The sequence below is a fragment of the Amycolatopsis sp. NPDC005232 genome (assembly GCF_040607795.1).
Lineage (GTDB): Bacteria > Actinomycetota > Actinomycetes > Mycobacteriales > Pseudonocardiaceae > Amycolatopsis.
On record NZ_JBEXHL010000003.1, the window covers coordinates 115344 to 230686 of the forward strand.

Consider the following 115343-nt stretch of genomic DNA (forward strand, 5'->3'; position numbering starts at 1 on the left):
GGCGGAGAGGTCGTTGCAGGATCCGGGCAGGACCGCGGATACCCAGAGTGGGAATCCGTTGGCGTTGGCCTGGAATTGGATGCTGCCCGCCGAAGCTGCGGTGTTTGCCGGAGTACCACAGGTGGACGGTGGTGCCGCGGGTGGTGGGATGAGGGTGCCGTCGAGGATGATGTGAGCGTCCCCGGTGGCCTGGCGTTGCTGCAGGACCTGGTGCAGGTCCGGAGCCTGGCCGGCGAGAGCGGTGATGGCTTCGTGCAGGTAGCGGTAGGTGGTGGCGATGCTGATGCCGTGGTCGCGGGCCAGTCGATGCACAGGGGTGGCGTCACGGAACCAGCGCGGGACCAGCACTGCCTGCTGGTGGGGGGTCAGTGCCCGCCGACCGTGACGGGTGCCGCGAGGCTGCGTTCGGACTGCAGAACACCGGCGACGAACAGGGTCAGTTCGCGTGCCACATCTAGCGTGGCACCATGGGTGATCACGTGGGGCCTCTGGAATTTTAGGATTCGATCTTCGCAAATCCAGTCCTACCAAGGGCCCCACGCCTCACCTCCGGACACCACGCACCCCACCCAGCACTACAGAGAAACCTCAGTGATCTCGCCCTCGCCGGAGGATGTCTGGCCGGGCAGGGTCGGGTCGGTCCGCCTGCTGATCCAGGACACGGACCAGCCACCGAACCCCGATGTCACGTCAGCTCGCCGCCCGGGAGCGCCACAAGCGCCTTCTCGATGGCGTCCACCACGTCGAGTGGGGTGTGGCTGAGCGGATCGCGCAGCGAACGCCCCGGTGTCCACCGCGTCGCGCGCCGGAACGCGGCGGCTCGGCCGGGATCGATCGCGCTGATCGCCCCCAGAACGGCGCGATAGGCCTCGGCGTCGTCGACGATGGTGGCCAGGTCGCTGTCGAGCCCGAGTTCGGGGCGGGTTCGGCGAGGCCGGGGGTGGCGCTCCGTCCAGGTGTAGGTGCCGCTGCCGACCTCGTGTTCGGCACCGGAGGGCAGCCGGACGACCGCGCGGGCGTTGGCGGGCACCTCGATGTCGAACCGCACCAGCTCGCCGTCCCGTCGCCAGGCCGAAGACGCGCGCCCGTATGGCGTCTCGTGCCAGGCCGAGGCGTCGTCCAGGAAATCGAGCAGCGTTGGCGCAATGCGGATCCGCCGGTATCCGGGCTCCAGCGATGCCAAGCCGGCGACAACGCGGTGCAGCCAATCCGCGACGGCGCCGAGCGCGTAGTGGTTGAAGGACGTCATCTGGCCCGGGTTGATCGAGCCGTCCTCCAGCATCGAGTCCCATCGCTCCCAGATGGTGGTGGCGCCCATCGTGACGGGGTAGAGCCAGGACGGGCTCTCCGTCTGGGCGAGCAGGCGTGCCGCGGTGTCCACGTGGCCGGTCGCGGTCAGCGCGTCGCAGATGATCGGGGTGCCCACGAACCCGGTCGCGATGTGGTAGCCGTACGCCCGCACGAGGTGGCGCAGTCGCGCTCCCATCGCGGCTTTCTGCTCGCCCTCGACGAGACCGAAGGCGATTGCGACGGCGTAGGCGGTCGGCGCGTCGGACATCATGCGCCCCGCGGCCGTGGTGTACGTGGCCCGGAACGCCTCGCCGATGCGCGAGGCCAGTTCGCCGTAGCGGCCTGCGTCCTCGGCCCGGCCCAGCACCGCGGCGGCCTTCGCGGTGAGATCGGCGGACCGGAAGTAGTAGGCCGTGGCGACCACTCCGGGGTCCGTCTTGGCGCGGCCAGGCTGGTCCGGTGGGGCGTCCGGGTCGAGCCAGTCGCCGAACTGGACTCCGCTCTCCCACAAGGGACTTCCTCCGGTGCGCGCGGTGACCGTGTCCATCCAGGACTTCATGGCGTCGAAGGAATCGGACAGCGCACCGTGGTCGCCGAAACGTTCACTGAGGACGGTCGGCACCACGGTGATCGCGTCACCCCACGCGGCGACCGGCTCCAGCTGGCCCGGCACCTGGGGGATCACAGCGGGAACAACCATCGGGACCACGCCGTCGGCGGCCTTCTGCTCCAGGCGCACGTCCTCCAGCCAGGACTGCAGGAACGCGTTGCAGTCGAAGAGGAACGACGCTGTCGGTGCGAAGACCTGGATGTCTCCGGTCCACCCGAGCCGCTCGTCGCGCTGGGGGCAGTCGGTCGGGATCGAGAGGAAGTTGCCGCGCATCCCCCACACGACATTCTCGTGGAGCCGGTTCAGCAGGCGGTGCGAGGTCGAGAAGCCGCCGGTGCGCCGCATGTCTGTGTGAACGACTGCGGCTGAGATCGCGGACGGCGAGAACTCGCCCGGCCAGTCGTGGATCTCGACGTACCGGAACCCGTGGAACGTCCACTTCGGCTCCCATGTCTCCTCGCCGTCGCCCCGGAGGGTGTACCGGTCGGTGGCGGCGGCGTTGCGGAGCGGCCGGGTTCCCAGTTCGCCGTGCTCCAGTACCTCGGCGTGGCGAAGGGTGATGGTGTGCCCCCGTGGGCCGGAGACAGTGAGACGAACCCAGCCAACGAGGTTCTGCCCGAAGTCGAGCACCCTGTGACCGGCAGGTGTGGTGATGACCTGCACCACCTCCTTGCGCTCGATCACGCGCACCGGCGGGCTCGTCCGGGGTTTCGGCCGCACATCCGGGACCGCGACGAGAGCCACCGGGCTCCACGCGTCGCCTTCCGCTGCGGAGCTCGCCCAATCCGGCTCGCGCAGCCGCGCATCGTAGGTTTCGCCCTGATAGATGCTCGCCGAAACAACGGGGCCGAACGACCATCGCCAGTTCTCGTCGGTGATCACCGTGTCGGTAGTGCCGTCTTCGTACTCGATCACCAGCTGAGCCGCTGCCGCAGGGTTGCCTTCGTAGAACCGCCGGGCACGATCGCGGAACCCGAACGCCTCGGTGTACCAGCCACCGGCCAGTTCGATTCCGACGGTGTTGCTCCCCTGCCGTAGGTGGGCGGTCACGTCGGTGACGTCGAACAGCAGCCGCGATTGGTAGCTCGTCCACCCCGGCTTCAACACCGCCTCGTCCACGGCGGTGCCGTTGAGGCGGACGTCGTAGGCGCCGAAGGCGGTTGCGTAGAGGAAGGCCCGCCGGACCGGGCCACGCACCTCGAACCTCGTTCGCAGCAGGTGTGGTTCGTCCGAACCGGACCCGACGAACCGGGCACGCCACTCGGAGGAGCCGAGAAACCCCGCTGTCACCTCGGTCGGTGCGCTCCACGGCGACACCGACCCGTCGGTTCCCCGCACCCGCACTCGGACACCGGCGGTCTCGCGCGGGTGCAACGGCTCGAACGGCCACGCGACGAAGACCGATTCGTCGCCCTCGATCGTCGCCGTGGTGCGGGCGCCGCCGAGAGCGAGCTCGACCTCGGCGCTCGCCTGGACCCAGTTGTCCGTACCGGCCACCGTCGTCCACGACAGCCGCGGGGAGGCGGTCGCCACGAACGGTTCGGCGGACGAGCCGATGCGGGGAGCGTTGACAGTGACGGGAGCGTCACTCGTCATCAAAGAGCCTCCTTGGCGGTGAGGGCACTGGTCTTGGACGGCGAAGCCGGCGCTGGGCCGGAACCGGTGCGCAGGCGGCGGATGATGAGCATTCCGACGAGGCCGGACACCAGCGCGAAGACAGCGAGCAGGTAGTACAGGCCGGCCGGGCTCCACGCGATCAGCGCGGGCGTGACGAGCGCGAACGCCGCGGCGATGAATCGGGCGATCGCGATCGTGAAGCCCTGCACCGTCGCGCGGGCGTTGACCGGGAACGACTCCTGGGTCCAGATCTTGTAGAGCGCCTCCCCCACAAAGGGGAAGGAGACGTTGTACAGCACCAACGCAGCGATCATCGCCGGCAGCACGACGCCGCCGGTGACGGCGATCAATAGCTGGCAGGCGATGAAGACCACCACGCCCGTGGCGAAGAACCGGCTGCGCCACTTCGTGTCCGCGATGCGGGTGAACACGATCGTGCCGACGAGGCCGACCAGGGTGGTGCCGAACGACAGTCCCGTCGCGACAGTCTGGGTCGTACCGCCGACGGTGACGAGGAAGTAGGTCTTGAACGACCCGAAGGTGTTGGCCACCAACGTGAAGAACAGGTAGAACAGTGCGGTCAGCGCGATCAGCAGGAGCGAAGTCCGGTTGCGCAGCAAGGCTCCGAGCGGCAAGGCCTTGTCGGGGTCCACGCCTGCGGTGGTGTACCGGACCTGCGCCTCCTGCTCGAGCCGGCGGAAGGGCGGGTAGAACGAGCGGAACACGAACGTGGCCACTGCCAGCACGGCGAGGATGCCGAAGATCAGGCTGATGCCGGGCACACCCAGGCCGGACACGGCAAAGCCCAGCAGCGTCGCGATCACGACGCCGATCGTCCACATGACGTGGGTGAAAGCGACGAGACGGCCCTGCGTTCCTTCGGGAGCCCGCTCGGAGAGCACGGCGAGCGAGGTCGGCAGATCGGCACCGGCGGCCATGCCCAGCACGATCACGCCTGTCACGAGCACAGGCGCGCTGGGCGCCAGCGCCACGGTCACCGCCGCGGCCGCGTACAGCAGGATCGTCAGCGAGAACATCCGGCCACGACCCACGAGGTCGGCCAGGCGCCCACCGGTCAGCGAGCCGACGGCGATGAACAGCGTCAACGCGGACCCGAGCACCCCGACCGTCCACACGTCGAGATCGAACGCCTTCTTCCACAGCGCCAGGCCCAAACCCACCGAGATGATCGCCCCGGAGTCCAGGAGCGACGCCATTCCCGCGGCGACCGCGAGCATCCAGTGTCTGCTTTGCAGCACGGCGGTTCCTGCGGCGGTGTTCTCGGCCATGAGGTCTCCTTCTTCGTCGAAGCAGCACGCCGTTGGTAATACGTTTTACCTCGGCGCGGGAGGCATCACACCACATGACCTCTGGGTACCGTCAAGACTGAAGAGCACGATGAGGTAAAACGATTCAATAACGCGAGGGCTGGACTGCCCGAAGGCGGACATCACTGCGGGACGGTGGACGCCCGCACGACCAGCTCAGGGGAGAACTCGATCTGCGGCCGGGGTAGACCGCCGGACGCGTTGCCGGCCGAGTTCAGCGCGTCGATCTCAGAGAAGAGCAAGTCCGCCGCGGCGGTCCCCAGCTCCGCTTGCGGAGTGCTGATCGTGGTCAGCGGCACGATCGTGGACCGAGCGAACTCGATGTCGTCGTACCCGACCACCGCGATGTCGGCCGGCACACGGACGACGTTCGCCGCGACGAAGGCCTGCACGACGCCGATGGCCAGCAGATCATTGGCGCAGAACAACGCGTCGGGGCGTTCCGTGGCCGGGCGTCTCACGAGCGCCTCCGCACAGGCGATCCCGGCTTCGACCGAGCGCTCCGGCACCGGAATCACCTCGAGCGTGACGCCGGGCGCCGCATGGACGGCGGACAGCGCGCCATTGAGCCGGTCGGCCACCTGCTTGAGCTCGAGTGACGAGGAGACGAAGCCGATGCGCTTGCGTCCCTGCTCGATCAGGTGCGCGGCGGCCAGCCGGCCGCCGGCGACGTGGTCGATCGAAACCGACGCCTGAGCCGGCGTTTCGGCACGGCGCGCACTGAGCACGCTCGCGATGCCGATGGCGCGCATGCGGGACAGCTCGGCCTCCACGTTGCCCACGGGGGCGATGATCACGCCGCTCACCTGCTGCTTCGCGAACAGTTGCAGGTAGCTGCGTTCGCGCTGCTCGGACCCGGTGTCGTTGGCCATCAGCATGTACATGCCCTCGGCCGACACCCGCTGCTCGATGGCGGCGGCGATCTCCGGGGTGGTGGCGCCGGCGAGCTCGAACGCGATGTAACCGATGACCGGGCTGACGCCGGTCCGCAGCGTACGCGCGGCGTCGTTGGGTACGAAGCCGAGCGTGTCGACGGCCTGTCGGATCCGCTGCCGCGTGCCCTCGGAGAGCTTCCGCGGCCGGTGGAAGTAGTTCGAGACCGAGGCCGGGGACACCCTCGCCAGCTCCGCGACGTCCCGAATGGTGATCCTGTTCAGCCGACTGTTCCTCTCCCCGCACGACCTTCAAGTCCATGTTAGTGCAGGTGCGGGTGATGCCGGCTCGCCCCACACGAGGTCGGCCGGACCGAGCTTGCGTCCGGATCCGGACAAATCCTTGCTCCTCATCCGGACAGTCCTCAAGATTTCTCCTGTCCGCCCTCACCAGGGCGCGGCTCGTTCGTACCGTCCCCACCGATCCCTCCACTCAACGGGGAGAAAGAGGCAGTCGAATTGAAACGATTCACTAGATTGAGAACGTCGTCGCTTTGCCGATGGACCATTGTCGGAGTCATCGCCGCCGTCGCCCCCGCGCTCGTCACCACCCCTGGTCAGGCGTTCGCGACCGGCTTCCGCACCGACGACGTACCGGGCCTGAACACCACCGCTTGGAAGTCCTACGTTCTCGGCCCATCGACGCCTGACGTGCACCCGGTCCAGGCCGAAGGCCGCGGCGACGTCACCCACCCGCAGTCCCTGCTGAAGGCGCACGGCCCGGCGACGACCCTCACCACCAAGGCAGGCGGCACGCCCGCGTCGATCCTGCTCGACTTCGGCAAGGAGGTCGGCGGGACGCCCTATCTCGATCTCACGAAGGTCACCGGCTCCCCCACCCTGACCCTGGTCACCTCCGAGGCGAAGCAGTACATCCGCACGCCCACGGCGACAACCGTGTCCGCCGTTGCGGCCGGCGGGGCCACCCAGGTCACCCTGGCCTCGGCGGCGAACCTCGAGGTCGGCAACACGATCACCTTCACCGCGGCCGGCGGCAAGCCCGTCACCCGCACGATCACGGCCTTCGACAGCACGGCCCGGACCGTGACCGTCAAACCCGCACTGCCGTCGGATCTCGCCACTGGTACCACCGTCTCCACCTCACCGGGGGCGCCGAGCTCCGACGAGTCTCGCGGCCTCGCCGGCGTCGGCGGTCCGGACACCTTCCAGCCCACTGGAGCGGGACGGCTCACGGGCGGTTTCCACGGCGGCTTCAGGTTCGCCCTGCTCACCGTCTCCTCCCCCGGCAGCGTCAGCCTCTCCTCCCTCGGCGTGAACTTCCAGGCGTTCCGCGCGACGCCGGCGGATTACCAGGGTTGGTTCCTCTCCAGCGACGACCAGCTGAACCGCATGTGGTACTCCGGCGCGTACACGCTGCAGATGAACATGAAGGCGCCCGGGCTAAACAGCCTTCCCGACGCCCGCATCTACGACGGTGCCAAGCGCGACCGCAGCGTCTGGACCGGTGACCTGCTCGTCCAGATCCCCACGCTCCTGACGAGTCTCGGCAACGCCGGGGCACCGTACGTGAAATCGTCGCTCGACACGTTGGTGGCCACCCAGCGCGCGGACGGTGCGTTCCCCGGGTCACCGGACTTCTCGAAGCGCACCTCGCCCGCGGGTTCGCCCCTGTTCTACTCGAACAACTACTCGGGGTACGGGGCTCGCGCGTTCATCGACTACTTCCGCTACACCGGAGACAAGGCCTACATCACCGCCGCGCTTCCCGCGCTGCGCAAGGAACTCGCCTACAACAACACGTTCCTCACGGCCGACAACCTCGTGGTCTCCAACGACCGCGACTACTGGCAGGCGAGCCAGACCGGCGAGGTCACCAAGTACAGCATCGACTACTACATCCTCCTGAAGGAGATGGCGTGGCTCGAGCGCTCTGTCGGATCCGCCGCCCTCGCCGACGCTGATGACGCGACGGCGGACGCCATCAAGACCGCGGTCATGGGCAAGCTGTGGAACCCCGCGCTGGGCGCGTATGGCCAGAGCAACAGCAAGCCCGACGTTCTCGTCGAGGACGCCAACGCGCTGGCGCTGCAGTACGGATTCGTTCCCGCGGGCAAGGAAGCCGGTGTCCTCGCGGCCATGAAGACACTGTGGACGCCGTACGGCGCCGTCATGGGCCCGGGGCTTCAGGACCCGACCGGGCACACCATCGAGCCGTTCGCCAACGGCATGGAGACGGCCGGTCGGTTCGCCGCCGGTGACACCGCCGGCGCGCTGGACCTCATGCGGCGCACGTGGGGGCCGATGATCGACAAGAACAACCCCCTCTACACCGGCGCGTTCTGGGAGTTCAAGAACAGCACCGGTGGCGTCAACCGCGCGACGGCCAGCCTCGCGCACGGATGGGCCGCGTCGCCGTCGGTGCAGCTCACCGAGCAGCTCCTTGGCGTGACCGCCGTGAGTGCCGGCTACCAGTCCTGGAGCATCTCCCCGCGCCCCGGGACGGTTCGCTGGGCGAGCGGCGCGGTGCCCACCGCCTACGGGACCATCGAGACCGAGTGGACCTCCGATCCGAAGTCCGGCCGGTTCACGCTCACCGCGCAGACCCCCGCGCACACCACCGGCACCATCACGGTTCCGGTCGGCCGTAATTCGGTGATCACCGTCAACGGCCGCGCTGCCAAGGAACTCGACTCCCGGGCGAAGACGTCCGGCGGCTCCGTGGTCCTGACCGTTCCTGGTGGCACATACCAGATCACAGTGACTCAGCGCTGATCAAAAGTTTCGATTCCGGACGGGCCGTTGTGGAGTGCGATCTCCGCAACGGCCCGCTCCACGCCGAAACCACTGCACCAATGGAGGTGTGAAGTGTTCGCAAAACCACCGAAAAGAACGTCGTCGTTGCTGACCATCTGCGTGTCGGCGGTGACCGCTGCGGCGCTGGTCGCTCTCGCGCCCACCGGAACCGCCCAGTCGGACCTGCGCAGTGCCGCACAGGTGGCCACTGAGCTGACGCAAGCAACCGACGCCCTGCAACCTCTGGCGGGCGGCCTCTCCCCTGCCCAGTTCGCTCACCCCGACACGCGGTTCAAGCCGGCGATGCGCTGGTGGTGGCAGAAGCCGCTCGACGACACCGAAGCCCTGCGCGAGCTGCAAGTGATCGCCGACGCCGGCTTCGGCGAGGTCGAGATCGCGTTCTCCTCCGGCGCGTGGGCCACTGACGAGCAGCGCACGATCCTCGGCCACGTGCTGGACAAGGCTGCGCAGCTCGGCATCAAGGTGTCGATGACAATGGGCGCCGCATGGCCGGTGCAGACCCCCGGCACCGGCGCGGGCAGTGGGTTCGCGTCGCAGGAACTGCAGTACGGCCGGGCGCACGTCACCGCCGGACAGACCTTCTCCGGACCGGTGCCTCCCGCGATCGACGCCGCCCAGCAAACCCAGCCCGCGCAGCTGGTCGCGGTCACCGCGGCTCGCGTTGTGACCGCCGGACCCGACGTCACGACACCCGGCCAGCCACCGGCGAAGTCGACGGTGTTGGATCCCCAGTCCCTGACCGACCTCACCGCCCAGGTGAAAAACGGCGCCCTCACGTGGAAAGCCCCCGCCGCGGGCGACTGGGAGCTGTTCGCGTTCTGGTCGCGTGAGAACAAGGGCAACTACACCAACCCCTTCGACGCCGACGCCTCACGCAAGGCCACGCAGGACCTCGATCAGATCCAGATCGGCAAGGACAACGCGCAGAAGCTGAAGACGTCCGGCGCCGACCTGTTCGAGGACTCGCTCGAACTGCACGCGACCTCCATCTTCTGGACCCCGAAGATGGAAAGCGAGTTCCGCGGCCGCCGCGGCTACGACATGGCCAAGTACCTGCCGCTGATGTTCGTGCAGGGCGAGTCGGACTTCCCGGTCCCGCCCAAGGAGCCGACGCCGGACTTCTCCCTCACCGACGGCTCGGCGAGCAAGGTCCGCCACGACTACTACGAGACGCTCACCGATCTGTACGTCGCCGATCACCTCAAGGTATTCCAGGACTGGGCGAAGCAGTACGGCATGCAGTACAAGGCCCAGGCTGCGTATCTGCAGGACCTCGAACCGATCCGCAGCTTCCGCTCGTTGCAGAGCTTCGGGGGGAGGTCGGAGACCGAATCCCTCGACGCCGGTGAGAACCTGCCGATCTCGCCCGACGATCCTGCCTGGCGCAACTCCCTCGCGTTCCAGCAGACGATCGCGTCCGGCGTGCACCAAGGGGGCGGTGACCTGCTGAGCGTGGAGCTCGGCGCGTTCTTCAAGCCGGCGTACAGCATGAACCTCGACGACTACCGCGACCTGATGGGCAAGGAGTGGGCCGCGGGTGTGTCGCAGCCGTTCATCCACGGCTTCGCCCTCCAGGCTCCCGACGCCGCGTGGCCTGGTACGACGCGGTTCAACGAGTCGGTCACTGATAGCTGGAACGACAAGAGCTTCCCGCAGTGGTCGAGCTGGTCGGCGCTGAACAGCTACTTCGCGCGCGGCACCAGCGTTCTCGAGACGGGCACCGCGAAGACCGACGTCGCGGTCTACAGCGATTCCTTCCTGTCGCCGCGCGGACACCAGTCGCCGTTCGACGCCCAGCGGCTGGAAGAGCAGGGCTACTCCGTCGAGTACCTCGACCCCCAGGGCCTGGCCCAGGACGCCCGGCCGGACCACGGTGAACTGTTCGCCGGCACCAGCGGCTACCGCGCGCTGGTGATCGATCAGCGGTCGATCACGCACGACGCCTCGGCCGCCGTGCTGCGGGCCGCGAAGGCGGGCGTCCGCGTCGTGTTCGTGGGCACGCTCCCCGACCACGACACCACGTACGCCAGCGGCGCCAAGGGTGATGCGGACGTCAAGAACAACGTCGCCGCGACGCTGAAGCTGCCGTCGGCGACGAAGGTGGCGACCCAGAACGACGTCGCCGGCGCGCTGAAGCGGCTCACCCTCGTTCCGCGGGTCGCGTCGGACGGCACCCAGATCCTCTCCCAGTGGCGCGACGTCAAGGGCGGCGCGTACGTCTACCTCTACAACCCGTCCGACCACCCGGTCACCTTCACCCCGTCGTTCGGCGTCCAGGGTGTGCCGGCGGAGATGAACCTCTGGGACGGCTCGATCTCGCCGATCGCCCAGTACGCCACCGGCAACGGACGCACCAGCGTTCCGGTGACCCTGCAGGGCGGTCAAGCCGAGGTCGTAGCGATCAACACGAACGCCAAGCCGGCCGTCCACGTCACCGGAAGCCTGCCCGAGGACGGGAACTTCCTCGTGAGCAACGGGAAGATCGTGTTCCGGGCGACCGAATCCGGCGGGCAGACGTTCCAGCTGTCCAACGGCCACAAGACCGACGTCAACGCCGTGGTGCGCACGGACGACGACAAGCCGCTGTCTGGCATCCCGTCCAGCCGGCCCTCCACCATCGACCAGTGGAGCCCGTGGGGGCTGACCGTGAAGACGGTGACGCCGACGGGCAGCGCGACGGTGTCGATTCCCAGCGGGCTCGGTGATTCGCAGTTCCAGCAGTTCAAGATGAAGGACTGGCGCGACATCACCCAGCTGAACGGCGAGTCCGGCGTGGGCACCTACACCGCCAACACCATCCTGCCCGACGGTTGGCACGCCAACGCCGCCGAAGGCGTGCAGCTGAACCTCGGCCACGTCGACGGAACCGCCGACATCACGGTCAACGGCCGGCTCGTCGGCACGCAGATCACCGACGGCCGGCAGTGGGACATCACCCGCTGGCTGCACCCCGGCACCAACACCGTCCAGATCGCGGTGCACACGACGCTGCGCAACGCAGTGTCGAAGTACAACAAGAAGTCGACAGCCAGCCAGCCCTATGGGCTTCGCGGGCCGGTGACGCTCACGCCCTACCAGGATTACGTCGTGTACAACGGCAAGTAGTCCACGAAACAGAAGCGGCGCCGAGGAAGTTCCTCGGCGCCGCTTCTGTTTGCTCGGACGGTCAGGACACCGTGATGCGGCCGCGGAGCGGGAGGTCCGCCGACGAGGTGCCCACGCCGACGGTGTAATTGCCCGGAACCACGGTCCACCCGGTGCTCGGGCTGAGCCAGACCGCGAGTTCTTCACGCGGGACGTCGAGCGTCACGGTCGTGCTCTGGCCCGGTTTCAGGGTCACCTTGCTGAACGCCTTGAGCTGCTGCGAGGGCTCCTGCGCCGCGTCGGGTGCCGCGACGTAGAGCTGGACGACCTCCGAACCGGCCCGCCGACCGGTGTTGGTGACTGTGGCCTGAGCCCGGAGTCCACCGCCACTGTGGGAAAGACGCAGATTGCCCAGCCGGAAGGTGGTGTACGACAGGCCGAAGCCGAAGGGGAACAGGGGCTGCTCGCCGGAGTGCTGGTACCAGCGATAGCCGATCGCCAGGCCTTCGTCGTAGTACACCTGGACACCGTCGCCGGGGAACTCGACAGTGGTTTTGGCAGGACCTTGCTGATCGGAGGCGGGGAACGTCTCGGGCAGGCGGCCACCTGGCTCTTCGTCGCCGAACAGCATGGCGGCCAGCGCGTTGCCCTGCTCCTGGCCGGCGTACCAGTTGGCGATGACCCCCTTGACGCCGCCCAGCCACGGCATCAGGACCGCGCCGGAGGTGTTGAGCACGACCACGGTGTTCGGGTTGGCCTTGGAGACCGCGGCCACCAGCTCGTTCTGGTCGGCGGGTAGAGCGAGTGTCGAGCGGTCCATGCCCTCGCTGGTCAGGTCGGCGAGGACCACCACCGCCACGTCGGCAGCGCGGGCGGCGTCGGCCGCCGCCTGGTGGAGCTTGTCGTAGCCGGCCTGGGAGCCGAGCACCAGAGACGTGCGCGGCGCGCGCCCTCCGGCGGGAGCGGCCGACACGTAGGTGACCTCGAGACTGTGGCTCCCCGCGGCCAGGGTGACCAGGCCGTTCTGGACGGCCTCGCGACCGGGCAGAGCGGTGAGGACGTTCTCGCCGTCGATGCTCAGGGTGGTCACCCCGCCGACGCTGAGGCTGAAGCGGTAACCGCCGGCTTCGGCGGCGTTGAAGGTGCCGGTGTACCGCGCGGACCAGCCGTCCGTCTGGGCCGCGACGGCCGCTGGAGTCGCGGTGATGTTCAGGGCGGCGACGGTCTCGGTTCCCAGCGCGTCACCGGTCAGGTCGGTCGACGCGTAGTAGGTGGCCTTGAGACCGGAGCCGAACGCCGCCGCGGGCACGGTGGGCAGCGCGGCGATGCCGAGGGTGCCCTGCGCGTAGGTGACCGGGATGGACCCGGCCCGCGCGCGGATCCCGGCCAGCGGCGTCACGACCGTGCCGGTGGGGTTGACGCTGCCCGAGCCGCCGCCGTGGGTCTGCGCGCCGGCGTCGGCGGCGTTGCCGATGACCGCGATGCTGCGTGGCCGGGCCAGTGGCAGCACACCGGTGTTCTTCAGCAGCACGCTGCCTTCGACGCCGATGCGCCGCGCCAGCGTCAGGTGCGCCGGCGTGGAGACCACGGTGTCGACGACGGTGGCCGGGTCCGGCAACGGGTGGTCGAACAGCCCGACGCGGATCATCGCGGTGAGCACCTGGGTCACCATGGTGTCGAGCTGCGCCTCGCTGACGCTGCCATTCTGCACCGCGGTCTTGAGCGCGTCGCCGAGGTAGGTGCCGCCGGGCATTTCCGTGTCGGAGCCGGCCTTGGCGGTCTGGAGCGTGCTGTGCGTGCCGCCCCAGTCCGACATGACCATGCCGTCGAAGCCCCACGCGTCGCGCAACGTGTCCTGCACGTTGACGCGATTCTCGTGGGCCCAGGTGCCGTTGACTTTGTTGTACGAGGTCATGACGGCGCCGACCTGGCCCTGCTGCACGGCGGCCCGGAACCCCGGGTAGTAGATCTCCTGCAGCGCGCGAGCGGAGACGACGACGTCGATCGAGTTGCGCAGGATCTCCTGGTTGTTGGCGGCGAAGTGCTTGACCGTCGAGATGACGTGGTTGGTCTGGATGCCGCGGATCGTGGCGGCCGCGAGCTGTCCGTTCAGGAACGGGTCTTCGGTGTAGGTCTCGAACGAGCGCCCCCAGTGCGGGAGGCGGAGGATGTTGATGCACGGCGCCAGCGCGATGTTGTGTCCCTTGGCCGCCTGCTCGGCGCCGTAGGCCTTTCCGTAGTCGGTCGCGGTGGCGGGGCTCCAGGTGGCGGCCAAGGCTTTGGAGTCGGGCCACTGCGTGACGCCGGTGGATCCGTTGCCGACCCCGCTGGGCCCGTCGGCCAGCCGCAGGGCCGGGATGCCGAGCCGGTCGTTGGCGGGGATGTGCCCGGTGAAGCCCTTCGTGGCCGGAATTCCGTGGCAGTAGGCGATCTTCTCGTCGAGGGTCATCTTCGCCACGAGCTGCCGGGCCTTCTTCACAGCCGCCTGAGCCTGAGGCGACGCGGGCGGTGGCGCGGCGAGCGAGCCGGCCGGCGGCGTGGCCGCGGGATCGGCCGCCGCCAGGCCGGCGGGGGTCACCGCCACGACTCCGGCGGCGGCGACCCCCGCTCCGGACCACTTCAACATCGAACGACGGGTGACGTCCATCGATTGTCTCCTTCGGGGTGGGGTTTCCAGGGAGAGCTGTGTCCGATGTGGCCGGTCGGCCACATCGGACACAGCCGATCAGCTCGTGGCGGTGAAGGTGTACTGACCGGCGTCGACGGTGTAGACGGCTTCGGCGATGCGGCGGGCACCCGGTCCGGAGGCCTGGACGTTCTTGCCGGCCGCGGCCGGGACGTGCACGGTGGCGGTCGCGCCCGGCGGAACGGTCACCTGGAGCCGGAATCCGTGTGCGGAGTTCGTCCAGGTGCTGCTGACCGTGCCGTACGGCGTCCGGTAGCTGCCCTCTGCGTGAGTCAGGCCACCGACGATCGCGGGCGCGATGGTGAGGTCGCGGTAGCCGACCGAGCCGTCCGTCTGCTGGATGCCGGCGAGCCCGCGGATGAACCACGCGTCGACGGCGCCGAGGAAGTGGTGGTTCTGCGAGCCGCCACCGTCCAGGCTCTCCGACAGCGTGGTGTGACCGCTGGCGATCAGGTAGCCGTAACCCGGCGAGGTCGGGTTCACGACCATGTCGTAGATGACGTCGTCACGGTTCCCCGCCTCGAGCGCCCGGAAGAGCGGCCCGAGGGCGACCGAGCCGGTCGTGATGTGGTTGCCGGCCTTGCGCACCGACGCGACGAGGCGATCGAGCACCGCGGTGCGGTCGGCCGCGGCGACCAACCCGGCGTCGAGGGCCATGGCGTTGGAGGCTTCGCTGTCGCTGCCGTAGTAGACGCCGGTCGCGTCGACGTGGCGGAAGCGCGTGGTGAACTCCGTGGCGAGCTGGGCGGCCAACGCGGTGTACTTGGTGTGGTCGGCGGTCTTGCCCAGGACCTGTGCGACACCGGCCATGTTGCTCGCCGCTGTGTAGTGGCCGGCGAGGATGGCCAGCTGCATCGGCGTGGTGTTGTCCGTCGCGGACCAGTCCCCGAGCCCGGGGATGTCACCGTTGTTGACGGCCTTGTTCTTCGCCTCGTAGTCGAGCCAGGCCACCATGTTGTCGTAGAAGGTCGCCATCGTCCGGGTGTCGCCGTAGGTGAGGTAGAGCTGCCACGGGATGCGGATGACGGCACCGCCCCAGTTGACTTCGTCGAGGAACTCGATGGTGCCCTGGGGCTTCGTCTGCGTGGTGGGTGCGACGCGGTGGAACTCCGGGGCGATGTTGGCGATCAAACCCGGCGACACGTCGCCCGGCTGCCGCTGCGCGGTGGCCATGTTGCGCACGAGCTGGGGCTCGTAGGCCGACATGTCGTAGTCGGTGAGCAGGGCGTCGAGGTTCTGGAGGTTGTCGCCGGTGTACGGGCCCTTCTCGCGGTCCGGGCAGTCGGTCATGACCGACATCATGTTGCTCTGGATCGCGCGCTCGGTGATCGTGTGGATCTGGTTGAGCAGGTCGCTGGACGAGGTGAAGTCACTCGCGCTCGGGTTCGCCGCGTGAATGACGTCCACGGTCACGGTGTCCTTGGCCGGCGCCGTGCGCAGACCGCTCACCTGCAGGTAGCGGAAGCCGCTGTAGGTGAACTGCGGGTGCCACGTTTCCTTGCCCTGTCCGGACAGCGTGTACCGGTAGGCGATCTGGCTGCCCGGTTTCGCGCCGGTGCTGGCGATGTCCAAGGTGCCGTCGGCGGCGAGGTTCTCCGCCGGGATCATCGTTACGGTGTCACCCGCTCGTCCGGAAACCGACGCGCTGGGCCAGCCGGAACGGTTGGCCCCGAAGTCGAGGATGTACGAGCCGTCGGCGAGCTTGCGGATGCTGGTCGGCCGCACGGTCTGTGCGACGGTGACCGGCGGGCGCGGGTTGGCTCGCAACGGTGTGGTGTCGCGCGGTGTCGTGGCTTGGGTGAGCGTGACCGGGCTCGCCTGCTGCCAGCCCGGGTTCGTCAGCGCGGCGGCCGAGGTCGGTGACTGGCTCGCTCGGCGGGCGTCGTACTCTTCGCCGCTCCACCACGAGGAGAAGGTGGTAGCCCCGAGCGCCGTCCGCCACGTGCCGTCGCTGGAGACGATCTCCCGGTGCCCGTCCTGGTAGGTGATCTCGAGCTGGGCGATGATCTTGGGCTCGCCGTAGACGGTGTACTGCTCGAGGGTGCCGCCGAAGAAGTACCGTCCGGGCGTCTTGACGCGCTGGTAGGTGCCGCTGCCGGTCTGCATGCCGATGGTGTTCGTGCCCGACCGGAGTGCGCTGGTGAGGTCGTAGGTCCGGTAGTCGACTTCGGCGGAGTAGGTGGTCTGGCCCGGTTCGAGCACGGCGTCGCCGACCGGCCGGCCGTTGATGGTCGCGGCGTACATACCGAGCCCGGTCGTGTAGAGGCGGGCCTGCTTGACCGCACCGTGCACCGCGAACGACTTACCGAAGACGGGCAGCGGAGTTTCCTTGCCATCCGGCTGGGTGTAGTCGTACGAGGGGTTCTCGATCCAGCGCGCCGACCAGTCGGAGGCGGACAGCAGCCCCATCTCCCAGCTCGCCGGATCACTCCAGGTCGAGACCCGTCCAGTGGTGTCCCACGTGCGAACCTGCCAGCTCACGTGGTCGCGCGAGTGCAGAGCCGGGCCAGAGTACGAGATGTTCGAGGTGCTCGCGGAACGAACTTTGCCGCTGTCCCACAGGTCGAGTTTCCCGTGTCGGGACGGTGATTCGAGGGTCGCGCGGATCTCGTAGGCCGCCTGGCCCGCCGAGCCTTTCCCGGGCAGCCAACTGAGCAGCGGCTTGCCTGCGTCGATCCCGATCGGGTCGGAGAGGTTCTCGGTCTCGAGTGAGGTCGGCTTGGCCGAGCTGCTCGGTGCGGCGGCAGCGGTTGCCGATCCGGACACGGCCAGCAGCGCGACGGCGAGGAGTGTGAGGACAGGGTGCCGGCGGTTCATCGGAAGTCCTTTCAGCCGGAAGCGGGGACGGGCGGGTTCTTGTCCTGCGGCGCTACGCACGGTTCACGATCCGGACCGGCCCCAGCAGGCCCGCCGGCTTGAGCTCGGTGCCGGCGGCGATGTTCTTCAGCGGCGGTTGCACGTACGCGACCGGCGTGGCTCCGGGCTGCTGGTCGCCGACCAGCCGGTTGAACCAGCTGTTGGTGACCTTCACCTGCAGGGTGTTCCCGCCGCCGCGAAGCGCACCGGTGATGTCGAGCCGGTACGGGGCCCGCCACGCGATGCCCGCGTCCGCACCGTTGATCGTGACCTGGGCGATGTCGTGCACCTCCCCCAGATCGAGGATCACGCGACCACCGACCTTGGCCCAGTCCGCGGGCGCGTCGAACGTCGTCGAATACGTGGCAGTGCCGGAGAAGTACTTGATCCCCGGGTCGCTCTCCTGCGCGAAGGAGCGGAGGAACGCAAAGTTCGCCTTGGCGGGCGCGCCGCGATCGGCGGGGAAGTCGACCTGCCACGCGCCGGCGACCGCGCCGATCTGCCGATCCGCCGCCACCGCCACGGTCTTCGACCCGGGCTTGCCGTGCGAGACGACAAGGAAGATCGAGTCGGCGGGTCCGAGGTCGACGGTCAGCTGCGTGGCGCCGCTGGTGGCGTCGAACGTGATGGGCGCTGTCTGGCCCGATACCGGATCCCAGGTTTCCACCTCACTGCCCGCCGAACGCAGCGTCAGCGGAATCGTGGTGCGCACGTTGCGGCGGTTGACGACGAAGTAGATGTCCGCCGAGTCCGTGCGACGGTGCGTCAGCCACAGAGGTTCGTTGGCGGTCAAGGGATCCATGGCGTCGAGCCGGTACGTCCAGTCGGGCGTGACCCCGAGCTCGGCGAGCGCCTCGGCCGCGGTCACGCCGCTGAAAACACGACCAGCGCCGACAACGCGGTCACGCTGCTCTCCGTCCCCCCACAAACGCGTGGCCAGCTTCTGGAACTCCGCGTCGTTGTCCGCCAGGCTCGGCGACCCGAGCGGTTTCGGTCCGGCGATCGCCGCGCCGGCGTCCACGAACCCGGCGAGCTTGCGCAGCACCGCCAGCGTGATCCGCTGGGCATCGCCGCCGAGCTGCAGCAGCGCGTACGCCTGACCGGAGCGGGTGACGATCCGGCCGCCGCGCATCGACATCTCGTTCAGGATGACCGTGCCGTTGACAAGGTCGTAGTCGTACCCGATCGGCTGGTCGGTCTGCCGGAAGGTGCGGCCCCACACGCCGGTCGCGGGGGCTTCCTGCCCATAGAAGTACGCGACGTCGGCGACGTGCGTGCCCCGCGACAGCAGCCAGCTGCACCGCGATAGGTAGGTCGTCCACGGCTTCGCCACCTCGGCCCAGGTCTCCAGCCGGGTGAAGAACGACCCGATGCCGTTCAGCGTCACACCGGGACCGCGGTCGAGCGGCTGGTGCACCGAGGTGTGGATCATGAACCGGGTAGCGCCCTGGGCGAGCATTTCGTCGGCCAGCGGCTTGAGATCCTTCGGGGTGAAGCCCTGCGGCGTGAACGTGAACGCCTCGACCGCGGCCTGCGGCCGGCCGTAGATGTGCGCGACCGACGCGGCGCCCCGGGTGTCGACCCGATAGGTCTCGAACGACTGGTCCCCCGGCGCGAACGCCTCCCCCGACGCGCCCATCGGGAAGTCCGCGTACTGCCGTATCTCCAAGTCGTCGCCGAACCAGCCGCGTTTGTCCTCCTGCGCCTCGGCGTAGGTGCGCTGGATGCCGCGTTTGTGGGCTTCGGCCGGGATGACCTGATAGTGGTTCTGGGCCAGCAACTCGTTCAGCGTCCGCCGCCAGTCCCACAGGAACTTGTCCGCATCCGCAGCGCTGTCGACCGGCACGCCGGTGAGCACCGGCAGGTGCGGAGCGGGGTCGTAGCCGCGGCGCTTGCGGAACTCGTCCAGCAGCGATTCGGTCCAGTTCTGGTAACCCGCTTCGTAGCTGTCGTTGAGCAGGCCGGTAAGGCCCCGGCGGCCGAAGAGGTCCTTGCCGGCGGCGTCGGTGAGCATGTCGAGGTAGGTGTTGAGGTACTTGCGGACGCGGCCGGCGTCGAGCTTGTCGACCTCCAGACCGGTGGCCGCGGTCGACGCCGGGCCGTTCTGGTGACCGGTGAGGCTGTATCCGAGCCGGACCGCCACCCATGTACCCGCCGGCGCCCGCCAGTTCAGCGTCCCGTCCGGGGCCATCCGGCCAGTGAGGTCGACGACGTCGGATCGCCGGACCGCCACTGCGCCGCCCTGGGAAGGAGTGGCGACGTGGTAATAGTTCGCGGTCTGCCCGAACCCCGCCTTCACCTCGAACTCGTGCACGGTCGCGACCGTGCGAAGGATCAAGCTCGACAGAGCGATCGCAGCCGACGACGGTGCGGTGGAACTCTGCCCGAACACGACCTTGAAGTACTTCGCCGTGGTCTGCGGAACGAACAGCGTGCGCTGCACGCCGCTGTAGACGCCCTGCGCCAGCAGCGTCCACTGCCGGCCGTCGCGGCTGCTGTAGACCTGCGCCGACGGCCCGTATTCCACGACGTCGTTCCACCCGCTGAACGCGGCACCCGCGGCGATCGTGACCCCGGTGACCGTGGCCGGACGCTCGTATTCGAAGCGAACCCAGGTTCCGGCCGCTCCCGGCGCGGGGAGGTACTGGGCGTCGGCGACCGAAGCGTTCGACAGCTTGGCGACGTCCAGCGGGACACCCTGGTCGCCGTTCGACGTCGGGGTCGCCTTCGGGTCGGCCTGGAGCCCGCTGGCGTAGACCTTGGGCGCGAGAGCCGCTTGGTTCTGGGTTCCGTTCGGGACGCGGTAGGCGAACACGCGCGCGTCCCGGTAGAAGGCAGGCAGCGGAGCAGGGGTGGACGAGGCCGCCGCGGAATCCCCGAACTGGCCGGCAACCGCGGGCGGTTGTGGCAGCTTCACCTGGCCCTGCCCGCCCGAGACCCACGTCTCGGTCCACACGTACTTCTTCATCGCGTCTTCGGCCGTCACCCAGGGTCCGCCGGTCTCCGACCACCCCGGTGAACAAGCGACGTCGGCCTCCAGGCCCAGCCGGTCCGCCTGCTGCATCGCGTAGCGGAAAGCCGACTTCCAGCCGTCGGACATGTACGGCAACGGATTCGGCACGACCACGGGCACCCGGCCCGCGCCGTCGAAGTTCACCATCCCGCCGATCCCGGCGCGTTTGAACCACTCCAGGTCGGCCTTGATGCCCTCCTGGGTGATGTTCTGGTTCATCCAGTGCCACCACACCCGGGGCAGGACTTCCGCGGGCGGCGTTCTGAACCCGCCGAGCACGTCCGAACCGTCCAGTGCCGAAGCGAGCCGGGGGCCGGCGAGACGCGCCGGCTCCGCTCCGCCCGCCTCAGCGGCGCCCAGTCCGGTCGCGGCTTCCAGCTCTCCGGCCGCTTCCGCCGCGGTGCCTGGCAACGCCGCGGCGCCCGCCGCGCCGAGCGCGACCACGGCAGCGCCACGCAGAAACCCTCGCCTGCTCGTTGACATCACTGTCCTCGTTTCCTCGAGCTGAAACGATTCATGCGAATCTAGACCTGACTGAGCGCCGCCGACAATCCTGCGAAAGTTCCGATTTTCGCTTGTACGCCAACAAGTACGCGTCGAAAACCGTGCGCTGGGCGCACGAAAACATCACCCCGCCGCCTGCCTGAGCAAAGCGGTATCGGGGTGTCGCGATGGTGCTGCCGCGCCTACAAACCCGGCCGCGGTGCGGCGTACCGCACACGAGGGGGCGCCGACCAGTCCCAGCAACCCGCGGGACGGGGAGGCGACCGGTGGAGGTCGGATCTATGACGCACAGCAGCTCCTCGGAGGCCGGCGGGGTACAGCCTGAGTTCGTCTATGAATCGTTTTACCTCACGGGAACGTTACGAGGGTTTCCCTTGGGGGACAAGAGCTTGTCCGGATTCGGTCAGCCGCAGTGTCGACCACGTTCAGACGAGGCCACGCCGAGCGGCCCACACCACAGCCTGGATGGGAGTGGCGAAACCGAGGCGATCACAGATCGAGCGCATCCGCCGGCGAACGGTGCGATCGGACAACTCCAGCCGGCGTGCGATGATGTCCAGTGGCAGCCCTTCGGCAAAGAGCGCAAGCAAGTCGAGCTCCTCGCGCTCGAGCGTGGCGTTCACCAGATCACCGCCCTCTGCCACTCCGCGACGACAACGTGCGAGGTCCCCGTCCGCCTGAGCCCGCCGACTGAGGCGTTCCGCTCGGATCCTGGCGCGTCATCGCGACCTCCGGATTGAAAGGTTTCACCAATCCTGGCGGTGTGACGCTACTATGGGCCCGCGAGCCCCGTCAACGAGTGCCAAGATCACGCGCGCAAGGCCGCACCGCCGAAGCAGATGCGACTTATGACGTTTCAATACCACCGGCACATGACCGGCGATCGACCGCCCGGCAGACATCGCACAATCTAGTCGAATCCCGACAAACCGCGGTCGTCGGCAAGCCGCCGCCTGGTCGAGTCCAGCGCGAACGTGACCGCTCCGACGACCTCGGCGCGCGTCCCCAAAGACGAGCGCAACAGCTGCAGGCCATCGGTGATCGCCGGCTGTGCGTACCGCCGCACGCTTTCCCCGACGGCGTTGACGAGCACGTCACCGGCGGCGCTGACCAGGCCACCGAGGACGACCGCCCCGGGATTGAGGCTCGCGCACAGGTCGGCGATCGCCCGGCCGAGTGTCCGCCCGGCGTCGGACACGATCCGGCAGGCCAGCGGTTCCCCGTCGCGCACGAGCTGAACGACCCCGTCGAGAGTCAGGTGTTCGCTGCGGGTCGGCTGCAGCAGCTCGATGATGCGCCGGCCCGAGGCGAGCGTGTCGAGGCAACCACGGCTGCCGCACCAGCACAGGGCACCGTCCTCGTCGACCAGGACGTGGCCGATCTCGCCGGCGATCCCGGCGGCGCCTTTGTAGAGCTTCCCGTTCAGAACGAGCCCTGCGCCGATGCCGCTGGACACCTTCACGTAGAGGACGTCGTCGATTCCGCTCGCGACGCCTTCCCACGCTTCGGCGAGCGCGCCGAGGTTGGCGTTGTTCTCGAGCCAGACCGGCATGCCGATGCGTTCTTCGAGTTCAGTCGCCGGGACCACGCCCGCCCAGTTGTTGAGGACGCGGCCGAGGGTGATGCTCCCGGTCGCGCGGTTGACCGGGGCGGGCAGCCCGACGACCACCTGCCGGACCACCTCCCGATCGATCCCCGCCTCGGCGGTCAGCTCGGTGACCAGCTTGGCGGCCGCGGACAACGACTCGGCGGCGAAGTCGTCGACCTGCATGAGCACTTGCTGCTCGGCGAGGATCCGGCCCGACAGGTCGGCCAGCGCGGCTCGGATGTGGGTCCGGCCGAAATCGACGCCGACCACCGCATCGGCAGTCTTGGCGAGCCGCAGGAGTCCGGGCGGCCTGCCGCTGTGCGAACCACGGGCGTCCGGATCGGGCACGTCCTCGACCACGGTGCCGTCGGCGACGAGATCGCTCACGACCGCCCACACCGACGTCCGCGATCGCCCGGTGACCTCGCGCAACCGGGCTCGGCTCATCGGACCGTAGCGGCTCAGCGCGTAGAGGACGTGGTCCCTCTGCGACGGGCTCGGTGCCGGGCCGGATGCCCGGGACGGTCCGTTGGTCACCTCTCCACCCCCATTGGCTTCCCCGATCTTCCAGCGTATCCGCGACGCGGATCGATTGGTCACGTGTTCGCCGTGGCGGCCGTCCGTTCGAAGACCCCTCGCGCTCGCGCCCACTGCTCGAACTCCGCGAGGTTGTCCACGGTGATCACCTGCGGCTGAAGTCGCCTCTGGTTTCCCTCGAGGCCCATCGGGGCGAAGCCCAGCAGCGTCAGTGCATCCGTGGTCCCGAGACGAGCGGCGAGCGCGATCGCGGCGGCCGCGTAGTAGCCGAAGTAGTACTCACGGATCCAGATGCTCGCGAAAACGGATCCGCGCCGGATCGCGGCAGCGGTCTCGGGCAGCATGTCGTTGCCGACGATCGCGACCTCGCCGGCCCGGCCCGCGTCTTCGACGGCCGCGGCCTGGACCGCGGCGTGGTAGCCGTAGACGCCGTAGCAACCGGCGACATCCGGGTACTCCGCCAGCAGCCTGCGGACGTTCGCGGCAGCGACGTCGATGTGTTCGCCGTCGTCGTCACCGCCGACCACCTCGATGCCGGCTTCGGCCATCGCCTCGCGGAACCCGCGCAGTTTCCCCGCCGCACCATGAGCGTTGGTAGAGCCGGTCTGCGCGAGAACACGCGCGCCGGCCGGCACCCGCTGTGCGAGCAAGCGACCGGCCTGACGGCCCAGCTCGACCGGCGTCGGCATGCCGACGTACAGCGCCCGCCCACAGCCGGGTGCGTCGAGGTCGAACGTCACGACCGGCACCCCGGCACCGGTCGCCTCGGCGACCACGGTGTCGAAGGCCGACTCGCGGGTCGCGACGAAAGCCAACCCGTCCACGCCTTTCGCGAGGTGGCGCCGCATCGCATCCACCTGGTCGTCGACCGATTCGTACGCTGGGGCCTCGAAGACCACATCGAGTCCCCAGCGTTCGGCGGCGTCGCGCCAGCCGGCGTTGACCATGTCCCAGTATGGTCCGCGGTTCTTCTCGATCACCGCGATCGTCAGCCTGCGGTTCCACCCGCCGGCTCGGTCAGGCGTATTCATAGCGCACCGCGGTCGATTCCACGTCGACACCGAGTGCCGACTCCGATCCGATCCCCAGGCCCGGAAGGTCGCTCACGTTCGCCACACCGTCGACGATCGTCACGCCGCCCGAGCTCACGATTTCCTGTTCGAACAGCGTGTGGCACGCGACGCCCGTGTAGAGCGGGTTGCGCGAAGCCACCGCGAGGTGGGCGACGGCCGTGTTCGCCACCTTCATCTCGTTGATCTCGTCGACGATGTAATCGACGTTGTGCGCCTCGGCGACCCGGATCATCTGCTGGCACTTCTGAACGCCGCCGACGCGGCTGATCTTGAGGCTGACGATGTCGGCGGCTTCGGACTCGATGACGCGGTTGAGGTCGGCCACGGTGCGGATGCCGTCGTCGGCCATCACGGGGAACCGGGTCGAGCGCCGGATCTTGGCCAGGCCGCTGAAGTCGTTGGCCAGCACCGGCTGCTCGAGGATGACCTTCTGGCGCAGCGGCACCTCCCTCTCCAGGACTTCGGCGATGAGGAGCGTCTGGTTCACTGACCACGCCTGGTTCGCGTCCAGGCTCAGCGTCGCGAGATCCCCGATCACCGGCAGCAAGGACCGGACGATGTCGAGGTCGTATTCGGTGTCGCCGCTCATCTTCTGCTTGAAGAACCGGTAGCCCTGCGACATCAGCCGGCCCATGTCGCTGGCGGTGTCCTCGTAAGTCGCCGGCGTGATGTGAGTGGGCACGCCGTCGTGCATCCGGCCGCCGAGGAGCTGGTACATCGGAATGCCGAGGATCTTGCCGGCCAGGTCGTGCAGCGCGATGTCGATGCCGGCCTTCGCCGCGACATTGCCTGCCGGCGAGTAACGGTCCATGAGGGTGTTCGCTTTGGTCAGCTGCAACGGATCGAGGCCGACAAGCCCCGGCTTGAGCAGGTTGATGCCACCCAGCGTCGACGGCGCAGTTTCACCGTAGAGCCCGGGGCAGTGGGCCGCTTCGCCGATGCCCACGACGCCTTCGTCCGTGTGGATCTGCACGATGACGTTGACCTGGGTCTCGTCCTTGACGTAGTACCGCTTGTCCTTCATGTACTCAGGCCGGTAGTCGGCGCGGACGGCGGTGCCGGTGATGTCGGTGATCTTCACGTGGTCCTCCCTGGACTTGCTGCTGGAGTTCGCCGGGTCCGCGATCAGGTGGTCGCGCGCCGGCGGGAAATCGAGTCGACGATCACTGCCGCGACCAGAACGGCACCGATCACCATGTACTGCAGATCGGACACGAGGTTGAGCAGGTACATGCCGTTGTAGATCGAACCGATCACCAGCCAGCCGATGACCGCGGACCACGCGCTGCCCCGGCCGCCGAACAGGCTGGTGCCGCCGATGACCGCCGCGGCGATCGAGTACAGCAGCAGCGTGCTTCCCCCGAGGTCCTGAGAGGCAGCACCGACGTAGGACGCGGACAGCACACCTCCCGCCGCGGCCATGGCGCCGGAAATGGCGAAGACGGACACGCGGATCCGGTCGACGTTGATGCCGGCGCGACGTGCCGCTTCAGCGTTCCCGCCGACGGCGCGCACGCGCTGGCCGTATCGGGTCTGGGTGATCAAAACCCAGAAGAAGACCGCGAGCACCAGGAAGATGATCAGCGCCAACGGAACACCGACCGCTCGGTTGAGCTCCCACACCACGACGAACAGCGCGACGGCGAGACCGACCACCTGGACCACCAGCAAGCCCAGCGGCGGTGCGCTCACCCCGGCGCGCACGTGCCGTCGCCTGCTGACCAGCCCCAGAGCCAGGAAGCACACCACCGCGACCGTGGCGAGCGCGTAGCCGGCCACCGGCGCGAGGCTGCGACCCTCCAGCTGGGAGATGGTGCCGCCGAAGGGGAACAGGATCGTGCCGGTCTTACCGAGGAACCGCAGTTGCAGACCGAGGAAGACCAGCAGACCGCCGAGTGTCACGATGAACGACGGGACGTTGAGCCGTGTTCGGATGAACCCTTGGAGGGCGCCGAGTACTCCCCCGGCCGCGACGGTCGCCACGATCCCCAGGATGGGGTTCCAGCCGTTGTTCTGGACGAGGACGGCGAGGATGGCCGCGCCGAGGCCGCAGATCGAGCCGATGGACAGGTCGACCTCGCCGATCAGCAGAACCATGACCACGCCCAGTGAAATCACGCCACCGTAGGAGATCTGGCGCGCCAGGTTGTGCACGTTGTCGTCGGAGAGGAACCGGTTGTTGACGAGCTGGAAGACGATCCAGATCAGGACGAGGCCGAGGTAGACCGACAGGCTTCCCACGTCGCCCTTGCGGATCTGCTTCGCCCTGGCGCGGACGAGCTCCCCCAGCGTCGGCGCGGCCTGATCGAGCGGTGCCGGCTCTGACGTTGCGGCAGTCGTCTCGGCTTGCGGGACGTCTTCGACTGTCCTTTCCGGACTCATGCGAGGTCACCTCCGGAGGTGATGCCGTGCAGCTCCCGGCCTGCGCCGAGATCCGCGGACGAGGTCAAGCCCGTGATCGCGGAGACCACCTGCTCGTGGGTGGCCTCCGAGGTGGAGAACTCCCCCGCGTTGCGGCCCAGCCGGAGCACGCAGATGCGATCGGCCACGGCGAACACGTCGGCGAGGTTGTGACTGATCACGACGACGCCGAGGCCGCGTGCCTTCAACCGCCTGAGCAGCTGGAGCACCTGCGCGGTCTGGGCCACTCCCAGGGCCGCCGTCGGTTCGTCCAGGAGCACGACCTTCGGATCGCCGAGGATCGCTCGGGCGATGGCGACGGCTTGCCGCTGCCCGCCCGAGAGGTCCTCGACCCGGGCCAGCACGTTCGGAATCCGAGCGCCGAGGCCGGCCAGCAGAGCTCGCGCCTGCTTTGCCATGTCGATCTTGTCGAGCAACCTGACGCTCCGGTACGGACCCGTCAACATCTGCTCCCGGCCGAGAAAGAGGTTGGCGACGACGTCGAGGTTGTCGCACAGAGCCAGATCCTGATAGACGGTCGCGATCCCGAGCTTGGCCGCGTCCTGCGGTGTCGCCACCGTCACGGGGTTGCCTTCGAAGGTGATCTGCCCGGAGTCCGCGGGCGACACCCCGGCGATCGCTTTGATCAGCGTGCTCTTGCCGGCCCCGTTGTCGCCGACCAGCGCGACGATCTCCCCCGCCCGCGCCTCGAACGCGACATCCTGCAGGGCGTGCACGGCACCGTAGGACTTCTCGGCGTGCGCCAGCGAAAGCAGGACCCTGCCCTGCCCGTTTTCGTGTTCCGTTGTCACAGCTGCTTCCTTCACCCTGTGATACCGGCCCGAGCACACGCGTCGGCCGCGCCGCCCCCGCACACCTCGGCCGACGTCGCGAACCCGTCGGCGATCACCGTCGACTTGATGTTGTCGACGGTGACGGCGATCGGCGGCAGCAGCTGCGTCGGCACTTCGTCGCCGGTCACGTTCTTCACCATCGGCGCGGGCGGCAGCGGCTTGCCGTGGGCGAGAAGGATCGCGATCTTGGCCGCAGCGTCCGTCTCGGCCTTGAGATTCTTGTACGTGGTCATGTACTGGGTACCGAGCACGATGCGCTGCAGACCCTCGTCGGTCGCGTCGAGACCCGTCACCGGTGGGATCGGCGAGATGTTCGCCTGCCGCATCGCGGTGACCGCCGCGCCGGCCAGTGTGTCGTTCGCCGCGTAGACGCCGACGATGTCGTGCGCACCGATCTTCGCGATCGCCTGCGTCATCTCCGTGGTGGCGTTGGTCGGCGACCACCCGTCGGTGTCGTACTCGGCGGCGATCTTGTACCCGGACTTGTCGAAGACCTCGTGCGCGCCCTGCTTGAAGAACGCTCCGGTCGTGTCCGGCGCGCCGTTGATCATGACGATGTTGCCGGAGCTGTGACCGGCCGCCTGCATCGCCTTGATCATGGCGTTCGCCTGGGTCTTGCCGACCTCGACGTTGTCGAACCCCGTGCGGTACGCCAGCGGGCCACCGGCCGTGCGGTCGTAGGCGACCGTCGGCACGCCCTTGGCCTTCGCCTCCTGCACGATCGCGGCGGAACTGTTCACGTTCGCTGCATCGAGCACGAGCACCTGCGCGCCCTGCGCCAGCGCCGACTCAGCTTGCTGCTGCTGCTTGTCCGCGGCGTTCGCGGCGTTGAAGTACAGCACCTTGCAGCTCGAATCCTGGGCCTTCACGGCATCGAGGAACAGCGGGTGATCTTTTGCCTCGTAGCGCGGCGTCGTGTTCTCCGGCAACAAGAACGCGATCGTGCACCCACCCTCGCTCGACCGAGACGGCTGCACCTCAGCGGCACACGCCGACGCGGCCATCACAACGGTCAACGCCGTCAACACCGTGGACAAGCAGGCTCTCTTCATTGACAGCTCCTCTGGCTGGCGCATGCTCTGCTAGGGGGAACCGCGCGTCGATTCGTGCACGGCCCTGCTCGCCGGACAGTTTCATCAGCCGAGGCCAGTTCTGTCAACTACCGAACAGAAATATGGGACCTCATCCGAGAATATTCGCCACTTCTGTTCAGATTGGACCATGAGTGAACAGAAGCAGCTAACTAGACGGTCGGCGAGATCCCCCTGATCACGCTCTCCGAGCGTGATCGACGGACCTGGGGACCAGATGACGTCGTCAATCTCAGGTCGCCCGCGTCGCACGTCTCAGGTCAACATCAGGTCGTGAACCACGACGATCGGATCGCCGCCGACGAGCTCATCGCGCAAATGAGCGAATCACAAGAAGCGCGCCAAAACTGATTACCCTGAACAAGATTTGCGCATTCAGGAAAAATCGACCCCTCCTGGCCTTTTTCACCACTGAGAGCATTGCCACCCCATTCCGAAAACATCACCGTATCCAAAAAGAAGGTCTTGGCCCGGAACTGCAGCACTGGAACACCACCAGCACCTGGAAGGACACCACGCCGGGCAAGCCGAAGGTTGTTCTGCATCGCGCAGGACCTCTTCGGCCGCCAGTTCGCCATCACCGGCAACCACGACATCGTCACCGTCGCCCCGAAACCGCCGACCCACCCCCATCGGCACCAGCCTCGAGCGCTGGGCCGCCCCTACCCGACGGAGTCCAGGTCCACCTCATCCCCGACCAACCACCCACCAGCACCGACGAGACCCGGCTCGCGTACGCCGAACTCGACGTGTTTGCCGACTACAACAGCTTCTTCGTCCACGCGAGGACCGCTGACCCGCACGGATGCAGCCAAGGCACGTACAGCTAACTGCCGTGCTCTCCGGCGATTGCCTGATACACCGGCCGAAGCAGCTCGGCGACGTCTTCACCGCCCACCGTGATCGCGAACGGCGGCGCCTTGTCTAGGAGCGCGTCGAACGACGTTCGCGGCCCGGGCAATGGCGCCGCGCCGCCCAGGCCCGGGGCCTGACCGCAGGCGAAGAAGGTGTCCATGACTTCGGTCAGGGCCGGAGACCTGTCGTCAGGATCGAGCGGCTCGGCGGAGATGAGCCGGTTCTTCAGCTCCTCGAGCAGCGTTTCGCGGTCCCGGCCGCGCAGAGCGAGGATGGTGAACGGATCGTCGCCGACCTGCGCCACGAGCGCGGAGAACACGGCGTTCAGGTGGCCGCACGGAACCTCGACGTCCGGGCAGGTGCAGTCCAGTGACACCTCCCGCGCCGACGACGGGAACAAGGGCAGCCGGAGAGCTTTGAATATCTGTTCGACCTCACGGGGCAGCTCGCCGCTGAGCAGCAGGACCGTGGCCGACGCTTTCGCCGCGAGGGCGTGGGTTATCGTCGCCCAGTCCGATTTCCCGAACGCCGTCAGTCCGATTCTCACCTGGTACGGGCGCGGCCGGCTGTCCTGCACCGTGGCGTCGACGCGCCCGGCACCGACCTCCAAGGACACGACGCGCCCCTGGCCGCGCGCGGGCAGGAGGACGCCGATCGCCGTCAACGCCCGGATGAACCGGGTCGGCCACCAAGGGAGTGGCTCAGTCATCGATCGCGTCCTCCCCCAGGGTGAGCACCCCGCGCAGCGCGTCCGTGGACAGTTCGGTGAGCCAGCTTTCGCCCTCGCCGACGACCATTCCCGCGAGCGCGCGCTTCTTCGTGATCAGGGCGTCGATGCGTTCCTCGATGGTGCCCGGGCAGACGAACTTTCGGACCTGGACGTTGCGTCCCTGCCCGATCCGGAACGCCCGGTCGGTGGCCTGGTTCTCCACGGCCGGGTTCCACCAGCGGTCCAGGTGCAGGACTTGGCTGGCGGCGGTCAGCGTGAGCCCGGAACCGCCGGCCTTGAGCGAGAGCAAGAGGATCCGCGGCCCGTCGTCGGACTGGAAGCGTTCCACGATCGCGTCTCGCGACCCTTTTGCCAGGCTGCCGTGCAAAAACGCGACTTCGGTGCCGAGCCGATCCGACAGATGGGGCACGAGCATGTGGCCGAATTCGGTGTACTGCGTGAAGCACAGCACTCGATCGCCCGACGCCAGGATCTCCGCCAGGATCTCTTCGAGACGGATGACCTTGCCGGAGCGATGTCCGATCGGGGAGCCGTCGTGCAGCAGGTGCGCGGGGTGGTTGCAGACCTGCTTGAGTTTCGTGATCGCGGCGAGGATGTTGCCACGGCGCTTGATGCCCTGACTGTTCTCGATCTTCTTCATCATCTCGTCGACGATCGCGCAGTACAGCGTGCCCTGTTCGCGGGTGAGCCGGTATTCCTGCCTGATTTCGATCTTTTCCGGGAGCTCGGGGACGATCGCGGGGTCCGTCTTCACCCGGCGCAGCAGGTACGGCTGCGTGAGCCGGCGCAGCGCGGCGGCCGTGGAGGTATCGCCCCGCCGCTCGATCGGGACCGCGAACCGCCGCCGGAACTCGAACCTGCTGCCGAGCAGCCCGGGGTTGAGCAGGTCCAGCACCGACCAAAGATCCGCCAGCCGGTTTTCCACCGGGGTGCCGGTCAGCGCGAGCCGGTGCCCGGCCGTGAACCGGCGCACCGCCTTGGCCGTCGCGGTGTCGGCGTTCTTGATGGCGTGCGCTTCGTCGAGCACCAGGCGTCGCCAGGCGAACGTCTCGAGTTCGTCGGCATCGCGGGCGGCGGTGGCGTAGGTCGTGACGACGAGGTCGGCCGCGGCGACCTGCTCGGCGAGCGCGTCCCCGTGTGCGCGGGCGCTGCCGTGGTGGGCGTGGACCCGGAGTCCGGGGGCGAAGTTCGCCGCCTCCCGCTGCCACATGCCGACCAGCGACATCGGGCACAGCACCAACGTCGGCCGGTGATCGTCTTCTGCCCGCTCGACGACCTCGAGGGCCAGCGTCTGGACGGTTTTGCCGAGGCCCATGTCATCGGCCAGGCACGCACCGAGCCCCAGCGCCGACATGAAAGCCAGCCAGGCGACACCCCTCTGCTGGTAGGGGCGGAGTGTCGCACGGAACGACGGCGGCAACTCGACCGGCGCCACGGCCTGGTGGACCCGCTCGGCCAGGACGTCCCCGACCCAGCCGTCCGCGCTGACTTCGGTGACCGGGAGTGGCGTCTCCTGCGCGAGGTGGACGAGCTCCAGCAGCTCGGCCGCGGTGGGTCGGTGGGTGTGCCGGTGCGGGTCGCGGCGCAGGAACTCGAGACCGGCGCGGAGCCGGTCGGCATCGACGCTGATCCACCTGCCCCGCAGCCGCACCAGCGGTGTCTTCGCCGCGACGAGCCTGGCCAGCTCGTCCTCGCCGATTTCGTCGTCGCCCACCGCGATCGACCAGTGGAACCCGGCCAGCTCGTCACGGCCCACCCGGCTGCGGGCGACGACTTGCTCGGAGGGCGTGCTGCGGACGGAGAGCCGTAGCCCGAGCCGGCGCCTGCCGTCCCAGGTGGCTGGAAGCTGCACTTCGAACCCGGCCTCGATCAGCCGGGTCGCGCCCGAGGTGAGGAACTGTTCGGCTTCCTCGACGGTCAGGTCGTACTCGGACGGCTGGGTCCTGTGCAATGCGGGCGCCAGCATCGGTTCCACCAGCGCGGCACGGCCCAGTTCGGCGGTCAACAGCCCCTGCGGATCCCTGACCAGCCCGTGCGCCCGGCCCGACCAGATCTGTTCCGCCGACAGCAGCAAGCTCGGATCGGCCGTCGCACGCAGGAGGAACTGCAGCTGCCACTTGGTGCCGTCGCCGGTCTGGTCGGCGGGATCGTCCTCGGCCGGCTGACCCAGTGTGCCGACTTCGGCCAGCCGGAAACACGCCCGGCCGTCGACGACGTCGGTATCGGCGACCTCGTCCCACCTCGCGACAGCGTCGGCCAGGACACCGAGCTCACCCAGCGGCAACTCGACGCGGGCAACGCCGCCCTGCAAAGCGGACAGCCACACCTCGGCCACGCCCCGGCCTCCGCGCAGGTCGACGGGCGGATCCGCCCGCGCCAGCCGGTCCCGGACCGCCGCGTCGACCAGGGCGTGGAGGGCATCGGTGACGAGCGCGCGGGGCGAGGCCCCGGTGAGCGGCGCGATCTGCTCGGCCCGCCCGACCGGCGGCATGGCCGCGACCAGTGCGTCGAACGCGACGAAATCCACGCCCTGGAGCACCGGGCGCCATCGGGCCTCCGCCGTATCGCCCTGGCGGACCAGCGTCGGCAGAACCCGCCCGCGACGCACCAGATCCGCAGCCAGGCGGGCCACCGCCCGCAGGTAGGTGACCGAAGAGCAGTACGAGGCCGAGTCGTCGAGGTCGTCCAGTTCGGTCGCGTCCACGATCAACGCCGGCACCGACCACGGCCGCAACGACGGCGCCGAGCCACGCCGCCGGACGCCCGCCGCCGTCTCGGAGGAAGCGAGCGGCCGGTTCGCCCGCGACGGCAGCAGCAACGTCACCGACGTGGGCTTTCCGGGATGCAGAGCGGTCAGCTTCGAGCTGGAGACCGCGAACGGATGCGGAAGCGCGATCTGCGCCGAACGGCTCGAGGTGCCGACCGGGCCTCGGTCGTGCTCCGCCCAGAGCAGCAGACCCCGGCCCGGAGACCACAGAGCGTGCACCAAGGGCAAGGTCTGTGGCTCCTTCGTCCGATTCCGGGCTCCCGTCAGATCGTCGCACGGCAGACGTAGAGGTCGTCGCCCGAGACCACGGCAGCGGCAGTGACGGGTCAAGGGCGTCGCCCTGCGAGGCGACAAACACCGAAACCCAGCACTCGCTGACTACCCCGTTATACAGTCAGGCGGACCATATTCGCGATCGACCCCGAAACCGCCCACCGCACACCGGCACCAGCTCGAGCACTGGGCCGCCTTGGCTGGTCGCCGACCTCGACGTCCGCGGCACCCACTCCTTCGCCGGCGCCTGGCAAGACCGCCACGGCCCCCTTGACGACAACCAACGCCTCATCCCGCTACGACTCCATGGGCGCGCGGCTACGACGACAACAACCTCGCCGCCAAGGACGCCGTCACCTGCATCCGCGCCACGGCCCGTTAATTCCAGGAGTATTCTTTTCGCCTACACAGAGGACGACTTGGCTGTGGCATGGAGAACCCTTCAACCAGCGGTTGGGGCGTTCTCCATGCCATCGGATCAGCTAGTGAACTGGTCCTCGACTGCCCCGTTAGCCGAGTTGTAGTCACCCTTCGCTTCCTGGTCAGCCTGCTTCTGCCTCTGCGCCTGCTGGGCCGCTTCTTGCGCCCGCTGCAGCACGCTGTCCGTCACACGCTTCGCTGCGTCTTCTTCGTTTCCCATTGCACTCTCCCCTTATTTGTTTGAATTGGACACCCTAAGATTACCCAGCAATATCCCCGGCCGCGCGTTTCCAATGGCTTCAATGACCGATTTACTTCGAAACCATGCCCTCATAATCTGCACCATCCGCCCTTTCGGCAACGACGAGATCGAAAGGTGAACCCCTTTTGGCGCTATCTCGTCTTAGACTGCAGATCGCCGCTGGGCCCTCCATCAACGGCCTGCACCTGGAAACGCTGCGGGACCACGGCGCCGACGTGGCCGGCCAGGTCCTCACCGTGTTCAGCCTGTTCGCGTTGACCGGGACATTAGTTTTCGTGTACTCCGCGAGCAAACCTGCCAGTTGGTGACTGCCAGCTCAGGTACTCCAGGGCCGGCAGTGGCGGCCGAGGGACATCGGCCCCACCGGATCCCGGTTCTCACCCTGCTCCGTGGTCGTGGGTATCCACGAGCTCGTGCGCGACGTCGACCGACATCGTCCCGATCCGGCTGATCATCATCTCCGGCCGTTCTCCCGCGGCCACCGGCCCGGCTCCGGGGGGTGCCCGGTCTTGAGTTTCAGGAGGAGAAGCGCCGCGTCCTGCCTGGCAGCGGTCAGTTCAACATGCCTGGTGGCGCGTCGCAATAGCTGCACTCTGACCGTACGCTCCTGCTTGCACACCGGACCCGCAACGAAGGCTGGGCAATGTTCAGTTGGCGCCGCGGCGCGACCGAAGTGTCGCTACTTGGCGACCGCGACGAAGTATCGCAGCACACGCAGATCGGGTGACACGACACCTTGTTACCGCAGTCGAGGCGATCGGTTGCTTGAAGGAAGCCTCCGATCGCCCTCTTTCCCGGCCGCGTGAGCCCCGAAGGGGCATCAGGCTGGCATGGTGCTCCTGTACGCGATGAGCACTTGGCTCACGGCGTCGTCAGCGACGCCTTAGCGCTGCAGCTTGAGGCGATCGTTCCGATCGAAGAGCCGGTCGAAGCTGAAAGCAAAGGAACTGACGGGCGAGAGGGCCAGCAGCAAAGCGGCAGCCGCGGCAGCGAACACGGATGCACTGAGCGGAGCTTCCCAGCCGAGGAACAGTGCCATCGACAGCCCGAACACCAGCAGCACAGCGCTCGCGGCCCAAGCAGTCCACCGGAGGAGCACACCGGCCAGCAACATCAGGCCCAGCACCAGTTCCGCGACGGTCGCGGCCCACGCCGCGGCATCAAGGAGCGCTCCGGTCAGGTACGGCGTGAGGGTTTGGGTATAGGCGGTGTACGCCGCGAAGTTGCCCCACGCCACAGCCCCGGTGTGAGGCGGGCCCCACCAGCCGAAGCGATCGGCAACGGCCGACAAGAAACCCGCGGCTAACACGAGGCGGACGAGCACCGTCGCGGTCGACCATACGGGCTCCCTCTGCGCGATCGATTTCGGGGAGAAGGCCATCGGCGTTCTCCCTCGCCGTGCTTGTTCAGTAGCCTGCGAAAACCCCATTCGATCTCCCCTGCAAACGATTTATGAACACCATCGATAGTCAGCGCGCGAGAATACTATCGACGGGCGGCATAATGATCCCGAACGATTCAATGGGACTTAGCCTATGCCGTTGCCATAAATGCCCCGCGAGCGCCGAAACCGGCATCGCACATCCCACAATTGACAAGCTGACTCAACGGCAACCCGCACTTATCTTCAAAGGCATTCTTGGTGCACAGAAGGAACGCTGCCTCTCGCCATTCTTTACTCTCCCTCGATGCCGTGGGCAAATGTTGCCCTTCCCAGATTGCCGGTGAATCCGTAACCCGCGCCACTTACTTTTGGCCATGATCCACTCGAATCCTGACATGCGTGGAGCAGATGGCAGAACACCGGAGTGACCGTAGGTCGGCTGCCGGTCCCAGGTGGTGTCGTCCTCGGCCATGGCGGCCGTCAGTCCGCGCTGAAGCCTCGTCTTGGGCACACCGACCCCGACGGCAAGTGGCCAGAGTCATGGGCGCAGTTCACGTCGCGCGCCAGCCGGGCGCCGGTCCACTCAGCCGCGGGGCCGCCACCGGTGAGGTCATCCTCGTCGTCAGCTCCGCCGGACCAATCGCGGCGGCAAGTGCCGCGATCGGTGCCGCTGAACAAGAGGCGCCCTTCGAGCGTGGCGCCTGCTCGAACTGCATCTTTCTCCGCAGGTCAGAGCCGCGGTCCACGATGCCGAGGGCTGAAACCCCTTCGATCAGACCCATGCGGCAAGTCGGAAGGTTCTCCGCGCTTCGTGGTTGCCGACCATCGGCGCTCAGCAACGATTTGATCCGGCGTCGGCGGCAGCGGTGCGCATGCGTCGAGTCAGTGCTTGCCGGACCGAAGACCGCCGCAGGAGGGCGCCCGGCGGCCGCGAAGATCTTCCTCATCGCGCCAACCCACATGCCACAATCGCGGAGATGACCCATGAGGACGCGCCGGCGCCGCGCCGCGCACGACGGGTCCCGCTGTTTGCCGGGATCCTGCCGATCCGGCGGCGTGCCCTGGGTTCCGACGCGCTGGCCGGTGTCACGCTGGCCGCGCTGGCCGTCCCCGAGGTGCTCGGTTACGCCAAGATCGCCGGAATGCCGCCGGTTACCGGCCTGTACACGATGCTCGCGCCGGTTGTGCTGTTCGCGGTGTTCGGCGCGTCCCGGCACCTGGTGGTCGGCGCGGACTCGGCGACCGCGGCGATCCTCGCGGCCGGTCTGGCCAGTTTGGCCGCTCCCGCCTCGGCTGACTACGTCCGGCTCGCCGGCACCGCCGCGTTGCTGGTCGGCGCGATGCTGCTGCTGGCCCGGCTGATCCGGCTCGGCTTCCTGGCCAACTTCCTGTCCCGCACGGTCCTGGTCGGTTTTCTCACCGGCGTCGGCATCCAGGTCGCGGCAGGCCAGCTGCCCGACATGCTCGGCGTGCCCGCCGGAGGCAACCAGACCGTGCCCAAGCTGGTCAACCTCGTTCGCGCGCTCGGCCACACCAGCCCCGCGACCGCGTTGGTGTCCGCGGCGGTGGTCGTCGTGGTCGTCGGCACCCGCCTCGTGGCGAAGAAGGTGCCGGGCGGGTTGATCGCCGTCATCGGCGCGATCGTGGTCAGCGAGCTCGTCGACCTGTCCGCGCACGGGGTCGCCGTGCTGGGCTCGATTCCGCAGGGTATCCCGCACGTCGCGCTGCCCACCTTCGACCTGCACGATATGTCCACGTTGCTCGGCACCGCGGTGTCGATGTTCGTGGTGATCCTCGCCCAGAGTTCCGCGACCTCACGCGCCTACGCCGCCCGCTACGAGGAAACCGTCGACGAGGACGCCGACCTGGTCGGCCTCGGCACCGCGAACGTCGCCGCGGCGTTCACCGGCACCTTCGTCGTCAACGGCAGCCCGACCAAGACGCAGATCGTGGACGGCGCGGGCGGCCGTAGCCAGATCGCTCCCCTGGCCGCCGGGGTGATCGCCGTGGTGGTGCTCGTTTTTCTGACCGGTCCGCTGGGCGCGCTGCCTCTGGCGGCACTGGCAACCGTGGTGTTCCTGATCGGCGTCGACCTGATCGACATCGCCGGGATGCGCCGCATCTTCCAGGTTCGACGGGCGGAGTTCGTGGTGGCCTTGCTGACCGCGGCCGCCGTGGTTTTCACCGGCGTCGAGCAGGGCGTCGTGCTGGCCATCATCGTGTCCGTCGTCGATCACCTCCGGCACAGCTACCGCCCGCACAGCGGCGTTCTGGTCAAATCACCGGCAGGCCACTGGCAACCCGAGGCTGTCACGCCCGGCCGCCGCACGACCGAAGGCATGATCGTCTACCGCTTCGGCAGCAGCCTGTATTTCGCCAACGCCATGCGGTTGGGCACCGACGTGACCACCCTGCTCACCGGCGGCCGCACCGTAACCTGGTTCTGCCTCGACTGCGCTGCGGTCGGCGACGTCGACTACACCTCGGCAGGCGTCCTGTCCACGGTCGCCAAACGCCTGCGCACGCACGGCACCCGCCTCGTGCTCTCCGGCGTCCTGCCCGAGGTCCGCGCGCAACTGGACCGGTACGGACTGACCCGAACGATCGGCGTGGACAGCTACTTCGACACCGCGGGGGCGGCTCTGGACGCGTTCGACAATCGAAAGGCCTGACCCATGACCACCGTGACCTGGCTCGACGCGCCCCAACACCACGATTACCCGGCTGCCGCCTCCTACCTCACCCTGATCGCAGGCACCGACCTCGTCGACCACCTCATCGAAGAGCTGCGAGACAGCCGCAACGCCGCATTCTTCAAAGCCAAGGACGTCCTGCGCGCCGCGCGCTTGGCACTGCTACCGGTCGACAACCCGCACGTGAGTACCGATCTGCGCAAAATCCACGAGCACAAGGATCTCTCGCCGATCCTGCTGGTGCGCGGCGACCTGCGCCTCGGGATCGCTCTGGAGATCGCTGACGGCTATCACCGGGTGTGTGCGAGTTACCACACGGACGAGAACACCGACATTCCCTGCCGGATAGCTTCGGCCGCCTGACCGCGAGCCGTGAATCACGACGCGGGTGATCATGGTCGGGTGGACTCCGCCGGCCATCAGCTCGATCACGCCGCGCACGGGTGCGGGTCAGCGTGTCCGTCAGAATCAGCGCAGGTACCAGCCGCTGCCGCCGATCGGGGCGAAAGCCATCGCGAGTGGACCGGACGCTCGTGGGCTGCGATGCATTCCGAGTCGGCGGGCGGTGGCCACCCACCAACACGGAGCCTGCCTCACCTCACCACGCCTGCATCCACGGCATCGCCGCTGGCAGCGTGCTGCGCCCGTGAATCCGCCGTCCGGCGCCGACATCATCACGTGGTTCACGTCGGGGTCGGCGCAGGCGGCAGCGACAGTCCGGTGTAGATCTGGTTGAGCACGGTGGGCAGCAAGGCCACCGCCGTGGTCCGGCCGTCCGGGGCCAAGGTCAAGTTGGCCCAGATGATGAGCGTGACGTCGTTGGTCGGGTCGTATCCCATGAACGAGTTGAACCCGGGACATTCACCGCCGTGGAACCACATCGCGGCGTTCGGCGCGAAACGCTGGAAGGCGATTCCGTACCCGTACTTCTGCCCGTCGGGCGCGTTCGGGTCCTCCGCTTGCAGGCTGTCTTGCCATTGCCGCTGGAAGTCGGCGTTGAAGACCTTGCCCGAGACCAGCGCCCGGATCCACGTCGCCAAGTCGTCCGAGGTGGAGATGACTCCCCCCGCAGCGGTGGCGTACGAGGGGTTCTGCCGGGTGTAGTCGTTGGGCTGGAGTGTTCCGGCCCGGGCGGCGGCCTGCAGGTCGGGCGGGTACGTCAGGTCGACGAACGCGTACCTGGACCCGCCGTACATGTAACCGTGTGAGTAGCGGTCCGGGATGGAGGTGTCGGTGGCCGCGGGCAGCGAAGTCTGCCGCAGGCCGAACGGGCCGAACAGGCGCTGCTGCATCTGCTGGGCCAAGGGCCGTCCCTCGACCTTCTCGGCCACCAGGCCCAGCAGCGCGTAGTTGGTGTTGTTGTACTGGTACGCCGTGCCGGGCGGAAACTCCGGCGGGTGCCGGAAGGCGATGGCCAGCACGTCCTGAGGCGTGTAAACCTTCGCCGGATCGGCGTCCAGGGCCGCCGCGAGCTCGGGCGCTTGTGTGTAGTCGTACAGGCCGCTACGCATCGTCAGCAGCTGCGCCAGGGTGATGTTGTCGCCGTTGGGCACACCGGAGACGTAGCGCGACACCGGGTCGCTGAACCGGAGCTTGCCGTCTTGCGCGAGGAGCACGATCAACGCCGACGTCATGGTCTTGGTGTTGGAGGCGACGCGGAAGTGGGTGTCCGCATCGGGCGGCGTGGTGGCGCCCAGTTGCGTGGTACCCACTCCCGCCGTGTAGGTGCCCTGCGGCGTGCGCAGCAGCACCATCGCCCCGGGAACCAGCAGCTCCTTGGCAGCGGCCGCCACGGTCGCCTGGAACGCGGCCGGGTCGATGGGCTTCAGTGCGGACTGCACCGGTGCGGAACTGGTTGTCGTCCCCGGCGCCGCCGACGTGCCGGGCGGCGGCGCAGACGGGGTGCACCCCGCGATCATCAGGACAACAGCGGACGCGAGCCCGGCGGCGCGCCAGGATCGCCGCTTCCTCCAGGGAATTCCTGCGTCACGCCGGCTCCGTGCCGGATGCGCTCGGCATACCCTCATCGTGGGTATCACCGCCTCAGCCCCGGGATTCGAGTACCGCGCCGGTGCTGTCGGCACCGGGCGGTGGCCGTCGTAGAAGCCGAAAAGGCTATCAGGCCAGGCTTTCCGCACTCAATCTCCGGTGAAATCATGGCCGGAACGCCGAAGCCGGGCACCACGACGAGCCCGCCGGCTCACGCGCGGCAGGCCCGTCGGTGGTGAATGCCTGGCCGCTCGCGCCGACGAGTGCGGTCGGCCTTGGCAACGCGGCCCCGCACAGTCCGGCTCAGGGCACCATCCAGCAGAGCACCGGAGTGGCCTGCAGCACAGATGAGGCCGTTTCGCGATTCAGCCTGCGCGCTGTCCGGCCGAGGAATTGGCGCGCGTGTGGCCGGGTCGCGACCTGGGCCTGTCGTCGGGCGATGTGCCCGGGTCGACCGCAGCCCTGGGCGAAGTGATGAAGGCCCCGCTGTTCTGGCACGCTCGACGCGCCGCTCCGGAGCGCACGAACGCGCAGGCGTGGTCGGTGCCCCGTGTGGACCCCGACGACGATTTCACTCACCTACGTAAACGGTCCCTGCTGTCGCGACGAGAATTCGGCGGGATACCGCCCGGCACAGAGCTTTGCGATCGCGTTGCCCGACGTGCGCGGCCTGCGCATCCGGCTGGCTGCGCACCTTCACGAGATGCGGCAGCAGTTATCCCCGCCTTGCCTTAGTCCAACGCAAAAACCGGAGGTGACACCGATCAGGTTCGGTGCTGCTCGGCCGGCTTGCCACAGGCCGCGATCGAACGGTCGCGACGCACACCTCGGCGACGTGACAGATGACGGGACGTCCTCCGGTCGGTCCCTGAGTACATCGGCCACCGCGCAGACCAGCAGTTCTGAACTCACCGTGCTGCCCTGGACGTGACTTCCAAGCGAGCGAACGTCTCGATGACGTCGTGCGCGGCGGCCGGGCCGATAGGTGGGTGCAGGATGGGCAGTTCGACACCGGCGGCGCGGTAGGCGGCCAGGCGGTCCTGGCAGCGGTGTGGCGGGCCGATCAGGCAGAACGAGTCCAGCAGTTCGTCGGTGAGCGCGGCGGGACCGGCGCCTTGCTCCATGGCTGCGGCCTCGTCGGGGAAGCCGCTGGCGCGGAACAGCCGCCGGAAGAACGGGAAGTACGTGTACAACGCCAGGTTCTGACGCGCGAAGTCGTGCAGTGCGACGAGGTCGTCGCCGAGGAACGTCGGCAGCCCGAGCGTGAGGGCGAGCGGGCCGAGCTCGGGGTGCTTCGCCCGCCCACGCGCGATCCAGGTCTTGCTGCGTTCGACGCGTTCCGGCGACCAGAAGTTGGGCATGATGCCGTCAGCCACCTCGGCCGCTTGCTCGACCGTCCGTGACGTCAGGGCCGCAACGTAAATGGGCACGTCGTGGGCGGCGGGCCGCTGGGGCAGGTGCGTGGCCGGGCCCTGCCCGCGCAGCCAATTGCGCACCTCGGCCACGTACCGGCGCAGGTCACCGGGCGGGTCGGTCATCTCGATACCGAGCGCGTCATTCACCGGCTGGTGGCTGACGCCCAGGCCGAGCAGGAACCGGCCCCCGGTGCGGTCGGCGATCAACGCGGCGCCCTGGGCACACACATAGGAGTGGCGCAGGTAGATGTTCGCGACCCAGGTGCCGACCTGGATCCGGTGGGTGGCCTCGCCCATGAGCTGTGCCGTCGCCAACGCGTCGTTGTTCACTTCGGTGGTGAAGATCGCGTCGAAGCCGGCGTCCTCAGCCTGCCGGGCGATCGCGACAACGTCGCCGGCGGTCCAGCCGGCACCAGGGACGATCGTGAGAGCGAGCCGTTCGCGCGCAGTGACCATGCGTCCTCCTCGGTCGCGGGTCCTTGGATCCACGCTCCACCGCGTAGCGAGCAGCACGTAAGGGCCTTTTGGACCCGGGGATTTCACGGGCGCTGGATCGCTTGCGGTGTGGAACGGCCGAGCGCGGGCGCACTACTCGGGAAGACTCAGGCGGATATGAGTCGATAAGGCTGCTGGCCAGGGGATTTTGACGCGGGCGACGTGGCTACCGCTCATGCCACGGCCGGCGGATGCTGGGCCTCTGGCGCGGTGTTCAGCCGGCCGCTTCCAAAAGTGCGGCTGCCTTGCGGTGCGCCACAGCGGCGGCATCAGCTGCCAGCGCGCTGCCTTCGGCGGCCAGGGCGTCCAGCACGAGCGCGCGGCGCTCGTGCCAGGCCGCCCACATGCCCGGTGCGGCGCCGGCACCCGGGCGGGTCAGGTGCAGCGCGCCAAGTTCACTCAAGGTGTTGCGCACCGTCGATCTTCCTTCCTCGTGCGCTGGTGCTTCGTACCCCTTCACCGTGGCCCGCGGACCTCGGAGTTCGCTTCGGAAGTACTACCCAAAAATTACGTACGGCCGCGCCCGTGTCGGATCACGTCGATCCGGCGGCTGGGCCGAGAACGTCGATTTCCGACAGCAACCCGCTCGGTAAGCACCTTGCAACGACCGCCGCGACTCCGCTCCGGTCACCTGCGACAACGGGGTAGTCAGGCTGGTCGGTAACGAACCATCCGCTGGCCACGACTCGTGATTGTTCACAGAACACGCTTCCGTGAGCGAACAGCAGGGCTTGCGAGCGCAGAGATCGGAGATTGCCGGTGGCGAATGAAGACAACCCGGAAGACGGCCAGCCCGACGCCACGAAGCCGGAGTCAGACCATCCCGCCGCAGGCGCCCCAGGGCGACGACTGATTCCGCAATTCTCCGCCACCGACGCCGCGCAGATCGGTGCTGCGATCCAGCGTGCCATCAGCGAAAACCAGCGTGCCATCACTGAAAACCTGCAGCTCAACACGTCCGCTGTGCGTTCGGCGCAGTCGGTGGCCGAGGCCCTGGCTGAGCAGAACCGACAGATCCAAGAGCAGCTGCGTACGGTCGTGCGAGGCGTCGACTGGGGTACGACGATCGACATTCCGGCGATCGACTTCGGTCAGCAATTTCGGTGCTCGAACTTCGATGCATGGCTGAAGCCGTTCACGGAACGGGTCAGCGAGGTTTTCGAGTCGATCGGAACGCTGCGCATCGAGGTTCTCCGCGATGGCGCGCCAGACAACTGGGCGGACCTGCGCGACGACCAAATTCTTTCGCTGCTGAAACTGGCGCGGGCGGGTATCCCGATCACGTGGGTACCCCGCGCTGCGATCCTTTCGGAGTTACTCGCCGTTGACGAGGGACAACGAAGCCGCGTGATCTTGGCCCACGCACAGGACCTCCTGGATGATTGCCGCGCCGCCGCGGCGTGCACTCACGGAGGCGCGTTCGCTGAGCACGCCGGCTTCCTCCACCAAGCCATCGATGCCCTTGATGCCGGCCATGCTGCCGCGGCCCAAGCGCTGAGCGCGAACGTGCTGGACACGCTTCTCCGGTCCGCGGTTGAGAAACCTGTCAAGAGCAGGTACTACGCCACGATGCGGCAAACGATCGAGTCCGCCCCGCTCTCGCTGCTTTCGTGGGCGGTCACTCACTGGCCTGTGCTCGAGGCGCTGACCAACTTCGACGGAGCTACAGAACGCCTTCCCAGCAGCTTCAACCGGCATGCCACCGCACACGCGGTCGGGTCGGTCCAGTACACCCCCGAGAACGCTGCGATCGCCGTCATGGCGGCCGCTTCGGTACTGCGACAAGCACACGAGTCCAACACAGCCGAATCCGCAGAAGAGAGCAGTCAGACCGCTTGACCCGCTGGGGTCGACGTCTCATCGACGGGATCTCGGGCGGACTCGGCTGACCACGGACGTGAACAACGGTGATTCGGCGTTGAGCCGCTCCACCACCGACTTCCAGGACGAATCGGACACGTGTGCGGCCATGGCCGCCCGGAACTGCGCCACGGCTTGCCGCACGTATTTGTCCCCGTCCGGGATTCGCGCGCGCCAGGCCGGGTTGAGCAGACACTGCACGAGTGCGTTGCGGTTTTCGAAGGCAATCGCGTCGGTGTCGCTCATCAGCCACGCACACGGCCAGCCCCACGTCCGACCGGCCGAGGCGAAGCCCGCCGGCTCATCTATCCGGCGCACTGCGGCCATTCGTCGGGGCGGCAATGACCTGGGTGCTCCTGCCGTGGTCGGCGTGCTTGCCAGACACCCCTTTTGGTCGGACCGGCGGCGCGGCAACGGTCGGTTTCAATCAACGTGCTCTCGCGCGGCGGGCAGTCGCGCGACGAGGCGGGCGCCGGTTTCCGAGTCGGCCACCACGAGGGAACCGCCGTGGCGGCGGGCGATTTCCCGTGCCAGCGTGAGGCCCAGGCCGGAGCCGCCGGCGTCGCGGGTGCGGGCGTCGTCGAGGCGGGCGAAGCGGTCGAAGACGCGTTCCCGATCGGCCGGCGGAATGCCGGGGCCGTCGTCGAGCACCTCCAGCACCACAGAGGTGCCGTCGCGACCCACGGTGACGGTCACGGCGGAGGTCGCGTGGCGGGCGGCGTTGTCGAGGAGGTTGCGCACCAGGCGTTCGAGTTGCACGGGTTCACCGAGCACTCTCGCGGGACCGTCCACAAAGGATCGCACTGCCGGGCGGCCGGGCGCGGCCGAACGTTCGGCGACCTGCTCACGCACCACGTCCGCCAGGTCGACCTCCACCGATGCGACGCGACCGGGGTCGACGGCGAGCTGCAGGAGGTCGGCCGTGATGCGGTGCAGGCGCCGGACGTCGAGCAACGAGCGTTCGGCGACGGCAGGCCAATCGGCGCGCTCCGGGTGTGCGAGGGCGACCTCCAGGCCGGCCCGCAGGTTCGCCAGGGGGCTGCGCAGCTCGTGGCTCGCGTCGGCGACAAATCGTTCCTGCTGCTCGTGGGCGTGCTGCAGACGGTCGAGCGTGGCGTTGGTCGTGTGCGCCAGGCGTGCGATCTCGTCACGCGAGCGCGGCACCGGCACGCGGCGGCCGAGCTGGCTGCCGCTCACTTCGGCGAGCTCGCCGCGGATCGCCTCCACGGGCCGCAGCGCGCGCCCGGCGGCGAACCACGCGACGAGCGCCGTCAGGAGCACGGCCAGCGGCACGAACACCTCGAGGGTGTCGTCGAACAGCGTCAGTGTGGAGAGCGTGTCCCACGGGAGCACGAACAGGTAAAGCGTCAACCGGTAGTGCGTGCTCGAGGCGGCACGCGACAAGCCGGTGTCCACAGTGGATCCTTCGCGGCCGAGCGGTTCCACCAGGGCGGCCGGCACATCGTCGACGACCGTGCCCACCACGGTGTACGTGCGGTACTCGCGCCACTGCGGGTGGGTGCCCGGGTGCAGCGCGGCGGTCGTGGTGGTCGTCCACCCGTGCAGCGCGTCGCGAGGGGCCGGCGGCAGCGGCTGCCAAGCGGGATCCAGCCGGGTCAGGTTGCCACTGTGGACCACGGCCCGGCCGTCGTCGGCGACCACCTCGAACATCGCGTCGCCGTTGAGCGCCGCCGAGTCGATCACGCCCAGGCGGTACGCGTCGGCGACGCGCTCGAGCTGCGCCCGGGTCGCCTTGACGGCGTTGCGCGACAGCTGCGTCGCCACGAACTGGCGGATCCCCCACCAGCCCAGCCCGAACACCAGCACGCTGAGCAGCACCGCCGCGAGCGCCGTGCTCCGCCGCACGGACTCGGGCCACCACCTACTCATGCGACGCGCCGGGTCCGTCGGCGACCAGCCGGTACCCCACACCGCGCACGGTGGCGATCGTGCGCCGCCCGAACGGCGCGTCCAGCTTGCGCCGCAACGCGCTCACGTAGACCTCGACGATGTTCGGATCTCCCTCGTACGCGACGTCCCACACCTGCCCGAGGATCTCGTGCTTGGCCACCACGTGCCCGTCGTGGCGCAGCAGGCATTCGAGCACGGCGAACTCCTTCGTGGTCAACGCGACCGGCGTGCCGCCGCGCCGGCAAGTGCGTTTCGCGGGATCGAGCACCAGGTCGCCGAACGTCAGCGTCGCCGCCGCGCCCGCCCGGCCGCGGCGGACCAGCGCGCGCAGCCGGGCGGTGAGCACCACATAGGAGAACGGTTTGCTCAGGAAGTCGTCGGCGCCCGTGTCGAGGGCCTCCGCCTCGTCGTACTCGCCGTTCTTGGCCGTCAGCATCAGGATCGGCGTCGTCACCCCGCGCTCGCGCAGCGCGGCGCACACGCGGTAGCCGTTGAGCTTCGGCAGCATGATGTCCAGCACGATCACCTGGTACGGGTGCAGCTGCCCCCATTCCAGCCCCGTCTCGCCATCGTGGGCGAGGTCCACGGCGTACCCGTCGGCCTCGAGCCCCCACCGCAGCGTCTCGGCCAACCGCTTCTCGTCTTCGACCACGAGCACCCTCATGAACCCGATCTTCCCAGAAGCCCGCGCGGGTACCTGAAGCGATCTTCAGGGTTCTTCAGGACCGCTTCAGCACGGCCTCGCCAAGATCGTGCCGAGGCGCCGAGTGCGGCGCGACGAGGTCGGGGAGAGAGCGGATGCAACCAGACACAGTGGACAGTCCCGTCGCGGCGGGAGTGCGGCAGGTCGTCAAGATCCACGGACGCGGCGACACGGCGGTGCGGGCCTTGGACCACGTGTCCCTCGACTTCCCGGCGCGGCGGTTCACCTCCGTGCTCGGGCCGTCGGGCTCCGGCAAATCCACGCTGATGCACTGCCTCGCCGGACTGGACACCGTGGACGCCGGCAGCGTCCGGATCGGACGGACCGAGGTCACCGGGCTCTCCGACTCGGCGCTCACCCGGCTGCGCCGCGACCACGTCGGATTCGTGTTCCAGTCGTTCAACCTGCTGCCGACCATGACGGCCGAGGAGAACATCCTGCTCGGCCTGCGCCTGGCCGGCCGCAAGCCCGACCCGGCGTGGTTGCGTGTGGTCGTCGACGCGCTCGGCCTGCGGCAACGCCTGCGCCACCACCCTGGGGAACTGTCCGGCGGCCAGCAACAGCGCGTGGCGTGCGCCCGGGCGCTGATCGGGCGGCCGCAGGTCGTGTTCGCCGACGAGCCCACCGGCAACCTCGACTCGCGCTCAGGTGCCGAAGTGCTCGGTTTCCTGCGCGCCTCGGTGCGCGAGCTGGGCCAGACGGTGGTGATGGTGACGCACGATCCCGTCGCCGCCTCCTACACCGACCACGGCGTGCTGCTGGCCGACGGTCGCGTCGCCGCCCACGTGCCCCGTCCGACGGCCGACTCCGTGCTGGCCGCCCTGACCGGCCTGGTGGCGTGATGCTGCGCGTCATCGCCGCTGGGGTCCGGGCCCGGCCCCTGCGCCTGCTGCTCTCAGCCGTCGCGATCGCCCTCGGCGTGGCGTTCGTGTCCGGTTCGTTCATCCTGTCCGGGGCCGTCGGAGCCGGGCTCCGCGACGCCGTGTCCGTCCACCTGCGCGGGGCCGACGCTGTCGTCAGCCAGACCCGCGGCGCGACCCTGGACGACGCGCTGCTCGCGAAGGTGCGCGCAGCGCCCGGCGTCGCAGCGGCGGACGGCCGCGTCACCGTGAGCGCGCCGATCCGCGACGCCTCCGGGCACGCGACCGACGCGGCCGCCACCGCGCTGCCCGCCGACGCCGCGTTGCGGCCATTCGACCTGGCCGGTGGCCGGTTCCCTCAGCAGCCCGGCGAGCTCGCGATGGAAGAAACCACCGCCCAAGACTTCTCGCTCGGGCAGCAGATAACGCTGTTCGATCAGCAGGGCAAAGAACACGGCTACACGCTCGTCGGCACCTTCAGCCGGCCGACGGACGCCGGGATCGGGGCCGACGACCTTGTCCTGACACCCGAGGGGCTGCGCCAGGTAGCACCCGGCGCGGAGTTCGACGAGATTGTGGTGCGGGCGGCGCAGGGGGTCGCCCAGTCTCAACTCGTCGCCGACCTCGACCAGGCGGTCGGTGGCAACGGGATCTCTGTGACCACCGGCAGCAAAGCCGCAGCCGAACTGCTGAGCACGACCGCGCCCGATTCGGCGGGGCTCACGAAGTTCTTCACCGCGTTCGCCGTGCTGGCGATGGTCGTGGCCGCGATGGTGATCGCCAACGCGTTCACCATCCTGGTCGCGCAGCGCGCGAACGAGCTGGCGCTGCTGAGGTGCGTGGGCGCCGGGAAGCGGCAGGTCTTCGGCGCGGTGCTGGCCGAAGCCGCCGTGGTCGGCGTGGTGGCGTCCGTCGTGGGACTGTTCGGCGGGCTCGGGGTGGCCGCCGCGCTGCAGGTGATCACCGGCTCGCCGGGGGCGCCGGTGTACGTCCCGCTCACCGCGCGGACGGTGGTGCTGGCGCTCGTCGTCGGCGTGCTGGTCACGGTGCTGGCGGCCGTGCCCCCGGCTCGGGCGGCGACGCGGGTGGCGCCCGTGGCGGCGTTGCGAAAGCCGGTCGAAGGACGTCAGGTCCGCGCGGGACGGCCGCGCGCGATCGTCGCGGCCGTGCTGTTCGTGGCCGGAGTCGGGGCGGCGGTGGCCGCGCTCGCGGCGGAGACCCAGGACGGCGCGGTGCTGGCCGTCGTCGCGATGGTCGCGTTGCTCGGCGCGCTGCTCGCGGTCGGACCGATACTGGCCGGACCCGCCGTGCGAGCGCTGGGCGCCGTCACCTCGCCGGTGCTGGGTGAGCCGGCGAAGCTCGCGGCGCTCAACGCCGATCGCAACCCCCGTCGCACGGCCGCAACCGCTGCGGCGCTGACCATCGGACTGGCCGTCGTCGCGCTCGTGACCACGGTGACCGCGGGCGTCGAGGCCGGCCTCGGCCAAGGCGTGGAGCAGCAGCTGCGAGCAGAGTTCACGGTGACGTCGGTGGTCAACGGGCAAGGACTGCCCGCGACCCTGCCTGCGACGCTCGCGGCGGTGCCGGGGGTCGCGGCCACGACGTCGGTCACCGAGTTCACGGGCGACCTCGGCTCGCTCGGTGGCTACGGCATGACCGCCGTGCGCGGCGACTCGCTCGGCACGCTGCTGCGGCCGGTGGTCCTCTCCGGTGCACTCGACCGGCTCGGCCCGGGCGAGCTGGCCGTGAGCCGGCAGCTGTCCGAAGAGACCGGGCTCGCGGCAGGCGCGACCGTGCGCACGGCTTCGGGGTCGTCGCTGCGGGTCGTGGCCGTTTACGACAGCGTCGACGCACCGGGCGCCGACCTCGGCCTCGCGCTCGTCGACCTGGGTGAGCTGCCGAAGATCGCGATGCCGGACAGCGAACACGACGGCAGTGTGCTGGTGAAACTCGCTCCGGACGCCGACGCCGACCAGGTCGGGACCGCGCTGGATCGGGCGCTGGAACCGACTCCGCTGGCGAAGCTGAACACGGTCGCGGACCTGGAAGACCAGCTGTCGGCGCCGCTGCGCAGCACGCTCGACCTGCTGTGGGCGCTGACCGCGCTCGCCGTGCTGATCGCGTTCGCCGGGATCGCCAACACGCTGTCGCTCTCGGTCCTCGAACGCACACGCGAATCGGCTCTGCTGCGTGCCCTCGGCCTGACGAGGGGTGGCCTGCGCGCGGCGCTGGCAGCCGAGTCGGTGTTCGTCGCCGTGTTCGGCGCGGCCTGCGGCCTGCTGCTCGGGATCGGCTCGGCGTGGCTGATCGCCCGCGTGGCCTCGACCGACGCCGAGCCCGTGCTCTTCACGCTGCCCTGGGCCCGCCTCGCGGTGCTGTTGGCCGCCGCCGTGCTCGCGGCCCCGATCGCAGCGGCACTGCCGGCCCGGCGCGCCGCCCGGGGCTCGCTCATCGCCGGGATGGCCGGGCAGTGACCTTCGCTGTCCACTGAGAACGTCCGTTTTTACGCCCGCCGGCGGCAAATCGGGAAGGCGTCGCCCATGATAATCGGCCCGCCGGCGGGTTCCCCGTGTCCGATAAGGGAGATCCGGCGAACGACACGCAGTCCACGGCGCCGGACACGGAGGTTTCACCGCCGCGGGCCACTACACGACAGGCGCCGCCGCGGCAACGAAACCTGGGCCCACGAAGATGCGCCGCCTCGCGGCGCGCTTCTTCGCCGGCACCAAAGCCAACGGCCTGTCGGACGATATTCAAGATCATGACCGGAGACCATGGAAACACCACACGGCCCAGGGAAACCGTAAACACCCTGCCCCCACGCTCAATCGGTGCAGATCACCACACGAAAACCAAGCGGAGATAATGCGTCGAAATCCCGAACAATGTCGCGCCTACCCTGGCAGGAAAGGCCCCCGCCGAGCAAGCAGAGCATGAATCCCACCTGCACGGCGGCAGTTTGCGTAGACTACTGCTCGAACGCCCACAACCCTCCCAAGGTCGCTTGACACAAGACCACCGTCTGTCGACGATGGAATTCGCAACACGACTGACAACGTTGTCAACACAACGCATCGGGAGCGACGTGACCCAGGTGAATCGCAGACGTTTCCTGTCCGGTGGAATCGCCGTCGCCGGTGGAGGTGTGCTCGGGGCGTTCGGGTTGAGCGGTGTCGCCGGTGCGGTCCCCGGCGGGACCGCGGGCGGCCAACCGTTGCGCGTCGACGGGCGTGAGATCACCGGCGGCTGGAGTTTCGCGGCGGCCGACGGTACGCCGGTGAGCGGGGCGCAGCTGGCCAGCGGGCGGCAAGTCGCCGGGTTGAAGCCGGCCGTGGTGCCGGGAACACCGCTCACCAGCATGATCGCGAACGGCGAGTACCCCGATCCTCTCTACGGCCACATCGTGACCGACACGGTCCCGGACACGCTCAAGGACACCGGCTACTGGTACCGGGTCGCGTTCCCCGTGCCGCGGCTGGTGCCGGGCCAGCGGTTCTGGCTCCAGTTCGACGGCATCAACTACCTCGGCACCATCTGGCTCGACGGCGCCGAGGTCGGCACCGTCGAGGGCGCGTTCAAGCGCGGCGTCTTCGATGTCACGGACATCGTCGCGAAGGCGGACGGCACGGCGCACCTCGCGGTGCTCGTGGGCAAGCTGGATCACTCCGAACAGCCGTCGTTGCCGAGCTACGCCAGCGGCGTGACCCGCGGCGGGCGCAACGGCGGCAAAACCGGGATCACCTTGGAGAACGGGCCGACGTTCTTCTGCACGGCGGGCTGGGACTGGCTGCCCACCATCCCCGACCGGGACCTCGGCATCTGGCAGCCGGTCACCTGGTCCACCACCGGCCCGGTCCGGCTGACCGACGTGCGCGTGGACCCCACGCTCTCGGCCGACCTGCGCACGGCCGACATCACGATCGACCTCGGCCTCGACAGCGCGTTCGGCACGTCGAAAACCGTGGTGGTGAAGGGCTCCCTCGACGGTCGTGACTTCGAAAAGACCGTGACCGCGGCAGCCGGCGCGTCCTCGGTCACGCTGACGTCGAAGGACATCGCGGCGCTGCGGTTGAGCCGCCCGAAGCTGTGGTGGCCCAACGGGTACGGCGACCCCCACCGCTACCGGCTGACGATCGCCGTCGAGGCCGGTGGTCAGGTCCACGACGAGCGGACGGTGGACTTCGGCGTCCGGCGGATCGAGTACACCAAGCCGATCCAGTCACCGTCCGGTTCGCCGGCCGACTGCCTGGCGATCACCGTCAACAACCAGCCGATCATGGTGATGGGCGGCAACTGGGGCCTGGACGAAGCGCTCAAGCGCATCCCACGCGAACGCCTGCGCGATCAGGTGCGGCTGCACCGCGACGCCAACCTCAACCTGATCCGCAACTGGAACGGCCAGAGCAGCACGGAAGACTTCTTCGACGCGTGCGACGAGTTCGGGATCCTCGTCTGGCAGGACTTCTTCTGCTCGACCGAAGGCCCGCCGCCGGAGAACTTCGCCCGCGACCTGGACAACATCCGCGACTGCATCGTGCGGTTCCGCAACCACCCGTCGATCCTGCTGTGGTGCGGGGGCAACGAAGGCCCGCCGCCGCAGCCGCTCATCGACGGCCTGGACGCGCTGGTCGCCGAGCTGGACCCCCAGCGAGCCTCGCTGACCAGCTCGGCCGGCGACACAGGCAAGGACCCCATCGGCGGGTACAGCTCGGGCGGGCCGTACCACTGGGTCACCCCGAGCACCCACTTCTCCCTCAACGACGGCACGCGCTGGCCGCCGTTCCACAATGAGGTGGGCTCGTACTCGATCCCGACGCTGGAGTTCATCAAGAAGATGCTCCCCGAAGCTTCGTGGGAGCACCCGGACGACTTCTGGGCCGATCGCGACGTCAACGGCAACGGCGGCAACGGCGGCGGCGCGGGGTACCTCCAGCTCACCGCCCAGCGCTACGGCGAACTGCGCAACCTCCCGGACTTCGCCCGCAAGTCCCAGCTGATGAACTACGAGTGCATCAAGGCGATCTACGAGGCGCACGCCGCGAACATGGCCAGTGCCGCGCCGGGCAAGCCGTACCCCCGCACCGGCGTCATCATGTGGATGACCAACCCGGCGCAGCCCAGCTTCGTCTGGCAGATGTACAGCCACGACCTCGAGGCGCACTCGTCGTTCTACGCGGTGCAGCACGCGTGCCGCAGGGTCAACGTGATCCTCGACAGCCAGACCCTCGACGTCGTGGTGGCCAACCACACCCGGACGGCGGTGAAGGGCACCGTCGCCGCGACGCTCTACGACTTGACCGGCGCGGAGTTCGCGAGCACGTCCTTGCCCGTCGGCGGGGCGTCGGCGTCCGACCACACCGTGATCGGCAGCATCGCCGAGCAGCTGAACCGCACGCCCTCCGACGTCGCCTTCGTCCGGCTCGTGTTCAAGGATTCGCGCGGCGCGGAACTGGTCCGCAACTTCTACTGGCTCGAGAACCCGGCCCGGCCGGCGGGATTCACGAGCCTGGACGACGCCCCCGCCGCCGCCGTCTCCGTCACGGCCGACGCGGACCACGGGCGCGACGGCCTCGAGCTGACGGTGGACGTCGAGAACACCGGCGAAGCGGTGGCGCTGATGGTGCACCTCCAGGTGTACGACACCCGGACCGGCGAACGCGTACTCCCGGCCACCTTCAGCGACAACTACCTGAACCTGGCGGGCGGCGAGTCGAGTTCCGTGCGGGTGCGGCTGACCGACGAGCAGACCCGGCACCGGACCGTCGGCGTTCGGATCGACGGCTGGAAGATCGACCAGCGCGCCTCGCGGCTGCGGGGCCACGGCGTGGCGGTCACCTTCAACCAGGCGGCGTTGTCTACCCACCCGTCGAAGAACACCTTCGGCCGGTAACCGTCCGACGGGTCCCGGTGGTGGGCGCGACCCCCAAAAACGACGCGCCCGCCACCGGGTCTCCCCCGGCGTTCCCCCTCGTTCGCCGTGTCCCCAGAGTCGCCTACGCCGTCCTCGTTTCGTCCTCGCCTCGATATCTGCGGCTCCAACCTGCGCGTTTCGGATCGCGCGCCGGGCGCTAGCCTTGAGACCGAGGGGGGATGTGCATGAGGTTCCGGATTCTCGGGACGCTGGAAGTGCGGGCGTACGGGGACCGGGTCCTCCTGGTGAGCCCGCGTCAGCAGCGGGCGCTCGCCGCCCTTCTGCTCAGTCCCAACTCGGTCGTTCCGGTGGAGCGCATGATCGACGCGCTGTGGGAGGACGAGCCACCGACGACGGCGGTGAAGCAGGTGCGCAACTGTGTTTCCGCGCTGCGGGGCCGGCTCGGTGAGACCGGCGGGGTGATCGTCACCGACGGGCCCGGGTACCGCCTGCAGACCGACGCCGACGACCTCGACTCGCTCCGGTTCCGCCGCCACGTCGCGACCGCGCGGGGGCTCGCCGTGCAAGTGAAGCTCGTCGGCGCCGTCGAGGAGATCCGCTGCGCGCTCGCCCTCTGGCGTGGCCCGGCGCTCGACGGGCTGCGGACGACCACGCTGGCCGGCCGGGCTGCGCTGCTCGACGAACAGCGCGCCGACGCCGTCGAGCTCTGCGCGGAATGGCAGCTGCGGCTCGGCGAACCGGGCGAGGTGGTCCGCGAGCTGAGCGCGTTCTGCGGTGAGCACCCGTTGCGCGAATCGTCCCACCTGCTGCTGATGCGCGCGCTCGCGGAGGAAGGCCGCTACGCCGAGGCCTCGACGCTGTTCCACGGCCTGCGCCGGCGGCTGGCCGACGAGCTCGGCGTGGACCCGAACCCCGACCTGCGCCGGCTCCACGAGCAGATCCTGGCCGACGCCACGCCCACCGTTGCGGTTGCCGTCACCCCCGTCCCCGAGCCCGAGCCGGAATCCCCGCCGGATCACCACTTCGGCCATGCGGTCACGGAGCTGGCCGAAGCCGTCACGTGGCAGTGGCGGGCCGAGGCCGAGCTGCGTTCACTGCACCGGCCGCAGCCGATCACCCTGCGGTGGTCGGCCGGCGCGCGACCGGGAAAGCCGGCTCTGCGGGGCGACCTCGACGACATCGCGGAGACCTATTCGGAGCTGCCCGTGCGGCAGCTGGTCGTGCTCGGCGATCCCGGCTCCGGAAAGTCGGTGCTCGCCCTGGTGCTGACGCTGGAGCTGTTGCGTACCCGGGCCCCGGGCGCCCCGGTACCCGTCCTGTTGTCGCTGGCTTCGTGGGACCCGCGGCGCGAACATCTCGACCGGTGGCTGGCGGGGCGGCTCGCCGACAACCACCCGGCCCTGCTCAACGCCCGCGAGTACGGGCCCGACGCGCCCACCCGGCTCGTCCTCGGCGGCCACGTGGTCCCCGTCCTCGACGGGCTCGACGAGATGCCGGCCGACTTGCGCGTCGCGGCGCTCGACGCACTGGACCAGACCATGGCCGTGGGCCGCGCACTGGTCCTGACCTGCCGCTCCGCCGAGTACGAGCAAGTGACGCGCGAGTCCGGCACCGTGATGAGCTCGGCCACCGTGGTGCGGCTCGAACCCGTCAGCCGCCAGGAGGCGATCACCTACCTGTCCGCGCGGGAAAGCGCCGGGTCCGAACGCTGGCGTCCGGTGGCCGAGCGGCTGCGCCGGGACCCCGACGGGCCGCTGGGGCGCGTGCTGCGGACACCGTTGATGGTCGACCTCGCGCGGATCGTTTACGGCCGCCCCGGCGAGGATCCCGGGGAGCTGCTCGCCGCGGAAGACGCGGCGGCGCTGGAAGCACAGTTGCTCGACTCGTTCCTCCCCCACGCCTACGCGCAGGTGCCACAGCCACCGGGGCGGAACCCGAAGACCAGCCCGTCCGGGCGGTACACGGCAGCACAGGCGAACCGCTGGCTGGGTTTCCTGGCCCGGCACCTCGAGCGGGCACGCAGCCGCGACCTGGCCTGGTGGCAGCTCCACCGGGCGGTTCCCGCCGGGACCCGGGCCGGACTGGTCGGTGTGCTGATCGCGCTGTTCTTCCTCGCCACCGGCTGGTTGTCCGACGGGCCGGCGCTCGCCGCGATCTACGCCCTCTCGTTCGGCGGCGCCGGTTACCTGACCCACCGCTTCGGGCGCCCGCCGGAGCCCCTGCGCACCGAACTGCGTTTCGCCGGCGCCGCAGGCAAGTTCGCCGGCCGGTTCGCGGTCGGCGCCGTGGTGGGCGTCCTGCTCGGGCTGGGCTGGTCGCTGCCCCCCGGGCTGGTCGTCTTCCTGGCGCTCGTGTTCGGCGTGGTGTTCGCGGTGCACGTGTGGCTCGCGAAACCCGTCGACGCCAGCCGGGTGTCGAGCCCGGCGACGATCCTGCGCAACGAACGGACCGGTGCGGTCGCGCTGTCCGTCTCCTTCCTGGTGTCCGGGGGGCTGTTCGACGGGATCGCGTTCGCCTTCACCGCGCAGACGCGGTTCCTCCCGGTGCTGGGCGGCCGGTTCGACCTGGCGCTCGCGATCGCCGGCGGGCTGGCAGGAGCGTTGTTCGGGTTCTTCATGGCCCGTGGCGTCGCCGCTGTGTGCTACGGCCTCGCGGGCGCGATCGCCGGTGGCCAGGTGTTCCCTCCGGCGACGGACCCGGTGCTGCCGTTCGTGGTCGGCGTGTGTTTCGGCGGGGGCATCGGCCTGGCGGTGCTGGTGACGCGCGCCTGGGGGAACTACTTCGTCCACCACCTCTGGCTCGCCGCGACCGGCCGGCTTCCCTGGCGGCTCATGCACTTCCTCGACGACGCCCACCGCCGCGGTGTCCTGCGGCAGGCCGGCGGCGTCTACCAGTTCCGCCACGCCCGCGTGCAGGAGCGGCTGGCCGACGCCGAGCACGACCGGTAGATCCCTCCGGCGGTTGTACATCAGGACCGCGGTGGCGCAGAGTGCGTAGCTGAGGCAACCATCGGCCAGGAGGTGTCATGACCGGCGAGGAAATCGTGCTCGGTCCCCTACCCAAGGGGATCACGCTCGCCCAGGAGGGCATGCGCAACAAGGTGTGGAACGTGCTCGGGCACACCTACTCCATGAAGGCGGCGAGCGAATCGAGCTTCGCGTTCGAGACCCTCGACCCGCCCGGAACCGGCGTCCCGCCGCACGTGCACCCGACGCAGGACGAGCACATCTACATCTTGGAAGGCGTGTTCACCCTCTACCTCGACGGCGCGTGGGAAACCGCGGGCCCCGGTGACACGGTCCGGATGCCCAAGGGCCTGCCCCACGCGTACTACAACCGCAGCGAAGGGATCACCCGCGGACTGTTCTGGGTGAGCCCGGCCGGGCGGCTCGCCGAACTGTTCGACAAGCTGCACAACCTCGAGGACCCGGAAGAGGTCGTCCGGGTGTCGGCGCTGCACGATGTCAACTTCCTGCCGCCTGGTTCGGTGGAGGGCGCCTGAACCCTCACTTGTTCACCTGCTGCTGCGAGCCCCCCGAAGCCTGTGCGTAGCCGGTGACGATCGCCTCGAGCGTCGCCGCGTCAATCACGTCTTCGAGGCGGGAAAAGCCGTCCGGAGCACGACGTTCGACCTCGTCGATCACGTTCTCCGGCCCGCCCTGGCGGTTGCGGAGCACGATCTCGCCGGTGGCCGCGAGGCGATCGGCCTGGTACGCCGCGAGCGCCTCGGCGGGATCGGCGTGGCGCGCCAGGTTGTGGCCGAGGCTGGTGGCGTCGAGGATCGCCTGGCCGGCGCCGTTGGAGCCCATCGGGTACATCGGGTGGGCGGCGTCGCCGAGCAGGGTCACGCGTCCGTGCGACCAGGCGGGCAGCGGGTCGCGGTCGCACATCGGGAACTCGAAGATCTCCTCGGTGGCCTCGACCAGCGCGACGTGGTCGACCACCGGCGACCGGAACCGTCCGAGGTAGCGGGCGAGCTCGGCCCGGTCGCCGGGTTTGGCCCAGTCCTGGCGCTCCGGCGGGGCGGCGCCGGGCTGCCCGGTGCGGATGCAGACGGCCCAGTTGGTGAGCCGGGTGCCCGTGCTCCGGCCCGGGGCGATCGGGTAGATCACCAGCTTCGCGGCGGTGCCGCCGGCGACGATCATCGACCGTCCGCCGTCGAACTCCGGCCAGTCGGTGGCGCCGCGCCACATCATGACGCCGTTCCAGCGGGGCGGGCCCTCCGCCGGGAACAGCAGCGACCGCACGGCCGAGTGGATTCCGTCGGCCGCCACCAGGACGTCGCCGGGAACCGTGATCTCCGTGCCGCTTCGCCGGTCAGCGAAATACGCGCGGACGCCGTGGGCATCCTGGTCGAACCCGGTCAGCCGGTGCCCGGTCCGCACCGCGTCGGGGCCGAGCCGGTCCCGGACCGCGCGCAGCAACATGCCCTGCAGCCGGCCCCGGTGCAGGCAGAACTGGGGAAGCGTGAAGCCCGCGTCGAGCCCGCACGGCCGGCGCAGGATCACCTGCCCGAGCCGGTGGGTGTAGAACAGCTCGCGGGTGCGGATCCCGACTTCGTCCAGCGCGTCGAGCAGCCCCAGCGCCGCGAGCTCCTTGACCGCGTGAGGCAAGGCGTTGATCCCGACACCCAGCTCGGAGATCCGCTCGCTCTGCTCGTGGACGACGCACTCGATGCCCTCGTGGTGCAGCCGCAACGCCGCGGTCAGCCCCCCGATCCCCGCTCCGACGATGACGACCTTCACGGCCACCTCCCCTGGTTCGACGTCGAGTGCCAGCATCACTGAGACGGGAGATCCACACCACCCCCCGAGTGGTGGTGGTGCGGTGGCGGGTCGGCGCCGAGCCGAGTTCCCGGGACCCAATTCTCAACGATCTTGGCTGTCAATTGGCCGTTGGATGGAGATTGGGCATCTCGGGGCCGTTCGAGTGGGGTTCTGCGACTCGCCGGAGCTCCGTCCGGCCAGGAAATGGTGATGCCGTGCAGGTCTGAAAGACTTCCGGCGGCTTACCCGCGGCGAGAGCAGCCCATCGACGGCGTGCCCACCCAGCCCGCCAGAAAACATGGTGATCCCCCTGCGACGACAACCCGAGGCAGCAGCGCCGAACCCGCCCCTGCGGGGAGGAACCTGAACCCATGACCTGCGGTGGCGCTCGTTTGGCCAGGTCAAGCGATGTGCCGCACTTCCCAGACACGGAAGCGGTCACTAGTGCCAGCCCATTACCGCGCGCCGACTGAAACCGAAGGTCAGAAGCCCTGTTCCTGCATGCCGGGCAGGTTTCTGTCGTCAGATGGTGATCAAATGGCGATGGCCACAGCCTCAGTCGAGCCGCTGCGGGAACCACGACAGCAGCTTCGCCTGCTCCCCCAGGTACACCGCAGCGATCGCTCGACGAGGGTGCCATCCGCCGTACGACCGGAGAATTCCCCGCGCATCAGGAAAACACCGGGATCCAGAAAACCTGGCACCGGGGCAAGCGTCGGGCGGCAGCGCGCGTTTCGTTTGGCCTTCGCAGCGGTTCCGTTCCCCGCCTCACGGCCGCACCCGGAGTCGGATCGCGGAGGGAGCGCCACGCTTACCTTCGGGAACCAGCAGGACCGGGTAGCGGCCCTTACCGCCGAGCCAGACCGGGCGGTCGCCGCCGCCCAGGAACCGCAGGTGGTTGCTGTCCGCCGCGAGTGGCGTACACCCTCCGCGGTGGCGCACCTCCAGGTACAGCGTGTACCGGGTCAAACCGACCACCGTGGCCGTCACCGGCTGCCAGCCGGTGCGGCAGACTCCCCGGTACCGGCGCCACCAGCCCAACGCCGTCCCCGCCGACCCGACTACTCCGCCGAGCAACAGCGGCAGCGGCATGACGAGGACCCAGCTGTCGTCGTTGTTCCGCTCCTCGGTGGTGCGTACCCGCGCGGGATCGGCCGGGTCGTAGAACACCGTCACCGCCTGGCCCGGCAGGTAGTGACGACCACTGTCGACGACCACGCGGGCCCGGCGCGACTCGCTGCCGGCCCGATAGTCCACCGACATCGACGAGTTGCCGCGGTCGGCGTGGGCGAACGTGACCACCACTCCGTTGGCCTGCCTCCCCGTCTTCAGCAGATCCTCAGAACGCTGCCGGAGCACCCCGAGGGCGACGATGGCCGCGACGAACAGGACCACGAACGAAGCCGCCAGGGCCAGCATGCGCAACGCACGCGTCCGCAATCGCGGAATCTCGGCGGCCAGATCGATCGAGCCGATCGAGCCGGCCGAGTCAGCCGGGCCGACGACCTCGCGGGCGGTCCTGAACCGCCGCTCGCGCTTGCCGACCGGCCGCGCGCGACGGGTCGCCCACCGTGGCTCCCCGTCGCCGAAGTCCTGCCCCCGCGCTCTATCGCTTCCTCCGCCGTCGTCCATCCCCAGTCCCATCCGTCGAGCGTACGACCGGGAAACCCTTGCGTACCACGCAAAACAGTGGGACTGAAAACACCTCGCCCCTGGGCAACTCGCGGGCCGCGGCAAGCGTGTTCTCCTGAGGCTCGCCAGTCACCACTCGCGCGTTCCGGCGTGCTGGGTTCCCGACGGCGCGGACTGCGCGACGGAGCACGTGGCGGGGCAGGGCACTCCCGCGCGGTCGGCGAGCCGGCCGGCTGAGCCGCCCAGGCGATGGGGCTGCCGGCCCACGGCGTGACGGCGCTGCGCGGGCCGGCCCGCTCCACAACATCGGCCTGTACGGCGTGCCGACGACCGGCCTCGACAAAACCGGGGCCGCTCTCGGTGACCGAATGGGAACGGATCCGGCTCAGCGCGTACTACACCGAACGGGTGCTCGCCTGGCCGGGCTTCGCCGCGAACGCCCGCTGCGTGTCGCCGGCGTCGTCCAGCTCGTCCAGTACCTCGACCGCGTCCACGCCGAACGTGTTCGGCCAACGGTGCGAACTGCCCGCGTGGACCCGGCGCCATTCCGCATTGTCGAACTGTCTGAGCTTCGGAACGCCGCTCACCAACTCGGCCTCGCCTGCTACCCATCAGCCAGCCCGAGCTGCTGGAGAAGCCCGAGGTCGTCGAGCCGGCCCCAGCGCTCGACGATCCGGTCACCCGAGATCCGGAAGACGTTGATGCCGCGCAGCGTCAAGGTTTTGCCGGAGCCGGGCACACCCATCAGCTCGCCACGGTGCGTGCCGCTCGCGGTGAACGCCTCGACCACGATGTCGCCCTCCGCGATGAGCCGGTCCAGGTCGCTGTGCCAGTCGGGCAGGGCCTGCCGGAACATGGCGGCTGCCATGCGCATGCCCTCGGGTCCCTCCGGGGCGCCGGGGAACGGCGGGTCGTGGTTGACGAAGCTCGGGTCCAGGTAGCGATTGACGGCGCTGAGGTCGCCCTTGGTGAACAGTTCCTGGATGAACGCGTCTACAAGATGTTTGTTCTGTTCTGTAGTCATGCCGCTCATCGTCTGGCCCAACCGGTACCCAAACCATCCCAACGATTTGGGATTTCCATTTCCGCCGCTCGCGAGTGACACTGTGGACATGGCGAGATCCGGCCGCGCCGAGCAGGACCTCCTTCGACTGTGTCACTGTGGCATGGATCGCGAGGGCGTGCGGCGCGAGGTGCTCCGGGCGCTGCGCCGGCTGATCCCGAACGACGCGGCATTCCTGGCGACGGCGGATCCGGAGACGCTGCTGTTCACAGGCGCATGGCCGGACGAGCCGCTCGGCACGGTGACGCAGTTGTTCCTGGATAACGAGTTCGGCCGGGACGACGTGAACAAGTTCGCCACCCTGGCCACCGCCGCGCGGCCGGTGGCCAGCTTGGACTCCACGACCCGCCGCGACCGACCGGCCAGCGAACGCTACCGCGAGATCATGCGCCCGCTCGGTCTCGGCGATGAGTTGCGTTCCGCGTTGATCGCGGGTGGCCAGTGCTGGGGCTACCTGTGCCTGCATCGCGAAGACCATGAACTTGGCTTCACCGCGACAGAAGCGGCCACCCTCGCCCGCGTTTCCCCACACATCGCCCAGGCACTGCGCAACACCATGCTGCTGCCGGGCTCCCCGGCCGCCGACCCCGCATTACGGCCCGGAGTCGTGCTACTCGCCGACGACCTCAGCACGATCGCTATGACCCCGGAGGCCGAGCACCTGCTCTCGTTGCTCGAGCCCGGCCAGCTACCGCTGCCCGTCGCCGTCTACAGCGTCGCGGCGGCCCTTCGCGGCCTCGAGCGGCACCCCGCGGGCCCGCTACCCAGCACCCGGGTCCGCACCCGCGCCGGCCCCTGGCTCAACCTGCACGCCTCCCGCCTTGCCGGGCCGCCCGACGCCGCGCACATCACCGTCGTCGCGGAACCCGTGGAGCCCCGCGCCGCCGTGCCACTCATGCTCTCCGCGCACGGACTCACCGCACGCGAGGCCGAGGTTGCCACCCTCGTACTGCGCGGCAACCCGACCCGCACGATTTCCGCGACCTTGCACATCTCGGCGCACACCGTGCAAGATCATCTCAAGGCCGTCTTCGACAAGATCGGCGTCCGCAGCCGACGCGACCTCGTCGCCCTCCTGCTGAGCCCGCCACCGCCCTGACCGGGCCATCGCGTGCGTCCGTCGACGAACTCCTCACGCTCCTGCCGACGCGACTTGATCAGCTCCTGAGTTCTGAGCGGCGGGGTCAAGCTCGCGAATTGGAACATTTTCGCTGCCCGAGGGGCGGCTGAGGTCAATGCTGATCGATCGCAGCTGCAGGGCGCGCGGTGGGTCGGACGTCTCTGACGGCAGATATCGAGTGCGTGGATACTCGTTGAAGACTGTTGGAGTTCATGAGGAGCGGCTCGAGGCGTTGACCACCGTGGTAACCGAGCGGTTGCCGATGTGTGGCACCCTCAGTGCAGCTTCGCCCACGCTTCGTTGATCATCGCTGCGCACGCCGCCGGGTCGTTGTATTCCTTCGTGTCGTCGCCGAGGGGCTTGAGCTGGATCGTCAGGACGGCATCCGTTCGTTGGCACACCACGACCGACGTCTTGTCCGGTGAGAGCTGCTCGGACGGCGCCAGGTTGTTGTGCAGAACGCAGGACACGTCGCCGACTTGGCGGAGTTCGTTGAGGGGGCCAGCCAGGCCGCTGTCCTTGTCCTCGTACGGGATCGCCAGCCCCGGGGCGTGCGCCCGTACCGCGGTGATCTGAAACGAGTGCGTGAAGTCCACAGCGGTGTAGGTCTGTACCAATGCCGGTGCCCCGTAAGCGGCGGAGATGCGGTTGCCGTTCTCGCGGTCGTTGGTGGCGTTGCGCTGGGCGAACTGGCGGTGGGCGTAGTCGTCTTTGACCTTGACCGGATAGACATCTGCCCGGTCGACGCCGCCCAGCGTGTCCGGCGCCTTGAGCGGCAGTCCGCTGACCACGCCGGAGTCGTGCGCGCTCAGGAACCACGGCGCGCCAACGCCGGCCGCACCGACCACAAGACCGATCGCAGCGCCCATCGCCAGAAAACCCCAGCGGGAGCGACGCGGTGGTGCGGCGACGATGGGTGTCTCCACGAATTCCGGTACATCCTCGGTCACGAGCAGTCCTTCAAGAGGGCAACGGCGATGTCGATCACTGAATCGACGGACTGCTGATGTTCGTTACCGGGGCTTTGTAACGTCTTGGTGGACGGTCTGAACCAACCGGAACAGCTGTTGGTCCGTTCGGCAGACTCGGCGTTGCTGAAGGTCAGCGGCCTATCGCGACAAAGCAGACATAGTGCCGCGGTTGTATGTCTCTTGTGGCGACCCTGCCCGTGTCACCCTGGGTGGGGACTCCGCGGGCACGGTCGCAGCCGGTCTTCACGGGGTGATGGGCTCCAGTGAAGGCCTGTTCCGCCAGGTGCTGTTCCACAGTGGAGCCCTGTGCACCGGCCCCACCGACGCCGCGGCCGACTCCGTCGAGCAGCTGGCGCGCCGGCTGCGGGTGCACGTGCGACCCCTCCGTGTCGTCGGCGCGAGCGAACTGGTCGCCGCGATCTCCCCGAAGTGGCGGTTCGGTCCGGTCGCGACGGCGTCCTCGAAGTCGCGTTCCGCACACACGCCCGCGACCAAGGCGGCCGCGCCACCGCGCAAGGCGAGTTTCGCCTGAGTCGAGCGAGCTCAACGACGGCGGCCGAGCGTCCCCCATGGACAGCCTCTCTCGAAGCAGCAGACCCGTGCCCGGTGAGACACGCGATCCGCGGGCGTTTCCACCGCGTGGAAACACCCGCGGCGCGAAGTCCGTGCCCCGTTTTATCTTCGGGACGGTGCTGATCAACAAAGCTCAGGGAGTGACACGATGAGCCCGCAAGACAAGGTGATGCCGCTCCGCCACCCGGACCGCGTCTTCCTCGGCGGCGAATGGGTCCCCCCGGTGAGCACCGCGCAGATCGAGTTACTGGACCCGACCGACGAACCGGGGTACCTCACCGTCCCCGACGCCGGCCAGGCCGACATGGACCGCGCAGTGGCCGCGGCGCGCGAGGCCTTCGACCGCGGGCCCTGGCCGCGGATGAGCCACGAGGAGCGCGCCGGCTACCTGCGCGCGTTCGCCGCCGAGCTCCGACGGCGCTCGGACGACTGGGCAGAGCTCCGGCCGCGCGAGAGCGGTGTGCTGCACGCCGTCTCGCGGGGCGTCGGCGAACTCGGCGCCTCAGGCTTCGAGTTCTACGCCGGGCTGGCAGCCGACTTCCCCATAGGAGGAGGTGGACCCCGCTGACGATGGGTACGGCCTGCTCGTTCGCGAACCGGTCGGCGTCGTGGGCACCACCGTCGCCACAACTGGAATGGAGAGTGAAATGAGTGAGCACCGGACGGTTGAGGAGCGCAATCGCGCCATCGTGCAGAAGGCCTACGAGCTCGCAGCCCGGGACGACCTCGAGGCACTGTTCGAGGTGCGGGACCGGAACTATCGTGTGACCTTGCCGGACGGGTTCCCGGTTCCGGGCACGTGGACCGGGGAGGCCGCCAACGCCGCGAGGCTGGAGATCTTCGGCACACTGGGCGCCGACGGGATCAAGTACCACGAGATCATCGCCGACGGACCGAACCGCGTCGTCGCGCTGTGCGAGCCGACCGGGCTCGACGGCGAGGGCAAGCGGTGGTCGATGCTCCTCGCGGAGTTCTTCTGGATCGAGGACGGCAAGATCACCGATATCCGGCCCTTCTGGTGGGACATCGTCGAGCTACGGCGTGTCGCAGAATCACGGAAGGCGGCGCGGAGCTAGCCTGCCGCGCGCCACCCACCGAGGGCGCGGGCGTCGGGAAATGCTCTCCGCCCGCATCCCCTTGGGCCGCCGTGACGCGGCCCCAAGGTCCTTGTAACTCCTTTGTGGACATACGGTCCGGCGAAGCCCTGCTCGGGCTGCCCCGGACCGTATGCGCCACGCTAGTGGATCACCGCGCCGCCGTTGACGGCCGGCGTCTGACCTGTCACATAAGACGCCATGGGCGACAACAGGAACTCGACGGCGTCGGCGACGTCCGCCGCCTCCCCTTGGCGTCCCAGCGGAATCGTGGCGGCGGCCGCGTCGCTGACGATCCCCGTGCGGCTCGACTGCGCGACGACGCGCGCCGTGCGGATCACGCCCGGGGCCACGCAGTTGACGTGAATCCACCGCTGTCCTTTCCCGTCCGGTGTGGAGTCAGTTTGGTTGAGACCACGTTCGGCAGTATCGGTCTCGATGAATGCGGTTTCTCCGGAATGGCATCACCAGTCCTCAATCCTCGTTAGGGTGGTGGTCATGACGTCGCGATCGGATCCGATGACCTTCGTAAGGCGCTTCGACCATGTCGGCATCACCGTCGCCGACCTCGACGCCGTGACCGCGTTCTTCGTCGGCCTCGGACTGGAGGCCGACCCGAAGATGGCCGTCGAGGGCGAGTTCCTGGACACGGTGATCGGCATGACCGGCGCCCGCACCGAGATCGTCATGCTGCGACCGCCCAACGGAGGTACAACGCTGGAGCTCTCGAGCTTCACGCGGCCGGACCCTCTGCCGGGTTCGCCTGCCGCGCCGGCCAACGAGCTGGGCCTGCGCAACGTCGCCTTTGAGGTGCACGACCTGCACGCCGCAGTCGACCAGGCCGCAGCCGACGGCTATGGCCTGGTGGGCGGCATCGGCGAATACGAGGGCGTGTGGCGGATGGCCTACATCCGCGGACCCGAAGGAATCATCGTCTCGTTGGCTGAGCGCATCGAGGAGTAAGGAGACATCATGAGCACGACCGTGACCGACGAACAGATCCAGGCTCTGGCCACGACCGCGAAGCCCTACAGCTTGGCGCTCCTTCAGTGGGGGCCGGAGCGGACCACGGACGGCGCGGACGCAATCGAACTCGAACACCAGCGACGGATGGTGTCGCTGCGCGCGGAGGGGGTGATCGCGATCCTGTGCCCCGTCGCCTCGGACACTATGGCCGGCGTCGCGATCATGACCGTGCCCGCCGAAGAAGCCACGGAGATCATGGCCGAGGACCCCTGCGTGCGAGCCGGGATGATGCGCTGCGAGGTTCTCCCGTGCCACGGATTCCCCGGAGACGCCCTTCCGGCGTAAACGATCCCGGCCAGGGCAATCAGCACCTACCCGATCCCGGCTTACATGTGGCGGCAGGCCCTGCGGCCGCGCAACTACGAGCCGGCAACGCACCGACGATGTGCTGGCGACCCGCACGCGCGTCGCCGAGGCCGCGATGCAGCTGCGCGGCAGCCTCGACTCGGCTCACGCCGCATCGCGAGATCGGACGTCAGGCACCCTGCTCATTGTGCGCAGAGGTGTCGGCCGAAGCCCAACTGCGGGCCCCGGCCGACACCCGGTTACGGCAGACTGTTTACTGGTTGTCGTCGTTGAACAGGTAGCGGCCGGGAACCTCGTCAGGCCGAAGGATCTTGTTATCGCCGGGGAACGGCTTGGTCCACCCGGTCGAGGTGTACCAGTCGTACCGGCCCAGCTGCGGCTGGTTCACTCCGTCGACCTGAGCGTGTTCTCCGGTCAGCTTCGGCATCGCCACGTTCTGATGCCACTGGGCCCAGGCGTCCGCCGTCTGCTGCTGGTCGGCCGGGGCGGCCGGGGCCACGCTCGCCTGAGCCGACGGGGAACCCGTCGCCGGAGTCACCGGGATCAGGTTGCTCACGCCTTCGGTGAGCGGGATCTGGTTGGCCACCGTGGTGTAGGGGGTGACGTTCGGCGTATCGGTGAACGCGCTGAACATCGGCGTCGCGGCGCGGTCCTCCTGGTTCAGCGGCTGCATCCCGAGGATTTGTTCGATCGTCTTCACCGCGTTGACCTGCGTGAAGTACTCGCTGTTGACGACGCCGCGCTTGGCGTACGGGCTGGCGATGAAGAACGGCGCGCGGTGCCCGTCGACGTGGTCGGTGCCGGCCTGGGTGTCGTCCTCGAACACGAACACTGCCGAATCCTTCCAGAACCGGCTGTGCGAGATGTCGGAGATCATCCGGCCGACGGCCAGGTCGTTGTCGGCGACCTGGGCCCGCGGGGTCGCGGGTCCACCGGTGTGGTCGTTGGGCAGCGACATGGTCGTCAGAGCCGGCAGATCACCAGTCTGCTCGGCCTTCTTGAAGTCCTGCTCCCAGACGTCGACCTTGTACTGGTCGGGGATGGCCAGGTTGAACTGCGGGAAGTTCGGGTTGCTGATGGCGTTGTTCGACGGCACGTCGGAGTACGACTTGTACGCGTCCATCGCCACCGGGAGGTTGCCGGTGGCCTTGCCCTCGAGGATCTGCGAGTCCGCGTAGTACTGCTGCCACGAGCCGGGGGTTCCGCTGGCGATGGCCTCGTATTCGCCGTAGTTGCGCGCCGACTTGCCGGCGCGTGCGGCGGCGTCCCAGATGAACCCGTCGCGCTGGTAGGCCAGCGCGTCCCGGGCGTTGTAGGGGTAGCTCCGGGCCCAGGCGCTGGCCGCGTCCTGTGCCAGGTAGTCGTTGGGCTCGGCCTGCGTCAGCCAGTTGTGGCCGTCCGCCGACAGCATGCCGTTGTCGTAGAAGTTGTCGAACGTCGTGAACGTGTTCGCCATGCTGTGCTCGTTCGGCGTGACAGCGGCACCGAAGCTGGTCCGCGACGGGTCACCGTTGCCCTTGCCCAGGTCGCCGAGGATCTGGTCGTAGGTCCGGTTCTCCTTGATGATCATGAACACGTGCTTGATCGGCGACGTCTCACCGTGCTGCCGCGGGATCGCTGTCAGCCGGCCGTGACCGTTGGCGTCCGACTGCTCGTTCCCCGCCTGCGCCGGGCGGTCCCAGGCGTTGTTGCTGAACACCTGCCGGGTCGTGTCGGCGAGTTGCCGGCCGTCCGGCATGGCGAAGGAGGTCAGCGTGCCCTTGTAGGCATAGCTCTGCGGAGCGCCGTCGGTGCCGATGCCCTGCTGATTGCTGACGATGACCTTGCCCAGCCTGGCGTCGAACTGCACCTGGTTGGGGTACCAGTCGGTCGGGATCAGGCCCTGGTACTTCACCGGTCTGCGGGGGCCGTCGTATTCGAACTGCGCGAGCGCGTTGTCGCGGCCGACACTCACCAGCATGTGCTTCGCGTCGGTGAACGCGATCGAGTTCGGCGACGAACCGACCTGAATACCCGGCAGCGGTTCTACGTTGACGGTCTGCGTCACCTGGTGCGTGGCCGCGTCGATGACCGAGACGGTGTCGCTGTTGGTATTGGTCACGAACACGGCGCCGTCGTGCTGGGTCAGCGACGTCGGCTGGAGACCGACGTTGACGGTGTCGACGACCGTGTTGGTCCCGAGGTCCACCACCGATACGGTGCCGGTTGTCGAAGCACCGGTCACCGGGTCGGACACGATGTTCGTGCCGTCGGACTTGTTGGTCGTGTCGCCGGCGACGGCGGTACGGCCACCGCGGTTCGACACGAACGCCTTGTTCCCGACGATCGTGACGGCCTGCGGCGCATTCCCCACCGCCACCTGGGCGGTGAGCGTGTTCGTGGCGGTGTCGACCACGCCGAGCTTGTTGCTGCCGCTCAGCGCGAGGTACAGCTTCGCGCCGTCGGCCGACAGCGTCAGCCCGTACGGCAACGACCCGCCCGGCAGCGCGAGCTTCGCCGGCGCGGTCGGGTTGGTGATCATGCCGTTGGAGCCGACTGCGTACTTCAGGACGCTGGCAGTGGTGGCGGCATACAGGGCTGAGCCGTCGGGCGAGTACACCGGTGCCGCGACACCGGTGCCCCCGAACGTCTGCAGCACCGAACCGCTTGCGGCGTCAAGGATGGTGATCGACGGCGTGCCGGAGTTGGTGCCGCCCGTCTGCACCGCCACCTTCGAGCCGTCCGGGCTGATGGCGCTACCGATCGATTGCGCGGAGAACGTGGCCGCACGCGCTCCGAACGGGGAGATCCAGTGGTTGTCCGACGTCAGGATCCGCCCGGCCGCGTCGTGCCGGCCGAGCATGCTCGTGCCGAACGGGTTGTCCGGGACGTGGGCCACCGCGGCGGACGCGACGCCGCCGACCGTGAGCATGACCACGGCAGAGCCGGCGATCGTCCAGCGCTTGCGCGCTGCAGACCGTCGTCGTTGAACTTGCACCATCGATCCTTTCACAGAACAAATGTTCGGAGGGGACTCCGGGAACTAAACAACCCCAAGACGGCGCGGCACCGAACGCGCGATTGCTCTGGCGGAGTAAAGGGATGGCCAGCGGGTTACGGCACGCCATCAGAACAGGGTCAGACGAGTACCTGTCACATTCAAAGGCGGCAAACCAAACAATACGGCTAAATCGATGATTCCCGTTAGGTATGGCCGCTGCCCGTGTGAACTCGACCGCCGATCGAGCACAGTGCCCGTCCACAACTTTTTCGACGAGCCAACAATTTGCCCATAGCTTACCTGTTTAACTTCCAGATTACCTGTTTGACTCATCACTTTGCTTTTTCGGCGATTGGTCGCTGGCGGCTTCAGGCCTGCCGGACGACGATCGCGTAACTGACCTCCTTGAGCGCCTGCAACGTGTTCGGCTTGCCGCCGCCGCAGCAGGTGAAGGCGTTCCAGGTGTCGTGCGGCGCGATGCTGGCCGCGCTGCTGCTGACGGCCGGCTGCACCGCGTCGCCTGCCTCGGCTCCGTCGTCGACCGCAACGCCGACCGCAGGGGCGACCTCTCCCGCTGTTGCCCAGCAGCAGGCCACACCAGGCTGGGAAACACCCACCCCGCCCCGCCCACGCGATCGAAGGCTTCGCCGACCACACCAGCGTGCTGCCCGGGGCGACCGTGCGCCTGTTCGAACGCAAGGACACCCGACCGACAATCGCGTGGTCGAGGCGACGTTCTCGGCGATCCGGACGCTGTTCGCACAGAACGTCGCGAGGTTCAAGGGCGCCAAAGCCCAACTGCGCGGGCCGCCCGCAGATGCTCCGGTCATCGTCTGATCGCCGGCGCTGGGCCCTGTCGGCCCTCAGGACGGCGACCCAGGGCCGGTGGCCCGTGTCGCCCGCGGCGCTGCGGCGGGGAGGAGACACGGGCCTCCACTCACCGCAAGGCACAGTTCGCTGACGGTGAACCACGGAATCGGACACACGGCGAGACGCGTTGGTAGAGCATGAACAACGACAAGGCGGAACCCGACCCACTGGACGCCTACTCGGCCATCGTCACCTCCGTCGCCGCGCAGCTCACACCGCGCGTCGCGGCACTGACCGTCCGCTCTCGCAGCGGAGAGTCCACCGGGTCGGCCGTCGTGCTGACCACCGAATCCCACCTGATCACCAACTCCCACGTCATCTCCGGCGGCAACCACGGCACCGCGGAGTTCACCGACGGCACCGAAGCACGCTTCAACGTCGTCGGCAGCGATCCGCTCTCCGACATCGCCGTGATCCGCGCCGACCGGGAAATCCCCACCCCACCCGAATACGGCGACGCCGACAACCTTCTCGTCGGCTCCCTCGTCGTCGCCGTCGGCAACCCTCTCGGCCTGGCCGGCACCGTCACCGCCGGAGTGGTCAGCGCGCTCGGCCGCAGCATTCCGGCTCGCACCCGCACCGCCGCGCGGCTGATCGAGAACGTCATCCAAACCGACGCCGCGCTCAACCCCGGCAACTCCGGCGGCGCACTGGCCGACAGCCACGGCCGGATCATCGGCATCAGCACCGCCGTCGCAGGCTTCGGCCTCGGGCTCGCCGTCCCCATCAACGCCACAACCGACCGCATCATCCACGCACTGATGCACGACGGCAGAGTCCGCCGCGCCTACCTCGGCCTGGTCACCGCCCCGGCACCCCTGACACCGGCCCAAGCCGAACGATTCGCACAGCGCACCGCCCTGCGCATCATCGAGGTGGTAGAAGACAGCCCCGCCGCCCGCAGCGGACTGAAGCCGGCCGACCTGGTCCTCGCCGTCGACGGCACCCAGCTCCCCAACGCCCAATCACTCCAGAAACGCCTGTTCTCCGACGCCATCGGCCGGCAGATGGAAGTCACCGTGCTCCGCAACGGCGCCCTCGTCGACGTAATCGCCCTACCCACTGAACTCCCCGACTGACCCCGGGGAGCACGGGGAGCACGGGGAGCACTCACGAAGTCGCGGATCAACGCGGAGACCGGCACAACGTCCTCTGGCGACGGGCTCGGCCGATTCACCGAGCTGCTCCGGCACGAGGGGGCTCAACCTCGTGCGCGCGACCCCAGCGGAACGCACCCTTTACGGTCGGGCCGCGCAGTACCGACGACGTCCATTTCGGGGCGCGGGCCTGTTCCAGTCGGGTGTAGTAGTCGGTGCAGATGCCCGCGCGGGCGGCCACCTCCTCCCGGTGCAGGCCGGGGGTGCGACGCCGCGTCGTGGACCCCAGCCAGGGGCCGAGCCCGCACCTGCCGGCCACACGACCGACCCGAGCCAGCAGGGTGTCCTGGGCTTCCGCAGCTGAGCCGGCGATAGTGACGCCAGCCGCGTCGTGACCGATGGCATGGTCTTTCGACTCTTTCGTTCTTCCGTCCGGGCGGGGTGCACTCGAGTCGAGGGAACGAGACGAGGGTGAGGGGGGCCATGCCTGAGCGACGAATTCCGGACGCCGTCACGGTCAAGACCGCCGTGGCCGCCGCCGTCCGCGCACCGTCGGCGCGCAACACCCAGCCGTGGTCTTGGCGCATCGGGTACCGAACACTGCACCTGTTCGCCGACCCGCAGCGTCAATCCCCCACCACAGACGCCGACGATCGCGACACGGTGCTCAGCTGCGGCGCGGCCCTGCACCACCTCCGAGTCGCCTTCGCAGCCCTCGGCTGGGCCACCGACGTCGACCGGATACCCGACCCGGCACAACCCGACCACCTGGCCGTCGTCACTCCGCATCCGAGTGATCCGACTGCGAACGAGCTCACCCTGGCCGCAGCCATCCTCCAGCGGCGCAGCGATCGCCGAACTCATACCGGACCTGCCCTGTCACCCTGGTACCTCGACACGCTCGCGGCCACGGTGGCCAAGGAAGGCGCGCAGCTCAAGATGGCCCGCTCGGCGGCCCGGCGCCACTTGGCCGAGGCGATCGAAACGGCTTGGGCGGACCCTCCTTCAGAGCGTGTAACTCCACGACCCGTCGTCGCCCTCAGCTCCGACGTCGCGGGCGCCGCCGCAGGAACGCGGCTGTCTGCTCGGACCGAACGCGACAACGCCGTGCTGCTCGTCCTGAGCACTCCTGGTGACGATCGAAGGTCGCGCTTACGCGCCGGCGAAGCCACCAGCGCTGCGCTGCTCGCCGCGACCGCGCTCGGGCTCGCCTCCTGCGCCCTCACCCAGCCACTGCGCAACGCGGCGACGCTTAGAGAGGTCAGTGCCCGCGTGACCGGAAGCCTGTGTCCCCAGGTACTGCTGCGCCTCGGATGGGCGCCCCTCACCGCCGCCGCGCTGCCACAGACACCGCGCCGCGCGCTGACCGACGTCCTGCAACCACTCGAAGCGCCTCCGTGCTGACCAGGATGCCCACCGCGCCACAAGAAGGATTGACGGGCGGTCGCCCACTGTCGTTCGACCCTGTGATCGACCAGCAACGGCAGACGATGAAATGTGGCATCAACCGGCTCAAGGGACGCGCCGGCCGGGGTCCGCGTCGCGCTCGCCGGGGAAGCAACGGCATGGATATGCGTCCAGGAAATCCCCAGCACCAAGGCGAGCTGGAAGAAGCGGCTACGCCATCATGCTCTGTGCCCGGTCTGTGGCGGTGTGTCCGGCGAGGACTGGTCGGCGACCGGACACCGAGCTCGCCGCCGGACGACGGTCGCCGTGAAGGCTGCGGCTGCGGCGGCGGTCGCGGCGAGCAACACAAAGCCGAGCAGGTAGGAGCCGGTCGCGCCGAATACGACGCCCATGACCAGAGGCGGGAAGAAGCCGCCCAGACCACCGGCCGCTCCGACGACTCCGGTCACGGCACCGACCTCGCCCGGCGCGACCAATCGCGCCAAGAGCGCGAACACCGCGCCGGTTCCGGTGCCGAGGGCACCGGCGATGCCGAGGAAGAGCAGCGTGCCGACCGGGATCAGAGGCGGTTCGAATGCGGCGGCGAGCGCCAGGATGCCGACCACCACGAAGGCCGCGACGAGGATTTTCACCGGATCCGCGCGGTCGGACAGCCAGCCACCGACCGGCCGCATCGCGACGGCGAGCACTACGAAGCCGGCGGTGCGCAGAGCTGCGTCTCCACGGTCGAGACCGAACGAGGTGACCAGATAGGTGGGCAAGTAGACGCTGAACGCGACGAACCCGCCGAACGCCACCGCGTACAGCGCGGCGAGCTGGCTGGTCGCCGGCATCCGCAGGGCAGAACCCAGCCTGCCGAGGAAAGTCCCCGCGGCACGTTGGCGACCCGGGCGGTCCCGCAACACGGCGAACGCGAGCACGGCGTAAACCACGAGGAGGCCGGCGACCAAGTCGAACGGGAAGCTGCTCCCGAAGGCCTTGGCCAGCTGGACGGTGGAGAACGCCGAGATGGCGGTCCCGCCCATCCCCGCGCCGAAGATCCCGAGGGCCAGTCCGCGGCGTCGCGGTGGGTACCACGAGTTCACGAACGGGACGCCGATCGCGAAGGTGGTGCCGCCGAGGCCGAGGAAGAAGCCGCCGACGAGGTACCCAGTCAGCGAACTGGCGCCGTGCCCGAGGTAGAGCACCGGGATCGCGGTGAGCAGGGCGACGACCGGGAACATGAGCCTGGCGCCGAGGCGGTCGGTGAGCGCGCCGACCGGGATCCGCCCGAGTGAACCGACGATGACCGGCAGGGCGACCAGGATTGCCTGCTGCACCGAGGACAGGTGCAGTTGTTCACGCAGCGTCGCGCCCAGGGGCGAGAGCAGAGCCCATGCCCAGAACGTGACCGCGAAGCCGGCCGTGGCCATCGCGAGCATCAGCCCGGCGTGGTCGTCCGGTCGCTCGGAGGTAACGTGATTTTGCCGTCGGGGCGTGGATTTCGTCACGGTCGGCTCCTCCGGTGTGGACGGTCGCCCAGCCGCCGGGACGACGTCGCGTTCATCGTCGCCATGACCCGCCAGGACAGGGAATGGTCGTTGGACTTCTGAATGAAGGACCTTCGGCGTAGCTTCGAGGCGTCCGTCCCTGACATCGTTTCCACTGAGCTCGGACTCGTGGGAGGCGCAGGTGGCGCGACGACCGAAGGATGCCCGGCCTCAGCCCGGGACGGACGGCCCGCTGGCCGATGCCCTGCTCAGGACCGGCCGGTTCTTCACCCGGCGCGAGACCTCGGGCGACCTGCGGGCGGTGTTCAAAGAGGGCGGCCGCGACGGCGACGTCTTCTACCGCGACCGCTGGAGCCACGACAAGGTGGTGCGTTCGACCCACGGAGTCAACTGCACCGGGTCGTGCTCCTGGAAGGTCTACGTCAAGGACGGGATCATCACGTGGGAGACCCAGCAGACCGACTACCCCTCGGTCGGCCCGGACTCCCCCGAGTACGAACCCCGCGGCTGCCCACGCGGAGCGGCGTTCTCCTGGTACACCTACTCCCCCACCCGCCTCCGCTACCCCTACGCCCGGGGCGTCCTGGTCGAGATGTATCGCGAGGCGAAGGCCCGGCTCGGCGACCCCGTCGCGGCGTGGGCTGAGATCACCTCCGACCCGGACAAGCGGCAGCGCTACCAGTCCGCCCGGGGCAAGGGCGGCCACGTGCGGGTCTCGTGGGACGAAGCCACGGAGATCGTCGCTGCGGCCCACGTGCACACCATCGCCGCGTACGGCCCGGACCGGATCGCGGGCTTCTCACCCATCCCGGCGATGTCGATGGTGAGCCATGCCGCCGGATCGCGGTTCATCGAGCTGATCGGCGGCGCGATGACGTCGTTCTACGACTGGTACGCCGACCTCCCGGTGGCCTCGCCACAGGTCTTCGGCGACCAGACCGATGTGCCCGAGTCCGGCGACTGGTGGAACGCGACCTACCTCCTGATGTGGGGGTCCAACGTCCCCGTGACGCGCACGCCGGACGCGCATTGGATGGCCGAGGCGCGCTACAAGGGTCAAAAGGTCGTCGTGGTGTCACCGGACTACGCCGACAACACGAAATTCGCCGACACGTGGCTGCCCGCCCAGCCCGGTACCGACGGTGCACTGGCGATGGCGATGGGCCACGTCATGCTGAAGGAGTTTTTCGTGGACCGGCGGGTCCCATTTTTCGTCGACTACGTGCAGCGCAACACCGACCTGCCATTCCTGGTCACCTTGACCGAGCGCGACGGGGCCTACGTCCCCGGGAAGTTCCTGACCGCGACCGCGCTCGGCGACGACTCCGAGGGCGCGGACTGGAAGACCGTGCTGATCGACGGCGCCACCGGCGAACCCGTGGTGCCCAACGGTTCCCTCGGATTCCGCTATACCGAGAGCGGCACGGGACGCTGGAACCTCGACCTCGGCGACGTCGCCCCGCAGCTGACGATGCACGGACCGCAGGTCGACTCTGTCGAGGTGCTGCTCCCCCGCTTCGACGCCCTCGACGGCTCCGGCGGGGTGCTGCACCGCGGCGTGCCGGTCCGGCGCGTCGCGGGGAAGCTCGTCACGACGGTGTTCGACCTGATGCTCGCCCAGTACGGCGTGAGACGCGACGGTCTGCCGGGCGCCTGGCCCGCCGGCTATGACGACGCGACCGAGCCGTACACCCCCGCCTGGCAGGAGGCGATCACGTCGGTCCCGGCCGGGCAGGTCGTGCGGGTCGCCCGGGAGATGGCGGCCAATGCCGAGGAGTCGGAAGGCCGGACCATGATCATCATGGGAGCCGGGATCTGCCAGTGGTTCCACGGCGACACCACGTACCGGGCCGTGCTCGCTCTGCTGATGCTCACCGGCTCGATGGGCCGAAACGGTGGTGGCTGGGCCCACTACGTCGGGCAGGAGAAGTGCCGCCCGGTGACCGGCTGGGCCACGATGGCGATGGCCACCGACTGGCAGCGCCCGCCGCGCCAGATGATCGGCACGGCTTACTGGTACACCCACACCGACCAGTGGCGTTACGACGGCTACCGTGCCGACGCGCTCACCTCTCCTCTCGCGGAGGGCAAGCTGGCGGGCAAGCACACGATGGACACCATCGCGCAGTCCGCCCGGCTCGGCTGGATGCCGTCCTACCCGCAGTTCGACGTGAACCCGCTCGCTCTCGCGGACGAGGCCGGTACTCAGGACGTCGCGGCGCACGTCGCCACGCGGCTGCGAAACGGCACGCTCAAGTTCGCGATCGACGACCCCGACGCGCCGGAGAACTGGCCGCGGTGCCTCACGCTGTGGCGAGCCAACCTGCTCGGCTCCTCGGCGAAGGGCGACGAATACTTCCTCAAGCACCTGCTCGGCACGCACAACAACCTTCAGGCGGATCAGACCCCGCCGGAACGCCGGCCGCAGGACGTGCGGTGGCGGGGCGACGAACCGCCGGCGGGGAAGCTCGATCTGCTGCTGTCGCTGGACTTCCGGATGACGAGCTCCACGCTGTTGTCCGACGTCGTACTCCCGGCCGCGACCTGGTACGAGAAGCACGACCTCAACACCACCGACATGCACCCGTTCGTGCACGCGTTCTCGCCCGCGATCGACCCGCCGTTCGAGTCGCGCACCGACTTCGACGCGTTCCACACCATCGCCCGCCGTTTCTCGGAGCTGGCCGCCGTCCACCTCGGCAGCCGGCGCGACGTCGTCGCCGTGCCGCTCCAGCACGACACCCCCGGCGAGACCGCCCAACCGGGCGGCACGACGCTGGACTGGCGCGCCGGCGAAACCGAGCCGATCCCGGGCCGCACGATGCCGAACTTCGTCGTCGTCGAACGCGACTACCCGGCGGTGGTCGACAAGATGGCCGCCCTCGGCCCGCTCGTCGACCGGCTCGGCATGACCACCAAGGCCGTCACGTACCACCCGGACGAGGAGATCGCCCACCTGGCGGCGAAGAACGGCGTGATGCTCGGCGGCGTCGGCGACGGCCGGCCGGCGATCGACACCGACGCGAAGATGGCCGAGGCGATCCTGGCGCTGTCGGCCACCACCAACGGCCGCCTCGCCGTACAGGGCTTCGAACAGCTCGAGCGCCGCACCGGCGTCCGGCTCGCCGACCTCGCCGCCGGCAGCGAGGACAAACGGATCTCCTTCGCCGACACCCAAGCCCGTCCCGTCCCGGTCGTCACCAGCCCGGAGTGGTCGGGCAGCGAGACCGGCGGACGCCGCTATGCGCCGTTCACGATCAACGTCGAGCGGCGCAAGCCCTGGCACACCCTGACCGGCCGGATGCATTTCCTGCTCGATCACGACTGGATGCACGAGATGGGCGAAACCCTGCCGGTCTACCGGGCCCCGCTCGACATGCAGCGGTTGTTCGGCGAGCCGGCGATCGGCGCGCCCGGCCCCGGCGACGAGAACGGTGCTTCGGTGACGGTGCGGTACCTGACCCCGCATTCGAAGTGGTCGATCCACTCGGAGTACCAGGACAACCTGTTCATGTTGTCCCTTTCCCGCGGCGGCCCGGTCGTCTGGTTGAGTGAGACCGACGCGGCCGCCATCGGCGTGGGGGACAACGACTGGGTGGAAGCGGTCAACCGCAACGGTGTCATGGTGCTGCGGGCGATCGTCACCCACCGCATCCCGGCGGGCACGGTGTTCGTCTACCACGCCCAGGAGCGCGTGGTGAACGTCCCGAAGTCCGAGCACACCGGGCGCCGCGGCGGCATCCACAACTCGCTCACCCGGATCCTCGTCAAGCCGACGCACTTGATCGGCGGCTACGCCCAGCTTTCGTTTGCGTTCAACTACCTCGGCCCGACCGGCAACCAGCGTGACGAAGTCACCGTGATCCGGCGCCGCCGCAGCCAGAAGGTGGAGTATTGACATGCGCGTGATGGCTCAGCTGGGCATGGTGATGAACCTCGACAAGTGCATCGGCTGTCACACCTGCTCCGTCACCTGCAAGCAGGCGTGGACCAACCGCAGCGGCGTCGAGTACGCCTGGTTCAACAACGTCGAAACCCGCCCCGGACAGGGGTATCCGAGGCGCTACCAGGACCAGGAGCAGTGGCGAGGCGGCTGGGTCCGCACGGGTCGCGGGCGGTTGAAACTCAAGGCGGGCGGACGGTTCCGCAAACTGTTCACGATCTTCGCCAACCCCGTCCTGCCGAACATCCGCGACTACTACGAGCCGTGGACCTACGACTACGAAAATCTCACCGACGCGCCACTCGGCGACGACTTCCCCGTCGCACAGCCGAAGTCCCTGCTCTCCGGTGACCCCATGTCGGTCGAGTGGAGCGCGAACTGGGACGACGACCTCGGCGGTGCCCCGGAACACGGCCCCCGGGACCCGATCGTCGAGCGGCTGCGCGAGGAGTCCGAGGAGAAGGTCAAGTTCTCCTACGAGCAGGCCTTCATGTTCTTCCTGCCGCGCATCTGCGAACACTGCCTCAATCCCTCCTGCGTGGCCTCGTGTCCGTCCGGGGCGATGTACAAGCGCGTCGAGGACGGGATCGTCCTCGTCGACCAGGACCAATGCCGCGGCTGGCGGATGTGCGTGACCGGCTGCCCGTACAAGAAGGTGTACTTCAACCACCGCACCGGCAAAGCGGAGAAGTGCACGTTCTGCTACCCCCGCGTCGAGGTCGGGCTCCCGACCGTGTGCAGCGAGACCTGCGTCGGCAGGCTGCGCTACCTCGGGCTGTTCCTCTACGACGCCGACCGCGTCACCGAAGCAGCGTCGGTGGCCGACGAACACGACCTCTACGAGGCGCAGCTGGACCTGCTGCTCGACCCGAACGATCCCGAAATCGTGGCCGCCGCCCGCCGCGACGGCATCGCCGACGACTGGCTCGAAGCCGCACGCCGGTCGCCGGTGTACAAGCTCGCCAAGGAATACCGGGTGGCGATGCCTCTGCACCCGGAGTTCCGCACGATGCCGATGGTCTGGTACATCCCGCCGCTGTCACCGGTGGTCGACCGGCTCACCGAAACCGGGCACGACGGCGAGGCCGCGGCAAACCTCTTCGGCGCGATCGAGGCCCTGCGGATCCCGATCGGTTACCTCGCCGAGCTCTTCACCGCCGGCGACGTCGCGCCGGTGGACCGCGTGCTTCGGAAGCTGGCCGCGATGCGCTCCTACATGCGCGACATCAGCCTCGGCCGTCCTCGCGACGAGTCGATCGCCGCGGCCGTGGGAATGACCGGCGGTGAGCTCGTCGAAATGTACCGGCTGCTCGGCATCGCGAAGTACGACGAGCGTTACGTCATTCCCACCGCCTACACCGGCGAAGCCCATCAGCTCGAAGAACTCGGCTGCAGCCTCGACGTCGACGGTGGGCCCGGCATGGTCGGCAGCGGCCCCTTCGGCGAAGGATCCGGCCGCGCGACACCGGTCTCGGTCGAGACGTTCCACGCGCTGCGCGACCGCCAAACCAGCGACGAGGTGACCGACCCGGGACGACCTGGAGCGCGGATCAACCTGCTCAACTGGGACGGCAAGGGCCGACCGGCCGGGTTGTTCCCACCCCGCGCCGAGCCGACGGACCCGGAACGGAGCGACCGATGAACCCGGGTCGGTCGGCCCGCGAGCACGCGGTCGTACTGCAAGCAGCATCGATCTGCCTGCAGTACCCCGACGACCACGTGCGGGCGATGCTGCCCATCGTGCGCGCCGCGATCGAGGCACTGCCCGGTGGAGACCCTCGTGACCGCCTCGAGGCGTTTCTCGCCGAGACCGCAACAATGGCTCCCAGAGCTCTGGCCGAGCACTACGTGCGGGTGTTCGACACCCGCCGCCGGTGCTGCCTGTACCTGACCTGGTGGAGCGACGGGGAGACGCGCCGGCGGGGCAGCTCGCTCGCCGCGTTGAAGTCCCGCTACCGGGCCTCCGGTGTCGAGCTCGACAGCACCGAACTGCCCGACTACCTGCCCGTCGTCCTCGAGTTCGCCGCCACGGCCGACCTCGGCGGCGGCCTCACGCTCCTCCAGGAACACCGAGCCGGGCTCGAACTGCTCCGCCTGGCGCTCCTCGACGCCGCGACGCCTTACGCGGCGCCCGTTCAAGCTGTTTGCGCACTCCTGCCCGGGCCCTCCCCCGACGACGTCGCCGCGGCCAAGGCGCTCGCCCGCAGCGGCCCACCCCGGGAGCAGGTCGGCCTGGAACTGGCCCCGTTCGGCGCCATCCCGGCTGGAGGCCCACGATGACCTGGCTCGACGTGCTCCTGTGGGGCATCGCGCCCTACGTCATGATTGCCGTCCTCGTCGGCGGCACCGTGTGGCGGTACCGCTATGACAAGTTCGGCTGGACCACCCGCTCGTCGGAGCTGCAGGAATCCAGACTGCTGCGGATCGGGAGCCCGTTGTTCCACTTCGGGCTCCTCGTCGTGATCATCGGGCACGTGATCGGTCTGCTCATCCCCAAGAGCTTCACCGACGCGCTCGGCCTCGGCCAGGAGGCCTACCACGTGCAGGCCTTGCTGCTCGGCAGCATCGCCGGACTGTCCACTTTGGCCGGTATCGGGATTCTGATCTATCGCAGGCGGACGACCGGCCCTGTGTTCCGGGCGACCACGGCCAACGACAAGCTGATGTACCTGGTGCTCGTGGCCGCGATCCTCGCGGGCTTGGCGACCACGCTGCTCGGCGTCGCCGGCGGCGAGGAGCACGACTATCGGCAGACCGTCTCCCCGTGGTTCCGGTCCCTGTTCACCCTGAACCCTGACGTCGAGGCCATGAGCCACGCGGGGTTCGCCTTCCACCTGCATGTCCTCATCGGCATGGCGCTGTTCGTCATCTGGCCCTTCACCCGCCTGGTCCACGCCTTCACCGCACCGCTGACCTACCTGGTCCGGCCCTACATCGTCTACCGGTCCCGAGAACAGACTACGACTTCACGACCGCCGCGCCGCGGGTGGTTGAGTCGATGAACCAAATCGGAGACGGACCGCGACCACTGCTGATCCACTGTGGACTATTGTGGCGGCTACGGTGCGCCGTAGCCACTTCCGCCCGGAAGCTGTAAACGAACTGCGCACGCGAGGACGCGGCAGGTGGCCTGATGACGTGCAGTTGCGCTCGTCCCCAGACCACACCGCAAGGCCGATTTCTCCGGCTCGACATCCGTCAATCGGTGTGTGGCTCCTGGGAGCGAGATCGGCGACGTCAGCCCCAGAACTGCCTGCGTCCTGTGCGAACCACTTTCCGACCGGGCCGGGGTCGTGCGCGGTGGCGGTGTCTGTCCCGCTGACCATCGTCCCCGCCTCTCAGCCCAGGGTGGCGACAAGGATGGCCTTGATGGTGTGCAACCGGTTCTCGGCCTGGTCGAAGACGATGCTCGCAGCCGAGTTGAACACCTCCCCGGTCACCTCGAGTCCGGACGTCATTCCGGTGTGCTCCATGATCTCCTGGCCGACGATCGTGTCGGTATCGTGGAATGCGGGTAGGCAGTGCATGAATTTGACCGCGGGATTCCCTGACTTGTCCAGCAGCGTCGTGTTCACCTGGTACGGGGAGAGCATCCGGACTCGATCCGCCCAGACATCCTTCGCTTCCCCCATCGAAACCCAGACGTCGGTGTGGATGAAGTCCACTCCGGACACCGCATTCGCGGCGTCATCGGTCACGGTGATTCGCGCGCCGGTGCGCCGGGCGATCTCGCGTGCGATTTTGACAACGTCCTTCGGCGGGTGCAGCTCCTCGGGACCTGCGAGCCGCACGTCGCTTCCCATCAGCGCGCCCATGACGAGCAGCGACCGGCCCATGTTGAAGCGGCAGTCACCCACAAAGGCATAGGCGAGCGCGTCGTAAGGCTTGTTGCCGGACTCATGCATGGTGAGGAAGTCGGCCAGCATCTGAGTGGGATGCCACTCGGCGGTCAGTCCGTTGTAGACCGGCACGCCGGCGTGTGCGGCCAGCTCCTCCACATCGGCTTGCGCGCTGCCCCGGAACTCGATCGCGTCGTACATGCGCCCGAGCACCGCGGCGGTGTCTGCAATGGACTCCTTGTGGCCCAGCTGCGACCCGGACGGATCCAGGTACGTCACGTGAGCGCCCTGGTCGAAAGCCGCGACCTCGAACGCCGACCGGGTACGCGTCGATGCCTTCTCGAAGATGAGCGCGATCTCCTTGCCGTCCAGTCTTTTGACCTCGGTACCGGCGTATTTCGCCGACTTCAGCGCATCGGCGAGCCGCAACAGGAAACGCAGCTCGGTCGGGCTGAAGTCGATCTCCTTGAGGAATCCGCGACCATGCAGGTTGAAGGCCATCAGGTACTCCTGAAAGGTCAGAACGCGGCGTCACGTTCGATCGGGCAGGTCATGCAGTGCGAGCCGCCGCGACCGCGGCCGAGCTCGAAGCCCTCGATCGTGATCACCTCGATGCCGGCCTTGCGCAAGGCGGTGTTCGTGCCGGTGTTGCGCTCGTAGGCGACGACGACACCGGGTTCGAGGGCGACGACGTTGTTGCCGTCGTCCCACTGCTCACGCTCGGCGCCGAACTCGTCCCCGCCAGTCTCGATCACGTGCATCCTCGGCACGCCGAGCGCGCGAGCCATCAGGTCGGGCAGCGTGCCCTGCTGTTCTTCTACGACCAGATCGTCGGCCGACTCGCCCGGTCGGATCGACCACGCGCGCGCGCCGCTGACCACCTGCGGGAACATCGTGACCACGTCGCGGTTGCACATCGTGATGACGGTGTCGAGATGCATGTAGCTGCGCGACTTCGGCAGGTGTACCGCGAGCACCTGTTTCGCCGACCCGTTCCGGAACAGCGACCGGGCAATCCAGAGCACCGCCTGCGGCGTGGTGCGCTCTCCCATGCCGATCATCACGGACCCGTTGCCGATCGGCTGCACGTCGCCGCCCTCGACGTGCGCGCGACCCCAGTTCTCGTCGACGCCCCCGAGCCAGACCGGGAAGTGTTCCGCGGCGAACATCGGATGGAACCGGTAGATCATCTCCATGATCATCGTTTCCGGTTTGCGCGCGGGTTTGGTCATCGGGTTGATCGTGACGCCGTCGTAGATCCAGCAGGACGGGTCCCGCTGAAACAGGAAGTTGGGCAGCGGCGGCAGGAGCATGGTGGTGGGGTTCGCGGACTCCCACTCGAGCCCGATGTCCTGCTCGACGTCAGCCCTGGTAATCCCGCCGATCAGGAACTCGGTTACGAGGGCCGGGTCGGCGGTCTGCACCCAGGCGTGGGCACGCTGAGCCGCTGTGATGCCGATCTCGCGCTCGCTGAGAATGTGCTCGGTCGCCCAGTCCTTGACTTCGGGCTTGGCCAACGTGTCCGCGAGCAAACGCTCGACGTGGAAGACCTCGACGCCGCGATCGCGCATCACCTCGCAGAATGTGTCGTGCTCGGACTTGGCCTTGCTGACCCAGATCACGTCGTCGAAGAGCAGCTCCTCCGCGTTCGCCGGCGTGAGCCGCCGATGTTCCAGACCCGGGCGGTGGACCATGACCTTGCGAAGTTTTCCGACCTCCGAATGCACGCCGAGCGCCATGGCCGCCTCCACTGGTACGAGCGGGCTGTCTGCGAGAAGTCGACACGCAAGCAACGGGCGCGCCTTCACCCGCTGGGGGTGAACACCGTTCCGGCGGGCAACTGTCGGTCGACGAACGCTGACGCCACGTCACCCCGGTGAAACGACCAGTGAACGACGGGCAAACTACAGGAAAGGTCGGACGATTACGGTCGTCCCGAAGCCGCGGATCCAGGTCTCCCAGCCAAGTGTGCGCGACGTCGCCCGGCGTCCAGGTCACCCTCTTCGGGTGACCTCCTGCCAAGGCGAGCGACAACACTGAGGCTCTCAGGGCAAGAGTGAGGCGGTCACGACGACTCCAACCGCCGACGAGTGCTCGACGCACCCCCACGAGTGCTCGTCACGCACTCCGGAGGTGAGTCATGTCAGATGCGGTCGACAATCGGCCGGACGCGGTTCGGCATCACCTCGGCGACACCGGCACAGGTTCCCTCTTACCGATGAGTCCGAAGTGGAGGCCGGCATGCGGATCGTGGTCGCACTCGGCGGGAATGCGTTGCTTCAGCGCTCGGACCCGATGACCATCGAGGTGCAGCGGCGCAACGTTCGGATCGCCGCGGAGGCAATCGCGCCGCTGACCGCCGAGCACAGCGTCGTCGTCGTCCACGGCAACGGGCCACAGGTCGGACTGCTGGCGCTGCAGGCCGACGCATACAAAGGCGCCGAGCCGTATCCCCTGGACGTCCTGGACGCGGCAACCCAGGGCATGATCGGCTATCTGATCCAGCAAGAGCTGCGAAACGTCCTGCCGGCCGACCGGCCCGTCGTCACCGTCCTCACGATGATCACGGTCGACGAGGACGACCCGGCGTTCGCCGGCCCGACCAAGTTCGTCGGGCCGGTCTATTCGAAGGATGCGGTGGGTGAGCTGGCGGCGGAGAAGGGCTGGACGTTCCGTCAGGACGGCACCGGCTGGCGGCGCGTCGTGCCCTCCCCAGAGCCGCGGCAGATCGTCGAGATCGAGCCGATCCGCTGGCTCATCGACCGGGGAAGTGTGGTCGTCTGCGCCGGCGGCGGCGGGATCCCCATGACGCACGCCTTGGCGGGCCCGCTGTCCGGCGTCGAAGCCGTCATCGACAAGGATTTCGCGAGCGGACTGCTCGCCCAGGACATCGGCGCGGAGCTGTTCATCATGGCGACCGACGTGGAGGGCGTCTACCTCGACTTCGGTACGCCACAGCAGCGGAAGCTCGCCGACGTCACGCCCGAGGAACTGGCACGCCATCAGTTCCCGGCCGGGTCCATGGGGCCCAAGGTCGAGGCGGCGAACCGCTTCGCGACCAACACCGGTGGCCGGGCGGCGATCGGCTCGCTGGTCGACATCGCAGACATCGTGGCCGGCGTCGCTGGCACCAACATCGCCACGCGCACCGGCATCCGCGTGGCGGCCACCGATCCCGCCGCGCCCACCGTGGGAGGTGGCTGACATGACCGATGCGTCACCACATCGGAAGTACCTGACAGTCCGGCAAGCGTCGTTCATCGGCGTCGGCGCGATGGTCGGCGCCGGGATCTTCGCCTTGCTCGGCGCGGCCGGAGAGGTGGCCGGCGCCGCGGTGTGGATCTCGTTCCTCATCGCGGGCGCGATCGCCGGGTTGCAGGGCTACTCGTTCGCGAAGCTCGGCGCGCGCTACCCCTCGGGCGCGGGACTGTTCGAGTACCTCGCGCGCGGGTTCGGCAATGGGCACCTCACCGGCGTCACGGCGTGGCTGACCTATGTGGCCAACGCCATCGTCACCGCAATGGTCGCGGTGTCCTTCGGCAGCTACGCGAGCGCCGCCTTCACAAACGAGGACCCCACCTGGACGAAGATCTTCGCCGCACTCGTCCTGATCGTCATGACCGGGGTCAACATCGTCGGCTCGCAGCTCGTGGCCAGGGCCCAGACCATCATCGTCTATATCGTGCTGGGAATCCTCGTCCTGTTCTCCCTCGTCACGCTGTTCACCATCGACCCGTCGCTGCTCGCCCCGTCCGGCTACCCGCCGCTGGGCGACATCATCGCCAGTGTGGCGCTGACGTTCTTCGCCTTCCTCGGGTTCGGCATCATCACGTTCACGGCGAAGGACCTCCGTGAGCCGGCCCGGCAGCTCCCACGCGCGATGTACCTCGCACTCGGCATCGCCACCGTCATCTACGTCGCGATCGCGCTCGGCGTGTTCGGCACCCTGCCCGTGGACGTGGTGATCTCCTCCGGCGGCACCGCGCTTGCGGTTGCGGCACAGCCCGCACTCGGCGAGTTCGGCTACGTACTCATGATCATCACCGCGCTGTTCGCGACGGCCGGCGCGACCAACGCCGGCCTCTATCCCGCCGTCGGCCTGTGCGACCAGCTCGCTGCGACCGGCCAGATGCCGCCGCTGATGAGCCACCGCGTCGGTGGCAAGGCCTCGGTCGGCCTCCTTGTCGCGGCGGCGCTCAGCCTGATCCTGGCGATCGGCTTCGACCTCACCGCCATCGCCTCGATCGGTAGCGCCGTGGCTCTGCTGGTCTTCATGATGGCCACAGTCGCTCACTTCCGCGTCCGCGCCAACACAGGCGCGAGCCTGACCCTCCTCATTCTCGCCGTCCTGACCTGCGGCATCGCCCTCGTCGCGTTCCTGATCTCGACCGTCGTCAACGACCCCGGCTCAGCCGTCGCGATGCTCGTGATCATCGTCCTCGGCGTGATCATGGACCTGTCCTGGAAGCGGGTGCGCGCAAACCGCGACGCGGTGGCCCCGCCCACCACGGCCCCACCGGATCGCGAGCCTGGCGAAGCCCCGCCGTCCGAACCATGACGACGGCCGGTCACCGGCGCACACCTTGGCAGCCCGCCGAAAAGGTCGTCAACGCCCCTGTCCGGTCGACGAAGGTCGTCTGTGAAGCCCGGTCGCTCTCGACGACGCCCAGCGCGCGACCACGACGACGATGCCGATCACGGTGATCGCGCCCGCCGTGCGTGGAACCCAATCGCCCCACCGCACGTAGGGAGTGATCTCCTCATACAGCGGCACATCGACCACGAAGATCCCGCGCTCGTCCGGCGGCATCCAGGCCAGCTGCCTGCCCCGTGCGTCGAACGCCGCGGATGTTCCGTTCAGCTCCACCAGGACGGCGGACCGACCGGACTCCACCGCCCGCACCGCCTCGGCACTCGCCTGTTGCGGTTGCACCCAGGTTCCGTGGAACGACGTGAGCGAGCCCTGCACCACCGTGACATCGGCGTGCAGCCGAACGAGTTCCCGGCGCAGGTCGGGAAAGATCGACTCGTAGGAGATCAGCGGGCCCACCTTTGTCCCGCCGACCCGCAGCACCACCGGCTCTCGGCCCGGGGCTCGATCTTCCTCGGCGATGGCGGTGCCCTGAAGCACCTTTCCCAGCAGCTGCCGCATCGGCACGTACTCGCCGAACGGGACCAGCCGGCGCTTCTCATACGTACCAACCAAACCACCAGGTCCATACTGCTGAGTCGTCTTCCTGATCCGACCGTCCGCTGCTCGCGCGTCGACGTTGACCAGTACGTCACTTCCCGCGATCGCCGCGGCCTGGCGCAACCGGCCCAACACATCGGGACGGCTCGCCGGGTCGAACGGCACGCTGCTCTGGCCCCAGACCACCATGTCCTGCCCCAGACCGGCGGCTCTGTGGGTCAAGTCCAGATGCGCCGCCAAACGCTCGTCTCCTCCGTACACGACGCCAGGCTGCACCCCCACCACGCGGACGCTGCCGGTCACCACCGGTTCCGGCCGGAGCAGCCCATAGCCGATCGCGAGCGCGGCGAGCACGACGGCGAGTCCTCCCCCGAGCAATCGCGCTGCCCTGCCGGCGCCGGGAAGGAACACGGCAGCAAGCCCGACGTTGACCGCCACCAGCACGAAGCTCAGCAACCACACCCCGCCCAGCGACGCCACGGCCAGCACCGGCCGCACCTGCCATTGCGTCAGACCGACAAGACCCCAGGCACCGCCCAGACCTTCCCAGGAACGCAGCGCCTCGACGCTGACCCAGACCGACGGCAGCACCACCACCGCCAAGGCCACCCGCGCACCGGACGGTTCGCGCAGCAACCCGTACGTCGCCAGCCCGAACGGCACCCAGAGGGCGGCGACCACAACGCCCACCACAAGCGCCAGCATTCCGATGTTCGGCAGCAGCCACTGCAGCGCAACGAGAAAGAACCCGACCGCGGCAAGTGAACTCCGCCAAGCCGCCTCACCGTACGAGCCCGCGCGCCCGAGCAACAACACCAGCGGGACCAGCCCGACCCACCCCAGCCACCACGCATCGGCAGCCGGGAAGGCCAGCGCCACCACGCCACCACACGGCAAAGCCAGCCCACGCACCGCCCACCGACGCACCCGCACGGCAACAGGCATACAAGCACGCTACTCCCCGCCAGGCGTGAGTCGGGCCAGGTCACCGCACCTCCCGGCCCGCCGAGCGTTCTCCGCGCGCCCACCCCTACCAGGCGGTACCGAGCCGACCAGGACTACGTCAAACGGGGTACCGCCGATGCACGGTCCGACCTGAGTCAGGCGTGGTGGAACCCGAGTGGGCACTTCTCGGTGAACGCGGCCATGCCTTCCTTCTGGTCGTGGGTGGCGAGCAGAGCGTGGAACGCCCGGAGTTCGAACAAGACGCCGACCGTCTCCACCCCGACCTTTCCGGCGCCTCCCGCTCTGGGGCTGGCGGGATCGCTCGGAAATCACCTGGAGCATGACCTTCCCCGCGACGCCGACGGTCGCCTCTCACAGGCCGAGTGCGCGACGGACCTCGGCCAGATGCCGCCGCGACACCGCGACGGTCTCGCGATCGGGCCCGTCCAGGACGAGCGCGAACCCGCCGTGGAAGGTCGGGGCGATTTCGCGCACCCGGTGCAGGTTCACCACGCAGTGCCGGTGCACCCGCAGGAATCCGTGTGGTGCCAGCCGTGTCGCCAGCCGGGTCAGGGTGTGGTTCAGTGCCCGCAGCCGGCCCCGGTCGGTCAGCAGCCACACGGTCTTGCCCTCGGCCTGCGCGACCCGGATCTCCGCCGGGGCCATGAGCAGGATGTGCCCGCCGTGGCTGCCGGCGAGCCGGAACACCGGCGCTTGGGCGGCCTCGATCGCCGGCGGTGAGTCCGTACTGGTGGTGAGGAGCGTGCCGATGAGCTGCCCGTCGTGCTGGATGGGCTGGACGGTGATCGGGCACCCGTCCTCCGTGCAGGCGGCCAGCCGCAAGGCGCCGGCACGCGCGCTTGAGCCGAGCACCGCGCGCCCGATGTCGTTCGCCGTCACAAGCCGCCCGCGCCGGTCGATGACCGCCAGTGGTCCGGCGTCGTCGGCGGCCTGCGGTAGCAGCGATCCGGCCAGCTCGGTGAGCACGTCGTCGTGCCGGCGACGCAGGCCGAGGCCCAGTTCCTGGGCGCAACAGTGCAGCCGCGCGATCGCGAGCGCCGGCAGCGGACGGCGGTGCACCAGGAACGCGAGGACCGCGCACGGCCGCGGACAGTCGGGGCCGGCCACCGCGACACCCGCGCCGGACCATTCGGCCAGGTCACCGCGCCAGTGCTCGGAACCGGTCACCTCGGCGTGCCCGTCGAGCAGCGCGGTACCGAGGGCATTGGTACCGCGGCTGTTCTCCGACCAGTCGTACCCGGGCGCGAGCTGGTGTGCGCCCGCGAGCGCGACGGCCGAACGGCTCCCGAACACCGCGGAAACCCGCCCGTCGCCGGCCGCGACCGCCACCACCCCGTCGGTTCGAGTGATGTCGGCCGCCAGTGAGCGGGCGGCCGACACGACGGTGCTCGGCGCCGCAACCGAGTCGGCAGACGGGTCGGGCGGCGGCGTGTCGGGGGCAACACCGTAGACCTCGCGGCAGCGCTGCCAGGACGCCTGAATCGCAGGCGGGATCGCGGCGGTGCCGTTCATTCCGGGTTCGTGGCCGCCGGCGCCGGCCCGCTGACCGTCCATGCCGACCTCCTCGCGTTCGGGCGGCCCCCTGAACAGACTAGGACCGACGTGGCCGGCCGGGATAGCGTCCGCGTACTCCTCACCCGGGCAGATCGACGATTCCGGCCGATCCGACGACCCGATTGCAGGGAGGTTTCGTCATGGCCATCGACTTCACCCTCACCCCGGAACAACGGGAACTCCAAGCGAGCACCCGCGCCTTCGCCCGCGACATACTCGCGCCGGTGGTCCGCGCGGCCGACGCCGAGACGGACCCGTTGCGCGCCTTCCAGATGACCAAGGACGCCTATGTGCAGGCCTACCGCGCCGGCATCGCGTTCTGCATGCTGCCCACGCAATACGGCGGCGGTGGGGTGTCCAATGTGGACCTCATACTGGCCGCCGAGGAAGTGTGCGCCGTCGACCCGGGTTTCGCCTGCACCATCCTGGTCAACGGGCTTGGCCTGATGCCCGTCTGGTACTGGGGCAGTGACGAGCAGAAGGACCGCTTCCTGCGCGCGGCCACCTCGGACCCGACCGGCGAGTACATCGTCGGCTACGCGGTGAGCGAGCCGGCCGGCAGCCCTGGCGGCACGGCGAACTTCGACGCACCCGATGCTTCACCCGTCGGAATCGGTGTCACGGCCACGCTCGATGGCGACCACTACGTGCTCAACGGCCGCAAGTACTGGCCGTGCAACGTCGCGGGCTGGGACGGGCAGGGTGCCAACGCGAGCATCGTTGTGGTGCGCACCGACCCGTCGAAGGGCGGCACCGAGGGGCTTTCGGCGATCATGATCGAGCGCGGCACCCCCGGTGTCAGCTACAACCTCATCAGCAAGATGGGACATCGGCTCACCCCCAACGCCGAGATCGTCTTCACCGACGCCCGGGTTCCCGCGAACAACCTCGTCGAGGGCACCCGCGGCAACGGCGACCTGCTGATCAACCGCAACTTCGCCTGGTCGGGGCCGGTGGCCGGGATCGCGGCGGTCGGCGTGGCCCGGACCGCCTACGAATCCGCCCTCGAGTGGGCGCGGACCTACACCGCCGGTGGCCCGAGCCCGATCATCAACCACCAGAACGTCGGTTATGTGCTCGGGGACGTCGCGGCGCGGATCGAGATGTGCCGCTGCTTCTGCTGGAAGACCGCGCACTTCCTTGACCAGCACGACTACCACGGCGAGCTGATCGGCGCGATGTGCAAGATCCAATGCACGGAGCTGATGTTCGACGCGGTCTACAAGTGCATGCAGGTCGTGGGCGTGAACAGCCTGGACAAGCAGCACGAGTTCGAGAAGCTGCTGCGCGAGGCCGCAGTGCTGCCGCTCTACGATGCCGGCAACTTCGGCATGCAGCGCCGACGCGTCCACGGCGTGCTCGCCAGCCCGGACTACAACCCACGTGCGCTGATGGACGACGAGTTCGTGCCGTTCACGAAGTTCATGGAGACCATCGACACGGTCCCCACCTACCAGGAGACGCCGCTTCCCGTGTGACGGGCGAGCGCTCGGGTGCGCCCCTCACCTGGCGCACCCGGGCGCTGGGCGCCGGCTTGGCGGAACCGGTACCCGGCGACGTCGACCCGCGCGCCGCAGCGCGTCGAAAAGAAAACCGCGGGCGCCCGTTGCGACGCTCCTTCCGTCCCGGGGTCGAGGATGGACGGGCGTGCCCGCCTGTCCGGTCGGCTTCGGCCGTCGAGACCACCGCGTCGCGGTGAACTCCGGGTAGCGCTTGATGCCCGTCATCGGACACTCCCCACGGGCTGGGATTCGGGTTCCCCGGCGTAGGCCGGGTCCGCCGGCCTGGCCACCGTGGCGATCGCCGATCACGAACTCCTGTGGCAGCTCACCGTGGCGACCTCCGCGACCCGACGACCCAGTGCAGCCGCGCAGGCATTTCTGGAGCTGCTCGACGAGGTACACCCGACACCGAATCGCCGGCAGCTACGCGGTTGACCCGAGTTGCACAGCCGGCCGAGGCGCCGCACCGAGATCAGGTCGGTGATCCAAAACCGGCAGCACGAGTTCCTCAGGCGCCAGAACCGGATCCGGACGTTCGACCGCCGCCACGAATGCCCTCCGGTGTGGACAGCACGAAGGGCCTGTTCCTGCGATGGGTGCCCAGCATCGTCCACCGTGGACGGACGGTCAGACCAGCGCTTCGATCCGCACCGCGGCGCCCGACGGGTCCACGCGGGCGAGCCAGGAGGCCGGCAGCAGCGCCGGGCGGGACGGGACGAACTGCGGAAGCCGGCCCTGCCACAGGACCCGGTCGCCCTGGCTGACCCGCACCCGCGGCAGGCGGGCGAACACGCTCGGCCGCAGGATCACCCGGCCGCGCGCCGGGAGGTCCGCCGACGACGAGATGCGCTGCGGACTGGTCCAGGCCAGCGGGCCGTCGACCTCGATCGGGACCCCGGCGCCGGCCGCCGACGCCGCGCGGCCGGCCAGCCAGCGCGCGATCGAACGCCCGGCGTGGCGGCCCGACAGCGCCGCGACGTCCGCGGTTTCGACCGGGTGACAAAGGTTTCCGGCGGCGAAGAGCCCCGGCGAGCTGGTGGCCCCGGTCGCGTCGATCACCGGCCCGAGAGTGCGCGGGTCCATCCCGACACCCGCCGTCCGGGCGAGCTCGTGGTCCGGCACCCAGTCGCCGGTGAACACGACGGTGTCGCAGGCCTCGGTCCACCGGTGCCCGTCGGCGACGCGCTCCAGCTCGACCTCCGCAAGCCGCGGCTTGCCCCGCACCGCGACGACCCGGGTGCCCGTCAGCACCGGCACGCGCAGCATCCACCGCGCGCCGAGGTGGAACGGCAGGTAGCTCTGGTGCCGCGGCAGCTCGGTGGTCAGCGCGGCGACCTCGACCCCGGCGTGCCGCAACGTCATCATCGCGGAGAAGCCGACGTGCTCGGCACCCACCACGATCGCGCGCCGTCCGACCGGCCGGCCGTGGAGGTACACGGTCTGCTGCAGCTGCCCGGTGGTGTACACGCCCTGGCCACGGTCGCCCGGCACCCAGCGCGCCGGGCGCGGGCGCTCCCGGGCGCCGGTGGCCATCAGCACCGCCGAGGCGTGCACGACCGACAGCCCGTCCGGCGCCGTCACCTCGAGCCCGCCGTCGCCGGACCAGCCGGTGACCATGGTCGTGGTGCGCAGGGTGACGCCCGCCGCCGCGGCCAGCGCGGCGTACCGCCGGGCGTAGGCCGGCCCGGTCATGATCCGCCGGAAGTCCCGCAGGCCGTAACCGGTGTGCGCGGAATGCCGCGGAATCCCGCCGGCGACGACCTCTCGCTCCAGCACCTCGACCCGCTCCACCCCGGCCTGGCGCAGCGCGACCGCCGCGGCGAGCCCGGCCGGCCCACCGCCGATCACGGCGACGTCGACATCGTGCCTGATCCGCTCGTTCACTTCGCGGCCTCCGCTTTCACGGGCGCGTCCGCGCCCTCGTCGACCATGCGCGAAACCGCCGCGCCACAGTAGAAACCCTGACACCGGCCCATCCCGGCCCGAGTGCGGCGGCGCAATCCCTCCACAGTGGACGGGGCGATTTCGCTGTGCAGCGCATCGCGGATCTCACCGCGGCTGACGCGTTCGCAGAAGCAGACGATCTCGCCGTACGCGGGGTCCTTCGCGATCAGCTCGGCGTCCTCGGCCGGGCGGACGTCCACCTGGCCGAGATACGGCATCTGCGGCGGGACGACGTCCGCACGCGGCCCCGGCATCGCCTCGCCCGGCCAGCCCGCCAGCTCCGCCCCGACGTACTCGGCGATCGCGAGCGACGAAGTCAGCCCTGTCGACCGGATCCCGCCCACGCACACGTAGCGCTGGTCGGGATGGAATGAGATCTGGTAGTCGCCGAACTCCGTCGCCGCCCGCAGGCCGGCGTAGATCGTGGTGACCTCCTCGCGCAGCAGCGCGGGGACGATCCGGTTTCCCTTTTCCCGCAACATGGCCAGGCCGTCCTCTGTGGACTCGGTGGCCGAGCGGTCGGTCAGGTCCTCCGCGGTGGGGCCGAGCATCACGTTGCCGTAGACGGTCGGGCTCACCAGTACGCCCTTGCCCATCTTCGTCGGTACCGGCAGCAGGATGTGGTTCACCAGCGACCGCGCCAGCTTGTCGAACACGATGAGCTGGCCGCGGCGGGGGGTGATCGTGAACGACTCGTGCCCGAACATCGCGTGCACGTGATCGCTGCCGAGGCCGGCGGCGTTGACCACGCACCGGGCCCGGACGGGTCCCCGGTCGGTGTGCAGCACCGTATGGTCCACACCCGGCTCGGCGCCGGTCACGGTGTGGCCGAGCAGCAGTTCGCCACCGTGGCGCACCGCCTCCGTCGCGAACGCCAGCGTGGTCGTCCACGGGCAGATGATGGACTCCCCCGGCACCTCCAGGGCACCCAGCGCGCCCGGGCCGAGGTGGGGCTCGCGCCGCGCCAGCTCGGCGGGGTCCAGCAGTCGGGTCTCGTGGTAGCCGTTGGCCGCGGCCTTCTCGGCCAGCCCCGGCAGTGCCGCCAGCTGCTCGTCGTCCCAGGCGACCAGCAGGGCGCCCAGCGGCTCGACCGGGATCCCCGCCTTGGCGGCGTAGTCGGACAGCAGCCGGTACCCGCGGGCGACGAGCCGCGACTCGGTGGTGCCGGGCGTCGCGTCGAAGCCGGTGTGCAGGATCGCGGTGTTGGCCTTGCTGGTCGCGTCCCCGACATCGGAGCGCGCGTCCACCAGCGCCACGGACCGGCCGCGCAGCGTGAACTCGCGCGCCAGCGCGGAGCCGACCACTCCGGCTCCGATCACGACCAGGTCGTACTCGGGCTCTGGCATCAGGAATCAGCCCTTCCGGGAAACACGCGGCCTTCGCCGCTGAACTGCCGGGTCGCCTCCAGCGCGGACCGCCAGCGGCCCAGCTGCTCGGCGGCCCAGGCGGGCGGCCGGCTCGGTTCGACGACCGTGCCCGGCCGCGGGTCGGGCAACGGACGGCCGACGGCACCGCGCACTGCCAAGTCGGCGACGCCGAGCGCGGTCGCGTGTGGAGCGGCGGCCACCTCCACGGGTGCTTGCAGCAGGTCGGCCTGCAGCTGCACCAGCACTCGCGACCGGGTGAGCCCGCCGTCGAGCCGCAGCCTGGGCGCGGTGCCACCGAGGTCCGCCGCCGCGGCGTCGACGAGGTCCACGATCTGCGCGGCGATCCCCAGGCAGACCGCGCGGGCCAAGTGCGCCCGGGTCGCCGCCAGGTTCAGTCCCAGGAAGCCACCGGTCGCGCCCGGCTGCCAGTGCGGCGCGGCCAGCCCGGCGAGCGACGGCACGAAAAAGACCCCGCCCGTGTCGTCCACTGTGGACGCCAGCTCGTCGAGCTCGCCGGCCGAGCCGAGCAGGCCGACGTCGCGCAGCCAGGACACCGCCTTGCCCACGGTGTACACCTGCCCGTCGAGGCACCAGCGCCGCTGCCCCGCGATCTGCCACGCGATCGACGGGGTCAGGCCGGCTTCGCTGCGCTGCGGCCGGTCACCGGTGTTGACGAGCAGAAAGGCGCCGGTGCCGTACGTGCACTTCGCCTCGCCCCGCTCCCGGCAGCGCTGCGCCCACAGCGCAGCCTGCTGGTCGACGATCACCCCGGCGACCGGGATCTCGGTGCCGAAGGCGCTGGTAGTGCCGACCACTTCGTCGTTGCCGGCCAGCCGCGGACGGCGCTCGGTCAGCCCGAACAGCTCCCACGCCTCGTCCGACCAGGTGCCGGACTCGAGGTCGAGCAGCATGCTGCGCGACGCGGTCGCGACGTCGGTGACGAACTCGCCGGTGAGCCGGTGCAACAGCCACGTGTCGGTGGTGGTGACCACTCCCCCGGCGCCCACGCGCTCCCGCAGCCAGCGCATTTTCGGGGCGGAGAAGTACGGGTCGAGCGGCAGGCCGCTGATCTCGCCGAGCCGGTCGGCGACGTCGCGCAGGGACTCGCACACCTCGACGGCCCGCCGGTCCTGCCACACCACGCACTGCGAGAGGGCTTCTCCCGTCGCGGGGTCCCACGCCAGCACCGTCTCGCCCTGGTTGGCGAGCCCGACGACGCCGGCACCCACCCCGGCCGCCGCGACGGCTGCGCGGCCCGCGTCGAGAACCGACGCCAGCAGCTCGCCCGGATCGACCTCCACCGCACCCGGTTTCGGCGTCCGCACGGACAGTGGCCGGTCGACCTCGGCCAGCACGGCACCGTCCTCGGCGACGACGAGCGCCTTGGTCGCCGAGGTGCCCTGGTCGATGGCGAGCACGGCTCCGGTCATGAGGCCGCGTCCTCGGCTCCGGCCACGGCCGGCTGCACGACGGTAAGCCCCGCGTCGCGCAGCTGCGCGACCATTTCGGGGTCCGCCGAGGAGTCGGTGATCAGCGCCGTGATGCGGTCGAGCTCGCAGACCTTCCGCAGCGCGACGTGCCCGAGCTTGCTTCCGTCCGCCAGCACGTAGACCTCGGCCGCGTTGCTGATCATCCGGCGCCGGACGGCGATCTCGTCGAGGTGGTAGTCGGTGAGCCCGCCGGTCGCGTGGACCCCGCCGGAGCCCAGGAACGCCTTGTCCGCGAAGAAGTTGCTGACCTGGTCCTCGGCGTCGGGCCCGGAGCAGGTCAGCTCGTCGTGCCGGACCCGGCCGCCCACGAGGTGAAGGTTCACCGCGTCCCGGCCGGCCATCGCCAGGACCGCGCCGAGGTTGTTGGTGACCACGCGGCCGCGGAACGACTCGGGCAGCGCGCGGGCGGCGGCGAGCACAGTGGTGCCCACGTCGAGGAACACCGTGTCGTCGTCACCGACGATCGAGGCGACCACCTCGGCGATCTCCGCCTTGGCCTCCCGCTCGATGTTCTCGCGCTCCACCCGGCCGGGCTCGGCGCTGCGGGACAGGTTCTTGGCTTTGGCCGCACCCCCGTACACGCGGCGGATGGCGCCTTCGCGTTCCAGCAGCACGAGATCGCGCCGGATGGTCTCCGGTGACACGTCGAGCTGGACCGCCATGTCCGCGGGCCGGAGCACCTCGCTGCTGTTCAGCAACGCCAGGATCTGCCTGCGGCGTTCGTCGGGAAGCACGTTTCCCCCTACCTTCCTCAAATGCACGAGCGAGCCAGGCCCATCACGTTCTCCGGAGCACCCGGCGCAGAGCGCCGGCCTGCTGCCCGAGTTCGTCCAGGCCGGCCGCGACCACGAGGGCCGCGCCGGTCGCGATGGCCTGTGCGAAGTACGGCACGTTCATCAAGGTCATACCGTTGTTGAGCACGCCGAGGAAAACCACCCCCAGCAGGACACCGAGCATCGTCCCCCGGCCGCCGCTGAACGCGACCCCGCCCAGCAGCACCGCGGTGAGCACCTGCAGCTCGAAGTTGGCGCCGAGCGTGCTCGGCGGCGCGGAGTCGAGCCGCGCCGCGAAGAGCACCCCGCCGAGGCCGGCGGCGAGACCCGTGACCACGAACACCAGCAGCGGCAAGCGTTTCGTCGCGATCCCGGAGAGGAACGCCGCCTCCCGGTTGACGCCGATCGCGTAGACCTGGCGGCCGGCGGGCGTGCCGTAGAGGAACAGCGCGCCGAGCCCGAACACGATGAACGCGATCCACACCGGGACCGGGATGCCGGCGTAGATACCACGCCCCAGCAGCGACATCCCCGTGCCGAAGTCGGCCGGCGGGTCCGAGCGCAGGAACTGCGCGATCCCCCGGTACAGCTGCAAAGTACCGAGCGTGACGATGATCGGGCTGAGCCGGGTGTAGGACACGAGTACGCCGTTGACCAGACCACCCACGGCGCCGACGACGAGGCCGGCGAGCACGGCCAGCCCCCAGTTCAGGTGATGGTCGACGATGAGCAGCCCGGTGACCACCCCGGACAGCCCGACCACCGACCCCACCGACAGGTCCACGTAGCCCATGATCACGAGCACCGCCTGCGGCACCGCGACGATGAGCAGCACGGCGCCCGAGAGCGCGATGTTCTTGATGTTCCCCACGGTGAGGAACAGGTCCGACCCGCTGGTGAAGAAGCCGACCAACACGAGCAGGCCGATCAGCAGTGCCGACCGCAGGACGAGCTCCAGCACCGGCGTACGCCGGGTGGTACTCCCCTCGGGGGTGACGGTTGCCGTCGTCATGGGCGTACCTCCGGGAGGGTGGCTGCGGCGTCGTCGGGCAGGTCAGTGGTGACACCGGTGAACTGATGGGCTTCGGCGAGCAAGGCGGATTCGGTGATGTCCTCGCCGGTCAGCTCGGTGGTGAGCCGGCCGCGGTCCATCACGACGGCGCGGTGCGCGAGCAGGGCGACCTCCTGGGCATCCGAAGACGCGAAGACCACCGCGAGACCGCGGGCGGCCAGCTCCCGGCACACCTGGTAGATCTGCCGCCGGGCCCCGACGTCGACGCCCTGCGTCGGCTCGTCGAGCAACAGCACACCGAGCTCCCCGGCCCGCGCGAGCCAGCGGCCGAGGACAAGCTTCTGCTGGTTCCCGCCGGAGAACTGGCCGCCCTTGCGTCCGCCGTCGGGCGGCTGGAGGTCGACCTGCCGGGCGGTCTCGGCGAACAGCCGCTTCTCGCGACCGTGCCGCCGAAGGCCGAACCGCGCGAGCCGACGGTACGACGGGAGCAGCAGGTTGTCCGCCGCGTTGCGGGTCGGCCACAGCGCCTGCCGGAGCCGGTCCGACGGGACGAGCGCGATCCCGCGCCGCGCCGCACCCGCCGGGGTGCGCGGTGCCGACCGTTCGCCGTCGACCTCCGCGCTGCCGCCGGCGGCGCGGTAGCCGCCGGCGAGCGTCTCCAGAAGCGACGTGCGGCCGGAGCCGAGCACACCGTAGAGACCGAGGATCTCGCCGGATCGCACGTCGAGGTCGATCGGCCCGAACCGCGGGCCGGCCAGGTTCCGCAGCCGCAGCCGGACCGGACCGAGGTCGGCGGGCTCGGCCGGTGCCGTCGGCGCGCCGGTACCGCCGGAGATCACCTCGACGATCCGCTCCGGCGCGACATCGGAGACCTTCTCCCGCAACGCGACCACACCGTCACGAAGGACCGTGACCCGGTCGGCGATGCGGAAGACCTCGCCCAGGCGGTGCGTGGTGTAGACGATGCGCGCCCCGCCGTCCTTCATCTTCGCGATCTCGGCGAAGAGCCGTTCCGTTTCGCTCTCCGACAGCGACGCCGTGGGCTCGTCGAGGATCAGCACCCGCACGTCGGTGCGGTGCCACGCCTTCGCGATCTCGAGGAGCTGCTTGGTGCCCATGGGCAGTCCGCCGACCTTCGTCCCCGGCGCGACGTCGAGGCCGAACCGGTCGAGCAGCTCGGCGGTGACCCGCCGCTGGCCGGCCCGGTCGAGCACCCCGGCGACGGTCTTCTCCTGGCCGAGGAACAGGTTGTCGCTCACCGACAGCACGTCGATCAGCGAGAGGTGCTGGTGGATGGTGGCGATCCCGGCGGCGAAGGCCCGGTTCGGGGTGAGCTGGCCCAGCGACTCGCCGTCGAGCGCCAGCTCACCCGCGTCCGGGGTCACCACTCCGCCGATGCACTTGATCAAGGTCGACTTGCCGGCGCCGTTGGGGCCGAGCAGCGCGTGCACCTCGCCGGGAGCGATGTCGAGATCGACTCCTTTGAGGACGGTGGCCGCGCCGTATCCCTTGACCAGGCCTCGAATGGTGAGCGTCATCGGGTTCCTCAGCTGTAGTCGCTCAGGTAGTCCTTGAGCGAGGGGGTGCTCGCGGTGAGCGCGACCGGCGGGACGTTCACGCCCTTGTTCGGCTTGCCCTCCAACAGGTCCGCCGCCACGTCGGTGACCGCGAAGCCGATGTCACGGATGCGCACCGCGACCGAGACTCGGTAGATCCCGCCCTGCGACACCGCCTGAAGGCCTTCCTTCGACCCGTCCTGGCCGCCGATGAAGATGCCGGGGTCCTTCGGGTTCTTGCCCGCGTTGAGGAACGCCTGCTGCGCGCCCAGGGCGACGTCGTCGTCGTACCCGAGCACCATGTTGAGGTCGGGGTGCGCCTGCAGGACCGTACGGGCGATCTGCTCGCCGTCCGCGCGGGTGCCGGCCTTCTGCGTGGAGACGATCTCGACGTTGCCACCCGCGGCGAAGGACGCCTTCAGGCCGTCGTCGCGCTGCGCACCCACCGCGAGGTCCCGGTTGTTGAGCACGAGCACCTTCACCGGTCCCTGGTGCTGCTTGGCCCACTCGGTCGCCGTCTTGCCGAGCGCCTGGCCGCTCTCGAGGCCGCTGAACAGCACCGAGGCGTCCTGGTTCTTCAGCGGCGAGGCGTAGGAGACGAACACCGTGCAGTTGCCCCGCGCCTGCTGTGCGAGCGGTTCCATCGACGCCGGCTCGAGCGGGTAGGACACGATCGCGGGGATCTTCTGCGTGACCCAGGTCTGCACGTTCTGGGTCTGCTTCTGCAGATCCTCGTCGTCGGCGGTGTACTTCAACTGGTACCCGCGCGCGGTGGCTCGCTGCTCGGCGAACCGCTTGAGGTCGCCGTAGACCGACAGCGACGTCAACGGGTAGTCGAAGCCGATCACCTTGTCGGTGGAGCGCTTGCACGACTGGCCGCCGGAGGCCGAGCCGTTGTCCTGGGTGATGCCACCGCAAGCGGCCAGGGACAGAGTCAAGAGGGCCACCGCGGTGGCGCCGGCCAGCCGGCGGAACGGGACGGGGTGCTTCATCGAAATTCTCCCTGCAATCGGGATTCGGGGGGACCGATTTTCAGACGCGAGCGCGGAAGTTGCCGAGCACGTTGTTCAGCAGCCGGGAAACGTTGTTCTCATAGCCGTTCCACGGCAGGCAGCCGGTGAAGCAGATGGAGCCGACGGAGAAGACCGCACCGCCACCCGGGCGCTCGACGATCACCATGTCGGAGCGGACGAGATCGGACTCGCTGCCGCCCAGCCCGGGGGCGAGCATCAGCACGTCCTCGACGGCGAGCTGGTAGAAGTCGCTGTGGCGCTGTGAGGTGGCCAGCACAGCCGTGTTCGGCGGGCTGCCCAGTGCGAAGTCGCAGCGGTCGAGTTCGTCGCCGCTCGCGCCGTTCATGATCAGACCGAAGTCACCGATGAGATGGTCGTCGATGCCTTCGAAAACCCAGGCCCATTCGGGCTCGTAGGACAGTGGGGTGCGCTCGAAGGGCGGGGCCTTCTCGTCCCAGCCCTGGCTGCACATGCCGACTCCGGCGAGCTTGTTGGGCGACCGGCCGCGCCGGCGCCAGAGCCCACCCGGCTCGCCGGTGGTCGAGTGGTGGCCCTCCCCCGGCTGGATCTCCCAGGTGCGGATCCCGTCCGAGCGACGCACCTCCAGCACACCCGGCTGTCCCGGGTCCTGCGAGGTGACCCAGTAGAACCCGTTGCCGCCCAGGTACATCAGGCAGTGTCCGGTGTCGACGTGACGCTGCAGTGCGTCGAGCATCGCCCCGCTGTAGTACTCGGGGTGCGAGCCGGTGAGCACTACCTGGTAGCCGTCCAGCGCGTGCTCGGGGTCGGCGTGCAGGTCGTGGTCGCTGAGCACGTCGTGCTCGACACCGCTTCGGACGAGCCAGTGCTCGAGGTAGAGGTCGGCACCCAAACTGCGCGGCGCGTTCTGCAGCCACATGCGGTAGTCCGGGCGCAGGTTGAGGATCGGCCGCAACGCGCTCGTGTAGCAGATGCCGGAGCCGTCGCTGTGCAAGTCGTAGAGGCTGGCTCCGAATTCCGGGTGCTCGGCCAGCGTCACGTCGTGCAGTCCCGGCGTGATCGGATGGTCGGTGATGCCGGCGGCCTCGTAGTCGAGGCGGTGCTGGAGGCGTTCGTTTGCGTAGGCCAGGTAGGTGAAGGTCGGGATCAGGTAGGCGACCTTCGGGCGGGGCGCACCGGTCGCGGGCGCCACCACGACCGGGATGTGGTCGGTTTCCTCGCCGTCGCGCGTGGTCCCGCGGAGCCGGACCGCGTAGATGCCGCTCGGCAGGTCGGCCGACAGGTCCACCCGGGCCGTCTCGGGCCAGCCGGCGTCGATCAGGTCGTCGTCGTGGAAGTGGATCGCGGCGTACTGCTCCGGCGCGGCGGCGCTGTCGTGCACCTCGCCGGTCCAGGTGTGCCCCGTCATCGCGCGCGCCGGTTTGTTCACCAGCAGCCCGTGCCGGCCCCGTCCGGAGACGTCCGCGGCGGTGTCGGTGGCGAAACCACGCTCGAAGGCCCACTCGGCGAGCGTGTCTTCACCGGAGGAGAGCACGGGATGCTCGACCTTCCCGTTGAACACGGCACCGGGGAAGTACCGGGTGCCCTCCGACGGGCAGCGCAGCGCGGCGACCACCACCCCGCCCGCGGCCGAAAGGTCCACTTCGGACTCACCACGCAGGCTGACCGGCTTTTCGTCGCCCGGGAACGGTTCCAGCGGCACGATTTCCAATGCCACACCACCGGCGCCGACCTCGGCGCAGACGCGGTACCAGCGCCGGTTCGCCAGCGGCCGGGCGGCCTCGAGCAGCACCGCACCGGCACCGGTGGACAGCCGAAGGCGGCCGGATTCCCCGAGTGTCACCGCGACGACCGGCTCACCCCCGGCGTCCACCACGCTCAGCACACCCTGTTCCCGGCCCGCGTCCACAGTGGTCGGCCAGATCACCACGCCGGCGCTCAGCCGGGTGGTGCCGGCCGGGACGACGTCGTCCGCTCGCAGGCAAGAGCCCACCGGCGTGACCTGCTCCCCCGCGACCACGACCTGGCTGGGGACGGAAGCCACGTCGGTGCTGATGAAGCCGGGGCCAAGCGGGTTCGTGTCGCCGTGCAGGAGCCGGACGAGATCGACCGTGACCTGCCCGCCGTCACCGCTGATCCGGACCGGGAGCGAGTCCCCCGGCCGGGCGGACAGCTGGTCCAGGTAGCCGATCAACCTCATGAACGCTCTCCGCCCATTCGCCTCGTGCCCGAACTTCCACAACAACGGTCGGACCTGCCCTGCGGTTTCTGATTGCGAGGACCGTACATGTGACCGAACTTCCACGCAATACCTCGGATTTACGAGGAGGTTTCCGCTCATCACGTTCTCGTTACGGCGCCGCCAAGGCGCGCAATCCGGGGACGACGACGTTCGTCGGGCGCCGCCGGGCCACCGTCAGCTGTGAGCCGCGGTCCAGGCACGGTAGCCGCTGATCGCAGTGAGCGGGGTCGGGAAGAGCGGCGGGCAGGAACATCACGGCCGCGCGCGTGCTGCAGGTACCCGAGGAGTCCGGCCGCGACGTGCGCCTCAACTCCGCTGCGACGCCTGTGCTCAACGAGGAGGTACTGCAGGCGCAGAGCGCGCAGATCGACACCATCAGCGCCTCGACCTACACCTCCCGCCCATTACTTGACCGACCATTCCACAACAGGTACGGTCGCTTCGTGGCACGGACGAGAGAATTCGACACCGACGCGGCGATCGAGACCGCCATGTCGGCGTTCCGGCGGGCAGGCTACGCGGGGACGTCGATCCAGGACCTCGTGGACGCCACGGGCGTCGGCCGAGGGTCGCTCTACGCGGCATTCGGCAGCAAAGAAGGCCTCTACCTGGCCGTCCTCGACCGGTACCGAGAGCGGTACGCAGAGCCGATCGTCGGCCTGCTCAAGGAAGGCGTGAACACCAAGGCGGTCATTCGCGAGGTTCTGGTGGGCGTGGTCGACGCGACCGTCGAGGACGGTAGCCGTGAGGCCTGCCTCGTGGTTGGCGCGGCGACCGAGCTCGCGCACCGCGATCTCGCCGTGCGCGATCGTCTGCAGGGCACCATCCAGTCACTCGAGGATGCGTTGTTCGAGCTGATCGTTCGCGGCCAGGCCGCCGGCGAGCTCCCCGCCGACCGCAGTGCCGCGACAACGGCGCGACTGCTCGTCACCACCATCCAGGGACTCCGGGTCGTCGGCGCCATCCGACCCGACCGCGCCACGCTCATGGCGACGGTGGACCTCGCTCTGACCTGCTTCTGCTGAGTCCAAGTCCCGAAAAGGCAACTGAACCGCGAACGTGGACTAATTCAGGAACGATCGGTCATTACAGAAAGGTGGCGGTACCCGTCTCTCGCGCAGTTCGGCATCCACCAGCCGTCGATGCCGGAGATCGATTTCGCAGGCGAGGAAACCACTCGATACCCGGTCCAGAAATTCCACCAATCCCCACCTTCAAGTCAGAGGAGAAGCAAACCGATGAATCAGATCGGCGTCGGCATCATCGGTGGCGGCACCACCGGCTGGGCTGCGATCAGTCACGTTCCCGCACTCGCCGCCCTCCGGGGTTTCGCCCTGCGGGCCGTGAGCACCTCCAGGCGTGTGTCCGCTGATGCGGCAGCCGAGGCGTTCGGCGTGAAGGGCTACGACAACCATGACGACCTCATCGCCGATCCGGACGTCGACATCGTCGTCGTCGCGGTCAAGGTCGCGCACCATCGTGAGCTGACGACCGCCGTCGTGGCCGCGGGCAAGACGGTTTTCACCGAGTGGCCGCTCGCGATCGATCTCGAGAACGCCGAGGAGCTCACCCTCATCGCCGCCGCGAAGGGCGTCAGGACGATCGCCGGGCTGCAGGGCCGTTTCGCGCCCGAGGTTCGCTACGCGCGCGATCTGATCGCAGACGGGTATGTCGGCGACATCCTCGGCACCACGCTCGTCGGTTCCGGTGCCGCATGGGGGCCGACGGCCACCAAGGCGAACTCGTACTGGTACGACGACAAGAAGGGCGTCACCACGTTCACCGTCCCGACCATGCACGCGCTCGATGCGGTCAATCACGTCGTCGGCGACTTCGCCGGCATCACCGCAGACCTCGTGCGCCGCCGCGACCAAGTCACCGTCGCCGACGACGGCAGCATCCTCACCGTCACCGCTCCCGACCACGTCGCGATCAGCGGGGTGCTCACCAGCGGCGCCGCGGCTTCGATCTACTACCGCGGCGGCGTCTCGCGCGGCGACAACCTGCGCTGGGAAATCAACGGCACCGCGGGCGACCTTGTACTTACCTCCTCCACCGGCAACTTCCAGGTCGCCGATCTCACCCTCTCCGGCGGCCGCGGCGACGACATCACCGTGCAACCCCTGACGGTGCCCGACGCCTACTACAGCGACGTCCCTCGCGACCTCTCCGGACCCGCGCACAATGTCGCGCAGCTGTACGCGCAGCACGCCCGCGACCTCGCGGAGAACACCTCACTCGTCCCGGACTTCCGGCACGCACTGCACCGCCACCGCTTCATCGACGCCGTGAACCGCGCGGCCTCCACCGGCGTGCGCCAGCTCATCCCGGCAGCCGGAGTCACACCGTGAAGTCGGTTGGCATCCTCGTCACGGCGGACCCGAACTGCTCGGCGCAATCGAGCGGCCCACCCCGCACCCCAGCGCCGGCGAAATCCGGATCCGCAGGCAGGCGGCCGCGGTCGATCCTGAACAAGCGAGCAGCGTCTTGTCCTTGCGGTTGACCAGAACCACCGTGCCGGCCGACCTGGACCTACCTCTCCTGAGGGCCTGATTCACCACCCCGCGGCCACGTTCCCCGATGCCTCCGCTGCCACCCGGTTCTGAACCTTGAACACGAGTGCCTCCACGGCCAGGGCGTAACCGTGCCAGCCCGCGCCGGCGAGGTACACCGCGGCCGAGGGGGCGAAGATGTCGTTGCGTTCCTTGCCGTCGAGGGCGTGCCACTGGGAGATGTGCACGACGGCGAACGGGCGATCGGTGTCCCTGATGGCGTCGAGGAGCGAGTAGGCAACCGGGGTGAGCCCGGCCGGGTTGATCACGATCGCGTCGACCGCGTCGCGGTGGGCGTGCACCCAGTCGACGAGCGCGCCCTCGTGGTTCGACTGGTAGTGAACGGCCGTGGCGCCCCACCGCGCCGCGGTCTGATCAACGTCGGTGGTGATCTCGGCGAGCGTGGTGGTCCCGTACTTCTCCGGCCGGCGCTCCCCCAGCAAGTTGAGGTTCGGACCGTGGAGGACGGCGATTCGCATCAGTTTCCCGTCTCAGCGGTAGGTGGGCAGGATCGAGGTCGGCATCGGGCCCTTGTTGCGCCGGCCGGAGTTCGTTTCCTCCCAGGCGTGCGCGAGGATGCCCACACTGCGGCTCAAGACGAACAGGCCCCGCGCGAGTTCGGGCGGGAACCCGAGTTCGGCGTAGATCACGGCGGTGGCTCCGTCGATGTTCATCGGCACGGGCTTGCGGCGCCCTCGGTTGAGCTCCGTCTCGACCGCCCGGGCTGCCGCGACGTGCCTGCCCTCGACAACTCCCGCCGACACCGCCTTGTCGACCAGGCCGAGCAGCGGGTCGCGCCGGGGATCGACCGGGTGGAACCGGTGACCGAACCCGGGCAGGTACGGGTCGCGCGCACGGTACTCGGCGACCACTTCCGCCGTCGCGGCGTCGAGATCCGCTCCCGCCGACTGGCGTTCCACGATGTCGGACAGCAGTTCCACGCACTGCTGTCCGGCGCCGCCGTGGGAGTCGCCGAGAGCGTTGACGCCGGACGCGATGGCGTTGTTCATGCCGACGCCGCAGGTGGCCGTCATCCTGGCGATCGCGATGGAAGGTGCCTGCGGGCCGTGGTCGACGGACGCGACCATCGCCGCTTCCAGCAGTGCTTCCTCGTCGGTGGTCGGGCTGCTGCCGCGGACCATCAGCCAGATCGTCGACACCAGGCCGCGGTGGCCGATCAGATCCTGCACAGGGACGCCCCGCAGCTCGACCACGCCGGGTTCCATGCGGCAGATGCTGTTGGCCCACCAGTCGGCGACATCGTCCACAGTGGTCTGCGCAGGTGTGACAGCCATGTCAGTCCCTTTCGGTTCGGCCGGGCGACACCTGGTCGGGGATCGGGCGTGCCGGCGACGGGATGCCGGTGGCGCGCCAGCGCCGGACGAGTTCGGCGGCTTCGTCGTTGTGCTGCCCGAGCCACGGTGGCCCGGCGGTCGGTCGGAGTGGTTCACCGTCGACGAGCACGCCGTTGCCGCTGGCGCGCAGGGTTCGCTCGGGATCACCGGGGAACCCGATCTCGGTGAAGAATCCGCGGTGCGCGAGCTGTTCGGATTTCAGTGCCTGCGGCACCGTCAGGATGCGGGCGGCGGGCACTCCGGCAGCCGACAGCTCCGTCTCCCACTCCTGCGAGTTTCGAAGCCGCAGCGCCCGGTTGAGCTCATCGCTGAGCTCGGCGCGATGGCGTTTGCGGTCTTCTCGATCGGCGAACCGCGGGTCCGCCACCAGATCCGGCCGTCCCACGAGACCGCACAGCGTCACGAACTGCTCCTGCCGGTTCGCGGCGATGTTGAGGGGGCCGTCCGCGGCGAAGAAGGTCCCGGACGGCGCGGCCGTCGCGTTCTCCCGTCCCATCGGCTCCGGAGGGATTCCGCTGATGACGTAGTTGGACACCACCCAGCCCATCGCCGAAATGGACGCCTCGAGCATCGACAAGTCGAGGAAACAGCCCTCGCCGGACCGTTCACGACCGACCAGCGCCGAGGAAATCGACAGCGCCGCCATCAGCCCGCCCACAGTGTCCGCGACCGGGAAGCCGACCCGCAAGGGTGCGGTGTCCTCCGTGCCGGTGACGCTCATCATTCCCGACAGGCCCTGGATGATCTGGTCGTAGGCGGGCGCCTGGCTCAAGGGTCCGGACTGCCCGAACCCCGAGATCGCGCAGTAGACGAGCCGGCCGTTGAGCTGCCGCAACCGGTCCCAGCCGAAGCCGAGCCGCTCCAGCACTCCGGCGCGGTAGTTCTCGAGCAGGACGTCGGCCCCACGGACGAGGTCCTCGAACAGCGCGCGCTGCACCGCGTCCTTCAAGTTCAGCTCGATCGACTTCTTGCCGGCGTTCTGCGCCAGGAACGAGGCGCCGAGGCCCGCCCGGTTGAGCTCCGCGTCCGGTCCCAGGCTCCTGGCCAGGTCCCCGGATCCGGGAACCTCGACCTTCACCACCTCGGCACCGAAGAGCATCAGCTGGTAGCTGCAGTACGGACCGGCGAGAACATTCGTCAGGTCCAGTACCCGGATGCCGCGAAGCGGTCTCCTCTGCATTCCCTCTCCTTGTGCGCCGCCCGCATCAGCGCGGACGGCACGTCGTGTCGGGCCGGCTTCACCCGGCGAAGGGATGGGCGAACCCCCGCTCCGCCATGCGCGCGGCAACAGATTTGAGATCGTCGACGAACTCGGAAATACGGTCGTCGGGAAAACGCACGGTCGGCCCGCTCAGCGACAACGCCGCCACAACAGTTCCCGCCGCGCTGACAATCGGAACCGCCACCGCCGAAAGACCTGCTTCGCGCTCGCCGTGGCTGAACGCGAAACCCTGCTCGGCAGCCTCCGTCACCGTCGCCTGCAAAGCAGGTAAGTGCTCGACTCCGTCGGGCGAGCTGCGGGCGATGCGCGTCAACAGGGCGGCAGACGCGTCGCGCAGCAGCACCTTCGACGACGCACCTGCCCACAGGGGAAGCTCGTCTCCGACGCGCACGACGTGCCGCAGTGATTGAGGACTCTCTTGCTGAGCAACACAAACCCGGTAAACATCACGCAAGACGTAAAGGTTGACGGTCTCCCGCTGACGATCCCCCAGCTCGCGCATCAGCTGCTTGGTTTCCGCGGGAAGCTCCCAGCTCTGTTTGGCCAGATGTGCCCAGCGCCAGAGACCCGGCCCCGCCATGTACCCCTTGGGCGTCGCCCACAGGAGGCCATTCTGCTCGAGGGTCTGCGCCAAACGGATCACCGTCGTCTTGGCCAGACCGGTTTCCTTCACGATGTCGGAGATCGACACCGTGGGCTGAGTTTCCGTCAGCAGCGCCAGAATGTCCAGTGCCCGTTGGACACTGCGCACGCCCTGCGACTCGCCGCTTTCCTGCGACGAGTTTTCCGTCTGGTCGACGGCTTCGTCGGCACCGGCCCGCTTCATGACCAACTCTCCCCTTGCCCATTGTCGTAATCGTTTTGCCCAGCATCCTCGGGTTTCGACCCGGATTTCGAACCGGGTGGCCACCCTGGGCCGGTTCGTAACTTCTTCGGCTCGAAGTCTTGCCAGCGCCTGTCGCCAACCGTACGTTACACGGAGTCCGCAGAGTGGTCCAGATGTACCGTTTGATGGTTCACAAGGGAGTGTGGCGGTGCTGCAGGAGATTCTCGAATCCTCGACATCCGATGACGCCATGGAGGCCGCCGCGTTCGTCGGCGGCAAGTGGACACGCGACGGACCGCCGACCGACCGGATGGGTCCGTACGTCCGCAGAGTGGTGACGAAGTCGTACCCCGCGTCGGAAACCCAGGTGGCCGACGCTCTGGCCTACGCCGCGGAGAACGCGCCCGTCGTCGGGCACCTCGCACCGGCGACCCGGGCCGCGATTCTCGAACGTGCGGCACAGTCGGCGATCGAGCACCGGGACGCGATCGCCCGGCTGATCGCGCTGGAGCTCGGCAAACCGCTCAAGGACGGGCGGGGCGAGCTGGACCGCGTGGCGGACACGTTCGCCGTGTGCGCCAACGAAACCCGGCACATCGGCGGCGACATGCTCCCGGTGTCCGGCTGGGACCGCGGCGTCGGCAACACCGCCATGACCTTCCGAGCCCCCGCCGGTGTCGCGCTGGCGATCACACCGTTCAACGCCCCCGCGAACCTGCTGGCCCACAAGCTCGGCGCGTCGTTCGCGGCCGGCAACACCACAATCGTGAAGGCGCCGCCCCAGGCTCCCGCGACGACAGCCGCGATCGTGGCCCTGCTCCTCGACGCCGGCATGCCCGTCGAGGCGGTCCAGCTGCTGCACGGCGGCGGCGAGGTCGGAGCCGCGTTGTGCGCGGGCGACGCCGTCGCCGTCATCAGCTTCACCGGCAGCGCGGAGACCGGGGCCGCGGTCGCGCGGGCAGCCGGCGCGAAACGCCTCGTGCTGGAGCTCGGCGGCAACGCCGCCACCCTGGTGTGCGCCGACGCCGACCTCGCGCACGCCGCCCGGACCTGCGCCCGGACCGGGTACAGCAACTCCGGGCAGAGCTGCATCTCGGTGCAGCGGGTCTACGTCCACCGAAGCCGCTTCGACGACTTCCTGACCGCCTTCCGCGACGAGGTCGCCCAGCTCAAGGTCGGGGATCCACTCGACCCCGCGACCGACGTCGGGGCGATGGTCGACGAACAAGCCGCCGCACGCGTGGAGCAGTGGGCCGCCGACGCGAGCCTCGGTGGCGCGCGGGTCCTGCTCGGCGGGACCCGCGACGGCGCCACGCTGCTCCCGACCATCGTGGCCGACCCACCCGGCGACGCCGACGTCGTGGTCAAGGAAGTCTTCGGCGCCCTCGTCGCCGTCCTGCCGTTCGACGACCTGGACGACGTCATCCGCGCCTGCAACGCGAGCCGGTTCGGCCTGCAGGCCGGGATCTTCACCCAGGATATCCGCACGATCTTCACCGCGTGGCGCGAGCTGCAGGTCGGCGGGCTGGTCGTGAACGGCTCGTCGAACTACCGGCTCGACCACATTCCCTTCGGCGGTGTCAAAGACTCCGGCTTCGGCCGGGAGTCACCCGCGCACATGATCGACGACTACACCGTCGTGAAGACCCTGATCCTGCGCGGCACCTCGATCTGGGGCGAGCAGTGACCGAGACCAGTGACAAGAGGAGCGACGCACCGATGACCGCACCCGCCCCGACGACGACCGCAGCGGAAGCACTCGTCCGGCAGCTGGAGTCCTACGGCGTCGAGTACGTCTTCGGCCTGTGCGGCCACACCAACATCGCCTTCCTGGACGCACTCGGGCGCAGCAGCATCGAATTCGTCATGGCCCGGCACGAGCAAGCGGCCGCCCACGCTGCCGACGGATACGCCCGCGTCTCGGGCAAACCCGGAGTCCTGCTCGTGCACGCGGGTCCCGGCATGATGAACGCGGTGACCGGTGTCGCCACCGCCGCACTCGACTCCGTCCCGCTCATCACGATCTCCGGCGATGTCCCGTCGTACTACCACGGTCGCCACCCCCACCAGGAGGTGAACCTCCACGCCGACGCCGACCAGACCGCCATCTACCGCCCGTTCGTCAAGCGCGCCTGGCACATCCACCGCGCCGAGGACCTGACCAGGTTCACCGAGCGCGCCTTCTGGACGGCGACGTCCGGCCGCAAGGGCGCGGTTCTGCTCAACGTCCCGATGGACCTGTTCTCCCGCCAGGTCCGCGTGGTGGACTACCCGCTGGTCGAGCAGGTCGCGACGCCGGCGTTGAGCGACGCGGACGCCGCGCGGATCGCCGAACTGCTCGTCAACGCGAAGCGTCCGTTGATCTACCTCGGCGGCGGTCTGCGCGGGCCGGCCGGGCGGGCGGCGCTGCTCGACCTCGCCGAGCACCTGGACATCCCCGTCGCCCACTCGCTCATGGCCAAGGGCACACTTCCCGACCGGCACCCGCTGGTCATGGGCATGACCGGCTTCTGGGGCCTGGAGCTCACGAACGACTACACCCGCGACACCGACCTCGTGCTCGCGCTGGCGACCCGCTTCGCCGAGACCGACGCCAGCTCGTGGGACTCCGACTACACCTGGCGGTTCCCGCCGGCACAGCTGATCCAGATCGACATCGACGCCGCCGAGATCGGCCGGAACTACCCCGTCGCCCTCGGAGCCGTCGCCGACGTCAACCACGCGGTTCCGGCGATCACCGCGGCGGTGCGAGCCCTCGCCCCCGAGCGGGTCTCCAGGCCCGGCCTGCGGGAAACCATCACCACCGCCCGGACGACGCTGTTCGAGTCGAGCCAGGAGCGCGGCCGCAGCGACGATTTCCCCCTCCGGCCGGAACGCATCCTCGAGGACCTCCGCACCGTCCTGCCGTCCGACTCCGTCCTCGTCACCGACGTCGGGTGGAACAAGAACGGCGTGGCCCAGTGCTACGAACTGCCCGAGGACGGCCGGTTCATCACCCCTGGCGGAGCGTCCACAATGGGCTTCGGACCGGCGGCCGCGGTCGGCGTGCAGATCGCCGCGCCCGAGCGGGTCGTCGTCGCCCTGGTGGGCGATGGCGGGATGAGCGCGCAGCTGCCCGCCATTCCGCTGGCCGTCGAGCAGGGCCTGCCCGTGATCTTCGTCGTGATGAACAACCGGGCCCACGGCACCATCGCGGACCTGCAGGCCGGGAACTTCGGGCAAAGCTTCGGCTGCGAGTTCCTCGACCGCGACGGCAATCCCGCGTCGCCCGACTTCGCCGCGCTCGGCCGTTCCTGCGGCGCCGACGGATACCTGGTCGAGACCCCGGAGGGCCTCGGCGAAGCACTCCGCGACGCGGTCGCGCGCCGCCGGCCGGCGGTCCTCGACGTCCCGATGGTCAACGAGCCGGTGCCGACTCCGGGGCACTGGAACATCAAGGACATCTACCAGGGCGTCTTCGAATAACTCCGCACTCCTGACACAACGAGGTGGCATTCATGATCCGATTCCGACGTGGGCGCGTGGTGGCGTCCGCATTGGCGGTGCTGGCGGTGGGCGTCGGCAGCGCCTGCAGCGCGCCTGGGAGCTCGTCGAACACCAGCGCTTCGACGACCGGTCCCATCAAGATGGCCGTCGTCGACGCCCAGAGCGGCCAGCTCAGCTCGCTGGGCGCCTGGGAATACAAGGGCGCGAAGCTCGCCGTCGACCAGTGGAACGCGAAAGGCGGGGTCAACGGCAGGAAAATCCAGCTCGATGTGTTCGACGACACGGGCGACCCCACCATCGGCACCAACCTCGCTCGCAAGATCGCCAGCGAGGGCTACGTCGCGATGATCGGCACCGCCGAAAGCGCGGTCACCGTCGCCATGGCGCCCGTCCTGCAGCAGGCCAAGATCCCCAGCATCACCTCCGGGCAGTCCCCCTCGATCACCGCGGTGAAAAGCCCGTTCCAGTTCCTCAACGGCCCGACGAGCACGACCTACGACGAGACCCTGGCCAAGTACCTCGTCGACCAGAAGAACCTGAAGAACATCGCCTTCATCAGCAACAACGGCTCCTACGGCAAGGGCGAGCACGACGCCTTCGGGAAAGCACTGGCCGATCGGGGAATCAAGCCGGTCGACGACCAGGTGGTGACCACCGACCAGAAGGACTTCAGCGCGGCGCTGACGTCCATCCGGCAGAAGAACCCACAGGTGCTGTTCGTCGGCACCGAGGAGGTCGAAGCCGGGCTCATCGTCAAACAGGCGCGCGAGCTCGGGCTGAACGCCACCGTGGCCGGCGCGGCACCCATGGGAACGACCGTCTACCTCCAGACCGCGGGCGCCGCCAACGCCGAGGGGACCGTCGTGAGCAGCCCCTACCTCAGCAATGACACCAGTGACGCTTCCCGCTCCTTCGCCCAGGCCTACAAGACGGCCTACAACGAGGACGCCGAACTGCACGGCGCGAAATCCTTCGACGGCACGAACATTTTCCTGACTGCGATGAAGAACAGCAACGCCGCGACCGGTCAGCAGCTGGCCGATGCTATCCGCGCCACCCAGTACCCGGGCCTGCTCGGCACGTTCACCTTCGACCAGACCGGCGTCGGCATCCACGCCACCTCGATCGGCGTCATCACCGGCGGGAAACTGATCGCCACCGCCACCAGCTGATCCTGCGGGGGCCGCGCCCGGCGCGCGGCCCCCGTCTGTGAAAGGACTTTTCATGCAAGTCTTTCTCCAGACGCTCGTGGGCGGGCTCAGCTTCGGCGCTGTCTACGCCCTCGTCGCCATGGGCTTCTCGATCGTCTATCGCACCATGGGCCTGGTCAACTTCGCACACGGCCAGGTCGTGATGGTCGGCGCCTACGCGGCATCGACCTTCTACATGTCCTCCCGGCTGCCGTTCGTCCTCGCCATCATCGTCGCCATGGTCGTCACCGGCCTCATCGCGCTGGTGATGGAACGGGTGCTGCGTCCGTTGGAGAACAAGGACTTCGACCTGATGCTGATCGGCACGATCGGCTTCGGCGTCGTGCTGGAGTCGCTCGCCACCATCATCTGGGGTGCGACCGGCCGCGCCGTTCCCACCCCGGTGGGCTCCCAGCCCCTCGACGTCTTCGGCGTGCGCATCCGCACCTACAGCCTCGTCGTGCTCGGGATCGCCGCGGTCGCCACGGTGCTCCTGCTCATCTTCTTGCAGCGGACCAAACGAGGTGCCGCCATGCAAGCCGTCGCCATGGACCACGAAGCGGCCACCGCGGTCGGCATCCACGTCGGACGCAGCAACGCCATCGCCTTCGCGATCGGCGCCGGGCTGGCGGCGCTCGCCGGCGGCCTCGTCGGCCCACTTCTGTACGTGAGCCCGACCATGGGCGGGGCCCTAGGCATCAAGGGCTTCGCCGCCGCCATCCTCGGCGGCTTCGGCAACATCACGGGCGCGATCGTGGGCGGGCTGGCCATCGGAATCCTGGATTCCTTCGCCGCCGGCTGGTTCCAGGGCTACTCGGACCTGGTGGTGTTCCTCGTGTTCACCGTGATCGTCATGGTCAAACCGACCGGCCTGTTCGGCGAGCGGACGGTGAGCCGGGCATGAACCTCCTCGTGCGCAACCGCGGCCTGAGCGCGCGGATCGCCGGAATCGTCCTGCTCGCCTTCCTCGCCTGGCTCCTGCCCTACGGACTCGACGGCTACGGCATCCACGTCGTCAACATCGCGATCGTGTTCGCCCTGCTGGCGGTCGGCATGGGCATCGCCATGGGCGTAGCCGGGCAGATCAACCTCGCGCAGATCGCGTTCTTCGGCGTCGGCTCCTACGCCCTCGCCATCTTCACCACCGCCTCCGGGCTCGGGTTCTGGGTCTCCGCCGTGCTGGCCGTGATCGCCACCGCGGCCGCGGGACTGGTCGTCGGCATTCCCGCCCTGCGCGTGCAATCGCACTATCTGGGCATCGTCACGCTGGGGCTCGCGCTGGCCTTCACCAACTGGGTGACCAACGCGCACATCGCCGGCGGAGCATCAGGCATCAGCGGCATCCCGGTTCCGCCGCTGTTCGGGATCGACCTGACCAACGAGTACCTGTACTACTACCTCGAACTCGTCGTGTTCGCGCTTGCCGTGGCGTTCGCGGTGTTCGTCGTGCGCACCGCATTGGGCCGGCGCCTGCGCGCCATGCGCGACGACTCCATCGCAGCCGGCGCCGTCGGGGCGCCCGTCCCGGTACTGCGCATGACCGCGTTCCTCGTCTCGAGCGTGTACGGCGGCGTCGCCGGAGTGCTCTACGCGGGGCTCATCCACTACATCGCGCCCGAGACGTTCAGCGTCGCCAACATGTTCCTCCTGCTGGCCATGGTCATCATCGGCGGCCGGCAGAGCATCCCCGGGTGCATCGTTGGCGCGGTCGCCCTGTCCCTGGTCCGCGAAGCGCTCACCGACTTCTCCGTCTACGCGCAACTCGGCTACGGCGCGGTCGTCGTGCTCATGGTCGTCTTCGCACCGGCGGGGCTGGCCGGACTGCCCACACAGATCCGCCGGGTACTGCGGCGGAGGAAACCCGCCGACCGGGCCGTCCTCGGGCCATTCCTCCCCTACCCGCCCACCGAGGGGAGCCGGCAGGGCGCACCGCTCGAGATATCCGGGATCAGCAAGCAATTCCGCGGGTTGAAGGCGCTCAAGGGCGTATCGTTGTCCGTCGAGGCCGGCGAGATCCGCGGCATCGTCGGCCCCAACGGTTCGGGGAAGACAACGCTGTTCAACGTGATCAGCGGGCTTTACACCGCGTCGACAGGCACAGCGGCCATCGGGGACCTGACCCTCACCGGGCGCCGGACCCACCAACTGTCCCGCGCCGGCCTCTCGCGGACGTTCCAGAACCTGCGCCTCTTCGGCCAGCTGACGGTCGAGGAGAACCTGCTGGTCGCGCTGGATCGCTCATCGATGCGTTCGCTCTGGCACTACGTGCTCTGGCCGGTCGGTGTCTGGCGCGCCGAACGCGCTCTGCGCCGGGATGCCCGCGCTTTGCTGAGCCGGTTCGGCCTCGAGGACTTCGCCGACGCGGCCCCCCGGTCACTCCCGTACGGGATCCAGCGCAGGGTGGAGCTGGCCCGGGCCATGGCCGCCGACCCGAAGGTGCTGCTCCTCGACGAGCCGGCCGCGGGTCTCAACGGACAGGAAGTGGGCCAGCTCAAGGAGATCGTCCGATCCATTCGCGACAGTGGAGTCACCGTCGTGCTGATCGAGCACAACATGAGCCTGGTCATGTCACTGTGCGACCGCGTCACCGTCCTCGCCGGAGGCGGCGTGATCGCCGAAGGCACTCCCGCCGAAGTCGCGATCCGGCCCGAGGTCATCGAGGCCTACCTCGGAGACTCGTTCAGCGTCGCCGAGGTCGCCCACGCAGTGGAAACAGAGGTCATGCCGTGAAGACCGAGCAAAGCGGACACCCGCGCGAGGCCGGCCCCGGCCTCGCGGGCGACCTTCGCGTCGAGAACCTCTCGGTGCGCTACGGCGGAGTCCAGGCCGTCAGCTCCGTCGGTTTCACCGTCGGAGCGGGGTGCTGCATGGGCATCATCGGGGCCAACGGAGCCGGCAAGACCTCGACGTTGAAGGCACTCATGGGCCTCGTCCCCCGGTCCGTCGGCGGCTTGTGGTTCGGCGACCAGGATCTGACCAAGGTGAAACCCAAGGACGTCGTGCGCCACGGCATCGGCTACGTCCCCGAGGGCCGGCATGTGTTCGACGGCCTCTCCGTGGAGAAGAACCTCCTTCTCGGCGCGTACCTCAAGCCGTGGCGGGGCCGGACCCGACAAGTCCTGCAAGAGGTGTACGAGATGTTCCCCGTGCTCGGCGAGATGCAACACCGCCTCGCCGGCGCCCTGTCCGGGGGCCAGCAGCAGATGCTCGCCATCGGGC

Annotated in this window: 82 protein-coding genes and 1 pseudogene (2 of these 83 cut by a window edge); 33 read left to right on the forward strand and 50 right to left on the reverse strand. The window is 69.0% G+C overall.

Translation table 11 applies throughout. The features are described from left to right. From ABZU76_RS07885 to ABZU76_RS07900, 4 genes and pseudogenes are all read right to left on the reverse strand, one after another. Positions 1 to 479: pseudogene (locus tag ABZU76_RS07885) on the reverse strand (transposase family protein) (its annotated part extends 306 nt beyond the left edge of the window); the annotation flags it as partial. A gap of 206 nt (positions 480 to 685) precedes the next feature. Then, the gene (locus ABZU76_RS07890; RefSeq protein WP_354866223.1) at positions 686 to 3496 is read right to left on the reverse strand and encodes a family 78 glycoside hydrolase catalytic domain; all 2811 of its coding nucleotides are present in this window, start codon (positions 3494 to 3496) and stop codon (positions 686 to 688) included. Continuing rightward, positions 3496 to 4806, reverse strand: a complete 1311-nt coding sequence (locus ABZU76_RS07895) for an MFS transporter (protein ID WP_354866225.1) — start codon at positions 4804 to 4806, stop codon at positions 3496 to 3498. Before ABZU76_RS07895 ends, ABZU76_RS07890 begins: the two co-directional genes overlap by 1 nt. 161 nt (positions 4807 to 4967) lie before the next feature. After that, positions 4968 to 6002, reverse strand: coding sequence for a LacI family DNA-binding transcriptional regulator (locus ABZU76_RS07900; RefSeq protein WP_354866791.1), 1035 nt, complete (start codon positions 6000 to 6002; stop codon positions 4968 to 4970). Positions 6003 to 6254: 252 nt separating this feature from the next. Between ABZU76_RS07900 and ABZU76_RS07905 the strand changes: the two genes are divergently transcribed. Together ABZU76_RS07905 and ABZU76_RS07910 are read left to right on the forward strand one after the other, a co-directional pair. Further along, entirely contained in the window at positions 6255 to 8510 is a 2256-nt protein-coding gene (locus tag ABZU76_RS07905) for an alpha-L-rhamnosidase C-terminal domain-containing protein (protein WP_354866227.1), read from the forward strand. Between the two features lie 93 nt (positions 8511 to 8603). Beyond that, entirely contained in the window at positions 8604 to 11657 is a 3054-nt protein-coding gene (locus tag ABZU76_RS07910) for a glycosyl hydrolase (RefSeq protein WP_354866229.1), read from the forward strand. Between the two features lie 61 nt (positions 11658 to 11718). On the opposite strand, the gene ABZU76_RS07915 is transcribed toward ABZU76_RS07910, so the two are convergent. The 16 genes from ABZU76_RS07915 to ABZU76_RS07990 form a co-directional block, all read right to left on the reverse strand. Continuing rightward, the gene (locus ABZU76_RS07915) at positions 11719 to 14283 is read right to left on the reverse strand and encodes a glycoside hydrolase family 3 C-terminal domain-containing protein (protein ID WP_354866231.1); all 2565 of its coding nucleotides are present in this window, start codon (positions 14281 to 14283) and stop codon (positions 11719 to 11721) included. A gap of 78 nt (positions 14284 to 14361) precedes the next feature. Next, positions 14362 to 17139 carry a family 78 glycoside hydrolase catalytic domain gene (locus ABZU76_RS07920; protein ID WP_354866233.1) on the reverse strand — a complete coding sequence of 926 codons (2778 nt, stop codon included), beginning with the start codon at positions 17137 to 17139 and terminating at the stop codon, positions 14362 to 14364. A gap of 52 nt (positions 17140 to 17191) precedes the next feature. After that, the gene (locus ABZU76_RS07925; RefSeq protein ID WP_354866235.1) at positions 17192 to 20674 is read right to left on the reverse strand and encodes a glycosyl hydrolase; all 3483 of its coding nucleotides are present in this window, start codon (positions 20672 to 20674) and stop codon (positions 17192 to 17194) included. A 446-nt stretch (positions 20675 to 21120) separates the two neighbouring features. Continuing rightward, entirely contained in the window at positions 21121 to 21318 is a 198-nt protein-coding gene (locus ABZU76_RS07930) for a LuxR C-terminal-related transcriptional regulator (protein WP_285966270.1), read from the reverse strand. 287 nt (positions 21319 to 21605) lie between these two features. Continuing rightward, positions 21606 to 22820 (reverse strand): ROK family protein, encoded by a 1215-nt coding sequence (locus tag ABZU76_RS07935; protein ID WP_354866238.1) that lies wholly within the window; start codon positions 22818 to 22820, stop codon positions 21606 to 21608. Positions 22821 to 22879: 59 nt separating this feature from the next. Next, on the reverse strand, positions 22880 to 23851 hold the full coding sequence (locus ABZU76_RS07940; protein ID WP_354866240.1) for a substrate-binding domain-containing protein: 972 nt from the start codon (positions 23849 to 23851) through the stop codon (positions 22880 to 22882). Beyond that, the gene (locus ABZU76_RS07945; RefSeq protein ID WP_354866242.1) at positions 23838 to 24974 is read right to left on the reverse strand and encodes an enolase C-terminal domain-like protein; all 1137 of its coding nucleotides are present in this window, start codon (positions 24972 to 24974) and stop codon (positions 23838 to 23840) included. The genes ABZU76_RS07940 and ABZU76_RS07945 overlap by 14 nt, the downstream gene beginning before the upstream one ends. A 44-nt stretch (positions 24975 to 25018) precedes the next feature. Further along, positions 25019 to 26275 carry a hypothetical protein gene (locus tag ABZU76_RS07950; RefSeq protein WP_354866243.1) on the reverse strand — a complete coding sequence of 419 codons (1257 nt, stop codon included), beginning with the start codon at positions 26273 to 26275 and terminating at the stop codon, positions 25019 to 25021. Continuing rightward, positions 26272 to 27105, reverse strand: a complete 834-nt coding sequence (locus ABZU76_RS07955; protein ID WP_354866245.1) for an ATP-binding cassette domain-containing protein — start codon at positions 27103 to 27105, stop codon at positions 26272 to 26274. The genes ABZU76_RS07950 and ABZU76_RS07955 overlap by 4 nt, the downstream gene beginning before the upstream one ends. An 11-nt stretch (positions 27106 to 27116) precedes the next feature. Then, the gene (locus tag ABZU76_RS07960; RefSeq protein ID WP_354866247.1) at positions 27117 to 28199 is read right to left on the reverse strand and encodes a substrate-binding domain-containing protein; all 1083 of its coding nucleotides are present in this window, start codon (positions 28197 to 28199) and stop codon (positions 27117 to 27119) included. Positions 28200 to 28504: 305 nt separating this feature from the next. Next, positions 28505 to 28783: a hypothetical protein gene (locus ABZU76_RS07965; protein WP_354866249.1), complete on the reverse strand. Its 279-nt coding sequence runs from the start codon at positions 28781 to 28783 to the stop codon at positions 28505 to 28507. 281 nt (positions 28784 to 29064) lie between these two features. Further along, positions 29065 to 29757, reverse strand: a complete 693-nt coding sequence (locus tag ABZU76_RS07970; RefSeq protein ID WP_354866251.1) for a hypothetical protein — start codon at positions 29755 to 29757, stop codon at positions 29065 to 29067. Between the two features lie 37 nt (positions 29758 to 29794). Continuing rightward, on the reverse strand, positions 29795 to 32818 hold the full coding sequence (locus ABZU76_RS07975) for a DEAD/DEAH box helicase (RefSeq protein WP_354866253.1): 3024 nt from the start codon (positions 32816 to 32818) through the stop codon (positions 29795 to 29797). A 523-nt stretch (positions 32819 to 33341) separates the two neighbouring features. Next, positions 33342 to 33503 (reverse strand): hypothetical protein, encoded by a 162-nt coding sequence (locus ABZU76_RS07980; RefSeq protein ID WP_354866255.1) that lies wholly within the window; start codon positions 33501 to 33503, stop codon positions 33342 to 33344. 925 nt (positions 33504 to 34428) lie between these two features. Beyond that, entirely contained in the window at positions 34429 to 34926 is a 498-nt protein-coding gene (locus ABZU76_RS07985; protein WP_354866257.1) for a hypothetical protein, read from the reverse strand. 554 nt (positions 34927 to 35480) lie between these two features. Next, a complete protein-coding gene (locus ABZU76_RS07990) occupies positions 35481 to 35711 on the reverse strand; it encodes a hypothetical protein (protein ID WP_354866259.1) in 231 nt (76 codons plus the stop codon). Between the two features lie 195 nt (positions 35712 to 35906). Here ABZU76_RS07990 and ABZU76_RS07995 point away from each other — a divergent pair, with 195 nt between their 5' ends. Together ABZU76_RS07995 and ABZU76_RS08000 are read left to right on the forward strand one after the other, a co-directional pair. Beyond that, positions 35907 to 37601, forward strand: coding sequence for a SulP family inorganic anion transporter (locus ABZU76_RS07995; RefSeq protein WP_354866261.1), 1695 nt, complete (start codon positions 35907 to 35909; stop codon positions 37599 to 37601). 3 nt (positions 37602 to 37604) lie between these two features. Then, on the forward strand, positions 37605 to 37985 hold the full coding sequence (locus ABZU76_RS08000; RefSeq protein ID WP_354866262.1) for a hypothetical protein: 381 nt from the start codon (positions 37605 to 37607) through the stop codon (positions 37983 to 37985). A gap of 320 nt (positions 37986 to 38305) precedes the next feature. On the opposite strand, the gene ABZU76_RS08005 is transcribed toward ABZU76_RS08000, so the two are convergent. The 3 genes from ABZU76_RS08005 to ABZU76_RS08015 all read right to left on the reverse strand — a co-directional run bounded on the left by ABZU76_RS08005 (position 38306) and on the right by ABZU76_RS08015 (position 41936). After that, positions 38306 to 39463, reverse strand: a complete 1158-nt coding sequence (locus tag ABZU76_RS08005) for a serine hydrolase domain-containing protein (protein WP_354866265.1) — start codon at positions 39461 to 39463, stop codon at positions 38306 to 38308. Between the two features lie 1056 nt (positions 39464 to 40519). Beyond that, entirely contained in the window at positions 40520 to 41482 is a 963-nt protein-coding gene (locus ABZU76_RS08010; protein ID WP_354866267.1) for an LLM class flavin-dependent oxidoreductase, read from the reverse strand. Positions 41483 to 41735: 253 nt separating this feature from the next. Further along, positions 41736 to 41936, reverse strand: coding sequence for a hypothetical protein (locus ABZU76_RS08015; protein WP_354866269.1), 201 nt, complete (start codon positions 41934 to 41936; stop codon positions 41736 to 41738). A gap of 344 nt (positions 41937 to 42280) precedes the next feature. On the opposite strand from ABZU76_RS08015, the gene ABZU76_RS08020 reads away from it, so the two are divergent. Further along, positions 42281 to 43360, forward strand: a complete 1080-nt coding sequence (locus ABZU76_RS08020) for a hypothetical protein (protein WP_354866271.1) — start codon at positions 42281 to 42283, stop codon at positions 43358 to 43360. 18 nt (positions 43361 to 43378) lie between these two features. Here the strand turns inward: ABZU76_RS08020 and ABZU76_RS08025 are convergent, their stop codons facing one another. The 3 genes from ABZU76_RS08025 to ABZU76_RS08035 all read right to left on the reverse strand — a co-directional run bounded on the left by ABZU76_RS08025 (position 43379) and on the right by ABZU76_RS08035 (position 45956). Next, on the reverse strand, positions 43379 to 43627 hold the full coding sequence (locus ABZU76_RS08025; protein WP_354866273.1) for a hypothetical protein: 249 nt from the start codon (positions 43625 to 43627) through the stop codon (positions 43379 to 43381). A gap of 177 nt (positions 43628 to 43804) precedes the next feature. Continuing rightward, positions 43805 to 45271, reverse strand: a complete 1467-nt coding sequence (locus ABZU76_RS08030) for an ATP-binding protein (protein ID WP_354866275.1) — start codon at positions 45269 to 45271, stop codon at positions 43805 to 43807. Next, positions 45264 to 45956 (reverse strand): response regulator transcription factor, encoded by a 693-nt coding sequence (locus tag ABZU76_RS08035; protein ID WP_354866277.1) that lies wholly within the window; start codon positions 45954 to 45956, stop codon positions 45264 to 45266. The genes ABZU76_RS08030 and ABZU76_RS08035 overlap by 8 nt, the downstream gene beginning before the upstream one ends. A gap of 134 nt (positions 45957 to 46090) precedes the next feature. Here ABZU76_RS08035 and ABZU76_RS08040 point away from each other — a divergent pair, with 134 nt between their 5' ends. From ABZU76_RS08040 to ABZU76_RS08060, 5 genes are all read left to right on the forward strand, one after another. Then, positions 46091 to 46837, forward strand: a complete 747-nt coding sequence (locus tag ABZU76_RS08040) for an ABC transporter ATP-binding protein (RefSeq protein WP_354866279.1) — start codon at positions 46091 to 46093, stop codon at positions 46835 to 46837. After that, a complete protein-coding gene (locus ABZU76_RS08045) occupies positions 46837 to 49329 on the forward strand; it encodes an FtsX-like permease family protein (protein ID WP_354866281.1) in 2493 nt (830 codons plus the stop codon). Before ABZU76_RS08040 ends, ABZU76_RS08045 begins: the two co-directional genes overlap by 1 nt. A gap of 620 nt (positions 49330 to 49949) precedes the next feature. Next, complete coding sequence (locus ABZU76_RS08050) at positions 49950 to 52745, forward strand: glycoside hydrolase family 2 TIM barrel-domain containing protein (protein WP_354866283.1); 2796 nt, start codon at positions 49950 to 49952, stop codon at positions 52743 to 52745. A gap of 206 nt (positions 52746 to 52951) precedes the next feature. Then, a complete protein-coding gene (locus ABZU76_RS08055; protein ID WP_354866285.1) occupies positions 52952 to 55675 on the forward strand; it encodes a BTAD domain-containing putative transcriptional regulator in 2724 nt (907 codons plus the stop codon). A 77-nt stretch (positions 55676 to 55752) separates the two neighbouring features. Continuing rightward, entirely contained in the window at positions 55753 to 56229 is a 477-nt protein-coding gene (locus ABZU76_RS08060; protein ID WP_354866287.1) for a cupin domain-containing protein, read from the forward strand. A gap of 4 nt (positions 56230 to 56233) precedes the next feature. Here the strand turns inward: ABZU76_RS08060 and ABZU76_RS08065 are convergent, their stop codons facing one another. The 3 genes from ABZU76_RS08065 to ABZU76_RS08075 form a co-directional block, all read right to left on the reverse strand. Further along, positions 56234 to 57508 carry a flavin-dependent oxidoreductase gene (locus ABZU76_RS08065; protein WP_354866289.1) on the reverse strand — a complete coding sequence of 425 codons (1275 nt, stop codon included), beginning with the start codon at positions 57506 to 57508 and terminating at the stop codon, positions 56234 to 56236. A gap of 753 nt (positions 57509 to 58261) precedes the next feature. Continuing rightward, positions 58262 to 59137, reverse strand: coding sequence for a DUF3592 domain-containing protein (locus ABZU76_RS08070; RefSeq protein WP_354866291.1), 876 nt, complete (start codon positions 59135 to 59137; stop codon positions 58262 to 58264). A 592-nt stretch (positions 59138 to 59729) separates the two neighbouring features. Next, the gene (locus tag ABZU76_RS08075) at positions 59730 to 60149 is read right to left on the reverse strand and encodes an ester cyclase (RefSeq protein ID WP_354866293.1); all 420 of its coding nucleotides are present in this window, start codon (positions 60147 to 60149) and stop codon (positions 59730 to 59732) included. On the opposite strand from ABZU76_RS08075, the gene ABZU76_RS08080 reads away from it, so the two are divergent. Next, positions 60148 to 61287: a LuxR C-terminal-related transcriptional regulator gene (locus ABZU76_RS08080; RefSeq protein WP_354866295.1), complete on the forward strand. Its 1140-nt coding sequence runs from the start codon at positions 60148 to 60150 to the stop codon at positions 61285 to 61287. The genes ABZU76_RS08075 and ABZU76_RS08080 overlap by 2 nt on opposite strands. Positions 61288 to 61583: 296 nt before the next feature. Here ABZU76_RS08080 and ABZU76_RS08085 read toward each other — a convergent pair whose 3' ends face one another. Beyond that, a complete protein-coding gene (locus ABZU76_RS08085; RefSeq protein ID WP_354866297.1) occupies positions 61584 to 62258 on the reverse strand; it encodes a hypothetical protein in 675 nt (224 codons plus the stop codon). Between the two features lie 181 nt (positions 62259 to 62439). On the opposite strand from ABZU76_RS08085, the gene ABZU76_RS08090 reads away from it, so the two are divergent. The 3 genes from ABZU76_RS08090 (at position 62440) to ABZU76_RS08100 (ending at position 63928) form a co-directional block, all read left to right on the forward strand. Next, positions 62440 to 62811: a carboxylesterase family protein gene (locus tag ABZU76_RS08090; protein WP_354866299.1), complete on the forward strand. Its 372-nt coding sequence runs from the start codon at positions 62440 to 62442 to the stop codon at positions 62809 to 62811. A 189-nt stretch (positions 62812 to 63000) separates the two neighbouring features. After that, complete coding sequence (locus tag ABZU76_RS08095) at positions 63001 to 63420, forward strand: aldehyde dehydrogenase family protein (RefSeq protein ID WP_354866301.1); 420 nt, start codon at positions 63001 to 63003, stop codon at positions 63418 to 63420. A 79-nt stretch (positions 63421 to 63499) separates the two neighbouring features. Continuing rightward, positions 63500 to 63928, forward strand: a complete 429-nt coding sequence (locus ABZU76_RS08100; protein WP_354866303.1) for a nuclear transport factor 2 family protein — start codon at positions 63500 to 63502, stop codon at positions 63926 to 63928. 161 nt (positions 63929 to 64089) lie between these two features. Here ABZU76_RS08100 and ABZU76_RS08105 read toward each other — a convergent pair whose 3' ends face one another. Beyond that, positions 64090 to 64386 carry an SDR family oxidoreductase gene (locus ABZU76_RS08105; protein ID WP_354866793.1) on the reverse strand — a complete coding sequence of 99 codons (297 nt, stop codon included), beginning with the start codon at positions 64384 to 64386 and terminating at the stop codon, positions 64090 to 64092. A 58-nt stretch (positions 64387 to 64444) separates the two neighbouring features. Between ABZU76_RS08105 and ABZU76_RS08110 the strand changes: the two genes are divergently transcribed. Then, positions 64445 to 64909 carry a VOC family protein gene (locus ABZU76_RS08110; protein WP_354866305.1) on the forward strand — a complete coding sequence of 155 codons (465 nt, stop codon included), beginning with the start codon at positions 64445 to 64447 and terminating at the stop codon, positions 64907 to 64909. 9 nt (positions 64910 to 64918) lie between these two features. Then, positions 64919 to 65257 (forward strand): hypothetical protein, encoded by a 339-nt coding sequence (locus tag ABZU76_RS08115; RefSeq protein WP_354866307.1) that lies wholly within the window; start codon positions 64919 to 64921, stop codon positions 65255 to 65257. Positions 65258 to 65531: 274 nt separating this feature from the next. Here ABZU76_RS08115 and ABZU76_RS08120 read toward each other — a convergent pair whose 3' ends face one another. Continuing rightward, positions 65532 to 68258: a bifunctional YncE family protein/alkaline phosphatase family protein gene (locus tag ABZU76_RS08120; protein WP_354866309.1), complete on the reverse strand. Its 2727-nt coding sequence runs from the start codon at positions 68256 to 68258 to the stop codon at positions 65532 to 65534. 368 nt (positions 68259 to 68626) lie between these two features. Next, the gene (locus ABZU76_RS08125) at positions 68627 to 68770 is read right to left on the reverse strand and encodes a hypothetical protein (protein WP_354866311.1); all 144 of its coding nucleotides are present in this window, start codon (positions 68768 to 68770) and stop codon (positions 68627 to 68629) included. A 495-nt stretch (positions 68771 to 69265) separates the two neighbouring features. On the opposite strand from ABZU76_RS08125, the gene ABZU76_RS08130 reads away from it, so the two are divergent. Together ABZU76_RS08130 and ABZU76_RS08135 are read left to right on the forward strand one after the other, a co-directional pair. Continuing rightward, entirely contained in the window at positions 69266 to 70207 is a 942-nt protein-coding gene (locus tag ABZU76_RS08130) for a trypsin-like peptidase domain-containing protein (protein WP_354866313.1), read from the forward strand. A gap of 501 nt (positions 70208 to 70708) precedes the next feature. Next, complete coding sequence (locus tag ABZU76_RS08135; RefSeq protein WP_354866315.1) at positions 70709 to 71629, forward strand: NAD(P)H nitroreductase; 921 nt, start codon at positions 70709 to 70711, stop codon at positions 71627 to 71629. Positions 71630 to 71850: 221 nt separating this feature from the next. Here the strand turns inward: ABZU76_RS08135 and ABZU76_RS08140 are convergent, their stop codons facing one another. Further along, positions 71851 to 73122 carry an MFS transporter gene (locus ABZU76_RS08140; protein ID WP_354866317.1) on the reverse strand — a complete coding sequence of 424 codons (1272 nt, stop codon included), beginning with the start codon at positions 73120 to 73122 and terminating at the stop codon, positions 71851 to 71853. Positions 73123 to 73303: 181 nt separating this feature from the next. Here ABZU76_RS08140 and ABZU76_RS08145 point away from each other — a divergent pair, with 181 nt between their 5' ends. From ABZU76_RS08145 to narI, 4 genes are read left to right on the forward strand one after another with little or no spacing between them, the layout of a single operon-like run. Next, a complete protein-coding gene (locus ABZU76_RS08145; RefSeq protein WP_354866319.1) occupies positions 73304 to 77020 on the forward strand; it encodes a nitrate reductase subunit alpha in 3717 nt (1238 codons plus the stop codon). Position 77021: 1 nt separating this feature from the next. Continuing rightward, positions 77022 to 78707, forward strand: a complete 1686-nt coding sequence (narH, locus tag ABZU76_RS08150; RefSeq protein WP_354866321.1) for a nitrate reductase subunit beta — start codon at positions 77022 to 77024, stop codon at positions 78705 to 78707. Beyond that, entirely contained in the window at positions 78704 to 79345 is a 642-nt protein-coding gene (gene narJ / locus ABZU76_RS08155; protein WP_354866323.1) for a nitrate reductase molybdenum cofactor assembly chaperone, read from the forward strand. Before narH ends, narJ begins: the two co-directional genes overlap by 4 nt. Then, the gene (gene narI, locus ABZU76_RS08160; RefSeq protein ID WP_354866325.1) at positions 79342 to 80067 is read left to right on the forward strand and encodes a respiratory nitrate reductase subunit gamma; all 726 of its coding nucleotides are present in this window, start codon (positions 79342 to 79344) and stop codon (positions 80065 to 80067) included. The genes narJ and narI overlap by 4 nt, the downstream gene beginning before the upstream one ends. A gap of 336 nt (positions 80068 to 80403) precedes the next feature. Here narI and argF read toward each other — a convergent pair whose 3' ends face one another. Beyond that, a complete protein-coding gene (gene argF, locus ABZU76_RS08165; protein ID WP_354866327.1) occupies positions 80404 to 81405 on the reverse strand; it encodes an ornithine carbamoyltransferase in 1002 nt (333 codons plus the stop codon). 17 nt (positions 81406 to 81422) lie between these two features. Next, the gene (locus tag ABZU76_RS08170) at positions 81423 to 82643 is read right to left on the reverse strand and encodes an arginine deiminase (protein ID WP_354866329.1); all 1221 of its coding nucleotides are present in this window, start codon (positions 82641 to 82643) and stop codon (positions 81423 to 81425) included. Between the two features lie 502 nt (positions 82644 to 83145). Between ABZU76_RS08170 and arcC the strand changes: the two genes are divergently transcribed. Both arcC and ABZU76_RS08180 read left to right on the forward strand, forming a co-directional pair. Further along, the gene (gene arcC, locus ABZU76_RS08175) at positions 83146 to 84108 is read left to right on the forward strand and encodes a carbamate kinase (protein WP_354866331.1); all 963 of its coding nucleotides are present in this window, start codon (positions 83146 to 83148) and stop codon (positions 84106 to 84108) included. A 1-nt stretch (position 84109) separates the two neighbouring features. After that, entirely contained in the window at positions 84110 to 85462 is a 1353-nt protein-coding gene (locus ABZU76_RS08180; RefSeq protein WP_354866333.1) for an APC family permease, read from the forward strand. Between the two features lie 48 nt (positions 85463 to 85510). Here the strand turns inward: ABZU76_RS08180 and lnt are convergent, their stop codons facing one another. Further along, the gene (lnt, locus tag ABZU76_RS08185) at positions 85511 to 86974 is read right to left on the reverse strand and encodes an apolipoprotein N-acyltransferase (RefSeq protein WP_354866335.1); all 1464 of its coding nucleotides are present in this window, start codon (positions 86972 to 86974) and stop codon (positions 85511 to 85513) included. 438 nt (positions 86975 to 87412) lie between these two features. Next, entirely contained in the window at positions 87413 to 88615 is a 1203-nt protein-coding gene (locus ABZU76_RS08190) for a LytTR family transcriptional regulator DNA-binding domain-containing protein (RefSeq protein ID WP_354866337.1), read from the reverse strand. A 140-nt stretch (positions 88616 to 88755) separates the two neighbouring features. Here ABZU76_RS08190 and ABZU76_RS08195 point away from each other — a divergent pair, with 140 nt between their 5' ends. Further along, positions 88756 to 90093, forward strand: a complete 1338-nt coding sequence (locus ABZU76_RS08195; RefSeq protein ID WP_220239769.1) for an acyl-CoA dehydrogenase family protein — start codon at positions 88756 to 88758, stop codon at positions 90091 to 90093. A 651-nt stretch (positions 90094 to 90744) separates the two neighbouring features. Here ABZU76_RS08195 and ABZU76_RS08200 read toward each other — a convergent pair. Genes ABZU76_RS08200 through ABZU76_RS08235 form a run of 8 tightly spaced genes read right to left on the reverse strand, consistent with a single transcriptional unit; the run spans position 90745 to position 101451 of the window. Beyond that, entirely contained in the window at positions 90745 to 92001 is a 1257-nt protein-coding gene (locus ABZU76_RS08200) for an FAD-dependent oxidoreductase (protein WP_354866339.1), read from the reverse strand. Then, positions 91998 to 93407, reverse strand: coding sequence for an NAD(P)/FAD-dependent oxidoreductase (locus ABZU76_RS08205; RefSeq protein ID WP_354866341.1), 1410 nt, complete (start codon positions 93405 to 93407; stop codon positions 91998 to 92000). Before ABZU76_RS08205 ends, ABZU76_RS08200 begins: the two co-directional genes overlap by 4 nt. Beyond that, a complete protein-coding gene (locus ABZU76_RS08210) occupies positions 93407 to 94858 on the reverse strand; it encodes an FGGY family carbohydrate kinase (RefSeq protein ID WP_354866343.1) in 1452 nt (483 codons plus the stop codon). The genes ABZU76_RS08205 and ABZU76_RS08210 overlap by 1 nt, the downstream gene beginning before the upstream one ends. Beyond that, positions 94855 to 95652 (reverse strand): DeoR/GlpR family DNA-binding transcription regulator, encoded by a 798-nt coding sequence (locus tag ABZU76_RS08215; protein ID WP_354866345.1) that lies wholly within the window; start codon positions 95650 to 95652, stop codon positions 94855 to 94857. The genes ABZU76_RS08210 and ABZU76_RS08215 overlap by 4 nt, the downstream gene beginning before the upstream one ends. 43 nt (positions 95653 to 95695) lie before the next feature. Beyond that, positions 95696 to 96703: an ABC transporter permease gene (locus ABZU76_RS08220; RefSeq protein ID WP_220239762.1), complete on the reverse strand. Its 1008-nt coding sequence runs from the start codon at positions 96701 to 96703 to the stop codon at positions 95696 to 95698. Beyond that, positions 96700 to 98241 carry a sugar ABC transporter ATP-binding protein gene (locus ABZU76_RS08225; RefSeq protein WP_354866348.1) on the reverse strand — a complete coding sequence of 514 codons (1542 nt, stop codon included), beginning with the start codon at positions 98239 to 98241 and terminating at the stop codon, positions 96700 to 96702. Before ABZU76_RS08225 ends, ABZU76_RS08220 begins: the two co-directional genes overlap by 4 nt. An 8-nt stretch (positions 98242 to 98249) precedes the next feature. Then, entirely contained in the window at positions 98250 to 99251 is a 1002-nt protein-coding gene (locus ABZU76_RS08230) for a sugar ABC transporter substrate-binding protein (RefSeq protein WP_354866350.1), read from the reverse strand. A gap of 40 nt (positions 99252 to 99291) precedes the next feature. Then, positions 99292 to 101451: a N,N-dimethylformamidase beta subunit family domain-containing protein gene (locus ABZU76_RS08235; RefSeq protein ID WP_354866352.1), complete on the reverse strand. Its 2160-nt coding sequence runs from the start codon at positions 101449 to 101451 to the stop codon at positions 99292 to 99294. A 308-nt stretch (positions 101452 to 101759) separates the two neighbouring features. Between ABZU76_RS08235 and ABZU76_RS08240 the strand changes: the two genes are divergently transcribed. Both ABZU76_RS08240 and ABZU76_RS08245 read left to right on the forward strand, forming a co-directional pair. Further along, positions 101760 to 102518, forward strand: coding sequence for a TetR family transcriptional regulator (locus ABZU76_RS08240; RefSeq protein WP_354866355.1), 759 nt, complete (start codon positions 101760 to 101762; stop codon positions 102516 to 102518). A gap of 213 nt (positions 102519 to 102731) precedes the next feature. Next, positions 102732 to 103844 (forward strand): Gfo/Idh/MocA family oxidoreductase, encoded by a 1113-nt coding sequence (locus ABZU76_RS08245; protein ID WP_354866357.1) that lies wholly within the window; start codon positions 102732 to 102734, stop codon positions 103842 to 103844. 203 nt (positions 103845 to 104047) lie between these two features. Here the strand turns inward: ABZU76_RS08245 and ABZU76_RS08250 are convergent, their stop codons facing one another. Genes ABZU76_RS08250 through ABZU76_RS08265 form a run of 4 tightly spaced genes read right to left on the reverse strand, consistent with a single transcriptional unit; the run spans position 104048 to position 107448 of the window. Further along, positions 104048 to 104524: a type II 3-dehydroquinate dehydratase gene (locus ABZU76_RS08250; RefSeq protein ID WP_354866359.1), complete on the reverse strand. Its 477-nt coding sequence runs from the start codon at positions 104522 to 104524 to the stop codon at positions 104048 to 104050. Between the two features lie 12 nt (positions 104525 to 104536). Beyond that, entirely contained in the window at positions 104537 to 105340 is an 804-nt protein-coding gene (locus ABZU76_RS08255; protein ID WP_354866361.1) for a citryl-CoA lyase, read from the reverse strand. 1 nt (position 105341) lies between these two features. After that, a complete protein-coding gene (locus tag ABZU76_RS08260) occupies positions 105342 to 106580 on the reverse strand; it encodes a CoA transferase (protein WP_354866363.1) in 1239 nt (412 codons plus the stop codon). A gap of 58 nt (positions 106581 to 106638) precedes the next feature. Then, positions 106639 to 107448 carry an IclR family transcriptional regulator gene (locus ABZU76_RS08265; RefSeq protein WP_220239753.1) on the reverse strand — a complete coding sequence of 270 codons (810 nt, stop codon included), beginning with the start codon at positions 107446 to 107448 and terminating at the stop codon, positions 106639 to 106641. 208 nt (positions 107449 to 107656) lie between these two features. On the opposite strand from ABZU76_RS08265, the gene ABZU76_RS08270 reads away from it, so the two are divergent. The 6 genes in view from ABZU76_RS08270 to ABZU76_RS08295 are tightly spaced (at most 52 nt apart) and all read left to right on the forward strand, a layout consistent with a single transcriptional unit that may run on beyond the window. After that, positions 107657 to 109135: an aldehyde dehydrogenase family protein gene (locus tag ABZU76_RS08270; RefSeq protein WP_354866366.1), complete on the forward strand. Its 1479-nt coding sequence runs from the start codon at positions 107657 to 107659 to the stop codon at positions 109133 to 109135. Between the two features lie 32 nt (positions 109136 to 109167). Then, on the forward strand, positions 109168 to 110913 hold the full coding sequence (locus ABZU76_RS08275) for a thiamine pyrophosphate-binding protein (protein WP_354866368.1): 1746 nt from the start codon (positions 109168 to 109170) through the stop codon (positions 110911 to 110913). Between the two features lie 32 nt (positions 110914 to 110945). Further along, positions 110946 to 112106, forward strand: coding sequence for an ABC transporter substrate-binding protein (locus ABZU76_RS08280; RefSeq protein WP_354866370.1), 1161 nt, complete (start codon positions 110946 to 110948; stop codon positions 112104 to 112106). Positions 112107 to 112158: 52 nt separating this feature from the next. Further along, on the forward strand, positions 112159 to 113028 hold the full coding sequence (locus tag ABZU76_RS08285) for a branched-chain amino acid ABC transporter permease (protein ID WP_220239749.1): 870 nt from the start codon (positions 112159 to 112161) through the stop codon (positions 113026 to 113028). Beyond that, positions 113025 to 114854, forward strand: a complete 1830-nt coding sequence (locus ABZU76_RS08290) for a branched-chain amino acid ABC transporter ATP-binding protein/permease (RefSeq protein ID WP_354866373.1) — start codon at positions 113025 to 113027, stop codon at positions 114852 to 114854. Before ABZU76_RS08285 ends, ABZU76_RS08290 begins: the two co-directional genes overlap by 4 nt. Continuing rightward, on the forward strand, positions 114851 to 115343 hold the 5' portion of the coding sequence (locus ABZU76_RS08295) for an ABC transporter ATP-binding protein (protein WP_354866375.1). It continues 266 nt past the right edge of the window; 493 of the gene's 759 nt are visible here — the first part of the coding sequence; the start codon lies at positions 114851 to 114853; its stop codon lies off the right edge, out of view. The genes ABZU76_RS08290 and ABZU76_RS08295 overlap by 4 nt, the downstream gene beginning before the upstream one ends.

What these genes read in the sequence shown, in the direction of transcription:
- ABZU76_RS08190 (WP_354866337.1), bottom strand. Translation starts at nt 88,615, where the DNA reads ATGGACGGTCAGCGGGCCGGCGCCGGCGGCCACGAACCCGGAATGAAC.
- ABZU76_RS07965 (WP_354866249.1), bottom strand. Translation starts at nt 28,783, where the DNA reads ATGCAGAACAACCTTCGGCTTGCCCGGCGTGGTGTCCTTCCAGGTGCT.
- ABZU76_RS08210 (WP_354866343.1), bottom strand. Translation starts at nt 94,858, where the DNA reads ATGACCGGAGCCGTGCTCGCCATCGACCAGGGCACCTCGGCGACCAAG.
- ABZU76_RS07925 (WP_354866235.1), bottom strand. Translation starts at nt 20,674, where the DNA reads ATGTCAACGAGCAGGCGAGGGTTTCTGCGTGGCGCTGCCGTGGTCGCG.
- ABZU76_RS08000 (WP_354866262.1), top strand. Translation starts at nt 37,605, where the DNA reads ATGACCACCGTGACCTGGCTCGACGCGCCCCAACACCACGATTACCCG.
- ABZU76_RS08080 (WP_354866295.1), top strand. Translation starts at nt 60,148, where the DNA reads ATGCCGCTCATCGTCTGGCCCAACCGGTACCCAAACCATCCCAACGAT.
- narI (WP_354866325.1), top strand. Translation starts at nt 79,342, where the DNA reads ATGACCTGGCTCGACGTGCTCCTGTGGGGCATCGCGCCCTACGTCATG.
- ABZU76_RS08245 (WP_354866357.1), top strand. Translation starts at nt 102,732, where the DNA reads ATGAATCAGATCGGCGTCGGCATCATCGGTGGCGGCACCACCGGCTGG.
- ABZU76_RS08030 (WP_354866275.1), bottom strand. Translation starts at nt 45,271, where the DNA reads ATGAGTAGGTGGTGGCCCGAGTCCGTGCGGCGGAGCACGGCGCTCGCG.
- ABZU76_RS08110 (WP_354866305.1), top strand. Translation starts at nt 64,445, where the DNA reads ATGACGTCGCGATCGGATCCGATGACCTTCGTAAGGCGCTTCGACCAT.
- ABZU76_RS07940 (WP_354866240.1), bottom strand. Translation starts at nt 23,851, where the DNA reads ATGAATACGCCTGACCGAGCCGGCGGGTGGAACCGCAGGCTGACGATC.
- ABZU76_RS08040 (WP_354866279.1), top strand. Translation starts at nt 46,091, where the DNA reads ATGCAACCAGACACAGTGGACAGTCCCGTCGCGGCGGGAGTGCGGCAG.
- ABZU76_RS07980 (WP_354866255.1), bottom strand. Translation starts at nt 33,503, where the DNA reads ATGGGAAACGAAGAAGACGCAGCGAAGCGTGTGACGGACAGCGTGCTG.
- ABZU76_RS07990 (WP_354866259.1), bottom strand. Translation starts at nt 35,711, where the DNA reads ATGGGTCTGATCGAAGGGGTTTCAGCCCTCGGCATCGTGGACCGCGGC.
- ABZU76_RS08225 (WP_354866348.1), bottom strand. Translation starts at nt 98,241, where the DNA reads ATGACGCTCACCATTCGAGGCCTGGTCAAGGGATACGGCGCGGCCACC.
- ABZU76_RS07895 (WP_354866225.1), bottom strand. Translation starts at nt 4,806, where the DNA reads ATGGCCGAGAACACCGCCGCAGGAACCGCCGTGCTGCAAAGCAGACAC.
- ABZU76_RS08130 (WP_354866313.1), top strand. Translation starts at nt 69,266, where the DNA reads ATGAACAACGACAAGGCGGAACCCGACCCACTGGACGCCTACTCGGCC.
- ABZU76_RS08280 (WP_354866370.1), top strand. Translation starts at nt 110,946, where the DNA reads ATGATCCGATTCCGACGTGGGCGCGTGGTGGCGTCCGCATTGGCGGTG.
- ABZU76_RS08220 (WP_220239762.1), bottom strand. Translation starts at nt 96,703, where the DNA reads ATGACGACGGCAACCGTCACCCCCGAGGGGAGTACCACCCGGCGTACG.
- ABZU76_RS08010 (WP_354866267.1), bottom strand. Translation starts at nt 41,482, where the DNA reads ATGGTCACTGCGCGCGAACGGCTCGCTCTCACGATCGTCCCTGGTGCC.
- ABZU76_RS07995 (WP_354866261.1), top strand. Translation starts at nt 35,907, where the DNA reads ATGACCCATGAGGACGCGCCGGCGCCGCGCCGCGCACGACGGGTCCCG.
- arcC (WP_354866331.1), top strand. Translation starts at nt 83,146, where the DNA reads ATGCGGATCGTGGTCGCACTCGGCGGGAATGCGTTGCTTCAGCGCTCG.
- narJ (WP_354866323.1), top strand. Translation starts at nt 78,704, where the DNA reads ATGAACCCGGGTCGGTCGGCCCGCGAGCACGCGGTCGTACTGCAAGCA.
- ABZU76_RS07920 (WP_354866233.1), bottom strand. Translation starts at nt 17,139, where the DNA reads ATGAACCGCCGGCACCCTGTCCTCACACTCCTCGCCGTCGCGCTGCTG.
- ABZU76_RS08115 (WP_354866307.1), top strand. Translation starts at nt 64,919, where the DNA reads ATGAGCACGACCGTGACCGACGAACAGATCCAGGCTCTGGCCACGACC.
- ABZU76_RS08055 (WP_354866285.1), top strand. Translation starts at nt 52,952, where the DNA reads ATGAGGTTCCGGATTCTCGGGACGCTGGAAGTGCGGGCGTACGGGGAC.
- ABZU76_RS07915 (WP_354866231.1), bottom strand. Translation starts at nt 14,283, where the DNA reads ATGGACGTCACCCGTCGTTCGATGTTGAAGTGGTCCGGAGCGGGGGTC.
- ABZU76_RS08135 (WP_354866315.1), top strand. Translation starts at nt 70,709, where the DNA reads ATGCCTGAGCGACGAATTCCGGACGCCGTCACGGTCAAGACCGCCGTG.
- ABZU76_RS07950 (WP_354866243.1), bottom strand. Translation starts at nt 26,275, where the DNA reads ATGAGTCCGGAAAGGACAGTCGAAGACGTCCCGCAAGCCGAGACGACT.
- ABZU76_RS08075 (WP_354866293.1), bottom strand. Translation starts at nt 60,149, where the DNA reads ATGACTACAGAACAGAACAAACATCTTGTAGACGCGTTCATCCAGGAA.
- ABZU76_RS08065 (WP_354866289.1), bottom strand. Translation starts at nt 57,508, where the DNA reads ATGCTGGCACTCGACGTCGAACCAGGGGAGGTGGCCGTGAAGGTCGTC.
- ABZU76_RS07890 (WP_354866223.1), bottom strand. Translation starts at nt 3,496, where the DNA reads ATGACGAGTGACGCTCCCGTCACTGTCAACGCTCCCCGCATCGGCTCG.
- ABZU76_RS08025 (WP_354866273.1), bottom strand. Translation starts at nt 43,627, where the DNA reads ATGAGCGACACCGACGCGATTGCCTTCGAAAACCGCAACGCACTCGTG.
- ABZU76_RS08265 (WP_220239753.1), bottom strand. Translation starts at nt 107,448, where the DNA reads ATGAAGCGGGCCGGTGCCGACGAAGCCGTCGACCAGACGGAAAACTCG.
- ABZU76_RS08195 (WP_220239769.1), top strand. Translation starts at nt 88,756, where the DNA reads ATGGCCATCGACTTCACCCTCACCCCGGAACAACGGGAACTCCAAGCG.
- ABZU76_RS07985 (WP_354866257.1), bottom strand. Translation starts at nt 34,926, where the DNA reads ATGGCCTTCTCCCCGAAATCGATCGCGCAGAGGGAGCCCGTATGGTCG.
- ABZU76_RS08045 (WP_354866281.1), top strand. Translation starts at nt 46,837, where the DNA reads ATGCTGCGCGTCATCGCCGCTGGGGTCCGGGCCCGGCCCCTGCGCCTG.
- argF (WP_354866327.1), bottom strand. Translation starts at nt 81,405, where the DNA reads ATGGCCTTCAACCTGCATGGTCGCGGATTCCTCAAGGAGATCGACTTC.
- ABZU76_RS08120 (WP_354866309.1), bottom strand. Translation starts at nt 68,258, where the DNA reads ATGGTGCAAGTTCAACGACGACGGTCTGCAGCGCGCAAGCGCTGGACG.
- ABZU76_RS08180 (WP_354866333.1), top strand. Translation starts at nt 84,110, where the DNA reads ATGACCGATGCGTCACCACATCGGAAGTACCTGACAGTCCGGCAAGCG.
- ABZU76_RS07960 (WP_354866247.1), bottom strand. Translation starts at nt 28,199, where the DNA reads ATGAAGAGAGCCTGCTTGTCCACGGTGTTGACGGCGTTGACCGTTGTG.
- ABZU76_RS08260 (WP_354866363.1), bottom strand. Translation starts at nt 106,580, where the DNA reads ATGCAGAGGAGACCGCTTCGCGGCATCCGGGTACTGGACCTGACGAAT.
- ABZU76_RS08035 (WP_354866277.1), bottom strand. Translation starts at nt 45,956, where the DNA reads ATGAGGGTGCTCGTGGTCGAAGACGAGAAGCGGTTGGCCGAGACGCTG.
- ABZU76_RS08095 (WP_354866301.1), top strand. Translation starts at nt 63,001, where the DNA reads ATGAGCCCGCAAGACAAGGTGATGCCGCTCCGCCACCCGGACCGCGTC.
- ABZU76_RS08060 (WP_354866287.1), top strand. Translation starts at nt 55,753, where the DNA reads ATGACCGGCGAGGAAATCGTGCTCGGTCCCCTACCCAAGGGGATCACG.
- ABZU76_RS08100 (WP_354866303.1), top strand. Translation starts at nt 63,500, where the DNA reads ATGAGTGAGCACCGGACGGTTGAGGAGCGCAATCGCGCCATCGTGCAG.
- ABZU76_RS08250 (WP_354866359.1), bottom strand. Translation starts at nt 104,524, where the DNA reads ATGCGAATCGCCGTCCTCCACGGTCCGAACCTCAACTTGCTGGGGGAG.
- ABZU76_RS08275 (WP_354866368.1), top strand. Translation starts at nt 109,168, where the DNA reads ATGACCGCACCCGCCCCGACGACGACCGCAGCGGAAGCACTCGTCCGG.
- ABZU76_RS08230 (WP_354866350.1), bottom strand. Translation starts at nt 99,251, where the DNA reads ATGAAGCACCCCGTCCCGTTCCGCCGGCTGGCCGGCGCCACCGCGGTG.
- ABZU76_RS08170 (WP_354866329.1), bottom strand. Translation starts at nt 82,643, where the DNA reads ATGGCGCTCGGCGTGCATTCGGAGGTCGGAAAACTTCGCAAGGTCATG.
- ABZU76_RS08205 (WP_354866341.1), bottom strand. Translation starts at nt 93,407, where the DNA reads ATGCCAGAGCCCGAGTACGACCTGGTCGTGATCGGAGCCGGAGTGGTC.
- ABZU76_RS08235 (WP_354866352.1), bottom strand. Translation starts at nt 101,451, where the DNA reads ATGAGGTTGATCGGCTACCTGGACCAGCTGTCCGCCCGGCCGGGGGAC.
- ABZU76_RS08285 (WP_220239749.1), top strand. Translation starts at nt 112,159, where the DNA reads ATGCAAGTCTTTCTCCAGACGCTCGTGGGCGGGCTCAGCTTCGGCGCT.
- narH (WP_354866321.1), top strand. Translation starts at nt 77,022, where the DNA reads ATGCGCGTGATGGCTCAGCTGGGCATGGTGATGAACCTCGACAAGTGC.
- ABZU76_RS08070 (WP_354866291.1), bottom strand. Translation starts at nt 59,137, where the DNA reads ATGGGACTGGGGATGGACGACGGCGGAGGAAGCGATAGAGCGCGGGGG.
- ABZU76_RS08255 (WP_354866361.1), bottom strand. Translation starts at nt 105,340, where the DNA reads ATGGCTGTCACACCTGCGCAGACCACTGTGGACGATGTCGCCGACTGG.
- ABZU76_RS08290 (WP_354866373.1), top strand. Translation starts at nt 113,025, where the DNA reads ATGAACCTCCTCGTGCGCAACCGCGGCCTGAGCGCGCGGATCGCCGGA.